The organism is Micromonospora polyrhachis, assembly GCF_014203835.1.
In the GTDB taxonomy this organism is placed as follows: domain Bacteria; phylum Actinomycetota; class Actinomycetes; order Mycobacteriales; family Micromonosporaceae; genus Micromonospora_H; species Micromonospora_H polyrhachis.
Window position 1 is genome coordinate 5718811 of the sequence record NZ_JACHJW010000001.1, and the last position, 115343, is coordinate 5834153.

At 69.1% G+C, this 115343-nt stretch carries 90 protein-coding genes and 2 pseudogenes (2 of these 92 only partly in view); 54 read left to right on the top strand and 38 right to left on the bottom strand.

The features are described 5' to 3' along the window. On the bottom strand, positions 1–1250 hold the 5' portion of the coding sequence (typA, locus tag FHR38_RS25375; protein WP_184537011.1) for a translational GTPase TypA. The gene continues 619 nt to the left of window position 1, outside the view; 1250 of the gene's 1869 nt are visible here — the first part of the coding sequence; its start codon is at positions 1248–1250; its stop codon lies off the left edge, out of view. Positions 1251–1384: 134 nt separating this feature from the next. Here typA and FHR38_RS25380 point away from each other — a divergent pair, with 134 nt between their 5' ends. The 4 genes from FHR38_RS25380 to FHR38_RS25395 all read left to right on the top strand — a co-directional run bounded on the left by FHR38_RS25380 (position 1385) and on the right by FHR38_RS25395 (position 5895). Then, on the top strand, positions 1385–2845 hold the full coding sequence (locus tag FHR38_RS25380; protein WP_184537012.1) for a VTT domain-containing protein: 1461 nt from the start codon (positions 1385–1387) through the stop codon (positions 2843–2845). Further along, on the top strand, positions 2842–4509 hold the full coding sequence (locus FHR38_RS25385; protein WP_184537013.1) for a CocE/NonD family hydrolase: 1668 nt from the start codon (positions 2842–2844) through the stop codon (positions 4507–4509). Before FHR38_RS25380 ends, FHR38_RS25385 begins: the two co-directional genes overlap by 4 nt. A 170-nt stretch (positions 4510–4679) precedes the next feature. Further along, positions 4680–5552, top strand: a complete 873-nt coding sequence (locus FHR38_RS25390) for a peptidoglycan recognition protein family protein (RefSeq protein WP_184537014.1) — start codon at positions 4680–4682, stop codon at positions 5550–5552. 82 nt (positions 5553–5634) lie between these two features. Next, on the top strand, positions 5635–5895 hold the full coding sequence (locus FHR38_RS25395) for a holin (RefSeq protein WP_184537015.1): 261 nt from the start codon (positions 5635–5637) through the stop codon (positions 5893–5895). 130 nt (positions 5896–6025) lie between these two features. Here FHR38_RS25395 and FHR38_RS25400 read toward each other — a convergent pair whose 3' ends face one another. Beyond that, positions 6026–6301, bottom strand: a complete 276-nt coding sequence (locus tag FHR38_RS25400) for a hypothetical protein (protein WP_184537016.1) — start codon at positions 6299–6301, stop codon at positions 6026–6028. A gap of 319 nt (positions 6302–6620) precedes the next feature. Here FHR38_RS25400 and FHR38_RS25405 point away from each other — a divergent pair, with 319 nt between their 5' ends. The 10 genes and pseudogenes from FHR38_RS25405 (at position 6621) to FHR38_RS25450 (ending at position 24371) form a co-directional block, all read left to right on the top strand. Beyond that, the gene (locus FHR38_RS25405) at positions 6621–7895 is read left to right on the top strand and encodes an ABC transporter substrate-binding protein (protein ID WP_184537017.1); all 1275 of its coding nucleotides are present in this window, start codon (positions 6621–6623) and stop codon (positions 7893–7895) included. Continuing rightward, positions 7892–8875 (top strand): carbohydrate ABC transporter permease, encoded by a 984-nt coding sequence (locus FHR38_RS25410; protein ID WP_184537018.1) that lies wholly within the window; start codon positions 7892–7894, stop codon positions 8873–8875. The genes FHR38_RS25405 and FHR38_RS25410 overlap by 4 nt, the downstream gene beginning before the upstream one ends. Further along, on the top strand, positions 8875–9714 hold the full coding sequence (locus tag FHR38_RS25415) for a carbohydrate ABC transporter permease (RefSeq protein WP_184537019.1): 840 nt from the start codon (positions 8875–8877) through the stop codon (positions 9712–9714). Before FHR38_RS25410 ends, FHR38_RS25415 begins: the two co-directional genes overlap by 1 nt. A 9-nt stretch (positions 9715–9723) precedes the next feature. Beyond that, a complete protein-coding gene (locus FHR38_RS25420) occupies positions 9724–10932 on the top strand; it encodes an ABC transporter ATP-binding protein (protein ID WP_184537020.1) in 1209 nt (402 codons plus the stop codon). Between the two features lie 76 nt (positions 10933–11008). Next, positions 11009–14416 carry a DNRLRE domain-containing protein gene (locus tag FHR38_RS25425; RefSeq protein ID WP_184537021.1) on the top strand — a complete coding sequence of 1136 codons (3408 nt, stop codon included), beginning with the start codon at positions 11009–11011 and terminating at the stop codon, positions 14414–14416. A gap of 144 nt (positions 14417–14560) precedes the next feature. After that, positions 14561–21244, top strand: coding sequence for a polymorphic toxin-type HINT domain-containing protein (locus FHR38_RS25430; RefSeq protein ID WP_184537022.1), 6684 nt, complete (start codon positions 14561–14563; stop codon positions 21242–21244). Beyond that, the gene (locus FHR38_RS25435; protein ID WP_184537023.1) at positions 21244–21630 is read left to right on the top strand and encodes a hypothetical protein; all 387 of its coding nucleotides are present in this window, start codon (positions 21244–21246) and stop codon (positions 21628–21630) included. The genes FHR38_RS25430 and FHR38_RS25435 overlap by 1 nt, the downstream gene beginning before the upstream one ends. Before the next feature lie 90 nt (positions 21631–21720). After that, positions 21721–22163: pseudogene (locus tag FHR38_RS33335) on the top strand (nucleotidyl transferase AbiEii/AbiGii toxin family protein); the annotation flags it as partial. Between the two features lie 337 nt (positions 22164–22500). Beyond that, positions 22501–23076 carry an ArsR/SmtB family transcription factor gene (locus FHR38_RS25445; protein WP_184537024.1) on the top strand — a complete coding sequence of 192 codons (576 nt, stop codon included), beginning with the start codon at positions 22501–22503 and terminating at the stop codon, positions 23074–23076. Next, positions 23073–24371, top strand: a complete 1299-nt coding sequence (locus FHR38_RS25450) for an MFS transporter (RefSeq protein WP_312882404.1) — start codon at positions 23073–23075, stop codon at positions 24369–24371. The genes FHR38_RS25445 and FHR38_RS25450 overlap by 4 nt, the downstream gene beginning before the upstream one ends. A gap of 7 nt (positions 24372–24378) precedes the next feature. Here FHR38_RS25450 and FHR38_RS25455 read toward each other — a convergent pair whose 3' ends face one another. Next, positions 24379–24582, bottom strand: a complete 204-nt coding sequence (locus FHR38_RS25455) for a cold-shock protein (protein ID WP_184537025.1) — start codon at positions 24580–24582, stop codon at positions 24379–24381. Between the two features lie 183 nt (positions 24583–24765). Between FHR38_RS25455 and FHR38_RS25460 the strand changes: the two genes are divergently transcribed. Further along, on the top strand, positions 24766–25470 hold the full coding sequence (locus FHR38_RS25460) for a class I SAM-dependent methyltransferase (protein WP_184537026.1): 705 nt from the start codon (positions 24766–24768) through the stop codon (positions 25468–25470). A gap of 90 nt (positions 25471–25560) precedes the next feature. On the opposite strand, the gene FHR38_RS25465 is transcribed toward FHR38_RS25460, so the two are convergent. Together FHR38_RS25465 and FHR38_RS33340 are read right to left on the bottom strand one after the other, a co-directional pair. Further along, complete coding sequence (locus FHR38_RS25465; RefSeq protein WP_184537027.1) at positions 25561–26271, bottom strand: FKBP-type peptidyl-prolyl cis-trans isomerase; 711 nt, start codon at positions 26269–26271, stop codon at positions 25561–25563. Between the two features lie 136 nt (positions 26272–26407). Beyond that, positions 26408–26518 (bottom strand): tetratricopeptide repeat protein, encoded by a 111-nt coding sequence (locus FHR38_RS33340; protein WP_312882405.1) that lies wholly within the window; start codon positions 26516–26518, stop codon positions 26408–26410. A 120-nt stretch (positions 26519–26638) separates the two neighbouring features. On the opposite strand from FHR38_RS33340, the gene FHR38_RS25475 reads away from it, so the two are divergent. Beyond that, the gene (locus tag FHR38_RS25475; protein ID WP_184537028.1) at positions 26639–26899 is read left to right on the top strand and encodes an SCO4848 family membrane protein; all 261 of its coding nucleotides are present in this window, start codon (positions 26639–26641) and stop codon (positions 26897–26899) included. A gap of 81 nt (positions 26900–26980) precedes the next feature. Here FHR38_RS25475 and FHR38_RS25480 read toward each other — a convergent pair whose 3' ends face one another. Both FHR38_RS25480 and FHR38_RS33345 read right to left on the bottom strand, forming a co-directional pair. Beyond that, positions 26981–28279 (bottom strand): hypothetical protein, encoded by a 1299-nt coding sequence (locus tag FHR38_RS25480; protein WP_184537029.1) that lies wholly within the window; start codon positions 28277–28279, stop codon positions 26981–26983. Positions 28280–28398: 119 nt separating this feature from the next. Beyond that, entirely contained in the window at positions 28399–29394 is a 996-nt protein-coding gene (locus tag FHR38_RS33345; protein WP_221449181.1) for a LuxR C-terminal-related transcriptional regulator, read from the bottom strand. Between the two features lie 178 nt (positions 29395–29572). Here FHR38_RS33345 and FHR38_RS25490 point away from each other — a divergent pair, with 178 nt between their 5' ends. Continuing rightward, entirely contained in the window at positions 29573–32557 is a 2985-nt protein-coding gene (locus FHR38_RS25490) for a S8 family serine peptidase (RefSeq protein WP_184537030.1), read from the top strand. A gap of 75 nt (positions 32558–32632) precedes the next feature. Here FHR38_RS25490 and FHR38_RS25495 read toward each other — a convergent pair whose 3' ends face one another. From FHR38_RS25495 to FHR38_RS25505, 3 genes are all read right to left on the bottom strand, one after another. Beyond that, positions 32633–33109, bottom strand: coding sequence for a nucleoside deaminase (locus tag FHR38_RS25495; RefSeq protein ID WP_221449182.1), 477 nt, complete (start codon positions 33107–33109; stop codon positions 32633–32635). A gap of 93 nt (positions 33110–33202) precedes the next feature. Further along, complete coding sequence (locus FHR38_RS25500) at positions 33203–33856, bottom strand: MBL fold metallo-hydrolase (protein ID WP_184537032.1); 654 nt, start codon at positions 33854–33856, stop codon at positions 33203–33205. 9 nt (positions 33857–33865) lie between these two features. Beyond that, a complete protein-coding gene (locus FHR38_RS25505; protein ID WP_184537033.1) occupies positions 33866–34582 on the bottom strand; it encodes a maleylpyruvate isomerase family mycothiol-dependent enzyme in 717 nt (238 codons plus the stop codon). Between the two features lie 178 nt (positions 34583–34760). Here FHR38_RS25505 and rsgA point away from each other — a divergent pair, with 178 nt between their 5' ends. From rsgA to FHR38_RS25540, 7 genes are all read left to right on the top strand, one after another. Continuing rightward, the gene (gene rsgA, locus FHR38_RS25510) at positions 34761–35825 is read left to right on the top strand and encodes a ribosome small subunit-dependent GTPase A (RefSeq protein ID WP_184537034.1); all 1065 of its coding nucleotides are present in this window, start codon (positions 34761–34763) and stop codon (positions 35823–35825) included. A 257-nt stretch (positions 35826–36082) separates the two neighbouring features. After that, positions 36083–39046 carry an excinuclease ABC subunit UvrA gene (gene uvrA, locus FHR38_RS25515; protein WP_184537035.1) on the top strand — a complete coding sequence of 988 codons (2964 nt, stop codon included), beginning with the start codon at positions 36083–36085 and terminating at the stop codon, positions 39044–39046. 187 nt (positions 39047–39233) lie between these two features. After that, the gene (locus FHR38_RS25520) at positions 39234–39734 is read left to right on the top strand and encodes a Rieske (2Fe-2S) protein (protein ID WP_184537036.1); all 501 of its coding nucleotides are present in this window, start codon (positions 39234–39236) and stop codon (positions 39732–39734) included. A 143-nt stretch (positions 39735–39877) separates the two neighbouring features. After that, positions 39878–42016, top strand: coding sequence for an excinuclease ABC subunit UvrC (uvrC, locus tag FHR38_RS25525; protein WP_184537037.1), 2139 nt, complete (start codon positions 39878–39880; stop codon positions 42014–42016). A 168-nt stretch (positions 42017–42184) separates the two neighbouring features. After that, positions 42185–42526, top strand: coding sequence for a TcmI family type II polyketide cyclase (locus FHR38_RS25530; protein WP_184537038.1), 342 nt, complete (start codon positions 42185–42187; stop codon positions 42524–42526). A 53-nt stretch (positions 42527–42579) separates the two neighbouring features. Continuing rightward, positions 42580–43881: an FAD-dependent oxidoreductase gene (locus FHR38_RS25535; RefSeq protein ID WP_184540201.1), complete on the top strand. Its 1302-nt coding sequence runs from the start codon at positions 42580–42582 to the stop codon at positions 43879–43881. Between the two features lie 412 nt (positions 43882–44293). Continuing rightward, complete coding sequence (locus FHR38_RS25540) at positions 44294–44920, top strand: hypothetical protein (RefSeq protein ID WP_446685678.1); 627 nt, start codon at positions 44294–44296, stop codon at positions 44918–44920. Between the two features lie 110 nt (positions 44921–45030). Here FHR38_RS25540 and ybiA read toward each other — a convergent pair whose 3' ends face one another. Continuing rightward, on the bottom strand, positions 45031–45654 hold the full coding sequence (gene ybiA / locus FHR38_RS25545; protein WP_184537039.1) for a riboflavin biosynthesis intermediates N-glycosidase: 624 nt from the start codon (positions 45652–45654) through the stop codon (positions 45031–45033). Positions 45655–45716: 62 nt separating this feature from the next. Further along, positions 45717–46412: a 4a-hydroxytetrahydrobiopterin dehydratase family protein gene (locus tag FHR38_RS25550; RefSeq protein ID WP_184537040.1), complete on the bottom strand. Its 696-nt coding sequence runs from the start codon at positions 46410–46412 to the stop codon at positions 45717–45719. 470 nt (positions 46413–46882) lie between these two features. On the opposite strand from FHR38_RS25550, the gene FHR38_RS25555 reads away from it, so the two are divergent. Then, positions 46883–47473 (top strand): hypothetical protein, encoded by a 591-nt coding sequence (locus FHR38_RS25555; protein WP_184537041.1) that lies wholly within the window; start codon positions 46883–46885, stop codon positions 47471–47473. A gap of 174 nt (positions 47474–47647) precedes the next feature. Here the strand turns inward: FHR38_RS25555 and FHR38_RS25560 are convergent, their stop codons facing one another. The 9 genes and pseudogenes from FHR38_RS25560 to FHR38_RS25600 all read right to left on the bottom strand — a co-directional run bounded on the left by FHR38_RS25560 (position 47648) and on the right by FHR38_RS25600 (position 70378). Beyond that, positions 47648–48700, bottom strand: a complete 1053-nt coding sequence (locus FHR38_RS25560) for a methyltransferase (protein ID WP_184537042.1) — start codon at positions 48698–48700, stop codon at positions 47648–47650. Between the two features lie 52 nt (positions 48701–48752). Then, complete coding sequence (locus FHR38_RS25565) at positions 48753–50135, bottom strand: MFS transporter (protein WP_184537043.1); 1383 nt, start codon at positions 50133–50135, stop codon at positions 48753–48755. A gap of 83 nt (positions 50136–50218) precedes the next feature. Further along, positions 50219–54730 (bottom strand): annotated as a pseudogene (locus FHR38_RS25570) (non-ribosomal peptide synthetase); the annotation flags it as partial. A 41-nt stretch (positions 54731–54771) separates the two neighbouring features. After that, positions 54772–58098: a non-ribosomal peptide synthetase gene (locus FHR38_RS25575; RefSeq protein ID WP_184537044.1), complete on the bottom strand. Its 3327-nt coding sequence runs from the start codon at positions 58096–58098 to the stop codon at positions 54772–54774. Further along, positions 58095–58817 (bottom strand): DUF6875 domain-containing protein, encoded by a 723-nt coding sequence (locus FHR38_RS25580; RefSeq protein WP_184537045.1) that lies wholly within the window; start codon positions 58815–58817, stop codon positions 58095–58097. The genes FHR38_RS25575 and FHR38_RS25580 overlap by 4 nt, the downstream gene beginning before the upstream one ends. Before the next feature lie 6 nt (positions 58818–58823). Then, entirely contained in the window at positions 58824–60200 is a 1377-nt protein-coding gene (locus FHR38_RS25585) for an FAD-dependent oxidoreductase (RefSeq protein WP_184540207.1), read from the bottom strand. Next, on the bottom strand, positions 60200–63571 hold the full coding sequence (locus FHR38_RS25590) for a non-ribosomal peptide synthetase (protein ID WP_184537046.1): 3372 nt from the start codon (positions 63569–63571) through the stop codon (positions 60200–60202). The genes FHR38_RS25585 and FHR38_RS25590 overlap by 1 nt, the downstream gene beginning before the upstream one ends. Then, entirely contained in the window at positions 63568–69636 is a 6069-nt protein-coding gene (locus tag FHR38_RS25595) for a non-ribosomal peptide synthetase (protein ID WP_221449184.1), read from the bottom strand. The genes FHR38_RS25590 and FHR38_RS25595 overlap by 4 nt, the downstream gene beginning before the upstream one ends. Positions 69637–70168: 532 nt before the next feature. Then, complete coding sequence (locus FHR38_RS25600; protein ID WP_312882406.1) at positions 70169–70378, bottom strand: MbtH family protein; 210 nt, start codon at positions 70376–70378, stop codon at positions 70169–70171. Positions 70379–70532: 154 nt separating this feature from the next. Here FHR38_RS25600 and rapZ point away from each other — a divergent pair, with 154 nt between their 5' ends. The 7 genes from rapZ (at position 70533) to secG (ending at position 77255) form a co-directional block, all read left to right on the top strand. Next, positions 70533–71444, top strand: a complete 912-nt coding sequence (gene rapZ, locus FHR38_RS25605) for an RNase adapter RapZ (protein ID WP_184537049.1) — start codon at positions 70533–70535, stop codon at positions 71442–71444. After that, positions 71441–72418 carry a gluconeogenesis factor YvcK family protein gene (locus FHR38_RS25610; protein WP_184537050.1) on the top strand — a complete coding sequence of 326 codons (978 nt, stop codon included), beginning with the start codon at positions 71441–71443 and terminating at the stop codon, positions 72416–72418. Before rapZ ends, FHR38_RS25610 begins: the two co-directional genes overlap by 4 nt. Positions 72419–72473: 55 nt before the next feature. After that, positions 72474–73454: a DNA-binding protein WhiA gene (whiA, locus tag FHR38_RS25615; RefSeq protein WP_184537051.1), complete on the top strand. Its 981-nt coding sequence runs from the start codon at positions 72474–72476 to the stop codon at positions 73452–73454. Positions 73455–73755: 301 nt separating this feature from the next. Then, positions 73756–74760: a type I glyceraldehyde-3-phosphate dehydrogenase gene (gene gap / locus FHR38_RS25620; RefSeq protein WP_184537052.1), complete on the top strand. Its 1005-nt coding sequence runs from the start codon at positions 73756–73758 to the stop codon at positions 74758–74760. A 37-nt stretch (positions 74761–74797) separates the two neighbouring features. Further along, positions 74798–75997, top strand: coding sequence for a phosphoglycerate kinase (locus FHR38_RS25625; RefSeq protein WP_184537053.1), 1200 nt, complete (start codon positions 74798–74800; stop codon positions 75995–75997). A gap of 134 nt (positions 75998–76131) precedes the next feature. Next, a complete protein-coding gene (gene tpiA / locus FHR38_RS25630) occupies positions 76132–76896 on the top strand; it encodes a triose-phosphate isomerase (protein ID WP_184540209.1) in 765 nt (254 codons plus the stop codon). Positions 76897–76994: 98 nt separating this feature from the next. Beyond that, positions 76995–77255 carry a preprotein translocase subunit SecG gene (gene secG / locus FHR38_RS25635; protein WP_184537054.1) on the top strand — a complete coding sequence of 87 codons (261 nt, stop codon included), beginning with the start codon at positions 76995–76997 and terminating at the stop codon, positions 77253–77255. A 252-nt stretch (positions 77256–77507) separates the two neighbouring features. Here the strand turns inward: secG and pgl are convergent, their stop codons facing one another. From pgl to tkt, 6 genes are all read right to left on the bottom strand, one after another. After that, the gene (gene pgl, locus FHR38_RS25640; protein WP_184537055.1) at positions 77508–78278 is read right to left on the bottom strand and encodes a 6-phosphogluconolactonase; all 771 of its coding nucleotides are present in this window, start codon (positions 78276–78278) and stop codon (positions 77508–77510) included. After that, positions 78275–79321: a glucose-6-phosphate dehydrogenase assembly protein OpcA gene (locus tag FHR38_RS25645; RefSeq protein WP_184537056.1), complete on the bottom strand. Its 1047-nt coding sequence runs from the start codon at positions 79319–79321 to the stop codon at positions 78275–78277. Before FHR38_RS25645 ends, pgl begins: the two co-directional genes overlap by 4 nt. Positions 79322–79568: 247 nt before the next feature. Further along, on the bottom strand, positions 79569–81104 hold the full coding sequence (gene zwf, locus FHR38_RS25650) for a glucose-6-phosphate dehydrogenase (protein WP_184537057.1): 1536 nt from the start codon (positions 81102–81104) through the stop codon (positions 79569–79571). Positions 81105–81113: 9 nt separating this feature from the next. Continuing rightward, on the bottom strand, positions 81114–82775 hold the full coding sequence (locus FHR38_RS25655) for a phosphoglucose isomerase-related protein (protein ID WP_184537058.1): 1662 nt from the start codon (positions 82773–82775) through the stop codon (positions 81114–81116). Further along, positions 82772–83950: a transaldolase gene (gene tal, locus FHR38_RS25660; protein WP_184537059.1), complete on the bottom strand. Its 1179-nt coding sequence runs from the start codon at positions 83948–83950 to the stop codon at positions 82772–82774. The genes FHR38_RS25655 and tal overlap by 4 nt, the downstream gene beginning before the upstream one ends. 16 nt (positions 83951–83966) lie before the next feature. After that, positions 83967–86105: a transketolase gene (tkt, locus tag FHR38_RS25665; protein WP_184537060.1), complete on the bottom strand. Its 2139-nt coding sequence runs from the start codon at positions 86103–86105 to the stop codon at positions 83967–83969. Between the two features lie 268 nt (positions 86106–86373). On the opposite strand from tkt, the gene FHR38_RS25670 reads away from it, so the two are divergent. The 3 genes from FHR38_RS25670 to FHR38_RS25680 all read left to right on the top strand — a co-directional run bounded on the left by FHR38_RS25670 (position 86374) and on the right by FHR38_RS25680 (position 88837). Continuing rightward, positions 86374–87336: a heme o synthase gene (locus tag FHR38_RS25670; RefSeq protein ID WP_184537061.1), complete on the top strand. Its 963-nt coding sequence runs from the start codon at positions 86374–86376 to the stop codon at positions 87334–87336. Positions 87337–87589: 253 nt separating this feature from the next. Then, complete coding sequence (locus FHR38_RS25675; RefSeq protein WP_184537062.1) at positions 87590–87925, top strand: hypothetical protein; 336 nt, start codon at positions 87590–87592, stop codon at positions 87923–87925. Further along, positions 87926–88837, top strand: coding sequence for an ATP-grasp domain-containing protein (locus FHR38_RS25680; protein WP_184537063.1), 912 nt, complete (start codon positions 87926–87928; stop codon positions 88835–88837). Positions 88838–89094: 257 nt separating this feature from the next. Here the strand turns inward: FHR38_RS25680 and FHR38_RS25685 are convergent, their stop codons facing one another. Beyond that, on the bottom strand, positions 89095–90072 hold the full coding sequence (locus tag FHR38_RS25685; RefSeq protein ID WP_376771435.1) for a COX15/CtaA family protein: 978 nt from the start codon (positions 90070–90072) through the stop codon (positions 89095–89097). Positions 90073–90235: 163 nt separating this feature from the next. Here FHR38_RS25685 and FHR38_RS25690 point away from each other — a divergent pair, with 163 nt between their 5' ends. The 10 genes from FHR38_RS25690 to FHR38_RS25735 all read left to right on the top strand — a co-directional run bounded on the left by FHR38_RS25690 (position 90236) and on the right by FHR38_RS25735 (position 98698). Beyond that, on the top strand, positions 90236–90961 hold the full coding sequence (locus FHR38_RS25690) for a helix-turn-helix transcriptional regulator (protein WP_312882600.1): 726 nt from the start codon (positions 90236–90238) through the stop codon (positions 90959–90961). Further along, the gene (gene sufB / locus FHR38_RS25695; RefSeq protein WP_184537065.1) at positions 90958–92388 is read left to right on the top strand and encodes a Fe-S cluster assembly protein SufB; all 1431 of its coding nucleotides are present in this window, start codon (positions 90958–90960) and stop codon (positions 92386–92388) included. Before FHR38_RS25690 ends, sufB begins: the two co-directional genes overlap by 4 nt. 49 nt (positions 92389–92437) lie before the next feature. After that, a complete protein-coding gene (gene sufD / locus FHR38_RS25700) occupies positions 92438–93583 on the top strand; it encodes a Fe-S cluster assembly protein SufD (RefSeq protein WP_184537066.1) in 1146 nt (381 codons plus the stop codon). Then, entirely contained in the window at positions 93583–93909 is a 327-nt protein-coding gene (locus FHR38_RS25705) for a non-heme iron oxygenase ferredoxin subunit (RefSeq protein ID WP_184537067.1), read from the top strand. Before sufD ends, FHR38_RS25705 begins: the two co-directional genes overlap by 1 nt. Continuing rightward, entirely contained in the window at positions 93906–94679 is a 774-nt protein-coding gene (sufC, locus tag FHR38_RS25710) for a Fe-S cluster assembly ATPase SufC (RefSeq protein WP_184537068.1), read from the top strand. The genes FHR38_RS25705 and sufC overlap by 4 nt, the downstream gene beginning before the upstream one ends. Positions 94680–94725: 46 nt before the next feature. Next, positions 94726–96030 carry a cysteine desulfurase gene (locus FHR38_RS25715; RefSeq protein ID WP_184537069.1) on the top strand — a complete coding sequence of 435 codons (1305 nt, stop codon included), beginning with the start codon at positions 94726–94728 and terminating at the stop codon, positions 96028–96030. Next, positions 96030–96506, top strand: a complete 477-nt coding sequence (gene sufU, locus FHR38_RS25720) for a Fe-S cluster assembly sulfur transfer protein SufU (RefSeq protein WP_184537070.1) — start codon at positions 96030–96032, stop codon at positions 96504–96506. Before FHR38_RS25715 ends, sufU begins: the two co-directional genes overlap by 1 nt. 20 nt (positions 96507–96526) lie before the next feature. After that, entirely contained in the window at positions 96527–96916 is a 390-nt protein-coding gene (locus FHR38_RS25725; protein ID WP_376771498.1) for a metal-sulfur cluster assembly factor, read from the top strand. 81 nt (positions 96917–96997) lie between these two features. Next, entirely contained in the window at positions 96998–97951 is a 954-nt protein-coding gene (locus FHR38_RS25730; RefSeq protein WP_184537072.1) for a PDDEXK family nuclease, read from the top strand. 93 nt (positions 97952–98044) lie between these two features. After that, positions 98045–98698 (top strand): acVLRF1 family peptidyl-tRNA hydrolase, encoded by a 654-nt coding sequence (locus tag FHR38_RS25735; RefSeq protein WP_221449186.1) that lies wholly within the window; start codon positions 98045–98047, stop codon positions 98696–98698. A gap of 5 nt (positions 98699–98703) precedes the next feature. On the opposite strand, the gene FHR38_RS25740 is transcribed toward FHR38_RS25735, so the two are convergent. After that, positions 98704–99120 (bottom strand): PPOX class F420-dependent oxidoreductase, encoded by a 417-nt coding sequence (locus FHR38_RS25740; RefSeq protein ID WP_184537073.1) that lies wholly within the window; start codon positions 99118–99120, stop codon positions 98704–98706. A 90-nt stretch (positions 99121–99210) separates the two neighbouring features. Continuing rightward, a complete protein-coding gene (gene ypfJ, locus FHR38_RS25745; RefSeq protein WP_184537074.1) occupies positions 99211–100131 on the bottom strand; it encodes a KPN_02809 family neutral zinc metallopeptidase in 921 nt (306 codons plus the stop codon). 240 nt (positions 100132–100371) lie between these two features. On the opposite strand from ypfJ, the gene FHR38_RS25750 reads away from it, so the two are divergent. The 6 genes from FHR38_RS25750 to FHR38_RS25775 all read left to right on the top strand — a co-directional run bounded on the left by FHR38_RS25750 (position 100372) and on the right by FHR38_RS25775 (position 107194). Further along, positions 100372–101976: an ABC-F family ATP-binding cassette domain-containing protein gene (locus FHR38_RS25750; protein ID WP_184537075.1), complete on the top strand. Its 1605-nt coding sequence runs from the start codon at positions 100372–100374 to the stop codon at positions 101974–101976. Positions 101977–102029: 53 nt separating this feature from the next. Next, positions 102030–102590, top strand: a complete 561-nt coding sequence (locus tag FHR38_RS25755; protein WP_184537076.1) for a TetR/AcrR family transcriptional regulator — start codon at positions 102030–102032, stop codon at positions 102588–102590. A 117-nt stretch (positions 102591–102707) separates the two neighbouring features. Beyond that, positions 102708–103685, top strand: coding sequence for a zinc-binding dehydrogenase (locus FHR38_RS25760; RefSeq protein ID WP_221449187.1), 978 nt, complete (start codon positions 102708–102710; stop codon positions 103683–103685). Between the two features lie 253 nt (positions 103686–103938). Continuing rightward, positions 103939–104166: a helix-turn-helix domain-containing protein gene (locus FHR38_RS25765; protein WP_007462679.1), complete on the top strand. Its 228-nt coding sequence runs from the start codon at positions 103939–103941 to the stop codon at positions 104164–104166. A 46-nt stretch (positions 104167–104212) separates the two neighbouring features. Further along, positions 104213–104977, top strand: a complete 765-nt coding sequence (locus FHR38_RS25770) for an enoyl-CoA hydratase/isomerase family protein (protein WP_184537077.1) — start codon at positions 104213–104215, stop codon at positions 104975–104977. Positions 104978–105238: 261 nt separating this feature from the next. Next, complete coding sequence (locus tag FHR38_RS25775; RefSeq protein ID WP_184540217.1) at positions 105239–107194, top strand: ABC transporter ATP-binding protein; 1956 nt, start codon at positions 105239–105241, stop codon at positions 107192–107194. A 71-nt stretch (positions 107195–107265) separates the two neighbouring features. Here the strand turns inward: FHR38_RS25775 and FHR38_RS25780 are convergent, their stop codons facing one another. From FHR38_RS25780 to FHR38_RS25805, 6 genes are read right to left on the bottom strand one after another with little or no spacing between them, the layout of a single operon-like run. Then, positions 107266–108027 carry an SDR family oxidoreductase gene (locus tag FHR38_RS25780; RefSeq protein ID WP_184537078.1) on the bottom strand — a complete coding sequence of 254 codons (762 nt, stop codon included), beginning with the start codon at positions 108025–108027 and terminating at the stop codon, positions 107266–107268. Between the two features lie 32 nt (positions 108028–108059). After that, positions 108060–108530 (bottom strand): SCO6045 C-terminal-like domain-containing protein, encoded by a 471-nt coding sequence (locus tag FHR38_RS25785; protein WP_184537079.1) that lies wholly within the window; start codon positions 108528–108530, stop codon positions 108060–108062. Beyond that, positions 108527–109348 (bottom strand): MbnB/TglH/ChrH family RiPP precursor modification enzyme, encoded by an 822-nt coding sequence (locus tag FHR38_RS25790; protein ID WP_184537080.1) that lies wholly within the window; start codon positions 109346–109348, stop codon positions 108527–108529. Before FHR38_RS25790 ends, FHR38_RS25785 begins: the two co-directional genes overlap by 4 nt. Then, complete coding sequence (locus tag FHR38_RS25795) at positions 109345–110274, bottom strand: TIGR04222 domain-containing membrane protein (RefSeq protein WP_184537081.1); 930 nt, start codon at positions 110272–110274, stop codon at positions 109345–109347. The genes FHR38_RS25790 and FHR38_RS25795 overlap by 4 nt, the downstream gene beginning before the upstream one ends. A 51-nt stretch (positions 110275–110325) precedes the next feature. Continuing rightward, positions 110326–111228, bottom strand: coding sequence for a TIGR04222 domain-containing membrane protein (locus FHR38_RS25800; protein WP_184537082.1), 903 nt, complete (start codon positions 111226–111228; stop codon positions 110326–110328). A gap of 46 nt (positions 111229–111274) precedes the next feature. Beyond that, the gene (locus tag FHR38_RS25805) at positions 111275–111868 is read right to left on the bottom strand and encodes a TetR/AcrR family transcriptional regulator (protein ID WP_184537083.1); all 594 of its coding nucleotides are present in this window, start codon (positions 111866–111868) and stop codon (positions 111275–111277) included. A gap of 138 nt (positions 111869–112006) precedes the next feature. Between FHR38_RS25805 and FHR38_RS25810 the strand changes: the two genes are divergently transcribed. From FHR38_RS25810 to FHR38_RS25820, 3 genes are all read left to right on the top strand, one after another. Then, positions 112007–112873: a carbon-nitrogen hydrolase family protein gene (locus FHR38_RS25810; RefSeq protein WP_184537084.1), complete on the top strand. Its 867-nt coding sequence runs from the start codon at positions 112007–112009 to the stop codon at positions 112871–112873. A 77-nt stretch (positions 112874–112950) separates the two neighbouring features. Beyond that, positions 112951–113595, top strand: a complete 645-nt coding sequence (locus tag FHR38_RS25815) for an HAD family hydrolase (protein WP_184537085.1) — start codon at positions 112951–112953, stop codon at positions 113593–113595. Between the two features lie 148 nt (positions 113596–113743). After that, positions 113744–114688: a serine protein kinase RIO gene (locus tag FHR38_RS25820; RefSeq protein ID WP_184537086.1), complete on the top strand. Its 945-nt coding sequence runs from the start codon at positions 113744–113746 to the stop codon at positions 114686–114688. A gap of 45 nt (positions 114689–114733) precedes the next feature. Here FHR38_RS25820 and FHR38_RS25825 read toward each other — a convergent pair whose 3' ends face one another. Continuing rightward, positions 114734–114979 carry a DUF2630 family protein gene (locus tag FHR38_RS25825; protein WP_184537087.1) on the bottom strand — a complete coding sequence of 82 codons (246 nt, stop codon included), beginning with the start codon at positions 114977–114979 and terminating at the stop codon, positions 114734–114736. Between the two features lie 150 nt (positions 114980–115129). Next, positions 115130–115343 carry the 3' portion of a cytochrome P450 gene (locus FHR38_RS25830; protein WP_184537088.1) on the bottom strand. 1106 nt of this gene lie beyond the right edge of the window, so 214 of the gene's 1320 nt are visible here — the last part of the coding sequence; the start codon falls outside the window, past its right edge — the gene reads right to left on this strand; the stop codon is at positions 115130–115132.

Genomic DNA, 115343 nt, shown 5'->3' on the forward strand with positions numbered 1-115343 from the left:
CGTTCTACCGGCTCGCAGGTCTTTCCGTCGATTTCCCGGGTCACCACCTGGGGCTTGCCGACGGTCAGCTCGTAGGACTCGCGGCGCATCTGCTCGACCAGGATGGCCAGGGCCAGTTCACCGCGACCCTGCACCTCCCAGGCGTCGGGGCGCTCGGTGGGCAGGACCCGCAGGGAGACGTTTCCGATCAGCTCCTTGTCGAGGCGGTCCTTGACCATGCGGGCGGTGACCTTGGCGCCCTTGACCCGGCCGACCAGCGGCGAGGTGTTGGTGCCGATGGTCATCGAGATGGCCGGCTCGTCGACGGTGATCAGCGGCAGCGGGACGGGGTTCTCCGCGTCGGCCAGGGTCTCGCCGATCATGATGTCGGGGATACCGGCGACGGCGATGATGTCGCCCGGGCCGGCGCTCTCGGCGGGCTTGCGCTCCAGCCCCTCGGTCATCAGCAGCTCGGAGATGCGGACTCGTTGGGTGGTGCCGTCGGTACGGCACCAGGCCACCGTCTCGCCCTTGCGGATGGTGCCCTGCCGGACCCGGCACAGGGCGAGCCGGCCGAGGAACGGGGAGGCGTCGAGGTTGGTGACGTGTGCCTGTAGCGGGTGGGTCTCGTCGTAGGCCGGCGGCGGGATGGTCCCCAGCAGGGTGCGGAACAGCGGTTCGAGCGAGGTGCTGTCCTCGGGGATGGTGCCGTCGGCGGGCTGGGTCAGCGAGGCGATGCCGTCCCGGGCGCAGGCGTAGATGATCGGGAAGTCGATCTGCTCCTCGTCGGCGTCGAGGTCGAGGAAGAGTTCGTAGGTGTCGTCGACGACTTCCTTGATCCGGGCGTCCGGCCGGTCCACCTTGTTGATGACGAGGATGATGGGCAGCCGGGCCCGCAGCGCCTTGCGCAGCACGAACCGGGTCTGCGGCAGCGGGCCCTCGCTGGAGTCGACCAGCAGCACCACGCCGTCGACCATGGTCAGGCCGCGTTCCACCTCGCCGCCGAAGTCGGCGTGACCGGGGGTGTCGATGATGTTGATGGTGACCGGGTCGGAGCCGTCCGCCGGCACGTAGCGCACGCCGGTGTTCTTGGCCAGGATGGTGATGCCCTTTTCCCGTTCCAGGTCCATGGAGTCCATCACCCGGTCGGCCATCTCGGCGCGGGCGCTGAACGCGCCGGCCTGTCGCAGCATGGCGTCGACCAGGGTTGTCTTGCCGTGGTCGACGTGGGCGATAATGGCGACGTTACGAAGGTCGGCGCGGGTCTGCATGTCCCTATCCTCCCGGGTGCCCCGTCGTCGCTGCCAATCGGGGGGTCACTCTGCGTGTCCCGGGACTTCGTGCCAATCGGTGTCTGGACGTCGCTGGCGGGTGGCATGCTGGCCAACGTGGCCGGGAGATCGACGTGCATGACCTGTTGACGCTGTTGCGGGAGCTACCGGCCCCGGTCGTCTATCTGCTCGCCGCGATCGTCGTCATGGCCGAGACCGCCGTGATCGTCGGGTTGTTGCTGCCGGGGGAGGCCACCCTGCTGCTGGTCGGCTTCCTCGCCTACACCGGCACGCTGCGGCTGGCCCCGGTACTGATCGTGACGGTCGTCGCGGCAGCGGCCGGGGACGCGTTGGCGTTCCGTAGCGGCCGTCGTCATGGCCCCCGGCTGCGCGCCAGCGGCTGGGGGGTCCGCATCGGCGAGGCCCGCTGGCGACGGGCGGACGCGATGCTGGAACGGCTGGGTGGACGTGGGGTGTTCGGTGCCCGGTGGGTGGCCTTCGCCCGGACCCTGGTGCCCCGGCTGGCTGGCGGGGCTGGCATGCCGTACCGGCGGTTCGTGCTGTGGAACCTGGCCGGCGTGGTGACCTGGGTCGGGGGCTCGGTGCTGGCCGGCTATCTGGCCGGGGGCTCCTACGAGACGGTGTCCCGGGTCCTGGGGGACGCGACCGGGGCGGTGCTGGGGCTGATCGCCACGATCGTGGTGATCGCGCTGGTCGGTCGGTGGTTGGGGCGTAACCCCGATCCGGTACGGGCGCTGCTGGCCCGGGCCGGTGGGTTGCCCCCGCTGCGCTGGGTCACCCGCCGTTACGGGGTGCTGTTCTTCCTGCTCTCCATGCGGATCGGTCCCGGCTGGGCGTTGCTGATCAACCTGGTTGCCGGCCTGGCCCTGTTGTTCGCGATCGGGCTGACCCTGGCCTGGCTGCTCGGTGTGGTGGTGCGGCACAGCGGACTGTCGGTGGTCGACGGCGCGGTAGCCGGTTGGTTCGCCGGTCGGCGGACCGAGGGCGTGGTCGATGTCACGGTAGACGTGATCAGCGTGCTGCGCGGCCCGTTCCTGATCGTCGTGGTGGCCCTGGTCGCGGTGGTGCTCGGCTGGCGTACCCGGGCCTGGCGCGGTGACCTGGTCAGCGTGGTGGGTACGGTCGGGGCGTTCGTGCCGTTGGTGTTGCTCGCCGTCGTGGCCGACCTGGCCCAGCCGGATCTGCCTCCCCCATCCGACCTGGCCGCCACGCCGGATGGGACGACGCCGAGCGAGCCGCCATCCGCCGGAGTGTCGTCCCCGGTGACGCTCTTCCCCACCCAGAACGCCGTGGTCACCGCCAGTCTCTGCACGTTGGCCTGGCTGCTGACCCGGCGGGCCCACTGGCCGGTCGCCGTGGCGGTGTGGACCGTCGCCACGGTCGGGGTGGTGACCATCAGCGGGGCCCGGCTCTACCTCGGCTGGAGTTCGGCCAGTGAGACGGTCACCTCGGTGCTGCTCGGGGTGCTTTGGACAGCCGTGTTCATGGTCGCCTGGGCGACCCGGGACCGGGCCGTCGGCGGGGACGACGGCCCCGCCCGTCCCGACGTCGACCTCCGTCAGGTCCAACGGTGATCACTCGGCTGGTGGTGGGGGTCGCCGGGCGGCTGCTGCGGTTACCCCGGGCCCGTACCCAGCGGGTGACGGTGACCCGGAACATCCGGGTCCGGGTCCGGGACGGTGTGCCGCTGCTCACCGACCACTACGCCCCCGACCTGCCGACCCATGACGCCCCCGACCTGCCGGCCGCGCCGACCGTCCTGATCCGCACCCCGTACGGGCGGGGCGGGCCGATCCGGCTGCTCGCCCGGCTCTTCGCCGCGCACGGTTTCCACGTGGTGGTGCAGTCCTGCCGGGGCACGTTCGGCTCCGGCGGCACCTTCGAGCCACTGGCGCACGAGCGCGCCGACGGGCTGGACACCGTCGACTGGTTACGGCGGCAACCCTGGTACGCCGGCCGGTTCGGCATGTTCGGGGCGAGTTACCAGGGGTTCACCCAGTGGGCGGTGGCCGCGCACGTCGGCGACGACCTGCGGGCCATGGTGGCGGTGGTGACCACCGCGGCGACCCGGGACTCCACCTACGCGGGTGGCGCGTTCTCCCTGGACACCGTGCTCACCTGGGCCGAGCTGATCGAGGCGCAGACCGTGTCGTGGCTGGCCCGGCAGCTCGAACTCAAACGGGGCCAGCCCCGTTTGCTGGCCGGCCTGGCCCACCTGCCGTTGGCCGAGGCCGACCGGATCGCCACCGGCGGCACCATCCGGTTCTTCCAGGAGTGGCTGCGCCACCACACGCCCGGGGCCAACTACTGGCAGTCCCGGGTCTTCGATGCGCACCTCGACCGGGTACGCGCCCCGGTGGCGATGGTGACCGGTTGGCACGACATCTTCCTTCCCGCCCAACTGGCCGACTACGCGGCGCTGCGGGCGGCGGGCGGGCGGCCGTACCTGACCATCGGGCCGTGGACCCACGGCGGGCCACGGCTGCTCGGCGCGTCGGTGCGGGAGGGGTTGCTCTGGCTGCGGGCACACCTGGCCGGCGAGCACAGTGGGCTACGCGCCGCGCCGGTACGCATCCACGTCGGTGGTGCCGGCGGTGGCTGGCGCGACCTGCCGGCGTGGCCACCCCCGGCGGCGCGTACCGCCTGGCATCTGCACCCCGGCGGCGGGCTCGCCACCCGCGCGCCACGTCCGTCCAGAGCGGACGGATTCTGGTACGACCCGAGCGACCCGACGCCGTCGCTCGGTGGCCCGCTGCTGGTGGCGCAGCGGGCCGGGCGGGTCGACAACCGGCCGGTGGAGCGCCGCCCGGACGTGCTCACCTACACCAGCGCCCCGCTGGCCGAGCCGTTGGAGGTGATCGGCCCGGTGACCGCCGAGGTGCACCTGCGCAGCGCACTGTCGTATCTGGACGTGTTCCTGCGCCTGTGCGAGGTGGATCGGCGGGGTCGGTCGTGGAACGTCTGCGACGGTCTGGTCCGGGTGAGCCCGGACCGGTTTCCGGCCGAGGGTGACGTGGTGCGGGTGCCGGTGTCGATGTGGCCGGTGGCGTACCGGTTCGCCCGCGGGCACCGACTCCGGCTTCAGGTCTGCGGCGGGGCGCATCCCCGGTACGCCCGCAACCCCGGCACCGGGGAGCCACTCGGTACGGCGGTAGCGCTGCGGGCCGGCTACCGGGAGGTCCTGCACGACCCGGCGCACCCGTCCGCAGTGTTCCTACCAGTCCACTACCACTCGTAGTCAATCGAGGTTGGCACATCTCTGACCTGGACTTTTGCTTCTGGGCATAGTTACGGTTCGTGTATCGCCTGGCGCTGTGTACGAGATTGTCGGTCGGTTCGCCGGCCGCCTGACACGCCCCGACGCGCGGTGCCGCCGTGCGTACCGGCCCCGATTCTGGAGGGCTGACCATGCGACTGCTCTGGCTCCCCGAGGTACTACGGAACGCTGGCCTGACCGTGCACGAGGTCGATGGCTGGCGGAACAGAGGATCGACGGAGTTCGACCCGATCGGCATCATCTGCCACGAGACCCGTGGCTCTCGGAACTCCACCGACTCCGGTGAGATCAACGTCCTGCTGCACGGGTCGAAGACCGCGCCACCACCGATCGCCCAACTGTATCTGTCCCGCACCGGCGACTGGCATGTCGTCGCATCGGGCCGGTGCAACCACGTACGGGTCGGCTGGGCCGGTCCGTTCAAGGGCTCCGGTAACACCCGGCTGCTCGGCATCGAGGCCCAACACGCGCTCGGCGAGCCATGGACCGCGACGCAGTACCAGTCCTACGTACGGGGCGTGGCCGCCATCCGCCGGCACACCGGTTGGGGTGTCGGCGGCCACAAGGAACACCAGCCCGGCGGTTACGGGCACGCCAGCAGCAAGACCGATCCGAGTTTCGACATGGACCAGTTTCGGCGGGACGTCGCCGAAACCCAGTCCACGAAGGAGAGCGTCATGTCCGCACTGACTGACGAGGAGCAGCAGCGGCTGCTCAAGCTCTGTACCGACATCAACTACATCCTGTGGAGCGGGGCTCAGAAGCCCGACGGCAGCGGCCGTACCGACTTCCGGCAGTACTTCTACAACATCGAGGCGCTGTTGACTCAGGTCAAGGCCAACCAGCAGGCGATGGCCGGCAAGGACTGGGTCGACGAGCAGCAGATCGTCAACGGGGTACTCGCCGGTCTCGGTGGCAAGGACCTGGACACCGTCGCAGCCGCCCTACGGGCCGTCTTCGGCAAGCGATCGGCGGAGTTGGCCGCCAAACTCGCCGCCGGCTGACCGCCGTCGACCTGGAAGTCGTCCCCCGGGGCTCGGCGCGGCGCATCGACCGTCCGCCCCATGTCGAGAAGGAGGATCGGATATGCCGAGCGCATCTGTGGGAGCGGTGGCCGAGAACGCACCGGTGGAGGCCAAGGTCAAGGTGGCCACCGTGGCTGGCGCGGGGTCGGCGGGGGTGATCGCCCCGTTCATCGTCTGGGTGGTGGACCAGCTCTTCTACGCCGGCGACGGGCCGCCCGAGGTGCCGCTGCCGGTCGTCGGGCTGATCGGCCTGATCGTCACCGGTGTCGGTACCTTCCTCGGCGGCTGGTCCGCCCGGCACACCCCCCGCCCACCCGACTGATCGTCGACTGGCCGGTTCGTACCGGGCCGGCCAGTCGTGGGCCATCGGCCCGGTAGCCGCCGGCCCCACCGTTCTGGTTCGGTGGCTGCTGCCACGGGTCTGGTTCAGTGGCGGATGCCACCGCCCTGGTTCAGTGGATGGTGCCGTCGACGATGGCCTCCGCGACCTGACAGAACTGCGCCATGTCGGGCTGCCAGCCGGCGGCGATGTCCGGGTGCAGCCCGGCGCGGGTCTCGTCGAGCAGGTGACGGCAGACCTCCGCCACCGGCTCGCCCGCGTACCGGGCTTGGACCCGATCGGTCGCCGCTCGTAGCGCCGAGGTCAGCTGCTCCTCCAACGGGCCGCGTAGCTTCTCCTGCGTCGAGGTGAGTTCGCTCGGATCGAGCGAGACGTGTGGCTCTGACATGTTTTCTCCTCCGTGAGGGCCCCGCGATACCCCGTCCCGGCGGTCCGGCAAACCCGCCACCGGTCACCGGCGTCGCGGACCGCTGAACGGGTCGGACACTGCGCCCGCCGAACCCCGGGTTTCCAGGCTATATGTTCCGTTCGTCCATATAATTGATCTCCTGCTCTCGATGATGTTTCGCCGTTGCCGGCCCAGGGCAGGGAGGTGGCACGAAACGCCCGCCCACGCGGCCCCAGCAGCAGTCCCGGTCCGGGGCGAGCGTGTCGCCGTGCGCCGGGCACGGACCCTCCCGGCAGTTGGACACAGAAAGTAGGGGACGATGAGCAGTCCCGGGAGTAGCCGGCCACGGCGTGCCCGTACGGTCGCGGCGGCGGCCACCCTCGCGTTACTGGCGCCGACCGCGTGCGGGTCGGGCGAGGAGAGCGGATCGCCGACGATCAACCTGTACTACCCGCCGGAGCAGAGCATGCAGGAGGTCGTCGACGCCTGCAACGCCCAGGCACAGGGTCGGTACCGGATCGCCTACCGGGTGCTGCCCCGCCAGGCCGACGACCAGCGAGTGCAGATGGTCCGGCGGCTCGCCGCCGAGGACACCGGCATGGACGTACTCGGCGTGGACGTGACCTGGACCCAGGAGTTCGCCAGCGCCGACTGGATCCGGGAGTGGACCGGCGAGGACGCGCAGGAGGCACAGCGGGGCACCCTGGCCGGTCCGCTGGAGACCGCCCGCTACCAGGGCAAGTTGTACGCCGCGCCGAAGCACACCAACGTGCAGCTGCTCTGGTACCGCACCGACCTGGTACCGCAGCCGCCGAAGACCTGGGACGAGATGATCGCGCAGGCCCAGCAGCTGAAGGGCCAGGGCAAGCCGTACCGGGTGATCACCATGGGAGCCCAGTACGAGGGCCTCGTGGTGCTCTGGAACACCATGGTCGCCAGTGCCGGCGGGCAGATCCTCAACACCGAGGGCACCAAGGTCGTACTCGACGACGGCGCGGTCAAGGCGCTGGAGCAGCTCAAGCAACTGGCCACCTCGGGCGTGACCAGCCCGTCGTTCGCCAACGCCACCGAGGACCCGGCCCGGCTGGAGTTCCAGTCCGGCAATGGGGCGTTCCAGCTCAACTGGCCGTTCGTCTACCCCGCCCTACAGGAGGCCGACCCGGAGTTGGCCGCCAAGGTCAAGTGGGCCCGCTACCCGGGGGTGGACGAGAACACCCCGAGCCGGGCCACCATCGGCGGCTCCAACCTGGCGGTCAGCGCCTTCTCCCGGCACCCGGCCGAGTCGTTCGAGGCGGCGAAGTGCCTGCGCAACGCCGAGAACCAGAAGATCAGCGCGGTCAAGGGCGGGACGCCACCGACGCTGGAGTCGGTCTACGCCGATCCGGAGATGGACGAGGCGTACCCGATGAAGGAGACCATCCTGGCGGAGTTGAAGGATGCCGCCACCCGGCCGCTGACCCCGGCGTACCAGAACATCTCCACGGTGATCTCGGCGGAGCTCTCGCCGCCGTCGGCGATCGAGCCCGACCGGACCGCGAAGGACCTGCGTAGGTCCATCGCCGACGCGCTGGAGTCGAAGGGGGTACTGCCATGAGCGGGCAGAGCGGAACGCCCCTGGGCGCGGAACTGGCCATCGAGGAGACCGAGCGGGCGGAGCGGGCCGAAGGCCGACGGCGTCGCCGCCGCGCGCCGTTGAGCGAGGGCCGGCGGGCCGAACGGCGGCTCGGCTGGCTGCTCTGCGCCCCGGCCGCCATCGTGATGGTCGCGGTGACGGCGTACCCGATCCTCTACTCGGTCTGGCTGTCGTTGCAGCGCTTCGACCTGAAGTTCCCCGACCAGCGGGAGTTCGTCGGGCTGGAGAACTACGTCACCGTGCTGACCAACGAGTACTGGTGGACCGCGTTCGGGGTGACCCTGCTGATCACCGTGGTCACCGTCGCCGTGGAACTGGCGCTCGGCATGGGACTGGCCATCGTCATGCACCGGACCCTGGTCGGGCGCGGCCTGGTCCGGACCGCGGCGCTGATCCCGTACGGGATCGTCACGGTCGTCGCCGCCTTCTCCTGGCGGTACGCCTGGACGCCCGGCACCGGATACCTGGCGAACGTCTTCGGCGACGGCGCACCGTTGACCGACCGGGCCGCCTCCCTGGCGATCATCATGCTGGCCGAGATCTGGAAGACCACACCGTTCATGGCGCTGCTGCTGATGGCCGGGCTGGCGCTGGTCCCCGACGACCTGATGAAGGCGGCCTCGACCGACGGGGCGACCGCCTGGCAGCGGTTCACCAAGGTGATGCTGCCGGTGATGAAGCCGGCGATCCTGGTGGCGCTGCTGTTCCGGACCCTGGACGCGTTCCGGGTCTTCGACAACATCTACGTGTTGACCGCCGGCAGCAACCAGACCTCGTCGGTGTCGATGCTCGCCTACAACAACCTGATTCGCGGGCTGAACCTGGGCATCGGGTCCACCATGTCGGTGTTGATCTTTCTTGCCGTGGCGATCATCGCATTCATCTTCGTGAAGCTGTTCGGTACGGCTGCCCCGGGCAGCTCGGATGAGGAGAAGCGCTGATGGCATCCCTGGACACCACGACCGGTGCGAAGTGGCGCTGGGGGCTGCTGGACGTCGTCGTCATCGTCTTCGCCCTGATCCCGGTGCTGTGGATCGCGTCGCTGTCGTTCAAGACCCCGGCCACGTTGACCGACGGCCGGTTCATCCCACGCGAGTGGACGCTGGAGAACTACCGGGCCATCTTCACCACCGACCAGTTCGTCCGGGCCCTGGTCAACTCGATCGGGATCGCGATCATCGCCACCGTCATCGCCGTCGTGCTCGGGATGATGGCGGCGTACGCGATCGCCCGACTGAACTTCCCCGGCAAGGGGCTGCTGGTCGGGGTCTCCCTGCTGATCGCGATGTTCCCGCAGGTGTCGCTGGTGTCACCGCTGTTCGAGATCGAACGACAGCTCGGCCTCTTCGACACCTGGCCGGGGCTGATCCTGCCGTACATCACCTTCGCGTTGCCGCTGGCGATCTACACCCTGTCGGCCTTCTTCAAGCAGATCCCGTGGGACCTGGAGAAGGCGGCCAAGATGGACGGCGCGACGCAGGGGCAGGCGTTCCGGCGGGTGATCGCCCCGCTGGCCGCGCCGGGGGTGTTCACCACGGCGATCCTGGTCTTCATCTTCTGCTGGAACGACTTCCTCTTCGCGATCTCGCTGACCTCGACCGAGCGGTCCCGTACGGTTCCGGTGGCGCTGTCGTTCTTCACCGGCGAGTCGCAGTTCGAGGATCCCACCGGGGCGATCTCCGCCGCCGCCGTGGTGATCACCGTTCCGATCATCCTCTTCGTGCTCTTCTTCCAGCGCCGCATCGTGTCGGGGCTGACCTCCGGCGCTGTCAAGGGATAGGTGATTTTCGTGGCTGACATCGTGCTCGACAAGGTGGGCAAGCGGTTCCCGGACGGCACCGTGGCGGTGCGTGACATCGACCTGGAGATCGCCGACGGGGAGTTCGTCATCCTGGTCGGCCCGTCGGGATGCGGCAAGTCCACCACCCTGAACATGATTGCCGGGCTGGAGGACATCAGCTCCGGTGAGCTGCGGGTCGATGGGGAGCGGGTCAACGACAGGGCACCCCGGGACCGGGACATCGCCATGGTCTTCCAGTCCTACGCCCTGTACCCGAACATGACCGTACGGGAGAACATGGCGTTCCCGCTGCGGCTGGCGAAGCTGGACAAGGCTGCCATCGACGAGAAGGTCGAGGAGGCGGCCAAGGTGTTGGAGCTGACTCCGCTGCTGGACCGCAAGCCGGCCAACCTCTCCGGCGGCCAGCGGCAGCGGGTGGCGATGGGGCGGGCGATCGTCCGTCGGCCGAAGGCGTTTCTGATGGACGAGCCACTGTCCAACTTGGACGCCAAACTGCGGGTGCAAATGCGTACCGTGGTGTCCCGGTTGCAGAAGCAGCTCGGCACCACCACCGTCTACGTCACCCACGACCAGACCGAGGCGATGACCCTCGGCGACCGGGTGGTGATCATGCGGGCCGGTGCGGTGCAGCAGGTCGGCCCACCCCAGGAGCTGTACGACCACCCGATCAACCTCTTCGTGGCCGGGTTCATCGGCTCGCCGTCGATGAACTTCCTGCACGCGGCGGTGGAGGACGGTCGGCTGCGGACCGCGCTGGGTGACCTGCCGCTGGGGCAGCGGCTGCGCCGCGAGTTGGCCGCCGCCGACGCGCCCCGGGAGTTGATCCTCGGTATCCGTCCGGAGCACTTCGAGGATGCCGACCTGGTCGACGAGCAGACCCGGCCCAAGGGGATCGAGTTCGAGGCACCGGTCGACATCGTCGAGTCGATGGGGTCGGACAAGTACGTCTACTTCAGTGTGGAAGGCGAGCGGGCCCGCGCCGCCGAGCTGGAGGAGTTGGCCGCCGACGCCGGGGCCGCCGACTTCGCCGGGGCGGGGAGCGCACTGGTCACCCGCCTGTCGGCCGAATCCACCGTACGGGAGGGGGAGACCCGTCGGGTCTGGGTGAACCTGGAGAAGTTGCACCTGTTCGACCCGGCCAATGGTCGCAACCTGACCCTGCACGAGGGTCGCTCGGCTGGTGCCCTGGCCGACTGAACGTTCCGGTTGGCCTCATCCGAGAAGATGACCTTGAGTAAAGTCCACTGTTGATGTATCCAGCATTGCCCGGTTTGTGGTTGCAGTTTGTGATCGGCCCTTTACAGCGGCCCTTCGAGATCGTCTATGGTTCCCGCGCTGTCTATTTAGATCATCGGGAGTCATGGTGGGGCTGGGTTGGCCATCTGGGCATGCGGCTGTGGGCAGGCGTAGGCGGCTGCGCCGGCGCTTCGGGATAACCGTGGCTGCTGTGCTGGTAGGAACCGTTGCGCCGGTTGGGGTGGCGTCACAGGCGTTGGCAGAGACGAGTGCGACGCCACCCATGGTTGACCAACTGTCGGCCTCGGATGAGGCGTCGGCGATGGCCCTGGCGTATCGGACCCGTAAGCCGGTCGAGGTGTCAGGGATGACCTCGGAGGCCGGGCGTACGTGGGCGTTGCCGGATGGCACGTTCAAGTCGGAGTTGCATGTCGGGCCGGAGCGCACCCGTAACGAGGCTGGCTCGTGGGTGGATGTGGACCTGACGTTGGAGCGGAAGCCGGACGGCAGCGTTGCGCCGAAGGCGCATCCTCGTGGGCTTTCGTTGTCTGGTGCGCGTGGCGCGGGCGCGGACGGTCTTGTCTCGTTGGGCCTTGGGGATGCGCAGGTGCGGCTCGGCTGGCGTGGCGAGCTGCCGGAGCCGGTCCTGGACGGGGAGAAGGCTACCTACGTCGAGGTCAAGCCCGGTGTTGACCTGGTGGTCGAGGCCGGACGGACCGGGTTTGAGTACTTCCTTGTGGTGAAGACGCCGGAGGCGGCGGCGGGGCTGGCCACGGTGTCGATGCCGTGGAATACCGGATCGCTGGAACCGGTGGTGGTTGCCGGGCGCAGTGCCGCTGGGTTGCGCTCGACGGCCGGCTCAACGCCAGTGGTGGTGTCCGAGGCGATTATGTGGGATGCCCGGGTGTCACCGACGACGGGTGAGCCCGTGCACACATCCGATGTTCAGGTGGCGACCGAGGCGAACCAGAGCGGTGGCACTGACCTGGTGTTGACGCCGGATCCGGCGTTCTATACGGATCCGCAGGTGACGTACCCGGTCACGATCGACCCGAAGGTGAATCTGAATCCCGCGTTCGACGGGTATGTGCAGGACACGATCTTGAACACGGACAAGTCCGGTGAGAAGGACCTGCGGCTGGGGTTTAGTGACGACGCGTCTGAGGGCTGTGGTTCGGGGTGTAAGGCCCGGTCGTTCCTGAGTTTCCACGGTATGGAGGCGTATCGGGGCGCGACGGTGGTGTCGGCGGAATTGTTCCTGTGGAACTTCCACTCGTGGTCGTGCACCGCTACGGAGTGGCAGGCGTGGACGACGTCGTTTGTGAACCACACCGCGCGATGGGGGAGCCAGCCGACGTGGCGGGCATTGGATGGTAAGTCGACGGGAACGAAGGGGTACGGCACCGGTTCATGTGGTGACGGTTGGGTGTCGGTGTCGGTGAAGAAGACCTTCCAGGGGGCCTTCTCCTCGACTGACTCCACGGCGAACGTCGGGCTGCGGGCGACCAGCGAGTCGAACCACGATGGGTGGAAAAAGTTCAACTCGTTTGAGGCGGCGTCGAACCGGCCGTATGTGACGTTGGTGTACAACCGACCGCCGAACGTGCCGACGGGGTTGAAGGTCGATTCATGCTATTCGGCGTGCGCCTCGCCGGCGGTGGTCCGCTCGGGTACTCCAGAGTTGACGGCGACTGTGTCGGACCCGGATGCCGGGGTGTTGCGGACCGAGTACGAGGTGTTTGACAACGCCAAGGCCACGCAGGTGGCGAAGTCGGGAACGGCGGTCACGGGCGTGACCTCGGGTACGGGCCGGCCGTGGCGGGTGGTGCCGTCAGCGGGTGCTGCGCTGCCGGACGGCACCTATCATTGGCGGGCTCGGGCGTGTGATTCGTACGTGTGTGGGGTCTACTCGGCATGGTTCACCTTCACGGTGAATACGCAGGACGTGTCGTTGCCGGTGGTGACCGCGACACCGTACGCAGAGAAGTCGACGGGGACGTGGAACGGCGGTCCTGGACAGCCGGGTGCGTTCACCTTCGCGCCGGCTAGCGGTACCACCGGGATGGCCGAGTACCTCTACAGCCTCAACGGTGGCAACTATGTGATGGTGCCGGCCGGGCAGGCGCAGGCCGAGCAGTTGACCGAGAACCAGCAGCAGGTCTCCACTGATCTGACCGGCTTCACCGCTATGGCGTATCTGACGATGGTGCGCAGCACCGAACACGGGCACGACAGTCCGTCGTCGCTGAAGCTGACACCGACGCCGACGGGTTGCTGCGCGGGCGCGAACGGCGACACCTTCGCCTCCATCGGCGACGACTACGGTGCGATGCGGTTGGGGATGCAGGCCGGCAAGCGGTATGCGATCAGCGCCTGGATCTATGTGCCGGCCGCGACCGGTCTCAGCCCGCTCGACTCCCGGGGGCTGAGCATCGTGCCCAGCTATAAGGACAACGGCGTCTACACCGACGCGATGTCGTTGAAGCCGACAGCGGTCGATACGTGGCAGAAGCTGTCGACGGTGATGACGATTCCGACGACTGCGACCGATGCGTTCGTTCGGCTGTACAACGGGTTCCCGACTGGCTCCAACAAGTCGGTGTTCTGGGACGACATGTCCGTACGCGAGGTCATCGGCGACACCGGCGTCGAGACGATCATGCCAGCACGGGACGGCCTCAACCGACTTGAGGTATGGGCCCGCAACACCGCGGGCACTACCAGCGACCCCCGCGTGTACGACTTCCTGGTCACCCCCAGCGCGGGCTCCTGGAACTGGACCCTGGACGAACCCGCCGGCGCGACCGTCGCCAACTCCGTACCGGACACGTTCCCGGCGGACGTCAGTGGAACCGGGGTGTCGTGGCAGCCAGCCGGCAAGGTCGGCACCGGCGCGGTCACCCTCGACGGCAACGGGCAGTTGGCCACGCGCTCGCCGGTGTTGGACACGACCGCACCGGCCGGGTTCACCGTTGCTGCCTGGGTCCGGGCGACCGACACCAGCACCGCCCACACGGCCATCTCCCAGGACGGCGTGAACACCTCGATGTTCCGCCTCGGCCTGCGCAAGGACCGCGACCTCGACGGCGACGAGGTACTCGACGCGGAATGGTGCTTCACCGTAATTGCGGCCGACACCGCCGACGCGGCAGAGACCAGCGCCTGCACCACCGAGTACGTCATCGAAGGCGACTGGGTGAGCCTGGTCGGCATCTACGACAAATCCGCTAGCAAGATCAGGTTGTACGTGAACGGGACTGACAACCTCGGTGGTGTGGTTGCCGAGGCTGACTTCAGCAGCGGCTGGTCAGCAACTGGCGTGTTCGCGATGGGCAGGGCATGGAGCGGCGCAACCGCTGGACGGTGGGTTGGCGACCTCGACCACGTCTACGCCGCACAGCGAGTCTGGGGCAGCTCCGACATCGATCGTTTTGCCAACCGGTAGCAGTACATGAGTTTGAGTCGTTGGATCGTCGCGCGGTGGAGGGAATGCAAAGTGGGTGCGGTGGGAAGCCGTCCGCTTCGGGGGACAGCTATGTCGACCATGGGACGTGCCAGTCGTCGGCTAGCCGGTGCGGTGGCGACCGTCATGGCCATCACTCTGGCGAGCGAGATACCTGCGGCCGCCGCTCCTATTGATAAGTGGAAGGCACCGACCCCGAAGGATGTGACCGGGGTGGCGGTCGCACCGGTCAAACCCAAGGTGCGCCCGTCTTGGACAGCAGCAGGCAACGAGGTTAAAGGAACTCACAAGGTCGCCTGGCCAGTACCCGGCAAGGCATACGCCGATCTATCGCAATCATCCGCTACAGCGGCTGGCGAGGCAGGGGCGGTAGCCGGTAATCAAGCCGGCAGTTTGCCGGTCTGGGTAGCGTCCGCACCGTTATCCGCTGGCCAGGACGTGCAGCGCGGCATGGTTGGGGCATCGGGCGTTGTCGACCGGGTGGCAGTGGAGGTTGCTGATCGCGCCACCGCTGACCGTGCTGGTGTCTCCGGTCTGGTACTGAAGGTGAGCCGAGCTGATGGGGTGGTTCGAGCCGGCCATGTCTCAGTGAGCGTGGACTACTCGGCGTTTGCAGGTGCGTACGGCGGGGACTGGGCGTCGCGGTTGCGACTGGTGATGTTGCCCGATGGAAAACCCCTAGCATCGCGGAATGACACGCGCTCCAGCACGGTGACAGCCGAGGTGCCCTTGGCGGCTGACGGTGGTGCCACCATCCTTGCGGCGACCGCTGGTCCCTCCGGCGACAACGGTGACTACACGGCGACCAGTCTCTCCCCATCGAGCACCTGGCAGGTGTCCCAGCAGACGGGCGACTTTGCCTGGTCGTACCCATTGCGTATGGTGCCGGCGGTTGGCGGTCCAGAGCCCTCTTTGGGGCTGGCATATTCGTCAGGATCTGTCGATGGCCGCACGGGTGGCACGAACACTCAGGGCTCGTGGATCGGTGACGGTTGGGACATGTGGCCCGGGTACGTCGAGCGCAAGTTCAAGGCGTGTGCCGACGACAAGGACACAGAGCGAGGCCAGCAACCGAACAACAAGACCGTGTACGGCGGGGACCTGTGCTGGTTCAAGCCGGAGGGCAACGCCACCATCTCGCTGAACGGTCGGGCAACCGAGCTGGTCAAGTCTGCCGGTAACACGTGGAAGGGGGTATCCGACGACGGCGCGAAGATCGAATTGCTGAAGGACGCCTCGTTCGGCAATGGCGACAACGACGGGGAGTACTGGAAGGTCACCGCCATCGACGGTACCCAGTACTTTTTCGGCCGGAACAGCGGACCGGGCGGCGCGTCCGGTACGGCCGTCACGAAGTCGGTCTGGACCGCTCCGATCTACGGCAACCACCCGGATGAGCCCGGTTACAAGGCCGGCGACTTCTCTGGATCCCGTACCACCCAGGGGTGGCGGTGGAACCTCGACTACGTCATCGACCCGCATGGCAACACCATGACCTACTTCTACGAGCGGGAGTCTGGGGCGTACGGCCGGGAAGGCGATGTCGACAAGCGCACCACCTACGACCGGGGCGGCTGGCTGTCCCGCATCGAATACGGAAACCGTGCGGACGCTGCCGCGACCACCCAGGCAGCGGCCCGAGTCATCTTTGATGTCGCTGATCGCTGTGACACCAACTGCTGGACCGGCGCAGACCCGGTAAAGGCATCCTGGCTGGACACCCCGTGGGACCAGTACTGCAAGACGGCTCCGTGCACGGACCAGTTGGCACCGACCTTCTGGACCGCCAAACGACTGTCGCGGATCCGCTCCCAGGTGTATTCCGGCACGGGAGATGTGTACAACGAGGTGGAGTGGTGGACCCTTCGTCACACCTATCTACAGTCGGGTGACAACGAAGGTAAGCCGATGTGGCTGGCCGGAATTACCCGCACCGGCAAGGTGACCACCGCTGGCGGGCCGGAGGTAACCGACCCTGAGGTAGTGTTCGACCCGGGCACCGAGGCGTTGGCGAACCGGGTCGACGCGATGGCCGACGGTCGCTCCAACCTTTTCCGCTACCGGATCAACACCATCACCACCGAATCCGGTGCCCAACTCGCGGTGTCCTACTCCGCCCCCGAATGCGTCCGGTCCAGCCTGCCCACCGTGCATGACAACAACAAACGTTGCTATCCCCAGTACTACGCACCGGAGGGTGAAGAGCCAAAGCTGGACTGGTTCCACAAGTACGTGGTGACCCGTGTTGACGTATACGACAACACCGGCGGGTTTACGCACGAACAAACCAACTACGACTACCTCGACACACCGGCCTGGCACTACGACGACTCCGAACTCGTGGAGGAGAAGAAGCGCACGTGGGGCCAGTTCCGCGGCTACGGCAAGGTCCGCGTCCGCAAGGGACTCGAATCCGGTATACAAACTGCTACCGAGTATCTCTATCTGCGCGGCATGCACGGTGACAAGCAGCCTACTGGCACTCGTAATGTCGTGGTCACCGATTCGCAGGGCGAAGCCTTCGAGGATCACGAGGCCTACAACGGGATACTTCGCGAGGAGACGACCCTTCTCGGCTCCGGTGGAAGTTGGATCTACGGAACGATCAACACCCCGGTCCGGCAGGGGCCGACTGCTTCATCTGGCCCGTTGAGAGCATGGATGACCAACGTCGGCACGGTCCGTAACCGCACCAAGCTTTCCGGCGACGCCGTGCGTTGGACCAAGACCGTCACCACCTACAACAGTGACAACCTTCCAGTTCAGGTCGACGATCTCGGTGACGAGAACTCGGCGACGACCGACGACGACATCTGCGTCCGCACCGTATACGCCCGCAACTCGGCAAACTGGATGCTCAACCGGGTCAAGGAAAGCAAGACAGTCGGCGTCAACTGCGCGGCCGAGCCAGCTTTGCCAGGGGACGTACTGACATGGACCCGCACCACCTATGACGCGGAGACAAACGACTGGGACACGTATCTGCCGGTCAAGGGCAACGTCGCCAAGGTCGAGGAAGTCGATTCGTGGAGCGGCGCAACGCCGAACTGGATCACCACCTCCCGCTCGATGTACGACGATAACGGGCGGGCAACCGAGGCCTACGACGTGCTGGGGCGCAAAACCGCTACCACCTTTACACCCCTAGTCGCCGGACCCGTCGTCTCCGTACGTGTCGCCAACAACCTCGGGCACACCGCCACCGCGACCATGGAACCCGCATGGAGCCTGCCAGTCGCAACCGTGGATGATGCCAACGCTGCTCGGACCGACCTGGCCTACGACGGATTGGGACGGGTTCTCAAGGTATGGCTCCCCGGTCGTTCCAAGGCCAGCCACCCTAACGGCCCAAACAGCGAGTTCGCCTACCTGGTGCGGAACACCGCACCAACCGCCGTCACCATCAAATCTCTGCTACCGAGCGGCACCCAGGCATACCACACGTCGGTGACGCTGTACGACGGTCTATTGCGGCAGCGACAGACCCAGAGCCAGGCACCCGGAGGCGGGCGTGTGCTCACCGACACCGTCTACGACTCGCGTGGCCTGGTCGAATGGGCTTCCAACCCCTATTACGACAGCACCAACACACCTCCGAACACCACCCTTGTTGCCGGCCCAGGTACAGCAGCGATTCCCTCCCTTGTCTCCAATACCTACGACGAAGCCGGCCGGCTAACCAACGCAATCCTCAAGTCAGGCGTTAGCGAAAAGTGGCGTACGGTTACCTCGTACGGGGGAGACCGCACCAGCGTCACACCTCCCAGAGGCGGAACTGCCACCACCAGCATCACCGACGCTCGTGGCCGGACAGTGGAGCTACGCCACTACAAAAACCCCGCCGATGTAGGTAACGACACCCCTTCTCCCTTCGACAAAACCGAGTACGGCTACACCCGCCGGGGTGAACTCGCCAGTGTCACTGACGCTGCTGGCAATACCTGGCGGTACGTCTACGACCAGCGTGGTCGAAAGGTCAGAGACGAGGATCCCGACAAAGGAATCTCCACCTCGACCTACGATGCTGCGGGGCAGTTGCTCACCAGCACTGACGCGCGCGGCATCACCCTGGCATACACCTATGATGCGCTTGGCCGGAAGACCAGCCTCCGAGACGGATCCGCCACCGGGGCGAAGCGAGCTGAATGGGTCTATGACACCCTTCCCGGTGGGGTCGGAAAGATAACGAAGTCCATTCGATACGAACCCGCCGGCTCCGCCAACGCCTACATCAACGAGATCGCGGCGTACGACGCGGCAGGCCGTCCCACCGGTAGCAGGGTGACGATCCCCAGCAGCGAAGGTGGGCTGTGTGCAGCCGGCACCACCACCCCATGCGTCTATGACTACGCCACGACCTACCGGGCGAACGGGCAGGTTGCTACCACGACCCTGCCCAGCGCCGCCGGTATGGCGAGTGAACAGCTTTCCTTCGCCTACAACGACGTCGGCGCATCCGACTACTTCTATTCGACCGGTAACTTCGAGCAGGGTTACGTCTACTCGACGGCATACAACAAGCTCGGCCAACTAACCCAGCGTGTCCTCGGGGACTATGGCAAGCGGACGACCTTCAACTACACCTACGAGGAATCAACCAACCGACTGACCAACGCCTACGCCATTCCCGAGCAGAAACCCGAGATCTTCGACTTCACCTACAGCTACGACGAAGCGGGCAACCTAACCAGCATCGCGGACAGGCCCGAAGGCGGAGCCGCGGACACACAGTGCTACCGCTACGACTACCTAAGCCGGCTTACCAACGCCTGGACTCCGACGAGCGGTGACTGCGCCCCCGACCCGACAGTCTCCGAGTTGGGCGGGCCTGCCCCCTACTGGCACTCCTACACCCACGACGCCACCGGCAACCGTCTCACCGAAACCCGGCACGCCAGCAGCAACACCACCCGCACCTACACCTACCCTGCTCAGGGCGGTGCTGCCGGGTCCAAGCCGCATGCCGTTACATCGGTAGCAACCACTGGTGCCACCACCAAGACGGAGACCTACACCTACGACCAAGCAGGTAACACGCTCACCCGCCCCGGCGACAACGGTGACCAGACCCTAACTTGGAGCAAAGAAGGCCAGCTGGCGACCGTCACCGACACCACCGGGGCCAGCAGCTACGTGTACGACGCCGACGGCAACCGGCTTATCCGCCGGGATCCGGCAGGTTCGACCCTTTACCTGCCTGGGGGTATGGAGGTCCGGAAGCCGGAAAACGGCGCCGCCACCTCTACTCGCTACTACAGCCATGGTGGCACGGTTATCGCGATGCGCACCTCAGCCGGCACACTCGACTGGCTCGGCAGCGATCACCACAACACTGCCGAAGTCACGATCAGCAACACTAACCTGACTGTTTCCCGTCGTCGTACCCTGCCGTTTGGCGAAGGTCGAGGTACTCCTGTTGGCACCTGGCCAACCGTCATGGACAAAGGCTTCGTCGGCGGCACCAAGGACAACACCGGCCTAACTCACCTTGGAGCTCGCGAATACGATCCGACCCTCGGCCGCTTTATCTCTGTAGATCCAATCATGGATATCGGCGACCCGCAGACCTGGAATGCATACGCCTATTCCAACAACACGCCCGCAACTCTCACCGACCCCAAGGGGACAAGCCCCGAGGATGCCCAGTGGAGCGGGCTGCCGCCGGACAAGCACTCGCAGGAGAACACGGAGGCGAGGTACGGTAAGCCAGGTGGAAATAGGGAAGACCCCCACAATCCGAAGACTTGGACCGGGGAAGGTCCCGGAGGTAGGAAAGCTCCGTCGCGCGGCAATATGACAGAAGAAGTCTACGCCCAAATCGTGTATCGCACCCATCTATCCAACTTGGATTCGGTGCGGCGCCATGAGCTTCGATGGGCCGTCTTTTGTTACAACTACCCTGACTACTGCAAAGCGATGAACGATGCGCAGCAGGAGGTTGTCAACAACTTCTTGCTGGACGTAACGGGTATCTCTGACTACGTCGATTGTGCTAACGGCAGCATGTCGGGATGTGCCTGGGTCGCGATCGGCTTTGTCCCCTTCGGTATCGGTAAGGCTGGAAGGGCGGGTGATGTCACTGCAACAACGGCGTATCGCTTATACAAGGGGGCCTGTAGTTTCGGTGGGGACACCCTTGTTCTTATGGCTGACGGTGCCGCTAAATCAATTAGCGAGATTAAGATCGGTGACCTCGTCCTTGCAGTGGATCCGGAGACTGGGAAGCAGGGTCCTCGTCCAGTAACCCAACTGTGGATCCATGAGGACGAAATCGTCAACCTTGCAGTTGGTGGCGACCTTCTCGCCACCACCGAGAACCACCCGTACTGGAATGCTACCGACCAGCAGTGGCAACGAGCCGACGAACTCGACCAGGGTGACGTTCTGCTAACTGCCAGTGGTGGGCATGTCTTGGTGGGAGGGCTTGTTGACGGCTCAACCCGTATTGAGACGGCCTATAATCTTACGGTTCACGACATCCATACGTACTACGTGTTGGCGGGGAACACGCCGGTTTTGGTCCATAATTCCGGCGCAAATCCTTTCCCGGACAGGGATAAGCCGAAGGGGGCTCACGGGCAGCCGAAGCCGGATGTTGATGCACCTCATACTCAGCTGTACCGTGACAATCGGGGAAAGCCAAGCGAGTATAATGCGGCTCAAGAGTTCGACGAGAACGGCAGACTTGTGCGGCAAATCCATTGGTCCGACCACAGTGATCCGTCAGTTCACACAAATCCGCACCAGCATCCCTACGACCCCATTACTGGCAAACGGGGAGTAGCTATTCCTTTGGACGGTTTCTGTTGATGATCGAGTTTCGCATGCCAGCCTTTCGGATGGATGGTGAAATGCTTTCACTGTCCGAAGTCCTGCGTGAAACGCGGTCACAGAGATGGTCGTGGCGTCTTCTCAACTTTGAGGGAACCTCCAGATTGGAATCGAATCTCAATGTGCTTGAGTTGGAGGAGAGTATTCGTTCATCGATGGAGGGAATAAACTACTCCTGGGAAACTTTGCTCCTCTTTGCGGACGATGTGGATCAGCCCATCGATGTTAGTCTGGTGGCGTTCGATAGGGTTGATAGGTGTGTGCTGGTGATCGAGGTGAGGGACGGAACCTACTGGCGCATACTTTCTGATCAGTCGGATGTGAATTCTGTCGAAATAGCAACTAGAATTTCCCGTTTGGCCTAGTTTGTGTGTCGGGCTATTGTCTTGCCGGTTCGACGGGGGCAGGGCAATAGCCCGGATTTTTTTAGGCGGCGTTGCTTATCGTCAGTGAAGATTACTTCCGCCAGACTTTTCGAGCGACTCTGCGAGGATGTCGACCTATTCACGACTTGGGCTGCCGTGACGAGTTCAACGCTGCGGTCACCGCTGCCGTGGACTCGTATCGTGACGACGGCCTAACCGTCGACATCGAGCGGTAGTACGACACATTCGCCCAACGAGCGCGCTCTACAGGCGAGCGTTCGCACGTGACTTCATCGATATCGACTGCCGCGCTCCGATCCGGCCGCTACACCCGGGGGGCTCTCCTCGACCTCGCGCAACGCGCTGATCGCGGGTTCGACCGGCGCGTCTTCGCCGATGCTCTCGGGCAAGCCAACGTGCTCGATCCCGACGACTTTGCCCAGTACGGCGTGACTGGCCGGGCGCTGGACAACCTCGGTGACCGGTTCGCGGCGTCACGAACTGCTCGACGGGGAAGATCTCGCGATGGTTGACGACTCCGTCCTCTGACGTTTGGGACAACTGATCCGGTCGCCTCGTAGGCGTGTCGGTGAGGCGGTGACAACGGCAGAGCGGCCGCGACTCGGGCCGCACCGCAGTGGATCTGGCGGCGATGCTCACCGACGGTGGTGAGGCGATCGCCGAATGGCGGGGCTGCGTGACCAGTCCGTGTCCCGGTCGGGCTGGTCGCCCGACCCTAGGCGCGGCCGCATCGACATGGAGGCGGCGTTCGGCAGCACCCTAGTGATGGGAGGCCCGCTCTCATATGAGCAAGAATAATCGTGCAACTACTCTTGCTAAACAAGGGTTGCGCATGGCATCGTGGCGATCATGAGTGATGCTGAGGTTCGCCAAGTCACCGACTCCAAGGTGCTGGCTGCCGTGTCGCACCCGCTGCGGCGACGGCTGATGGACGTACTCAAGGTGGACGGACCGTCGACGGTGAGCATGCTCGCCGAACGCACCGGCCAGGCGGTGGCCAACGTCAGCCACCACATGAAGGTGCTCGGCGGGTGCGACCTGGTCACCGAGGCCCCGGAACTGGCCCGGGACCGCCGCGAGCGGTGGTGGCGGCTGGTCTCGCCCGGCCTACGGTGGGCCGCCGCTGACTTCGGCGACGACCCGGCCACCCAGGCGGTGGCCAGTGCCGCCGCGTCGCTCAACCTCGACCGGCACATGAGCTTGGCCCGGGCCTGGCTCGCCGCCAGCGAGGCGGAGCAACAGGCCTGGGGCGAGAGTGCCTTCGCCTCGGACAGGTGGCTGCGGTTGACCCCGGCCGAGTTGGCGCAGGTCGAGCAGGAGATCACCGGGGTGCTGAACCGGTGGGCCAGCCGCGAGCTGCCCGACGACGGGCAGCGGCGGGAGCCGGTCTTCCTGTTTGCTCACGGCGTACCGGCGCAGCCGTGACCGTCGTCGAGGCCGCGCCCGCGACGGGCGCCCAGCACCCCCGCCGCCGGGGCGGGTTGTTCTGGCATCGAGACTTCCGGCTGCTCTGGATCGGGCAGGCCACCAGCAAGTTCGGCAGCAGCGTGACGAGCGTGGCACTGCCACTGGTGGCGATCGCCACGCTCGGTGCGACCACGTTCCAGGTGGCGCTGCTGGCTGCCGCCACCTGGGTGCCGTGGCTGATCATCGGTCTGCCGGCCGGTGCCTGGGTCGACCGCCTGCCGCGCCGGCCGGTGATGGTGATCTGCGACATCGTGTCGGCGTTGCTGTTCCTCAGCATTCCGGTGGCCGCCTGGCTGGGGGCGCTGACCATCGGGCAGTTGTTGGTGGTGGCGCTCGGAGCCGGTACGGCCAGCGTCTTCTTTCAGACCGCCTACCAGGTCTACCTGCCGGCGCTGCTGACCAGCCAGGAGGTGCCGGAGGGCAACGCCAAGTTGCAGGGCACCGAGGCGGTGACCCAGGTCGCCGGGCCGGGGGCCGCCGGGCTGATCGCGCAGGCCTTCGGCGCGGTTCTGGCGTTGCTGGCCGACGCGATCGGTTTCCTGGTCTCGGCGGTCTGCCTGCTGGCGATCCGCGCCCGCGAGCCGCGTAGCGACGAGAAGCGTCGGTCGACCTCGTTGCGCCGGGAGATCGGCGAGGGGCTCCAGTTCCTGCTCCGGGACCCATACCTGCGGGTGCTCGCGGTCTTCGGCTCGGTGAGCAACCTCGGCCTGATCGGCTACCAGGCGATTCTGGTCGTGTTCCTGGCTGACGAGGTCGGGCTGAGTCCCGGTCTGGTCGGGGGACTGATCGGCGGGATGAGCCTCGGTGGAGTGCTCGGCGCGGTGCTGGCCACCCCGATCGCCCGCCGGTACGGTACGGCCCGTGGGCTGATTCTCAGTGAACTGGTGGCGGCACCGTTCGGGTTGCTCATCCCGCTCGCCGCCCCGGGGCCGCGGTTGGTGCTGGCGGTGCTCGGGGGAGTGATCCTGGTCGCCGGGGTGGTGGCCGGCAACGTGATCAAGGGCAGCTTCCGGCAGACGTACACCCCGCACTACATGCTGGGGCGGGTCACGGTCAGCATGCAACTGCTCAACTTCGGCACGATCCCGATCGGCGCGTTGCTCGCCGGAGCACTCGGCACTGCCCTGGGTGTCCGTCCGACAATGTGGATCATGACGGGTGGGCTGGCGTTGACCGGCCTGATCCTGCTGGTCGGACCGATCCGGCGGGACCGGGACCTACCGTCCCGGCCCGCCTCCATCGATCAGGCGTGAGCGGAACTCACATCGCCCGTACGTTGTCCGCCTGCGGACCCTTCTGTCCCTGGGTCACCTCGAACTCCACCTTCTGGCCCTCGTTGAGTTCCCGGTAGCCCGAGCCGCCGATGGCCGAGTAGTGCACGAAGACGTCAGGTCCTCCGCCGTCCTGCTCGATGAAGCCGAAGCCCTTTTCCGAGTTGAACCACTTCACGGTGCCGGTTGCCATGCAAATCTCCTCTACGGGTGGGCACAGAAGTCCTGATCTCCCCGGCCTCGCGACCGGTGATTGCCCACACGACAACGACAGTAGCCGGCCGGACGCGATACTGCCGGCAAGTTGGGCCGCATGCCGGTATGGGATATATCCCGGCTGCCGCCTTCTGTCGACCTTTTCCGGCATGCTGGACCGATGACGAGCTGTACCGCGTCGGCTTTGGCCGACCTTGAGCGCAAGGTACGGCCAGCACACCTCGGCGGCGACGACCGCCCCGGTCTCGACCGGCTCCGGCTCGGCGTGGCGTCCTCCGTACCCGAGATCCGGCTGCACCTGGCCGAGGACGCCATGGTGTGGTGGGCACGGATGGAGGCGGAGGCCGGCGAGGGCCTGACGCCGCCGTTCTGGGCCACCGCCTGGGCCGGCGGCCAGGCCATCGCCCGCTACCTGCTGGACCATCCCGAGACGGTCACCGGTCGGCGGGTGCTGGACCTGGCCACCGGCTCCGGGCTGGCCGCCATCGCCGCCGCCCAGGCCGGAGCGGCGACGGTGACCGCCAACGACGTCGACCCGTACGCGCTCGCCGCGGTCATCCTGAACGCGCGAGCCAACGACGTCTCCGTCGCCACCAGCCACGGTGACCTGCTCGACGGCGACGGCGGCGATGCCGAGGTGGTGCTCGCGGGGGACGTCTTCTACAGCGAGCCCATGGCGGAACGGATGCTGCCGTTCATCGAGCGGGTCACCGGACGGGGGGCCCGGATGTTGATTGGTGACCCGGGCCGGACGCACCTGCCCCGGGAGCGACTACGCGTGCTGGCGAGTTACCGGGCCTCGACGGCCGGTGCCTTCGGCGACTTCGATATCGAGCGGATGGACGTGTTGGAACCCATACGGTGACCGGCGGCTGCCGGTGCCGCTACGGCGGCAGTCCAGTACGTCCACTACTGCTCGGTCCGCACGTCCACTGCCACACAGCCAGGACGTCCGCTACTGCACAGCCAGGACGTCCACCACGAAGCGTAGCGGGCCGGGCACTCGCCCGGTGTCGCCGTAGGCCAGCTCGGACGGGATGTCCAACTGCACCCGGCTGCCGACCTTGACCCCGACCAGCCCCTGGTCCCAGCCCTTGATCACGCCGCCGGCACCCAACTGGAAGGTGAATGGCTCGGACCGGTTCCAGGAGGCGTCGAACTCCTTGCCATCCTTGTACGTCACGCCGACGTAGTTGACCGTGATGCTCTGGCCGCTGGCCGCCGTCGGACCCGTACCCTCGATCAGCGGGGTGACGGTCAGCTTGGTCAGCTCGCCCTCGCCGGCCTTGGGGGTCGGTCGGGTGCCCAGGGCCGGGTCCGCGCCCTCGGGCAGCGGCGGGAACGCGGAGGCATTGGCCCCGGCCGTGCCCGCCGAGGAGGCGAGGTTGTCGTCGCTCTCCGAACTGACCGCGCGTCCGATCAGGACGACGGCGGCGACGAGCACCCCGACGACCGCGACACCAGCGAGGAAGTTCGTGAGCAACTGCCGGCGGCGTTTCGCTGCTGCCGCCCGCGCCTTGGCGGCCTTTGCCGCCGCACGCTTCTCGGACTTGGTCAGCGGCGGCGCGCCGGTAGGTGGCGTTGCGCCCGTGGACGACTTCCCGCGGGGCGATGGCTTCGCACCGGTCGGTGCGGTGCGACTACGGCTCTGGACCCGATCGCTCATCTGATGTCGACTCCTCGCGCGCAGGGCAACGGCGATGCCGGGAGGGCATGCCCCGGGTGGATCACCCGGGCACACCGTACTCGGTCCCCGGCATGTCGCGAACCCCTCAGTTGCGAGGGATTGCCGTCGGCAAGGGTCATGCCTCTTCGAGCAGCTGGGCGTAGTAGGCCACGGAACGCTGGTACCGGGGCAGATGTGGTGCCAACGCGCCGAGCGCGAGGGAGACCGCAGCCCGCTCCCGACCCACGGTCGACCAGCGCCAGCGCCAGCGACAAGAAGGCGGCCAGACCCTATCCGTCGGGCCGGTGGAGGCCGGTGGCGGTCCGCCTGGACCGCGTCGCCGGGCCGGCTGGCATACTCGCAGCTCATGGTGCTGTCGCGTGGCTGGGCTTGGTTTCTCACCGCAGTGGGCGTGTGGACCTGGGCCATCTGGCCGAGGTTCGCCGTCGCGATCTGGAAGGACCCCCGTTCCTGGTCGGCCGGCGAGGTGGCACAGGGCAGTCCGACCAGTTTCCTCTGGATCCACGCGTTGCTGATCGCCGCGTCGCTGGCGATCGGCACCACCGTGGGTGTCCTCGGCGTACGTGGCTGGTGGGCGCAGCGTACGAGGACGACGACCCAGGGGTAGACGGGCCGCCGTGACGCACGCAGCCGGGCGGGCCACAGAACGCACCGCAGCCGGGCGGGTTCGGGGATCCCGGTAACCCGGTCAGACTGCGGTGGTCACCGTCAGCAGCGGGTCGGTGGTGACGACCAGGCGGTTCGCCGCCGCCTGCTGGAGTACGGCGTTCGCGCCGGCGTAGTTGCCGTACGTGTTGAAGCCCCACTTCACCTGTCCGACGGCGACGCCGCTGCCCACGTACACCAGGGGTGTCGCCGCCGTGGCCGCCGTGCCCTTGCGGGAGAAGAGGTTACCCCCGAAGGTGATCTGCGAACCGCCGGTGACGTGTGCCCAGCCCCGGTTGGCGGCGGTGCCGCCGGGGGCGGAGGCCGGCGCGTTCATCGCGCCCTTGAAGCTGACGTTCTGCACCACGATGCCGTCCCCGCCGCTGATCCGCAGCGCGGACCCGTGCACCGGGTCGGCGTTCTGCGCATCGAAGCAGGTGCCGCTCACCAGCAGGTTGCCGCCGCCCTCGACGGAGAGGTGACTGGCGGTCTGCCGAGCGGTGATCATGACGTGGCCGATGCTCGACTTCTCCATCCGGCTGCGGATGAACGGTTTGCCCGCAGTGGCCCAGGCGGCGAGGAACGAGTCCATGAAGGAGAACGCGTCCGTACCGAAGATCGAGTTCTCGGAGCCGGCCAGGAAGAACGGGGTGTCCGTACAGCCCTGCACGTGGGTGGGGCCGCTGATGCTCGTACCGTCGCCCCAGCCCCACCAGACGGTGGCGAAGTTCTTGAACCCGCAGCCGTGGAAGTTCGACATCCACAGCACCTTGCCGGTGTGCGTGGAGTTGCTCGGGTCGTTCTTGGTGATGCAGTGCGTCGAACCGCCACCCTGCATCTGGATCCAGGCGACCGTGACGTCGCGGGGCGAGTTGTCCGAGGGGTAGCCCTGACTCGGTTGCTCACCGGGGAACACGAACATCGAGCTGCCAGCCCCACCGGTCCAGTTCAGCACGGTGGCCCGGGAATACTCCCGGGCCGGGGCGGACTTGCCGCCGAGCAGGGCCATCCCGGAGAAGAGCTTGATCGGGGTGGAGAACGGGTACTGCTTGGCATCGAAGAGCACCGCCGGGGTCGGCGCGTTACCGGCCTGGGAAAGGTGCCAGGCGTTCATCGCTGCGATCTTCTCGTCGACCGTCGCGCCGGTGAAGAACGTGTCGAAGTAGACGAGCCCGGCGTCGGCCGTACCGTCCGCGAACGGGGTCTCCGCCACCGCACCCCGGGCCACGCCGGCCAGCCCACCGGCACCAGCCAGGCCGCCGACCCCGACCGTCGAGCCCGCGACGAACGCTCGCCGACTGACCGAACCCCGGTCCCACACCGTGACCACCCCCGCCCGCATCGATATCGTTCCACCCCCTGTACATGGTGCACCATCGATGTGATCTGCGTGGTCCATCCGGCCGTAGTCGATACCAGCGCCGTCCGACCCTGGTGGCAGTCGGCCGCGTCCGAGTACGGTCAGAGCCAGCCCCGGGTAGCCGCCTCGACCCCGGCCTGGAACCGGGTAGTGGCCCCCAGCCGGTCGATGACCGACGCGATCCGACGGGTGGCGGTGCGGGCACTGACCCCGAGCTGACGGGCGATGGCCTCGTCCTTGAGGCCGGCCTTGAGCATTCGGAGCAGGAGCAGGTCCTCGTCGCTCGGCTCGTCGTCCGCCGGCTGCTGCGCGCCGAGCAGTGGCGTAGCCCGTTCCCAGTACGCCTTGAACAACTCGACGAGTGCGTCGAGCAGGCCGGAGGGGTGGATCAGCGCGAGATTGTCGTAGACCCCGCCGGTGAGCGAGACGAGGGCCATCCGCATGTCCATGATCCGCAGCTTGAACGGCAGCTCGGGCAGCATCCGGGCCTGCTCGCCGGCCTTGGCCAGCTCCACCAGCACCTCGAACCGGCCCGGCCGTCCCAGGGACTCCGGGCAGTACACGCTCCGGATGTCCACCCCCTTGGCGATCAGATCCTCGGTCTCGGCGATCTCGGCCTCGTTGGTGTCTGGAATGCCGGCCACCTGCTTCATGTACGGCGGCCGGTCGAGCACCCACAGGTGGGTGCGTACCGACTGGGTGAGTTCGTCCACCCGACGGTTGACCGTCTCCTGCCCCGACAGCACCTCGATCCAACGTACGGGATCGCGGAGTCGGGCGGTCTGGAACAGCCGGGCGAGATCCGCCGTTGCGGCCCGTACGCCGTCCAGCGCGGCTTCCGTCTCCAGCCGTCGCCGGGAGACGAGTGCCGTGAGCGCCGTCTCCGGACCGATGGGCTCGTATCTGCCGGGAGCGATCCGTCGGAGTAGGCCGAGCCTGGTCAGTCGGGCGACGACGTTGCGGACCCGGGAAGGGTTGACGCCCAGGGTGCCGGCGATCGCCGACAGTGGTTCGTCGGGCCGCCCGAGGAGGAGACGGTAGACCTCTTCGTCGAATTCGCTGATGCCCACCGCACCCAGCACCGGCTCGTTCCGCACGTCTCACCCGACCCATGATCGTGTCGCTCGGGCCGGTGGCGAGGTTCGCCACGTGACCGAAGACGTCATGAAGATATCTCGACAACGCCCGCTGCCTGGCCGTTGACTGCTACCCGTCCCACCTGGCGATCTTGCCGAGTGGACAAGCTCCCTTCGCCCCTACCCCCAAAGAGGAGCAATGGCCCGCAAGATTCGAAAGACCCACGCGTACGGCGCGGCGCTGGTCGCCGCAGCCCTGGCGGTCACGGTCAGCCCGGTCGCGGCATTCGCCCAGCCGACAGCCCCGAATGTGCCGAGCGTCCTGCCCTCGGGTGCCGGCGGCATCGGTAGGTACATCGTCACCCTGGCCGACAAGCCACTCGCCACCTACGAGGGTGGCGTTGCCGGAATCGCTGGCACCAAGCCCGGTAAGGGCAAGAAGGTGGACGTGGGCACCGCCAACGCCCAGCGCTACCGCACCCACCTCAAGGACAAGCACACCAGGGCGGCGCGCACCGTCGGCGCCCAGCCACTCAGGAGCTACTCCGTCACCTCCAACAGCTTCCTCGCGGAACTGACCCGTGCCCAGGTCGTGAAACTGATGGCCACGGGTGGCGTGGTCTCCGTCGCCCCGGACAAGCTCTACAAGCCCACCAACGACCGCAACTCGGTCGACTTCCTCGGGCTCTCCGGTAGGAAGGGCGTGTGGTCCACGCTTGGCGGCACCGCCAACGCCGGCAAGGGCGTTGTCGTCGGCGTCATCGACACCGGAATCTGGCCGGAGAGTACGTCGTTCACCGCGCCGGCGCTCGGCGCGACCCCACCCACGGCGACCGATCCGTACCGGCCCTATCTCCAGGGCACGACCACCGTCATGCGCAAGGCCGACGGTGGCACGTTCACCGGCACCTGCCAGACCGGCGAGGAATTCGCCGCGACCGTCTGTAACGAGAAGGTCATCAGCGCCCGGTACTTCGGGGATTCCTGGCTGAAGATCGTTCCGCCGGCCAAGCGGAAGGACTACGTCTCTCCCCGCGACGCGCAGGGGCACGGCACGCACACCGCCGGAACGGCGGCTGGGAACACCGCCGTCCCGGTCACCGAGCGGGGGGTCGACTTCGGGCAGATCTCCGGCGTCGCCCCGGGGGCGAAGATCGCGGTCTACAAGGCGCTCTGGCAGGCGACCGACGACGATCTGACCGGTGGGCACGCGTCGGACATCGTCGCCGCCATCGACCAGGCCGTCGCCGACGGCGTAGACGTGATCAACTACTCGGTGGGTGGGTCGTCGGAGTCGTACCCCAACGACCCGACCGAGATGGCCTTCCTGAACGCGGCAGCGGCGGGTGTCTTCGTCTCCGCCTCCGCCGGTAACAGCGGACCAGACGCGTCGACGCTGGACAACACCGCGCCGTGGAACACGACGGTGGCCGCGAGCACAGTCGCTCCGTACCCGGCCAGCGTGGAGTTGGGCAACGGTGCCCGCTTCACCGGCACCAGCACCACCGTCGCGGCGGCGTTCGGACCGAAGCCACTGATCGCGGCCGGGGCAGCGAAGGCCGCCACCGCCGCTGACGCCGAAGCCGACAACTGCATGGCCGGCACCCTCGACCCGGCCAAGGTGGCCGGCAAGGTGGTCCTCTGCCTCCGTGGCGTCGTCGCACGGACGGAGAAGTCCGCCGAGGTCGCGCGGGCCGGCGGTGTCGGAATGGTGCTGGCCAACCCGACCGACCAGGACCTCAGCGGCGACCTGCACAGCGTGCCCACCGTGCACATCAACGCGCCCGACACCCAGGCCGCGCAGGAGTACGCGGCGACCGCCGGTGCGCAGGTCACCCTGCTGCCGACCGGGCCGAGCATGCCATACCCCCAGGTGGCGGCCTTCTCCTCGCGTGGTCCGGCGGAGCGGGTCGGGGACCTGCTGAAGCCGGACATCGCGGCTCCCGGCGTCGCGATCCTCGCGGCGGTGGCTCCGCCCGGTAACGAGGGGAAGAACTTCGACTTCTACTCCGGCACCTCGATGGCCGCTCCGCACATCGCTGGTCTTGCGGCGCTCTACCTCGCCAAGCACCCGGACTGGTCACCGGCAGAGGTCAAGTCGGCGATGATGACCACCACCTTCGCGACCAAGACCGCGACCGGGAAGCGGAGCACCGACGTCTTCGCCCAGGGTGCGGGGCAGGTCGACCCGGCCCGGATGCTCACCCCCGGCCTCGTCTACGACGCGTCCGAGCGGGACTGGCTGGGCTTCCTGGAGGGTCTGGGCTACCGGACGGGTTCAGGGGTCGCACCGATCCAGAGCGGCGACCTCAACTACCCGTCGATCGCTGTCGGTGATCTCTTCGGCACCCGGACCGTCACCCGTAAGGTCACCGCCGTTACCCCCGGCGTTTACCACGCCAAGGTGGACCTGCCCGGTTTGAAGGTCAAGGTGAGCCCGTCCACCCTGAAGTTCAGGAAGGCGGGGGAGACCAAGGATTTCACCGTCACCATGCAGCTCAGGACGGCTCCCGTCGGTGTGCCGACGGTCGGCTCGCTGACCTGGACGGGCCGTGGCACCGCCGTACGCAGCCCGATCGTGGTGACCCCGCAGACCGCGATCGCGCCGACCCAGGTGCGCGGCAGCGGCCCGGCAGGCTCGGTGTCCTTCGAGGTGACCCCGGCGGTCAAGAAGTTCCCGATCAAGGCGTACGGGATGGTCTCGGGGCCGCTGGTCCCGGCCACCGCGAACAGCTATGACCCCAATGGCACGCAGTTCCAGGTCACGGTGCCCACTGGCACCAAGGCCGCGGAGTTCAGCGTACGTGCGGACAACCCACAGGCACCGCTCTTCCTGGCCGTCTTCCGGCAGGAGAACGGAACCCTGGCAATCGAGTACGTGTCGAGCTTCGGGTCGGCCGACGAGCGGCACGCGATTGCGAACCCGAAGCCCGGCACGTACTTCGTGGTGGTCGTCGCCCTCGAGACGCTACCGGGAACCACGGAGACGCCGTTCACCCTGCAGGTGAACCAGGTCACCGGCAAGGGCGGCGTCGGCAGCCTGACCGCGTCCCCCAAGAACCCCAAGGTCACCCCCGGGACTCCGTTGACGGTCACGGCCAACTGGTCGGGTGTGCCCGCCGGGCGGCACACGGGCTACGTCGAGTACCCGAACGGTGCCGGCACGGTCGTCAGCGTCAACTGACCTGAGCCCGTACGGGCAGCGGGGCCGGACAGCGTCGTCTGGCCCCGCTGTTCCTTGTCCCACACTCGACCGCCGTCAGCGGGTTCCGTGGAACCGGCGATGCAGGTCGTGTACCTGCTCGGCGAGTGCGGGCACCGGCCCCTCCACCAGGACGCCAGGTGCGACCTCCTGGATCGGCAGGGGACGGACGGGGGGTGGGGGCACCCCCAACTCGGTCAGCCAGGTGACCAACTGCGCCGAGGAGCTGACGTACACGATTCGGCCGAGACCGACCCAGCCGTGTGCCGCCGCGCACATCGGACAGTGCTCACCGGAGGTGTAGACCGTTGCCTGTGCTCGTGCAGCCGGGGACATGTTGGCCGCCGCCCAGCGGGCCAGTTCGAACTCCGGGTGCCGGGTCCGGTCACCACCCGCGACCCGGTTGTGGTCCTCGGCCAGTACGGTCCCGTCGGCCGCGACAAGCACCGACCCGAAAGGTTCGTCGCCCTGGTCCAGGGCTTCGCCGGCCAACTCGATGCACCGGCGGAGGTGACAGAGCTCTGACTCATCCACCATGAGACCCTATCTGCCGCTTTTCGACTTGATTCGGCCCGGCGGGGTGCCGCCTGCCGGCGGAGGCACCCGGCCCGAGTCGAGAACTGGCCGTCACCAGCCTCGGGCCCGCCACTCGGGCAGCGCCGGCCGTTCGTTGCCGAGGGTGCCGTCCTTGCCGTGGCCCGGGTAGAACCAGGTCTCGTCCGGCAGCCGGCCGAAGATCTTGTGCTCGACGCCGTCGATCAGCGGCGCGAACCGCTCCGGGTCCCGGTCGGTGTTGCCGACCCCACCCGGAAAGAGAACGTCCCCCGTGAAGAGGTGCGGGATGCCCTCCGGGTCGCGGTAGAGCAGCACGACCGAACCGGGGGTGTGCCCGACGATGTGGGTGACCTCCAGTTCGCAGTCACCGAACCGGACCACGTCGCCGTCGGCGAGTGTCTCGGAGGGGATCGGCAGGCCGTCGGCGTCGTCGGTGTGCACCAGTGAACGGGCACCGGTGGCCGTCACAACGTCGGTCAGTGCCAGCCAGTGGTCCGGGTGCTGGTGGGTGGTGACCACCGTGGACAGTCCGGCATCCCCGATCAGCTCCAGCAGCCGGGGTGCCTCGTTGGCCGCGTCGATGAGCAACTGGTCACCGGTCGACCGGCAGCGCAGCAGGTAGGCGTTGTTGTCCATCGGGCCGACCGACACCTTGGTGATGGTCAGGCCAGCCAGTTCACGTATGACGGGGCCATCGCCCGGCGGGATCTCTCCGGTGTATGACATGCCCTACCCTTACAGCCATCTTGGTGGAACCGGCAACGGACCGGCGGGCGTGACGGTGAGACCATCACCACTCGATCGGCCGATCAACCAGCCCGCCAGTTCGTTGACCGGCCCGGTGATGGTCGGCGCGCCGTCCGGCTCACCGATGGTCAGCTGGTGGGCCGCGCCGTCGAGGGTGAGCACCAACGGCGGTACGTCGGAGCGGCCGGCGAGGTCGGTGACCACCTCGTGCAGCAGACGGTGACCGCAGGCCTCGGGCCAGTCCGTCGGGGCGTACCCGGCGGCCAGGTCGACGTGGTGCACCTCCACCTCGCGGAGTCGACTCCAGACCAGGGTGGCGGCCACCCTCGGCCCACCCCGGGCGATGACCGTCGCGGCCCAGGCCTCCACCGGCATGGCGGCGGCCACGGCCGCGAACCGGGCGGTGGACTCCCGCAGGTCGTCCAGATGGATCGCCAGGGTACGCCCCGCGCCCGCCTCGATGTCGGCCTCGCGGTCGGCGGGGCTGGCGTACGCGGGAATGTCCTCGCCGGTGCGCGCGGCGGTCAACAGATTGATCATCGCGTCGGCCTGCCGGGCGAGGTGGGCCAGTACGTGCCCACGGGTCCAGCCGGGCAGCAGCGACGGGCCGGCGAGCCCGGCCTCGTCGAGTGACGCCGCGCTCTGGAGCAACCGCTCGGTGGCGAGGTCCACCTCGCCCATAAGAAGGAGTGGGTCTGCCGTCACGCCCTGACCCTAGCGGCCAGGCCGGTCCCGGTCAGGCCGGAAATGGCTTTCCGTGGATCCCGGCCACCCCCTACCGTCGAGGCTGACGCGTCACCCGGTCCTGGAACGGAGGTGGAGAGCATGCCGGTCGCCGTGCGCGTGTTCCCCATCTCCGTCGTCGACATCCACAGGGGTTGACATGCTGTTCGATCTCGCGTCCCTCGGCTGGGACGCTTCCCTCGCCGCAACCTGCCGCCGCCGCATCGCGGCCGGCCATCGACCTGGCCGGGTGGTCCGGGTCGACCGGGGGATCTGCACCGTGCTGTGCGCCGATGGCACCGTTCGGGCCAGCCTCGGCGGTGCGATGCTGGCCGCCGCCTCCGTCGACCGGGTCAACCTGCCCTGTGCCGGGGACTGGGTGCTGGTCCGTGCCTGGTCGGACGACCGCTGCACGGTGGAGGCGGTGCTGCCCCGGCGGACCGCCCTGGTCCGGCGTACCGCCGACAAGGACTCGGTCGGGCAGGTGCTGGCGGCCAACCCGGACGTCGTGGCCGTGGTCGAGCCGATGCACCCGGCTCCGGACGTGGCCCGGGTGGAGCGGCTGCTCGCCCTCGCCTGGGAGTCCGGTGCGCAGCCGCTGGTGGTGCTGACCAAGAGCGATCTGGTGGCGGATCCGGCGACGGTCGCCGCCCAGGTGGCGGAGGTGGCTCCGGGGGTCGAGGTGTTCCCGGTCAGCGCCGAGCGGGGGGACGGCGTGGAGACGCTCCGACCGTGGGTGGTCGCCGGTCGTACCCTGGCGCTGTTCGGGCCCTCCGGTGCCGGTAAGTCGACGCTGGTCAACGCGTTGGCCGGGGCCACGGTGATGACCACCCAGGGCATCCGGCGGGCGGACGGCAAGGGGCGGCACACCACCACCTATCGGGCGCTCGTCCCGATCCCGGGTGGCGGGGCGGTGCTGGACACCCCGGGTGTCCGGGCGGTGGGCCTGCTCGACATGGCCGACGGGCTGGAGCACACCTTCGCCGACGTCACCGAGTTGATCGCGGCCTGCCGGTTCACCGACTGTGCCCACGAGGGGGAGCCAGGGTGCGCCGTACGGGCCGCGCTGGAATCCGGTGATCTGGCCTATCGCCGGTGGGAGAGCTGGCAGAAGCTCCAGCGTGAGGTGGAGTTCGAGACCCGGCGACGGGATGCCCGGTTGGCTGCCGTGCGCCGGGCGGACTGGCGCCGGCTTCGCCGGGAGCGCCGTACCGCCCGCCCGTAAGCAGGTCGGGAAGGGTCTCTTCTCCATGGCCTTCTGCCTTGGAAGGGGCCCTTCCTCACACCTGCCAACCGGGCGCGTCGTACCTGCCAACCGGGCGCGTCGCACCTGCCAACCGGGCGCGTCGCACCTTCCTCATCGGGCGCGATTCGTCGAGCCGGAATACTGTCGTACCCCCGGGCTAGAGTTGCCGATGCGTGCCTAGCGCACTGACAAAACCGGACAAAAGCTCTTTTAATCCTCCCTGGAGTACGCGGACAGTGACCGATCGATTGATCATCCGTGGCGCACGCGAGCACAACCTGCGTGACGTCAGCCTCGACCTGCCGCGGGACGCCATGATCGTCTTCACCGGCCTCTCCGGCTCGGGCAAGTCCAGCCTCGCCTTCGACACGATCTTCGCCGAGGGGCAGCGACGGTACGTCGAATCGCTCTCCTCCTACGCCCGGCAATTCCTCGGCCAGATGGACAAGCCGGACGTCGACTTCATCGAAGGCCTGAGCCCAGCCGTCTCGATCGACCAGAAGTCCACCTCGCGCAACCCGCGCTCGACCGTCGGCACCATCACCGAGGTCTACGACTACCTGCGTCTCCTCTTCGCCCGGGTCGGCGAGCCGCACTGCCCGGTCTGTGGCGAGCGCATCTCCCGGCAGAGCCCGCAGCAGATCGTCGACCGGGTGCTGGCCATGGCGGAGGGCACCCGGTTCATGGTGCTCGCCCCGGTCGTGCGGGGACGCAAGGGCGAATACGTCGACCTCTTCGCCGAATTGCAGGCCAAGGGCTACGCCCGGGCCCGGGTCGACGGGGTGGTCCATCCGCTGACCGAGCCGCCGAAGCTCAAGAAGCAGGAGAAACACACCATCGAGGTGGTGGTCGACCGGCTCGCCGTGAAGGCCAGCGCCAAGCAGCGACTCACCGACTCGATCGAGTCCGCGCTCGGCCTCTCCGGCGGGATCGTCCTGCTCGACTTCGTCGACCTGGCCGAGGACGACCCCGACCGGGAACGTCGCTACTCCGAGCACCTGGCCTGCCCCAACGACCACCCGCTGGCGATCGAGGACCTCGAACCCCGGGTCTTCTCCTTCAATGCTCCCTACGGTGCCTGCCCGGAGTGCACGGGCCTGGGGATGAAGAAGGAGGTCGACCCGGAGCTGATCGTGCCGGACCCGGAGCGCACCCTGCGGGAAGGGGCGATCCAGCCGTGGGCCGGCGGGCAGACCCTCGAATACTTCCTGCACCTGCTGGAGGCGTTGGGCGAGGCGGAGCACTTCGACCTGGACACCCCGTGGCGCAAGCTGCCGGCCCGCGCGCAGAAGACGATCCTGCACGGCTCCGGCGACCAGGTGCACGTCCGTTACCGCAACAAGTACGGCCGCGAGCGCTCCTACTACACCGGCTTCGAGGGCGTGGTGCAGTGGATCGAACGCCGGCACAACGACACCGAGTCGGACTGGTCCCGTGAGAAGTACGAGGGCTACATGCGGGACGTACCGTGTGCCGCCTGTGGCGGGGCCCGACTCAAGCCGGAGGTGCTGGCGGTCACCCTCGCCGGGCGGAGCATTGCCGAGGTCTGCGCCCTCTCCGTGGGGGAGTGCGCGGAGCTGCTTGGCGGCATGACCCTGACCGACCGGCAGAAGTTGATCGCAGAGCGGGTGCTCAAGGAGATCAACGCGCGGTTGCAGTTCCTGGTCGACGTCGGGTTGGACTACCTGTCGTTGGACCGGCCGGCTGGCACCCTCTCCGGTGGCGAGGCGCAGCGCATCCGGTTGGCCACCCAGATCGGGTCTGGGCTGGTCGGCGTGCTCTACGTCCTGGACGAGCCGTCGATCGGCCTGCACCAGCGGGACAACCAGCGGTTGATCGAGACACTGGTCCGGCTCCGGAACCTGGGTAACACCCTGATCGTCGTCGAGCACGACGAGGACACCATCCGGGTCGCCGACTGGATCGTCGACATCGGACCGGGGGCTGGGGAACACGGCGGTCGGATCGTGCACAGCGGCCCGGTGGCCGAGCTGCTGAGCAGCGACGAATCGGTGACTGGGGCGTACCTCTCCGGTCGTAGGTCGATCCCGACGCCGAAGCAGCGCCGGCCGCAGACCCCGGGCCGGGAGCTGGTGGTGCACGGTGCCCGGGAGCACAACCTGCGTAACCTGACCGTGCCGTTCCCGCTGGGACAGTTCATCGCGGTCACCGGGGTCAGTGGCTCGGGCAAGTCGACCCTGGTCAACGACATTCTCTACACCGTACTGGCCAATCAGCTCAACCGGGCCCGGCTGGTGCCCGGCCGGCACACCCGGATCACCGGCCTCGACCAGGTGGACAAGGTCGTCGGCGTCGACCAGTCGCCGATTGGCCGGACTCCGCGCTCCAACCCGGCCACCTACACCGGGGTCTGGGACCACGTCCGCAAGCTCTTCGCCGAGACCGCCGAGGCCAAGGTCCGGGGGTACGGCCCCGGCCGGTTCTCGTTCAACGTCAAGGGCGGGCGCTGCGAGGCGTGCAGCGGTGACGGCACGATCAAGATCGAGATGAACTTCCTGCCCGACGTCTACGTGCCGTGTGAGGTCTGCAAGGGAGCCCGCTACAACCGGGAGACCCTGGAGGTCCACTACAAGGGCAAGACGGTCTCCGACATCCTGGAGATGCCGATCGAGGAGGCGGCCGACTTCTTCTCCGCGATCCCGGCCATCCACCGGCACCTAAAGACCCTGGTCGACGTCGGGCTCGGCTACGTGCGGCTGGGCCAGCCGGCGCCCACCCTCTCCGGCGGTGAGGCACAACGTGTCAAGCTCGCGTCCGAGCTGCAGAAACGCTCAAGCGGGCGGACGGTGTACGTGCTTGACGAGCCGACCACCGGCCTGCACTTCGAGGACATCCGTAAGCTGCTCGGGGTGCTGGAGAGCCTGGTCGACAAGGGCAACACGATCATCGTCATCGAGCACAACCTGGACGTGATCAAGACCGCCGACTGGCTGATCGACATGGGACCGGAGGGCGGTCACCGGGGCGGTACGGTGCTGGCCACCGGCACACCGGAGGAGTTGGCCGAGGTGCCGGAGAGCCATACCGGTCGGTTCCTGCGGCCGGTACTCGGCCTCGACGGTGAGCCGCAGGGGGCGACCGAGGCGACCGCCCGGGCGGCGAAGGCCAATGGCACCGCCACCGGAGGAAAGTCCCGAGCGACCCGGAAATCCGCCGCCGGTCGCGCTGACAACGGGTAGCTCCGAGGCATACGCCTGGGCGCTCTCCCGTCGACGGACCGGTCGACGGGCGATGAGCCAGTTGCCGGGATGAACCGGTCGAGAGGGATGAACCGATCGACGGTCGGTTGCGTGTCTACTGGCATGGCCGTCCATCCGCCCTGGTCGCGGGCGGTCGGAAGCGTGGCAACCGAGAGGAAGGCAAGGCATGAGTGAGGATCAGGCGGTGCCCGGGTCGGGTGCCCGTACGCGTCGTGTGCTGTTGGCGAGCGCCGGTGCGGTCGGGGTCGCGGCGGTTCTGGCCGCATGCGGCAGCGACGACTCCGACGGGGACGCGGGGCGCGAGGGTACGACCGGTAACGGGACCGGGGCGCCGCCCACCGGCAGCGACCCGGGCAGCTCCGGCACCGCCCCGGGCAACTCCGGTGCGCTGGCCCGGACGAGCGACATCCCGGTCGGCGGCGGAAAGATCTTCGCTGAGCAGGGGGTGGTGATCACCCAGCCCACCGCCGGTGAGTTCAAGGGCTTCAGTGCGCTCTGCACCCACAAGGAGTGCCCGCTCTCCAGCGTCGATGGCGGCACGATCAACTGCACCTGCCACGGCAGCAAGTTCTCCGTGGTCGACGGCTCCGTCAAGGTGAAGCCGGCCACCGAGCCGCTGCCGGAAAAGAAGATCAAGGTCGAGGGCGACCAGATCCACCTGCTCTGACGGAGATTACCGGCACCACCGGCACCACCATCGACGGCTGGCGCGGCAACAGGTCGCGCCAGCCGTCGCGCTAGCACGGCCTGTGCCGCGCCCAGCCGTCGCACTAACGGATCTTGACAGAGGTACGGATTAGGCTTGCCGCTGTGGCTGATCCCTCGACCTACCGTCCGGCGCCCGGCACCATCCCCGAGGCGCCCGGGGTCTATCGCTTCCGTGACCCCACCGGTCGGGTGATCTACGTCGGTAAGGCCAAGAGCCTGCGCAGCCGGCTCAACTCCTACTTTGGCGACATCTGGAACCTGCACCAGCGCACCCAGCAAATGGTCACCACCGCGGCCTCCGTCGACTGGGTCACCGTCGGCACCGAGGTCGAGGCGCTCCAGCTCGAATACAACTGGATCAAGCAGTACGACCCTCGGTTCAACGTGCGGTACCGCGACGACAAGTCGTACCCCTATCTGGCGGTGACGCTCGACGAGGAGTTCCCCCGGCTGCAGGTGATGCGGGGTGCCAAGCGCAAGGGGGTGCGCTACTTCGGGCCGTACTCGCACGCCTGGGCGATCCGGGAGACGCTGGACCTGTTGCTGCGGGTCTTCCCCGCGCGGACCTGTTCGGCCGGGGTCTTCAAACGGGCCGGTCAGGTCGGGCGTCCCTGCCTGCTGGGCGACATCGGCAAGTGCTCCGCGCCCTGCGTGGGGCGGGTGTCACCAGCCGAGCACCGGGATATCGTCGACGGCTTCTGCGACTTCATGGCCGGGCGTACCGACAGCATGGTCCGACGCTTGGAACGCGAGATGATCGAGGCCAGCGAGCAGTTGGAGTTCGAGCGGGCCGCCCGGCTGCGCGACGACATCGCCGCACTGCGTCGGGCGATGGAGAAGCAGACCGTGGTGCTCGGTGACGGCACCGACGCCGACGTCGTCGCCTTCGCCGACGACCCGTTGGAGGCCGCCGTCCAGGTTTTCCACGTCCGCGACGGCCGGGTACGAGGCCAGCGCGGCTGGGTGGTGGAGAAGGTGGAGGACCTCAGCCCCGGTGACCTGGTGCGGCACTTCTGCACCCAGGTCTACGGCGGTGAGCACGGTGAGGCCGACGTACCCCGGGAACTGCTGGTGCCGGAACTGCCCAGCGATGCCGACACACTGACGGCCTGGCTGTCGGAACATCGGGGCAGCCGGGTCACCCTGCGGGTGCCGCAGCGGGGCGACAAGAAGACGCTGCTGGAGACGGTCGCCCGTAACGCCGGCGAGGCGTTGACCCGGCACAAGCTGCGCCGGGCCGGTGATCTGACCACCCGGGGGAAGGCGCTCGACGAGATCGCCGAGGCACTGGGGATGGACACCTCACCGCTGCGCATCGAGTGCTACGACGTCTCGCAGATCCAGGGCACCGATGTGGTGGCCAGCATGGTGGTGTTCGAGGACGGGTTGCCCCGTAAGAGCGAATACCGCCGGTTCGCGGTCCGCGGCGCTACCGACGACCTGTCGGCGATGTCCGAGGTGCTGCGTCGCCGGTTCGCTCGCTACCTCGACGCGGCGGCGAGTACCCAGGGCGAACCCGATGCCTCGGTGGTGGCGGGCAACTACTTCACCACCGAGGCCGGCGACCTCGGTGTCGACGGACCGAGCGAGGTGGACGCGTCCGCGCTCGGTGACGGTGTGGCCGACGACGCGGTACTCGGCGACGAAACGGCTGACGACGACGCGGCACTCGGTGACGGTGTGGCCGACGACGCGGTACTCGGCGACGAAACGGCTGACGACGACGTGGTGGCCGAACCGGAACGGCCGGGGATCGACCCCACCACCGGGCGGCCACGCAAGTTCGCGTACCCACCGCAACTGGTGGTGGTCGACGGTGGCCAACCGCAGGTTGCCGCCGCTGCGGCCGTACTGGCCGAGTTGGGCATCACCGACATCGCCCTGTGCGGGCTGGCCAAACGGCTGGAGGAGGTGTGGGTGCCCGGCGACGAGTTCCCGGTGATCCTGCCCCGCACCTCCGAAGGGCTCTACCTGCTACAACGCATCCGGGACGAGGCACACCGGTTCGCCATCACCTTCCACCGACAGCGACGGTCCAAGCGGATGACCGCCTCCGGGCTCGACAACGTCCCCGGATTGGGCGAAGTACGCCGCAAGGCACTGCTGCGGCACTTCGGGTCGGTCAAGCGGCTCGCGGCGGCAACCGTCGACGAGGTCGTCGAGGTGCCCGGCATCGGTCGACGTACCGCCGAGACGATCGTCGCTGCCCTGCAGAAGGGCGACCCGCCAGTCGCATCCTGACGGTCGAGCAGCCGGTCCCGTTGTGCCGGCTGCGGTACGGCGACGCCCGTCACCACGCGGCAGGCCGACGGTGACGGTTGGTTGACGTCATACCCCGCATGGTGCTCACAGCAGGTGCACAGGTCGGTGCCCTGCGAGAGGGAAGAAGCACCAGGGCTGGGGGATTTGATGAGTCGTCTGCTGATCGCTGGCAAGATCGTTCCCGGCGCGGAAGAGCGGATAGCGGAGATCTTCACCGAGTCGGACAGGTCGGAGCTGCCCGACATCACCGGCACCCGACATCGGTCGCTGTATCGCCTGGGCGACCTCTTCGTGCACCTGCTCGAAATGGACGGGGCCGGTCCGGGACTGGAGGCGGGCACCCGGCACCCGCTGTTCATCCAGATGCAGAAGGAGCTGTCGACCTGCACGTCGCCGTACCTGGCCACCTGGCGCTCGCCCCGGGACGCCATGATGACGTGCTTCTACCGTTGGGATGCGCCGATACTCGCGTCGGGGAACCCAGAGTGACCACATCCACCGAACCGGTCGATGTCATCGTCATCGGTGCCGGCACCGGTGGTATGTGCCTGGCACACGGTCTCAAACGGGCCGGCATCGGGGTCGCGGTCTACGAGCGGTACCGGACCCGGCGGGACGGACTGCACGGTTACCGCCTCGGCATCGGTCCTACCGGGACCCGGGCGCTGAAGGAGTGCCTGCCGCCGGAGCTCTTCTCGACCTTCCTGGCCACCTGTGCCCGGTCACCAAAATACTTCAACGTCCTGACCGAGAAACTGGGGCAGACGGCGTCCTTCGAGTTGTTGCCGGACACCGACCCGATGAACAGTGACCACGCGGTCTCCCGGATGACCCTCCGGCAGGTTCTGCTCACCGGACTCGACGACGTGGTGCATTTCGACAAGACCTGCACCCACTACGAACAGCACGACAACGACACGGTCACCGCCCATTTCGCCGACGGCACCTCGGCCACCGGGAGGCTGCTGGTGGCGGCGGACGGGACACACTCGGTGATTCGCCGGCAGTACCTGCCGCATGCCCGGATCAACGATGCCGGGAGCATCAACATCGCCATCAAGATCCCATTGACTCCCCAGACCGAGGCTCTGCTGACCGAACAGGTGCGGGACGGCATCTCGCTCATCTTCGGTGCTGGTGGGCTGATGGGCGTCCTGCACGTCATGCGCTTCGACTGGGCCAGGCTCGGCACCGTACCCCAGGTTGGGATCGGGGGCACCGATCCGGCGCTGGTCGCGGAGAGCCCCGGTCTCCTCTACGACAACACGCGTGACTACATCAACCTCATCATCTGGAGTGCCCACCGTCGTTTTCCAGCGGACATCATGTCCCGGCGTGGCATGGACCTCGTCCAGGTCGCTCAGGACCTGACCAGAAACTGGCACCCCAATCTGCGGGAACTGCTGGCCCAGTGTGATCCGGGCAGCTGCATACCGGTCAAGGTCGCCACCTCCGAGCCGGTCGAGCCGTGGAAGTCGACGAACGTCACCCTGATCGGCGACGCCATCCACACCATGACCCCCGGCCGAGGGGTGGGTGCCAACACCGCCCTCCGCGACGCTGCGCTGCTTTGTCGGCAACTCACTGCCGTGAGCTGCGGAGACAAAACGCTTCACCAGGCCATCGCCGACTACGAGGCGGAGATGATCCCGTACGGCTTTGCCCGGGTGAGCGACTCGCTGGCCAACAACGGCACCAGTGGGGACGATCCGCTCTATCGGCCGATCATCGGACGGTTCGTGCTGCTGGCCGCGCGCAGCTACTTCGGCCTCACCAGTCGGGTTCCACCACTGCGACGAAAATTCCTCAACGAGATATATGCCCGGCGAGGTGCCGAGATCTGACACCGATGCCCCGGCGGGGGTCCAGGGCGAGTTTGAGTGCGTTTGCGGCGTAACGTGAGCTTTGGGTTTGTATTGTCCGGACCGCTGGCGGCAGGGTCGCCGGCCGGTCGGAAACCCGTCGCGGAGACGGTCTGTCTCTGACCTGTGTGCCAGATGTGAACCCATGTTGCGCAAGGTGGTGTGACCGGGGGCCGCGTCAGCGGAATGCGGGGCGGCCCCCAGCGGTTACACCCACGTACGACCGAGTAGCTGGCGCGATCACGCACCAACCTGGTGGCCCCGGAATGGTTGGCCCCCGCAGGTCGTTACACATTGCGTACGCCCGAGCACCAACAGTCCGGGCGTTTCTCTTTTCCCCCGAAGCGCTCCAACACCCCTGGAGCGTTCACCCCCGGAATGGAAGGTAACCATCGTGAACACCAAGTTCAGCCGATGGCTCCCGGCCATCACAGAGACTTCCGTTGTTCGTAGGACCGCCCTGGGTATCGCCGGACTGGCTGTTGCCGGTGGCACGATCGCCGGTACCGCTGTGGCCGCACAGACCGTTTCGACCGAGTCCAAGCCCGTCGTCGGTGTGGTGCAGGCTGACAAGCCGGCCATGGACAAGCTGATCCCGCACGGTGTGCAGGGTGAGCAGTCGCGGATCCCGTTGAACGGTGAACAGACCAGTAACGTCAAGGAGATCGTCAAGGCCACGAAGAAGGCTGGTATGGACGAGCGGGCCGCTGTGGTGGCTGTCGCGACGAGCCTGCAGGAGTCGAAGTTGGAGAACCTGGGTCATCTGGGTGACCGGAATGATCACGACTCGCAGGGTCTGTTCCAGCAGCGTCCGTCTTCGGGTTGGGGTTCGGTGGAGCAGATCACGGATCCGGAGTACTCGACGACGGCGTTCCTGAAGGGTCTGAAGCAGGTTGACGGTTGGCAGGAGATGCCGTTGACGCAGGCGGCGCAGAAGGTTCAGGTGTCGGCGTACCCGTTCCACTATGCGCAGTGGGAGACCCAGGCTGCTGACCTGGTCGCCGAGCACTGGAACAGCTGATACGGATAGGCATGACGGCGGTGGCCGGCCCCCGAAACCCATGGGGGCCGGCCACCGCCGCCTTGGTGTTAGGAAGGGCCCCAGCCGTGGCAGCCGGGCGGTGACAGGTCTTACTCGGTGCGCTCGGAAGAGTGCTCGCGCAGGATCGCGCGGGACCGCATCAGGGCGAAACCGAGCAGGTTGAGCCCGCGCCAGCGGGCGGGGTCAGCGGCTCGCTCGTCGTCGGCGGCGAGGCCGATGCCCCAGACCCGGTCCAGGGGACTGGCCTCGACCAGGACCCGTTCGCCGGTGGTCATCAGATATCGGTGCAGGTCGGCATGCTGACTGAACTTGGCGACGTTGCCCTCGACCACGATGTCGTACCGCACTTCCTCCCAGCGTCGCTGGTCGAAGTGGTGTACCTGTCGACCGAGTGCCTTGGCCCGCTGCGGATGAGAAGCGGCAAGAATTCGTTCGGCGGCCTCGTCGTCGCCGAACAGCTTCGCCTTGCGCCACATCATGTAGTGCTCGGCGGTGGGATAGATCCTGCCCTCGACGGTGAATGCCGCTGGCCACCATTGGCTCAGGCACCCCGACCCGACGCGGCCGTCGCGTTCGGGGCGGTGGCCCCAGAAGTAGAGGAACTTGATCCGTTCGCCCCGGGCAACACGGCGGGCATGACTCGCGGCGAGGGTGTCGGGGTTCGTGGGGAGGGTGTCGGGCGGAGAGGCAAGGGGATTGGGCGGAGCGGTCACGGTCGGCAGTATGAGTCGGCGGGTGATCGGTGCTCTACTTGTTATCCGGCGAACCCGTCGTACTATGCGTCGTCGCGGCCCTGCCAGGTGGTCACGCAAGCCTCGTTGCCCTCGAGGTCAGCGAGCACCCAGAATGCGGGAGCCTCGGACGCAGAAACGAGCCGACCACCGGCCGCCAGGGCGGCTTCGATCCGCCTAGGTGCTTCGTCGTGCGGGACGCAGATATCGAAGTGGATGCGGTTCCGCTGTGGGCGCGGCTGGTCCATCTGTTGGAACCAGATCGCGGGCCCCTGCCCGACAGGATCGACGATTGCATTTGTGGGACCGGCGGCTTCCGGCTCGTCCGTATAGCCCAGTACGGCTTTCCAGAACGGCCGGACCGCTGCGATGTCGAGTGCGTCGATGGCGAGCTCCACGAACTGCACTGACCGCAGTGCCGCCGTGCCGATTTCCGGCTGCGTCTGTAGTCCGATGTCGTTGATGGCGGCGGAGAGTCGATGGGCGAGGTCGATATCGCAATCCGTCAGCCTTGCCTGGTCAAGCGACTGCAAGGTAAGGACGACCCGGTCGGCCCGGAGGTCGATGCGTAGATGTCCGTCCGCGTCGGCGCCGCACGCCGCCACCGCCTGCGTCGCCACGTCCGTCGCTTGAGGCAGTGAACCGACAGGTACGGACGTACGCAGCGAGCCCAGCAGATAGCGCCAGCCCTGGTCACTAACCGCGTCCGAAGCCGCCTGCCGACTCAACGTCTGTTCCATGGCGGCATCCTCACATATGCCCCGGCGAAGGTGCCACCCCGTCGAAAAGCTGTCCAAGATGCACAGTGCGCCTGATGTCCGATTCTGGGTGTCTCGCGCGATGTCCGGTTTTGGTTGGCGAGGGTGACGCATTACCGCCTGGGGCATATCGCGCCATGATCACCAGGCTGGCGACGGGCTGACGCGGAATGTTGGCGGCCGGCGGGTGGTTGTATCTCGCGTACGGCTGAGTAGCGCGACCCCCGGGTGGGTGATCACCCCGGCTGGGTTGCGGGACCGTGGAATGTTGGCGGTCGGCCGGTCGTTACATCTTGTCTACGCCCCCGCCCCGGGACCTTGGGGTTGGGTGTGGCGTTCTGGTTCTTTCCCCCCTTTTCTTCAGGTGAGCGTGGCGCGTGTCTGCGCGTGTGTTCCCTGGCGTCTTCTGTCCCCCGGGAGGCGTTTCCTTTCCCCCGTATTGGAGCTTTGTCATGAACACGATTCTGCGTAAGAGTGTGCTTGCTGCTGCTGGTCTTGCTTTCACCGGTGGTGTGTTCGCGGGTCCGGCGCTGGCCGACCAGACTGTCACCGCGTCGCCGAAGTCGACTGGTGTCGCCGTGCAGGCTGACAAGCCGGCGAAGGACAAGCTGATCCCGCACGGTGTGCAGGGTGAGCAGTCGCGGATTCCGTTGAACGGTGAGCAGACCGGGAACGTCAAGGAGATCGTCAAGGCTACGAAGAAGGCTGGTATGGACGAGCGGGCTGCTGTGGTGGCTGTCGCGACGAGTCTGCAGGAGTCGAAGTTGGAGAACCTGGGTCATCTGGGTGACCGGAATGATCACGACTCGCAGGGGTTGTTCCAGCAGCGTCCGTCTTCGGGTTGGGGTTCGGTGGAGCAGATCACCGATCCGGAGTACTCGACGACGGCGTTCCTGAAGGGTCTGAAGCAGGTTGACGGTTGGCAGGAGATGCCGTTGACGCAGGCGGCGCAGAAGGTTCAGGTGTCGGCGTACCCGTTCCACTATGCGCAGTGGGAGACCCAGGCTGCTGACCTGGTCGCCGAGCACTGGAACAACAGCTGACGTACGGCTTACATATCGCGTGAACGGCCGGTGGCCGGCCCCCGAAACCCTGGGGACCGGCCACCGGCCGTTTGCTGTCCGTACGATCCGGCGGGCCACCAGAATCCTCGGAAACCGGCTCCGCCGACGGCGGTTGAACCAGTACCGGCCGATCCGCCCACAGTACGAGGTAGATCAGAGCTTGGTGGCGATCACCAAGTGGTCCGCGTCGGAGCGGGTCAGTAGATGCTGTTCGACATCGGTGAACCCGGCGGCGGCCAGCAGTTTGGCCAGGTCCTCGAAACGGTAGGCCCGACCGCCCTGGGTGTGGAACAAGTTGAGGCTGAATGCCCGGACGAACGAGTCGGCCACGCCCGGCGGGCGCTGCGGCACCTCCGCCAACGGTTCCAGCAGGACGACCCGGCCGCCTGGCCGTAGTGCGCCCGCCACCCGATCGAGTAGACCGGCCAGTTGCGGTTCGTCGTACCCGTGCACGATGTTGAAGAGCAGCACCAGGTCGTACCCGGGGTCGAGGTCTGCGGTGAGCAGGTCGCCGGGACGTAGCTCGACCCGGTCGTCGAGCTGGGCTTCGGCGACTGCGGCGGCCCCCTGGGTCAGCGCTCCCGGCAGGTCGACGACGGTGCCGCGCAAACCCGGGTACGCCTGGCAGAAGGCGACGGTGTAGCCAGCGTGCCCGCCACCCAGGTCCAACACCCGGCCGTCGGCGGGCGGAGCGGGCACCAGCGACACGATCTCCTCGGAGAGCCAGCCGGAGAGGCGACGGAGCATGGTCTGGAAGTCGGCGAGGGTGTCCGGCCGTTGCTCCAACCAGGCGTAGAAGTCGCCGGTCGGGCCACCCTGCCGGACCGAGGTCTCCAGGTCGCCCCAGAGCTCGGTGACGACCGTGCCCCAGAACGACAACACCGGTACGAAGCTGTCCGGCGCGGACCGCAGCAACCAGCGGGTGGTGTTGGCGCTGTTGGCGTAGTCGGTGCCGGATCGGGTCAGGTAGTTGAATCCGACCAGCGCGTCGGCCAGCAGCCGCAGGCCCAACTGGTCGGTGCCGGTCCGCTCGGCCAGGGTCGACACCGGCAACGGTCCGTCGGCCAGCGCCTCGAAGACGCCGAGCCGTAGCCCGGCGACGACGGTACGGAACGACAGCGCGTTCAGCATGTCGAGGTGCGCCGCTGGGGCCTGGTCGGTGTCGATGAACGGGCGTGCTTCGTCGGGCGACAACGGCACCGGCATGACCACTTCTCCTCTGTGGGATGACTACTGGCAGGACAGCGAGGGCCTTGGTTCAGCCGCGTACCGGCTCGGCTGACTCGGTGGACTCGTCTGCTCCGGCTGCTCCGGCTGACTCGCCCTTTGTGGGTGCTGGCGTCGACGCGGGTAGTGCGTCCGGCAACCGGTCCACCTCGCGCAGCGGACGACGCGACCAGCCGAGGGCGACGATCAGCACCATCAGCGCGCCGGTCACGGCGAAGACCAGTGCGGTGCCGCGGCCCTCCCCGGTGCCGATGACCCGGCCCACGCTGTCCGCCAGCGCACCGTCGGTACGCATCAACGGCTCGAAGACCCCGTCGGCCAACGGTCCGGCCAGCAGATAGGCCAACGGGATGCTGGAGTCGCCGATCACCCGGGCAGCGGCCAGCACCCGACCCAGTACGGACGGCTCGGTCTTGGTCTGCACCAGCGTCATCGCAGAGCTGTTGACGACCGGGAGGGTGAACAGGAACAGTGATGCCACCACCCCGATCAGCCACGGCGACGGGGCCAGCGAGTGCAGGACGAGCGCCACGCCGCCCAGCGCCAGCCCACCGAAGATGGCGTGGACCTTCCGGGCCGGACCGCCCCAGGCACCCATCACCAGGCTGCCGACGAAGAGTCCGGCGCCACCGGCGAACATCAACACACCGAGGGTGTCTGCCGAGGCGAAGGACAGGATCAACGGCTGCACCAGCACCCCGGCGATGCCGAACAGGAAGTTGTACGCCCCGAAGAGCACCATCAGGTGGAACAGTCCACGGTGCTGCCGCAGGTAGTGCCAACCGGCAGCGGCCTCCCGTAGTACCGGTTGCCGATCCCGGGCACCGGCCGGTCGGGTGACCTCGGCGGGGAGCCGGACCAGCAGCAGCGTCAACGACGCGACGCTGAACGTGACCAGGTCGACCACCATCACCCCGCCGATGCCGATGGTGACCACCAGCGTCCCGGCGAGCAGCGGCGCGGCGATCTGCACCGCCCTGGAGACCTGCATCAGGCCGTTGAACCGGGCGAGGTGCTGTTTGCCGACCAGGGCGGGGGTCATCGCCTGGTAACTCACCTGGTGCACCGTCGAGCAGGCCGCGCTCAGCGCGGTGGCCAGGTAGATGTGCCAGACCGCCAGGTTGTCGGCGGCCACCAGCAGGGCCAGGGTGGCGGTGCCGATGGCGGCGCCGAGGTCGCTGAGCAGCATCAGCCGACGCCGGTCCCAGCGGTCGGCCAGCACCCCGGCGAACGGGGCGATCAGCACCACCGGCAGCGTGTTCGCCAGGAAGATCAGCGAGAACTGGGTGACCGAGCCGGTCTTCTGGTAGACCCAGACGCCGAGCACGAAGCCGGTCAGGCTGGAGCCGATCAGGGAGACCAGCTGACCGAGCCAGACGGTGATCAGCAGTTTGGCGCGTACCCGCTCGGTCATTGGTCCTCCCGGGATGCGTCGTTGGTGCTGGCCGTGCTCGGGGCCGGCGGATCGAGGAAGGTCCCGGCCGGCGAATGGGGAAGAGGCGGGGCGAGGAAACCGGTGCGGACGTACCAGTCCAGGTAGGCGTGGATCAGCGCGGCGTCCGCCGGTGGGCAGACGATGCCCGCCGGTGCCAGCGCCATCTCGGTCGCGGAGCAGTCGAAGTACGGCTGGGTACGCTCCGGCACCCCGGTCCCGAAGAGCGGGGTGAACGGGGCCAGTGCCACGTCCGGCCGGTCCAGCAGGGCGGCCCGCCACCGGTCGTACGGCAGCAGCGCCACCGGGTAGCCGTAGCCGGCCAGCGCCCCGGCCAGCTCGGGGAAGGAGATCGTGTGGTTGTTGTAGTAGTGGAAGTCCTGCCCCCAGCGGTCGGGCTGCCGGGACAGGTGGCCGATGCCGGCGGCAACGTAATCGACCGGGGCCAGGTCAGCGGGGTCGTCCCGGATCTCCGGGACCGCGCCAAGCTGCACGAAGGTCTTGAGTAGCCGGCTGAAGTAGTCGTCGGCGTTGCCGACCCCGGTGTTGGCGTGCCCGGTGATCCGGGCTGGCCGGTGGACGCTGACCGGCAGTCCACGGTCGCGGGCCGCCCGCACCAGCGCGTCCGAGGCCCACTTCGTCGCGTTGTAGCCGTCGCCGAGACCGGCGCAGTCGTCCGGCTGCTCGCTTTCGCGCACCACGCCGCCGCGCCGCTCCGGGGTGAGGAACACCCCGAGGGTGGAGACCAGATTCAGGGCTTTGGGCCGGCCCGCACCGGCCAGCCGCAGCACCTCCACCGTTCCGGAGACGTTGGCCGGCCGCAGCCGCTCGTACGGGTAGAGGAAGTTGACCAGCCCACCGTTGTGCAGCACGACGTCCACCCCGTCGGCCAGGGCGTCGAAGTCGTGGCGGCTCAGCCCTAACGTCGGCTCGCCGAGGTCGCCCGGTACGCCCACCAGCCGGTCGGCGTACTCGTCGCGCCACAGGCCGTACCGCCGCAGGTTGTCCCGCACCCGGTCGAGGGCTGCGTTTGACGTACCGGCCCGGACCAGGCAGTGCAGCGTGGCGCTGCTGTGCCCCAACCAGTCGGCGAGCAGGTGCGCACCGAGGAAACCGGTGGCCCCGGTGATCAATACTGCCTCGGCGGCTCGGGCCGGTGACTGGGCCGACAGGTTGGCGCAGACGTCGTCGGGCAGTTGGGCGTCGGCGCGTACCACCGACAGCGGGGTCCGGTCGGTCCGGACCGGTTTCGTGGCTGCCGCGTCGACCAGGGCGGCCATGCCGGCCAGGTCGGCGGTCTCGAAGAGGGCCCGCAGCGGCAGGTCGACGCCGAGCGTGGCGGTGATCCGGGCGGCCAGCGGCCCGGCGAGCAGCGAGTGGCCACCGAGGTCGAAGAAGTTGTCCCGACGGCCGACCGGCGGCCGCTCAGGATGACCGGCCCCGGCAGCATTGCCGCGCAGCAGGTCCGCCCAGATGCCGGCGAGCTTCCGTTCGGTCTCCGTGGCCGGTGGCTGGTACTCCGCCGCGCCGTCCTGCGGCGGCGGCAGGGCCGCCTGGTCGAGTTTGCCGTGCGAGTTGAGCGGCAACTCCGGCAGGATGGCGAAGCCGGTCGGCACCAGGTATTCGGGTAGTCGCTGACGCAGCCCGGCCTTCAGCGTCGCCGGGCTGGGCGGCTGCTCGCCAGCGGGCACCACGTACGCGACCAGCCGGGGTCCCTGCCCGTCGTCGCGTACGACCACCGCCGCCCGGGCCACTCCCGGCTGGGCGGCGCAGGCCGCCTCCACCTCGCCCACCTCGATCCGGTGTCCCCGGATCTTCACCTGCCGGTCGGTGCGGCCGAGGAAGTCCAGCGTCCCGTCCGGCCGGTGGCGAGCCAGATCCCCGGTGCGGTAGAGCCGGCCGCCCGCTGTCCCGAACGGGTCGGGCACGAACCGGTCTGCGGTCAGGCCGGGGGAGTTCAGGTAGCCCCGAGCGGGGGCGGTGCCGCCGATGTAGACCTCACCGGTGACCCCCACCGGCACCGGCCGCAGCGCCGCGTCGAGCAGGTGCACCCGGACGTTGGGCACCGGCCGGCCGATGGGCAGGTGGCTCAGACCGGGCAGCTCAGTGGCGTCGGTGGTGGCATGGGTGGTGGCGCAGACCGTCGCCTCGGTGGGTCCGTAGTGGTTGTGCACGCGTACCCGGCCGCCGGTGGCGCGGGCCCAATCACGTACCGCCGCTGTGGGCGCGGCCTCGCCGCCGATCATCATCACCCGCAGCGGGGTCTCCGGCTGCGGCGGCGCGTCGGCCAGGTCGGCGACCCACCGGATCCACAGTGCGGCGGGCGCGTCCACCAGGGTGATCCGCTGTTCGGCGCAGAACTCCAGCAGACCCGGCCCGGTCAGTTCGGCCGGATGCCGGTGCACCACCAGGACAGCCCCGCTGACCAGCGCCGGGAAGATGTCACCGACCGAGGCGTCGAAGCTGAGTGGAGGCAGCATCAGCAGCCGATCGCCGGCCCGGATGTCGTGCAGTTCGGCGAAGGCCAGGGCGAGGTTGGCCGCCGTCCGGTGGCTGACCATCACGCCCTTCGGCGTGCCGGTCGACCCCGAGGTGTAGATGACGTACGCCAACTGGTCCGGGTGCCCGGCCGGGGTCGGCGTGGACGCCGACTCTGCCGCCGGCATCCCACTCGGGTCGACCACGATCAGGGTGCCGGGGCAGCCGGTGAACCGGTCGACGTCCGCCGGGCCGACCAGGGTCACCGGGGCAGCCGCCTCGGTGAGCAGGCCGAACAGCCGGGCGGTCGGGTGGCTCGGGTCCAGCGGCAGGTACGCCCCGCCGGCCTTGAGTACCGCGAGGATTCCGGTGATCGCCGCCGTGCCGGCCGGCAGGGCGAGTCCGACCGGCACGTCCGGCCCCACCCCGGCGGCACGCAGCCGGTGGGCCAGCTGGTCGGACCGGCGATCCAGTTCGCCGTACGACATCACGTCGTCCCCGTCGATCACGGCGGGCACGTCGGGTGCGGCGGCGGCCCGAGCCCGGACCAGCTCGTGCAGCGTTCCGGCCGGATAGTCCCGGTCGGTGGCGTTCCAGCGGGCCAGTTCGTCTCGCCCGGCGACACCGATCAGGTCCACTTCGGAGAGCCGGCGGTCGGGCTCAGTGGCGAGGGCGCGCAACATCAGCCGGAACCGGTCGACGAACCGTTCGATGGTGGTGGCGTCGAACAGGTCGGTGTTGTAGTCGACCATGACGGTCAGGCGGGGCGAGGTCTCGTAGACGACCAGGGTCAGGTCCAACCGGGAGGTGTCCCGGGTGAGGGTCACCGGCCGCACCGAAAGGCCCGTCAGTTCCCGTTTCGCGCCCGCCGGGTTGACCACACACATGACCTGGAAGAGCGGGTTGCGGCTCGGGTCACGGGGTAGGTCGGCCTGCTGCACCACCTGGTCCAGCGGAAGGTCGACGTTCTCCAGCGAGTCGAGGCAGGCCGCCTTCACCTGGTCCAGCGCCTCGGCGAGGGTGGGATCACCGGAGAGGTCGGTACGTAGCGCCAGGCTGTTCACCATCAGTCCGACCACCGACTGGAGTTCCGGGCCGGAGCGGGTGGAGACCGGCGAGCCGACGCAGATGTCGTCCTGACCGGTCCAGCGGGCGAGCACCAGCTGCACCGCAGCCAGGGTGATCATGAAACGGGTGCACCGGGTACGCCGGGCGAGGTCGTCGAGGGCGGTGGTCAACTCGACGTCGATCGAGAAGTGGGCGGTGGCACCGGCGAACGTCTGGACCGGCGGGCGCGGCCGGTCGGTGGGCAGGTCGAGGAGACCGGAGACCCCGGCGAGCCGCTCGGACCAGAACCGGCGCTGCCGCTCGGCGGCGCCGGCGTCGAACTTCTCCCGGTGCCAGAGCACGTAGTCGGGGTACTGCACGGTCGGCGGGGCAGGAGCCGGACCACCGACGACGATCCGCTGGTGTTCGGCGAGGATCTCGTCCAGGACGATCCCCATCGACCGTTCGTCACTGATGATGTGGTGCAGACTCAGCGCGAGCAGGTGCTCGTCGGCGGCGAGGCGGACCAGCAGCACCCGTAGCAGCGGCCCGTCGGCCAGGTCGAAGCCGGTCTCGGCCATTGTCCGAAGCAGCGCGGCAACTCGCTCCTCCCGATCCGCAGCCCGCTGCTCCCGGTCCGGGTCCAGCTCCTCCCGGTCCGGGTTTGGGACTACGTCGACGAGGTCCACGAAGGTGACACTGACCCGGCCAGCCGGATCATTTTCGGGGAGCACCACCTGCTCGGGGTGCCCGTCCCGGGCACTGAACGTCGTACGCAACGCCTCGTGCCGAGCCACCACCGTGTCCACCGCCGACTGGAGCGCGGCCCGGTCGACGGTGCCGTGCAGACGTACCGGGATCGCCACCACGTACGCCGGGTTGCCCGGGTCGAGCCGGTCGAGGAACCACATCCCCTCCTGCAGCGGGGACAGCGGAATCCGGCTACCCACCGCGCGCCGGGGGATGGGATTGGCCGGACTCGCGGCGGCCACCCCTCGGCGGGCGAGCAGTTGGCGGATCAACCGCTCCCGCTCGGCGGCGTCCACCTCGATCGAGCCCGTCACAGTCGCGTTCCTTCCATTGTCGCCCCCACCTACTCGCCCAGCAGCGCGCGGAGCTGCTCGGTCGACATACCGGCCAGCTCCTGCCGCAGCTCGGCGACGCTTGCCAGATGGCCGGGGGTGGGTTCCCGGGCGGTCAGCGTCTCGGCCATGGCGGCGATGGTCGGTGCCTCGAACAGCACCCGGATCGGCAGGTTCATCTCGAACGCGGCACCGATCCGGCTCAACGCCTGCGCGGCCAACAGCGAATGCCCGCCCAACCGGAAGAAGTCGTCGTGTACGCCGACCTCCGGCAGGTGGAGGACCTCCTGCCAGACCTCCGCCAGCACGTGCTCCACCGCGGTGCGCGGGGCGATCCGTTCGGCGGCGACCCCGTCCCGCCAGTCCGGTTCCGGCAGCGCCCCCCGATCGGTCTTGCCGTTGGCATTGACCGGCAGCGCCGGCAAACTGACCAGCGTCGCGGGCACCATGTAGCCGGGCAGTCGGGTGGCCAGCCACGGGCGGAGCACCGCCCACAGGTCGTCCTTACCGGCGGCCTCGGGCGCGGGCACCACGTACGCCACCAGCCGGGCGTCCCCGGAGCCGGCCGTCCAGGTGCCGACCACCGCGTCGGCGACCAGCGCGTGGGCGCGCAGTTGTTCCTCGATCTCGCCCAGCTCGATGCGGAAGCCGCGCACCTTGACCTGGTGGTCGGTACGGCCGAGGAACTCCAGCCGTCCGTCGGCGCGCTGCCGGGCCAGATCGCCGGTGGCGTAGAGCCGAGCACCGGGCCGACCGGTGAACGGGTCCGGCACGAACCGGGAGGCGGTCAGCCCCGGCCGGCCGTGATAACCGCGTACGACGCCGGTACCGCCGATGTGCACCTCGCCGACCACGCCGACCGGCACCGGCTGGCCGGCCCGGTCCAGCACGTACAGTTCGGTGTTGGCGATCGGCGTACCCAGGTCGATCGGGGCCGGCGCGGGCGGCACCGCAGCCGCCGCCGACCACACCGTCGTCTCGGTCGGGCCGTAGCAGTTCCACAGCGTCGCGCCGTCGGCGATCAGCGCGTCGGCCAGGTCCCGGGGTAGCGCCTCACCGCCGCAGAGACGGGTCCGCAGACCGACCGGCACCCCGCCGGCGGCCAGCAGCAGCCGCCAGGTGGCCGGGGTGGCCTGCATCGCGGTGATCCCGTCGTCGTGCAGCCGCTGGCGCAGCAACGTACCGTCCCCGACCTCGTCACCGGCCACGATGATCAGCGGTGTGCCACTGACCAGCGGCACCAACAGCTCCAGTACGGAGATGTCGAAGGAGAGCGTGGTGACCGCCGCGAACCGGTCCTCGGGGGTCAGCCCGAGATCGTCGTGGAACGAGGCGACCAGGTTGACCACGGACCGGTGCGGTACGGCCACGCCCTTCGGACGGCCGGTCGACCCGGAGGTGTAGATCAGATAGGCCAGCGAGTCGGGGTGGACGGGCGTCGGCACGGCGTCGGCCGGGGCGGTGACCAGCGCCTCCGCGTCGTCGTCCAGGCAGACCACGACCGGTACGGCGGTCAGCAGGTCACCGAGTCGTTCCCGGACCGCCCGCTGGGTCACCAGCACCCGGGTGCCGGAGTCGGCCAGCATGTAGCGCAGCCGTTCCTCGGGCAGGGCCGGGTCCAGCGGCAGGTAGCCGGCCCCGGCCCACCAGGTGCCGAGCACGCCGACCAGCAGGCCGACGCCCCGGTCCAGGCACAGGGCGACCGGGGTGTCCGGCCGAACGCCCCGGGCCCGCAGCAGGTGCCCCAGCTGGGCGGCCTGACCGGTCAGGGTGGCCAGGTCGACTGCCCCGTCCGGCCCGGTGACGGCCGCCGAAGCTGACTCCGTCGGGAGCAGTTCCAGCACCGAGGAGACCGGAGGCAGGCTGCGGGCCGTGGCGTTCCAGTCCACCACCGACCGCCAGCGTTCCACCCCGGCCAGCAGGGGGATCTCCGCCACCGGCCGGTCCGGGTCGGCGGTGCCCGCGTCCAGCAGGGCGGTCAGGTGCCGGCCCAGCCGGGCGATGCTCTTCGCGTCGAAGAGAGCGGTGTCGTACTCCACCGCCAGGCACACCCCGCCGGTCGGGGTCACCTCGCCCACCAGGGACAGGTCGAACTTGGCGGTACCGCTGTCCACCCGCAGCGAGGTGAGCGTGGTGCCGGCCAGTTCCAAGTCCCCGCCGGGGGCGTTCTGGAGGATCAGCTGGGTCTGGAACACCGGGGCGTGGCCCAGGCTGCGCTCCGGTTGTAGCTCCTCGACCAGCTTCTCGAACGGCACGTCGCCGTTGGCCAGCCCACCGAGCGCCGCCTCGCGTACCCGGCCGACCAGGTCCCGGAAGGTGGGCAGGCCGGTCAGCGACACCCGCAGCGCCAGGGTGTTGACGAAGAAGCCGATCAGCGGCTCCAGGTCGGCGTGGTTGCGGCCGGCGACCGGGGTGCCCACCACCACGTCGTCCTGGCCGCTGTAGCGCGACAGCAGGGCGGTGAAGCCGGCCAGCAGGGTCATGAACAGGGTGACCCCGGTGTCCTGGTTGAACTGCTGGACCCGGCGAGCCAGCGAGGCGGGCAGGTCGAAGTAGTGCACCGCGCCCTGGTAGGACGCGACGGCTGGCCGGGGCCGGTCGGTCGGCAGGGTGAGCAGGGCTGGTGCACCCCGTAGCTGGTCGAGCCAGTGGTCCAGTTGCGCCCGGAGCGCGTCGCCGGCTAGCCGTTCCCGCTGCCAGAGCGCATAGTCGGCGTACTGCGCCGGCAGGGCGGGCAGCTCCGGGTCGCGCCCTTCGAGCAGGGCGGCGTACGCGGTGTTCAGCTCCCGGAACAGCACGCCCAGCGACCAGGCGTCGGAGATGATGTGGTGCAGGCAGAGCGACAGGTAGTGGTCGTCGTCGGCGACCCGGACCACCCGGGCCCGGAACAGCGGGCCGGTGGCGAGGTCGAACGGTTCTCGGGCCACCTGCCACATCAACCGGGTCGCTTCGTCCGCCCGGCCCTCGGCCGGAGTCGCGGTCAGGTAGGTGACCGGTAGCGTGACGTCGACGGTGGGCCGGACGACCTGGACCGGTTCACCTCCGGAGTCCGCGAAGGTGGTACGCAACGCACCGTGCCGGGACACGATCAGGGAGAGGGCGGCCCGGAGGGCGTCGAGGTCCAGCGGTCCCCGGAGCCGGAAGGCGACCGGAATGTTGTAGACCGGGTCCCCGGGCTGGAACCGGTCCAGGAACCACAGCCGCTGCTGTCCGAAGGAGACCGGGTAGGTCCGGGGCGTGTTGGCTCGTTCGGTGAGCATCCGGGCCAGCAGCGCCCGCTTGTCGGTCGCCGGGCGGGCCGGATCGACATTGGGTCCGGGCGGGGCGAGTTCGGTCATGACGCTCCCTGGGGGGCGATCCGGGATGCCGGGGCCGGGGTGGGCAGGGCGAGGCCGAACTGTCGTGCGGCGGCGTCGACCTGGCTGCGCAGGATGGTCGGGATGTTGGCGCCGAACAGCCGCAGATAGGTGGCGACGGAGTCGGCGTCGTCGGCCAGGAACGGGAAGTCCGACGAGACCATGTGCCGCACCGCCAGCAGCGGCACCGGACTGTGCAACGGCCGGAAGTCGGCGTTCCACAACCCGCCCTTGTCGGGCGGCCCGTCGTGGAACTCGCCGAGCATCAGCCCCTCGGCCACGTACTGCGGCTTCAGCCGGGCCTGGGTGGCGTCCACGATGTCGTTGGCGGTCCCGGCCGGCAGGTCCGGCAGGGTGAGCAGGATGGTCTTGAACTGAGCCGCCGGGCCGGCGACCGGCGGCAGCTCGCGGAACCAGTCACGGTAGACCAGCAGCAGCGCGTCCAGAGTGTCCGGTTCGACCGTGGCACCACGATGTACGGCGAGCAGGAAGGTGTGCCGGTCCAGGGACCCCTGTGCGTACGGGCAGACCGGCCCCTTACGGCCCAGCTCGACGTGGGGGCGGCACAGGTATTCCCGGGCCCAGCGGAACACCGAGCGCAGCGGGTCGGCCATGTCGGCCAGCCACGGGGCGACCGGTTCGGTGGCCAGGTCGTCCTCTTCCACGAGCTGGTAGGCCGGGTTCTTCGGATGGGTCAGCATCTGCGCTCACCGTCCCCGACCGGCACGGGCCAGCGTGCGGGTAGTGAGATAGGCCAGGGTCGTACCGGCGGCCACCGCACCCGCCGCCGACCAGCGCAACAGTCGGTCCTGGCGTCGGGATCGGGCCAACGCCTCGGCGTACGGCGTGGTGGTGTGCGCGACCATCGTGTAGAGCGGGGTCCACCGGTCCGCCAGCAGCCGGTTCAGCACCCGATCTGCGGCGGCCCGCAGCGCGTAGCCCGGTCGGTGCACCCGGGCCCGCAGGTCCTCGAAGTTCTGGGTGGAGAGGTCGGCCAGCACGTCGGTGTGCGTCTTGCGGGCCGTCTGGTACGCGGCCAGCGCCGCGCCCCGGTCCGGGTGCGCCGCCAGGCACTGGTCGAGCACCAGGCAGTCCTCGAAGGAGGAGTTCATACCCTGCCCGTAGAACGGATAGACGGCGTGGGCGGCGTCGCCGACGAGCACCACCCGGTCGGCGTGGTGCCAGGGCGCGGTACGGACGGTGACCAGGTGCCCGGTCGGGTGGTCGAGGATCTCCTCGACCAGGTGGGGCATCAGCGCCTCGGCGTCGGGGAAGTGCTGCTGGAAGAAGGCACGGATCGCCGCCGGCGAGGTGAGGGTGGCGAGACTCGGCTCACCCTCGAAGGCCATGAACAGCGAGCAGGTCAGCGAGCCGTCCAGGTTGGGGTGGGCGACCATCATGGCGTGCTCGCCGGGCCAGACGTGCAGCGCCTCCAGCCGTACCCGGGGCTGGCCGTCGTCGCCGACCGGGATGGTCAGCTCCTTGTAACCCCAGTCCAGGAACTCCTGGGCGTGGTTGGCCCGCAAGCCGTGCTGCAACTGCTGGCGGACCGTGGAGAACGCCCCGTCGGCACCGACCACCAGGTCGGCGGTGACCTCGGTCGAGGTCCCGTCCGCCTCGGAGACGACGGTGACCGAGGGGCGGTCCCGGTCGAGGCGCTGCATCCGCCAGCCGAAGTGGAACCGGACCCCGGGCTGCGCGTCGGCGGCGTCCACCACCACGGCGATCAGTTCGTCGCGCAGCACCGAATGCAGGATCTGGTGTTCGCGTACGCCGTACGGCTGGAAGCTGACCGTACCGTCGGGGCTGTGCACCACCCGGCCGCGCATCGGGACGCTGCGTTTGAGCACCTCGTCGAGGAGGCCCACCTCGCGTAGCGCGCTCATGCCCCGGGCGGAGAGGCCGAGGTTGATGCTGCGGCCGGCAAGCCCGGCGGGGGCCAGTCGGGGGTCGTCGCGTCGCTCGTAGACGTCCACCGCGTAGCCGCGCCGGGCCAGGTATACGGCGGCGAGTGAACCTGCCAGTCCGGCGCCGACGATTACGGCCCGGTCCCGGCGGTCGTTGGTCGGGCGGTGCCCGTCCATCATGCGCCCTCCTCGGCGATCAGGGTGTTGAGCAGCTCGTCGATCTCCCCGTCGGAGAGGTCGTCGAGCGAGGCGAGTAGGTCCTCCGGGCTCGGCCGACCGGCCGCGATCCGGTCGGGTGAGGCGATCCGGTCGGGTGAGGCGATCCGGTCGGGTGAGGCGATCCGGTCGGGTGACGCGGTCGAATCTCTGACCGGCTCGGCGGTCCGGGTCGGCCCGGCCGCCGGGGCGTCGACCAGCTCCCCGAGTTCGGCGATGGTCGGCGCGGCGAAGAGCAGGCGTAGTGGCAGGTCGACGCCGAAGGCGGTACGGATCCGGGCGATCAACCGGGTGGCGGTGAGCGAGTGTCCACCGAGGGCGAAGAAGTTGTCGTGCACCCCGACCTCGGTACGACCGAGCACCTCGCACCAGAGCGCCGCCAGTCGCTCCTCCACCGGGGTACGGGCGGCGGTGTGCTCGGTGTCGCCGTCGGACCAGCTCGGCTCCGGCAACGCTCGACGGTCGACCTTGCCGGAGCCGGTACGGGGCAGTTCGTCCAGTACCACCAGGGTCGCCGGCAGCATGTACTCGGGCAGCCGGCGGGCCAGCGCCGCCCGTACCGGTGGCCACAGTTGGGCCGGCTGCGCGCCCGGCTCGGCCGGTACGACGTAGCCGACGAGGCGGATGTCGTCGGCGCTCGCCTGCCAGGTGGTCACCACCGCGTCGTGGAGCTGCGGCTGCTCCCGTAGCGCCGTCTCGATCTCGCCCGGCTCGATCCGGTAACCGCGTAGCTTGATCTGGTGGTCGGCGCGGCCCAGGTATTCCAGCCGGCCGCTCGGCAACCAGCGGGCCAGGTCCCCGGTGGCGTACATCCGGGCCCCGGGCCGACCGGCGTACGGGTCGGGACGGAACCGGGCGGCGGTCAGCCCGGCCCGGCCGTGGTAGCCCCGGCCGACGCCCAGGCCACCGAGGTACACCTCACCGACCGCGTCCACCCCGACCGGGTTGCCGGCCGGGTCAAGCAGATAGATCCCGGTGTTGTCGACCGGGCCACCGAGGTCGACCGGACCGGTCACGCCGACCTGCCCGATCGACGAGTAGATCGTCGTCTCCGACGGTCCGTAGCCGTTGACGACGGTGGCACCGTCGGTGCGCAGCGCGTCGGCCAGGTCCCGGAGCAGGGCCTCGCCGCCGCTGATCCGGGTCCGCACCCCGGCCGGTACGCCCCCGGCCGCCACCAGCATCCGCCAGGTCGCCGGGGTGGCCTGGGCGGCGGTGATCTGTCGGGAGGTCAACTCGGCCCGGAGCGCGGCGGCGTCCACCGCGGTCCGGGCGTCGATCAGCTCCACCCGGGCACCGGCCAGCAGCGGCAGGATCAGTTCGACCACGGAGATGTCGAAGGCGGGGGTGGTGATCGCGGCCATCCGGTCGGCGGAGGTCAGGCAGAGCTGCCGGTCGACGGCGGTGAGCAGGTTGACGACCGAGCCGTGGGTCACCACCACCGCCTTCGGGGTGCCGGTGGAGCCCGAGGTGTAGAGCAGGTAGGCCAGGCTCGCCGGGTGCCCGCTGCGCTCCGGCGCGGTCTCCGGCCGACTGGCCAGGTCCGCCACGTCGGTCGGGTCGTCGAGTCGGACGACGCGGGTGCCGGCGGGCCAGGCGCCGGTCGTACCTTCGGCGCTGGCGAGGTCGGTGACCAGCACCGGGGGCGTGACCTCGGCGGCCATGGCGGCCAGCCGTTCGGTCGGCAGTTCCGGGTCGAGGGGCAGGTAGCCACCGCCGGCCTTCCAGACGGCCAGGATGGCGGTGACCAGGTCGGTGCCGCGCGACAGGCACAGTCCGACCGGTACGTCCGGGCCTACCCCGTGCGCGCGGAGCAGTTGGGCGAGGCGGTTGCTGGCGGCGGTGAGTTGTCGGTAGGTCATCTGTGCGCCATCCGGGGCGACCACCGCGACCGCGTCCGGGTCGGCCGGTGGATGCCGGTCCAGCAGCTCCGGTACGCAGCTGTCCAGGACGGCCACGGGAGTGGCCAGCCACCGCCGGATGATCTCCTGCCGCTGCGCCGGGCTCAGCAGTGCGAGTTCGGCGACCGGGGTGTCCGGGGCGGCGACGGCGGCACCGAGCAGGGCGAGGTACTGGTCGGCGAACCGTCGCATCCGCTCGGCGTCGAACAGGTCGGTACGGTAGGTCAACCGCCCGCGTAGGCCATCCGGCCGCTGCTCGACGGTGAGGGTCAGGTCGAACTTCACCGTGCCGTTCTCGTGCAGTTCCGGGCTGATCCGCAGGCCCGCCACGGTGGTCGGGGCGGGCGGTTCGTCCAGGGCGAACATGACCTGCACGACCGGTGAGTAGGCGAGGCTGCGGGTCGGTGCGAGCAGGTCCACGACCCGCTCGAACGGCACGTCCTGCCGGGACTGGGCAGCCACCGCCGAGGCTCGGGCGACGCGCAGTACCTCGCCGTACGTGGTGCCGGGCTCGAACCGGGCCCGCAGCGCAAGCGTGTTGGCGAAGAACCCGACCACCTGCTGGGTCTCCGGCCGGGTACGCCCCGACACCGGCACCCCGACCAGCAGGTCGTCCTGTCCGCTGAGCCGGTGCAGCAGCGCCTGGAAGCCGCTGAGTAGCACCGCGAACGTGGTCGTGTCGGCCCGGTGGGCCAGCTCGCGTACCCCGGTGGCCAGCTCGGCGGGCAGGTCGAAGGTGGCCAGGCCACCGGCTGGGGTCTGCTCGGCCGGTCGGGGCCGGTCGGCGGGCAGGTCGAGCAGGGTGGGTGCGGCGGCCAACTCGGACCGCCAGAATTCCAGGTTCTCGGCGAAGGCGTCGCTGGTCGCCTGTTCGCTCTGCCAGACGGCAAAATCGGCGTACTGGATCGGTGGTGGTGGCAGGGACGGGTCGATGCGAGAGACGGCGGCCTGGTAGGCGTGACCCAGTTCGGCGAAGACGGTGTTGAACGACCAGCCGTCGGCGACGATGTGGTGCACCACGACGACCAGCAGGTGCTCGTCGGCGGCCAGCCGGATCAACTGGAGCCGCAGCAGCGGCCCGGCGGCCAGGTCGAAGGGAGCCTGGCTGGTCGTGTCGACCAGTTCGGCCCGCCGTCGCTCCAGGTCGGCCGGTGGCAGGTCGGCGAGGTCGGTGACGGTGAGCCGGATCGCCCAGGGTTGCTGGATCCGTTGCGCCGGCTCGCCGTCGACGGCGGTGAAGGTGGTACGCAGCGCCTCGTGCCGGTCGACCAGCCAGCTCCACGCGGCTTCCAGGGCGTCATGACGCAGCGGGCCGGTCAGCCGGACCGACCAGGCGATGTTGTATTCCGGGGAGCCGGGGGTCAGCTGGTCGAGTAGCCACAGTCGACGTTGCGTCGAGGAGGCGGGCAGGACCCAGGTGTCTCCGGTCATGACGTCTCCTCGCTGGTTCGCTTCGAGGCGGGGTGGCTGTCGCGGGTGTCCACGCTGCCGTGGGTGCCCAGGCCGGGGCGGGTGTCGGAGCGGGGGCGGGAGTCCGCGCTGTCGCGGGTGTCCACGGCGACCAGGCGGAACTCGGCGGTTCGCCGGCCACCGGCCGGGTCGGTCAGCCAGAGCTGGTCGGGAGAGGGCAGCATCTCGGTCAGTCGCAGGGTGGCCGTCGGCCCCTCGCCGTCCACCGTGCGCCGGATCGACCGGGCGAACCAGTCGACGGCGGCGAGGCTGGCGAAGTCGAGGAAGAACGGCTTCTTCTCCACCGGTGTCTTGACGAAGACGTACCGGGGCAGGCCAGCGGCCAGTTGCCAGCGGCGCACCTGCTGGAACCGTTCCGCCTCGTCGGCGGTACGGGCGAAGTCCAGTTCGGCCGCCCGGAACCGCCAGCTCTCCCGGGCGATGGTGACCCGGTCCACGGTGATCCGTGGCTGGTGGTCACCGGGGGGCAGGATGTCGAAGCGTTGCAGCAGTTGCAACATGATCGTCTCGCCGATCATCTCGGTGAACGGCACCGAGTGACGGCCGTCGCGGGTACGAACCACGAGCGTCCCGTCCCGGGGTTCGAGCACGCAGTCGGCGACCGCCGCCGCGGTCTTCGGGTCGAGCCCGCCGCTGTCGTGGCCGAACATCAGCCGCAGGTCGCGCTCGGTGATCAGCTTGTCGGTGATCCGGGACGGCGCTCCGCCCTCCTCGCCCGTGGCGGCCAGCGCCACCCGGGGACCGGGTAGGTCCGCCCGCATCGCCGCCACCAGCTGCTCCGGGTCGGGATGCTGGGCCACGAACAGCGCCGAGCGCAGGGTGTTCACCCCGGGGTGCACCTCGCCGACCACCCACTGGAAGTCGCCTCGGGCCACGGCTTCGGCCCCGTCGGCGACCAGCATGACGTCGGGACTGTGCTGGTAGGCGCCCATCCAGCCGGGTCGGGGCGCGGCGAACGCGGTGGCCGCCCGGTCGGCGATCGCCGCCGAGTCGACCTGCACCCGACGTTGGCCGGCGAGCTCCGGCAGGATGCTCGCCCAACGGTCCCGCAGCCCGCGTACCACCGGGGCGATCAGCTTCTCCGGCAGGTCGAAGAGGAGGTCGTTGGCCCAGAGCCAGAAGTCGGTGAACGGCACCGAGGTCTGGCCGGTCCGGGCGACCAGCTCCTTGTAGCGTTCGACGCAGGCCCGGCGGAACAGGGCGGCCCCGGCGAAGGTGAACCAGCGGGCACTCTCCAGCAGCAGGCTCAACGCCGGCCAGAGGGTGGCGGTCAACTCCGGGGAGAGCCCGACCTCGGTGCCGGAACGGCAGTCCTCGTAGACCAGGGTGCGTCCGGCGTACACCCGTCCGGCCCGCCTGGTCGGGGCCGCTCCGGTCAACTCGGTGAAGGTCTGTTCCAGGCCGACCAGGGCGGCACCGAGCCGGTCGGCGTCCCCAGCCGCCGCCGCGACGGTGTCCCGGGCCTGCTCCAGTCGGTCGAGGGCGGCCAGGGCCGGGCCGCTTACGGCGGGATCGGTCACGGTGGCGAGCCGGTCCCGCAGCGCTCGTTCGGGGAAGAGGTCCTCTTTGGGGATCTCCAGCGACCAGCTCACCCGGCGGGTGTCGCGTAGCTCGGCCAGCAGTTGGTAGACCGCCTCCGGAGTGGAGACCTCCACCGTCGGGTCGGCCACCAGCTCGGCGGCGATCTCACCGGCTGACCGGATCCCGTCACAGGCGGCCAGCAGCCGGGCCACGGCGTGCGGCAGGGGCGTGGGTGGGGTCAGCGGAAGCAGTAGCTGGTCGTCGAGGACGGCGAGGAAGGGCAGCCGGCGGGGGATCAGCCAGGGCCGCAGCCGGGGATCGCGGTCGGCCAGCGCCTCCGCCAGGCCGGCCACCGCCCAGTTCTCGAAATAGACGGTACGGGTGGCCAACGAAGCGACCCCGTGTCGCATCCGTAGCGGGGTGTCCTGATGGGGGGCGACGGTAGCCCAGCCCACCGGTCCGAAGAAGCCGATCGTGTCGTTCTTGGCGCAGTAGCGCTGCAGATAGCTGGCGACCAGCGCCTCGTGCTGGCGATGTTTCGAGCCGCGGGCGGCACCGTCGGCCGGGTCGTGGGCAAGTAGGGCGTCGATCCCGGTCCGCAGCGCGTGGCGGTTCTGCCAGGTCACCGCCTCCCGGAAGAGGGGGTCACCGGCGGCGGCCCGTAAGCCCTGCGAGCGGCGGACACTCGCCTGTTCGTGGGACCGGTCGAAGGTGAGCCGGTCGGTGTGCAGCCGGTCGCGGGCGGCGGCGAGGTCGGCGACCGCCATCGACAGCGCCTCGCGCAGCGCCGGGTCGGCGGCCTCGGGCAGTGCCTCCGGCAGGCTGCCCTGGCGTACCTGCCGGTCGGCGCGGTTCCACCGGGATCGCTGTTCCGGTGAACCGGCCCGGCGGGCCTGGTAGAGCAGGTCGGTCAGCCGTCGGCGGGCGGCATCCACCTGGTCCACGCTGGCCAGTACGGCATCCGTGGCGGCCAGATGGTCGAGGTCACCCAACCGGGTCAGCGGCTCCACCGGGAAGCCCGCCCCGCGTAGCCCCACCCAGCGCCACATCGCCCACGGGCCGGGAATCGGCCGGACCAGGTGGCCCGGGGCCGGGGAAACAACGGTTCCGGCATTACCGGCTGTGTCGTTGGCGTCGGCGGTGCCGTGTCCGATTCTGCCGCTGCCGCTGCCGCTGCCGCTGCCGCTGCCGCTGGTGTTGGTGTTGGTGTTGGCGTGGACCTGACCGTTGGCCGAGTCGGTGGCCGGGCCGGTGCGCAGGTAGGCACTCCGGTCCCGGGCGGTGATCCTCGGGGCGGTGCCGGCTCCGGTGCCGGCGTGTGCGGTGCGTCGCCGGTCGATCTCGGCCGCCAAGCCGGCCAGCTCGTGCTGGTCGTACACCACCCGGATGGGCAACTCGACGCCGAACCGTTCGCTCACCAGGAAGGTCAGCCGGGTGGCGAGCAGCGAGTTGCCACCCAGGGCGAAGAAGTCGTCGCCGGCATCGCGTACCGCCACCCCGAGCAGTTCGCTCCACAGTGCCGCCAGTCGGGTCTGGGTGGCGTCGGTGAGCGGTACGACCGGCGGGGCCGGTGCGGTGGTGGGCGCGGGTAGCGCCGCCCGGTCGACCTTGCCGTTGCGGTTGAGGGGCAATTCCGGCAGGACGAGGTACGCGGCCGGCCGCAGGTAGGGCGGCAGGTGGGCGGCGGCGTACGCGTCGAGGTCGGCCGGTGCCACCGGCTCCGGCCCGGCCCCGCTACCCGGCGCGAGATAGGCGAGCAGCCGGCGGCGCTCCCCGTCGCCGTCGACCACCACGGCCACGTCACCGACCCGGGGGTGGGTACGCAGCACCGCCTCGACCTCGGCGGGCTCCACCCGGAAGCCCCGGATCTTGACCTGTCGGTCGATCCGGCCAAGGAACTCCAGCGTGCCGTCGGGACGCCACCGCACCCGGTCTCCGGTGCGGTACATCCGCGCTCCCGGGCTGTGGGCGAACGGGTCGGGCAGGAAGCGTTCCGCGGTCGCGGCGGGGCGACCGAGGTAGCCCCGGGCCAGCCCGTCGCCCCCGGTGAAGAGTTCCCCGGGGACGCCCACCGGCACCGGTCGGAGTTGGGAATCGAGGACGTAGACGGTGCTGCGGGGAACCGGCCGACCGATCGGGACCGAATCGGGTACGGCGTCCGGGTCGGTCATCCGGTGGCAGCAGGTGAAGGTGGTGTTCTCGGTCGGGCCGTACCCGTTGACGACCGGCCGACCCCGGCGGACCCGCAGCGCGGTGCGGACCGCGTCGGCGTCGAGTACGTCGCCACCGGCGAGCAGTTGACCGACCCCGGCCAGACTCCCCGGGTCCTGCTCGATGATCTGGTGGAACAGCCCGGCGGTCAGCCAGAGCACGCTGACCTGTTCGGCGCGGAGCAGCCGGGTGATCTCGGCGGGGCCGAGCGGTCCGGCCGGTGCGACGACCAGTCGAGCGCCGTTGAGCAGGCTGCCCCAGATTTCCAGGGTGGCGGCGTCGAAGGCGACCGGCGCGAGTTGCAGGACCGTCTCGTCGGGGCCGAGACGTAGGTAGTCCGGCTCGTGGACCAGCCGCAGTACCGCCCGGTGCGGTACGGCCACTCCCTTGGGCACCCCGGTTGATCCGGAGGTGTGGCTGATGTAGGCGAGCCCGGCCGGGGGCACCGCCACCGCCGGAGCCACCGGGGGCAGGGCGGCCAACTCGGTGACGACCTGGTCGAGTCGGATGGTCGGGTGGCCGGGCGGCAGCGGGACGGCGGCTTCGTCGGTGGTGACCACCGGTGGATCGCCGCTGCTGGCCAGTAGGTCCCGGATCCGGGTCGGTGGGTCGGCCGGATCGAGGGGCAGGTAGGCCGCGCCGGCCTTGAGTACGGCGAGCAGGGCGGTCACCATCCGTACCGACCGGGGTAGGGCGACCGCCACCGGGTGGTCCGTGCGGATTTCGTGCCGGATCAGCAGGTGTGCCAGGCGGTTGGCCTGGGCGTCGAGTTCGGCGTACGTCAGCGTCCCGTCCGGTCCGGTGACCGCCACGGCGTCCGGGCTTCTCCGGACCTGGGCGGCGAACCGCTCGGGGATGTTGCTGTCGGCCGGGTAGGGCGTCGGGGCGGCCCGCGTTGAGTCGGCCGGGTAGGGCGTCGGGGCGGCTCCGGCCCACTCGCTGGTGAGCTGCTCGATCTCCTCGGCGTCGAGCAGCGGCAGCGCCGAGACCGGGGCGTCGAGTCCGGCGGCGATCCCGGTCAGGCAGGTGGTCAGGTGGTGCAGTAGACGATCGGCGGCGTTATCGGAGAACCGTCGCCGGTCGTGGTAGATCAGCACCTGTAGGTCGGGCTCGCCGAACACGCAGACGGTCAGCGGTGCGCCGGGGTGCCGATGGACCCGTGTGGTGCGTTCGGCCCAGCCGTCGACCGAGGCGGAGAGCGCGGTCTGTAGGTTGCGGTGCTCGTACATCAGCAGGCTCTCGAAGAGCGGGCTGGCCGAAGGGAGGCCGAGCCACTGCCCGATGGCGGGTAGCGGGGTGAGCTGGTGACCGCGGATCGTGTCGATCTGGGCCCGTACGTCGACCAGCCAGTTTCGTACGGTCTGTCGGGAGTCGACGGTGATCCGCATCGGCACCGTGTTGATCATCAGGCCGACGATCGTGTCGGCCTGCTCGATCGTCCCCTGGCGACAGGTCCGGGTCGCGCCGAACACCACGTCGTCCCCGCCGCCGTAGCGGTGCAGTAGCAGCGCCCAGGCGGCGGTGACCAGGGTGCCGAGCGGTACGCCGACCGCCGTTGCGGCAGCCGCCAGTTCGGCGCGGGCGGTCCGGCTGAGGGTGGTGGTGATTTCCCGGACCGAGTCCGGCGTACGGGGTGGCAGTTCGGCGGCCGGCTGTAGCGGCAGTGGCGTAGGCAGGGGGAGGTGGGCCAGTTGGGTGCGCCAGAATTCCCGGTCGTCGGCCAGGTCTCGCCGGCTCGCCCAGACGGCGAACTCCTGGAAGGAGCGTCGGGCCGGGGGCGTGAAGGCGGTGCCCTGGCACAGCGCCCGGTATTCGTCGAGGACCTCGTGGAGTAGCAGATGGATGGAGCGACCGTCCAACACGGCGTGGTGCAGGCTGAACACCACGGTGTGTCGGTCAGCGGCATGGTCGACGACGCTTACCCGGACCAGCGGGGCGGTCGACGGGTCGAACTCACGGGACCGGTCTGCGGTGAGGAGGTCCGTCAGGCGCGTGGCCCGGTGCTCGGGGGCGTCGGCTGACCAGTCGTATCGTTCGATGGGGAGGGTCACCCGGGGGTGGACCTGCTGGATCGTCTCGCCGTGCTGCCAGGTGAACGCGGTACGCAGCACCGCGTGTCGATCGGCGGCGTGCTGCCACGCGGTGGCGAAGCTGGCCGGGTCCAGGGGCTCCGGCCAGTCGATGACCACCTGGATGATGTCGACGCCGGAACCGGGCTCGTACTGGTTGTGGAAGAGGAGGCCCTGCTGCACCGCGAGCGCCTCGTAGGACTCGATCGCGGGTTGGGCAGTCACGGTGGTCGGTTGGTCTCCGTCAATCGCGGAAACACCACTGGTCGTCGACCACACGGTCATTTTCCTCCTTGGCGACGCACAGCAGGAAACCGTCGCGCACGCGTTCCTGGGCCGGGCGAACGGCGGCGAGGTATGTGGCGAACGGTTTTGAAAAGCAGGAGTTGAGGCAAGGGGTCCGGGGGTGTCCAAGAAAATACGAGAGCTATTCGGGGCGTGTCAACAGTCGCCCGAAACCCTGCCGGAGAGTCATCCTGATCCTGCGATACGGTCCGATTTGGCGGTCTTAGCTATGATAAAAGACTACGAAGTAAGCGTTGCCGGCTCGTGTCCCGCGTTGGTGGCATACATTCAGGATGTTCGGTGCTTTGGGAAATGTCGAAAGCAGGGGGATTGCGTTCGATGATGGCGTGGTTCTGATGAGGATTCTATCGAACTATCTGGATGTCGTGGGTTCGTTTATCGGAACTGCCGCCCGACATGCCAAAACGGGCGCCCCAACTTCGGGACGCCCGTTATTTGCTATTTGGTGTGGTCAGGGCTGGGTGGCTAGCCAATCGCGAAGGCTGCGTGGTCGCAGGTCGGTCCACACCTCGTCGATGTGGGCCAGACACGTTGCCCGATCACCCTCGGTGCCGTCCGGTCGCCAACCCGGTGGCAGGCTGGAGCCGACAGGCCAGATAGAGTACTGCTCTTCATCGTTGACAACTACGCGATAGTGACGCTGATCCTCGGCGTCTTCCACGGGGGCACACTCCACATGCGGCTCAGCTGCCTGGGACGGTGGCTGCCGACTATACATCGATCCGGTACGCGTGGAGTTGGTTGATGATCGGCCGAACGGTCTCGGACACGAGTTTTTCGGACACGAGTTTTTTGGGGGCCAGGTGACGAGCGAGATGGTCGGAACACCCGAGACTGGGAAGTCGGCGGTCGTGCCGTCGAACCGGTCGGACATGACACTCGTGGTGGTCACCGGAGTCTCCGGCGGTGGTCGCAGCACCGTGGCGCGAGCGCTGGAGAACGTCAACTTCTACGTGGTGGACAACCTGCCGCAGGCGTTGCTACTCGATATGGCCGAACTGGCCTTTCGGGCCGGCGGTGCGGCCCGTAACACCGCGATGGTGCTCGACGTACGCAGCCGGGCCTTCTCGACTGATCTGGCCGGGGCGATCCGCGATCTCAAGGGCCGCGGCTTCCAGCCCCGGGTGGTCTTCGTCGACGCCGATGACGAAGTGCTGATTCGGCGGTTCGAGAGCGTACGACGGTCGCACCCGCTGCAGGGTGACGGGCGGCTCGCCGACGGCATCGCGGTCGAACGTGGCCTGCTGGCGGAGGCGCGGGAACAGGCCGATGTGATCATCGACACCAGTCATCTCAACGTCAACCAGCTCCGGAGTCGGGTGGAGGAGCTTTTCGGCGGCGAGGACGCTCGCCGGTTGCGGGTGACCGTCCTCTCCTTCGGCTTCAAGTACGGCCTACCGCCGGATGCAGACTTTGTCCTTGATGCCAGATTCCTTCCGAATCCGTACTGGGTGCCAGAACTGCGCGAGCACACCGGGCGCGAAGAGGAGGTGAGTCGGTACGTTCTCGGCCAGAATGGCGCGGTGCCGTTCGTGGAGTCGTACGTCCGCCTGATCAATGCAACCGTGCCCGGGTTCGAACGGGAGGGAAAGCGCTACCTGACCGTGGCGGTGGGCTGCACCGGGGGGAAACACCGCAGTGTGGCGATCGCGGAGGAACTGGCGTCCCAACTGCGGCATGCCCGACTCGCGGCCAACGCCCAGCACCGCGACCTGGGGCGCGAATGACGGCGCGAAGGGTGGTCGCGTTCGGGGGTGGCCACGGGCTCTCGGCGTCCCTACGGGCGCTGCGGCACTGCACGCCGGAACTCGACCTGGACATCACCGCCGTGGTGACGGTGGGCGACGACGGTGGCTCCAGCGGTCGGCTACGGGCCGAGCGAGGGGCACTGCCCCCGGGTGATCTGCGGCAGGCGCTGGTGGCGTTGGCCGGCGACCACCCGGCCACCCGGCGCAGCGCCGACCTGTTGCAGTACCGCTTCGCCGCACCAGCCGCCGGCGCGGCGGCCGACGACTCGTTGGCCGGCCACGCGGTCGGCAACCTCGTGTTGTGTGGGCTGATGGAGCTACTGGGCGACCCGGTGGCTGCCCTCGACCATGCCGCCGCCATGCTCGGTGCGGTCGGGCGGGTCCTGCCCATGTCCTGCCAGCCGGTGGGGATCGAGGCCGAGGTGCGCGGCGCCGTACCCGAGCGACCCGACGAGGTGCGGACCGTACGCGGTCAGCACCAGGTGGCCGTGACGACCGGCCGGGTTGAATCGTTGCGATTGGTGCCGGCCGACCCTGCGGCGTGTCGGGAGGCGGTCGCGGCGGTTGGCGCGGCCGACTGGTTGATCTTCGGTCCGGGCAGTTGGTACACCAGCGTCCTGCCGCATCTGCTGGTGCCCGAACTGGCCCGGGCGATCGTGGCCAGCCCCGCCCGCCGGCTGGTCACCCTGAACCTTGCGGCAGAGAAGGAGACCCTTGGGCTGTCAGTCGCCGATCATCTCGCGGCACTGCGGTGGTACCTGCCCGAACTGCGGGTGGATCTGGTGCTGGCCGACGGGAAGGCGGTGGGGGAACCAGAACCCGTAGAGCGTGCGGCAGAATCGCTGGGTGCCCGTCTCGTGCTCGCCCCAGTGGCCGTCTTGGACGGCACGCCCCGACATGATCCAGCCGCGCTGGGGGCCGCGCTGGTGCCTGTCCTGGGCGCCGATCGTTAAGCACGTACGAACAACCGGCAGCATGCCGGAAACCGGCCCGTGAGGTGACGACAGAATGGCGATGACGGCTGCGGTCAAGGACGAGCTGAGCCGCGTGGACGTGCCCAAACCCTGCTGCCGTCGGGCGGAGATGGCCGCCCTGCTGCGGTTCGCGGGCGGACTGCACATCGTTTCCGGTCGGGTCGTGGTGGAGGCGGAACTCGATACCGGAGCGGTCGCCCGACGCCTGCGTCGGGAGGTCGCCGACGTGTACGGCTACCCGAGCGAAATCCACGTGCTCGCCCCCGGTGGACTGCGTAAGGGCAGCCACTACATCGTGCGGGTGGTCAAGGACGGCGAGGCCCTGGCCCGCCAGACCGGCCTGCTCGACGTGCGGGGACGGCCGGTGCGGGGTCTGCCACCCCACGTCGTGGCCGCCAACGTCTGCTGTGCGGTGGCGGCCTGGCGGGGTGCGTTCATGGCCCACGGCTCGCTGACCGAGCCCGGCCGGTCCTGCGCGCTGGAGATCACCTGCCCGGGGCCGGAATCGGCGCTGGCACTGGTCGGGGCGGCCCGCCGGATCGGCATCACGGCCAAGTTCCGCGAAGTGCGGGGCGTGGATCGGGTGGTCGTCAAGGACGGTGACGCGATTTCCGCGTTGCTCACCCGGATCGGCGCGCACTCCAGCGTGCTGGCCTGGGAGGAACGCCGGGTACGCCGCGAGGTGCGGGCCACCGCCAATCGACTGGCCAACTTCGACGATGCCAACCTGCGGCGCTCGGCGCGTGCGGCGGTGGCCGCCGCCGCCCGGGTCACCCGGGCTCTGGAGATCCTCGCCGACGACGCGCCCAACCACCTGACCTCCGCCGGAGAACTGCGACTCAAGCACCGGCAGGCCTCGCTCGAAGAACTGGGCGCGCTCGCCGACCCGCCGCTGACCAAGGACGCGATCGCCGGCCGGATCCGCCGGCTGCTGGCCCTGGCCGACAAGCGCGCCCGGGACCTGGGAATCCCGGACACCGAAGCCGCCGTCACCCCGGACATGCTCGTGGTCTGACCGGGTGGTCGAGCCGGGTCGAGCCGGGATCCCCGACCGCGCAGATCCGGCCCGGCGAAACCGTCGGGCCGGATTATGCCCCGACGCAGCGCGGCGCGGCTCGCTCCGATAGGGTCGCAGCGTACGGCGACGAGGCCGAACGGGCCGCTTCGCCGCACTCACCGCCTCGGGCGGTCAGGTCTCCAGACCGCGGCGGGGTGGCCGAGATGATTGGCAACGACCGGCTCCAACGGTCGGCGCACCAACTTCCGCCGGCCATCGGGCAGACGCCGGCGGACCAGAATGCGAGGAGATGGGACCTGTGACCATCCGGGTTGGCATCAACGGCTTCGGCCGGATCGGCCGTAACTTCTTCCGGGCAGTACTGGCGTCCGGCGCTGACGTCGAGGTTGTCGGCGTCAACGACCTGACCGACAACGCGACCCTCGCCCACCTCGTCAAGTACGACAGCATCCTCGGGCGGCTGCCGGAGGAGGTCAAGGCGACCGCCGACGAGATCACCGTGGGTGGCAAGACCATCAAGGCGTACGCCGAGAAGGACCCGGCCAAGCTGCCCTGGGGCGACCTGGGCGTGGATGTGGTCATCGAGTCGACCGGCTTCTTCACCGACGCGACCAAGGCGAAGGCGCACGTCGACGCCGGCGCGAAGAAGGTCATCATCTCGGCGCCCGCCAAGAACGAGGACGTCACGGTCGTGATGGGCGTCAACCACGACCAGTACGACCCGGCGAAGCACACCATCATCTCGAACGCCTCCTGCACCACCAACTGCCTCGCGCCGATGGCCAAGGTCCTGCAGGACACCTTCGGCGTCGAGCAGGGTCTGATGACCACGATCCACGCGTACACCCAGGACCAGAACCTGCAGGACGCGCCGCACAAGGACCTGCGTCGGGCCCGGGCCGCCGCGCTGAACATCGTGCCCACCTCGACCGGTGCGGCCAAGGCGATTGGGCTGGTGCTGCCGGAGCTGAAGGGCAAGCTCGACGGCTACGCCCTGCGGGTGCCGATCCCGACCGGCTCGGCCACCGACCTGACCGTGACCCTCGGCCGCGAGACCACGGCGGACGAGGTCAACGCCGCGATGAAGGCCGCTGCCGAGGGGCCGCTGAAGGGCATCCTCACCTACAACGAGGACCCGATTGTCTCCGCCGACATCGTGACCGACCCGGCCTCCTGCATCTTCGACGCGCCGCTGACCAAGGTGATCGGCAACCAGGCCAAGGTGGTCGGTTGGTACGACAACGAGTGGGGCTACTCCAACCGCCTGGTGGACCTCGTCAAGCTGGTCGGCAGCTCCCTGTGAGCGTGCGGACCGTGTTCGTGAGCGGAGGGTCGGCACGGTGAGTATTCGTACCCTCGACGATCTCCTTGCCGAGGGTGTCTCAGGTCGGCGCGTGTTGGTGCGCGCCGACCTGAACGTGCCCATTGACAAGGAGTCCGGCGCCATCGCCGACGACGGTCGGATCCGCGCGGTGCTGCCGACCTTGACCGCGCTCCGGGAGGCCGGCGCGGTGGTCGTCGTCTGCTCGCACCTGGGCCGCCCGAAGGGTGCGCCGGACCCGAAGTACACCCTCGCGCCGGTTGCCACCCGGCTCGGCGAGCTGATCGACGCGCCGGTCGCGTTCGCGTCGGACACCGTCGGGGAGTCGGCTCGGAGCACGGTCGACGCGCTGACCGTCGGGCAGGTGGCCCTGCTGGAGAACCTCCGGTTCAACCCGGGGGAGACCAGCAAGGACGCCGCCGAGCGGGAGGCTTTCGCCGACCAACTGGCCGGCCTCGCCGAGGCGTACGTGGATGACGCCTTCGGCGCGGTGCACCGCAAGCACGCCAGTGTCTACGACGTACCGGCCCGGCTGCCGAACTTTGCCGGCCGGCTGGTGCTGCGGGAGGTCGAGGTGCTGTCCCGGCTGACCGGGGAGCCGGACCGGCCGTACGTCGTGGTGCTCGGCGGCTCGAAGGTCTCCGACAAGCTCGCGGTGATCGAGGCGCTGCTGCCGAAGGTCGACCGGCTGTTGATCGGCGGCGGGATGTGTTTCACCTTCCTCAAGGCCCAGGGCCACGAGGTGGGCACCTCGCTGCTCGAAGAGGAGATGCTCGACACCTGCCGGGATCTGCTTGCTCGGGCCGACGGTCGGATCGTGTTGCCGGTCGACGTGGTGGCCGCCACCGCGTTCGCCCCGGACGCCACGCACGACGTGGTGGCCGCTGACGCGATCCCGCCGAACCGACTCGGTCTGGACATCGGGCCGCGCAGCGTGGCGGAGTTCGCCGAGGTGATCTCCGGGGCGCGGACGGTCTTCTGGAACGGCCCGATGGGTGTGTTCGAGATGCCCGCCTTCGCAGCCGGCACCAAGGGCGTCGCCGAGGCGATCACTGCGGTCGACGGCTTCACGGTGGTCGGCGGCGGTGACTCGGCAGCGGCGGTACGCGCGCTGGGCCTGGACGAGTCCTCGTTCGGGCACATCTCGACCGGCGGGGGTGCCTCGCTGGAATACCTGGAGGGCAAGACCCTCCCCGGTGTCGCCGCTCTGGAGAAGTGACGTGAGCGGGAGGCGCGAGCGTTTCGGGGCGGCTCGCGTGGGACGCGACCGCGCCGGAATGCGAGAAGAGCTTGCGAGCCCCGCAGTCGCGAACGAAAGGGGACTCAGTGCCTAAGGCTGTACGCCGTCCGCTGATGGCCGGCAACTGGAAGATGAACCTCAACCATCTGGAAGCCATCGCCCTGGTCCAGAAGTTGGCGTTCAGCCTCAACGAGAAGCAGCTCACCGACGTGGAGACGGTGGTCCTGCCGCCCTTCACCGACCTGCGTAGCGTGCAGACGTTGGTCGACGGTGACAAGCTGCTGATCGGCTACGGGGCCCAGGATCTGTCGCCGCACGCGTCGGGGGCCTACACCGGGGAGATCTCCGGCCCGATGCTGGCCAAGCTCGGCTGCCAGTATGTGGCGATTGGCCACTCCGAGCGGCGGGCCTACCACCACGAGGACGACGAGCTGGTCAACGCCAAGGTGGTAGCGGCGTTGGCCAACGATCTCAGCCCGATCCTCTGTGTGGGGGAGGGGCTGGACGTCCGCGAGCAGGGTCGCCAGGTCGCGCACTGTAGCGACCAGCTCGATGCGGCGCTGAAGGGGCTTACCCCGGAGCAGGTGGAGAAGGTCGTGGTGGCCTACGAGCCGGTGTGGGCGATCGGTACCGGTAAGACGGCCACCCCGGAGGACGCCCAGGAGGTCTGCGGCGCGCTCCGCCAGCGACTGGCCGATACGTTCGGCCAGGAGACGGCGGACAAGGTGCGGATCCTGTACGGCGGTTCGGTGAAGGCGGCGAACATCGCCGGCATTATGGCCAAGCCGGACGTCGACGGGGCGCTGATCGGTGGGGCAAGCCTGGACGCCGAGGAGTTCGTGCAAATCTGTCGGTTCCCGGAGCACATCAACCGCTGACTGCTCGCTATCCTTGACGAGCCCCGCCCGCCGGTCGGTGCCGATGCGTCCCGGTCGACAGCCGGGCGAGGATCGTGACGAGAGGACTGCCCCCTACTATGCCGATCTGGTTCGCGTACACGTTGATCGTGTTGCTGATCATCACGAGCGTGCTGCTCACCATGCTGATCCTGCTGCATCGCGGTAAGGGCGGCGGGCTGTCGAGCATGTTCGGTGGCGGTGTCAGCTCCAGCCTTGCCGGCTCGTCGGTAGCGGAGAAGAACCTGGACCGCTATACGGTTTTGGTGGGGATTGTCTGGTTTGCCTGCATCGTCGGCCTGGGCCTCTGGCTCAAGCTGGCGACGAATGGCGCAGCCTGACGCCGTTCTGGTACAGCAGCTCTACGACTGAGCGCGGCCCGTTCCCACGGGCCGCGCTCAGTCGTTTCTTCGTATCGTTGTCGCTTCCTCTGGCCGCACACCGGTAGTGCCAGCCCGGCGGGTATCGCTCTTCCGCCGCGACGAGTCCTCCCACCTGATCAACCACTGCGTTCTGACCCGTTGATCAAGAGATTCACGTCGCCGGGCCTGCCCTGAGCTGACGCAAATCTCTTGATCAAAACGAAAAGGGGGTCAGCGCAGACTACGGAAGGTGGGCTTCACGTCGGCCGCCGCCGCTCGGTCCAGCAGCCAGAGGGTACGGCTCACCCCGCACGCCCCGGCCGCCGGCAGCTGCACCGGGCCCGCCCCGGCCAGCGCCATGCCGACCGCCCGGGCCTTGTCGGTGCCCGTCGCCAGCAGCCACACCTCGTCCGCCGTGTTGATGGTGGGCAGGGTCAGGGTGGTGCGAACCGGTGGCGGCTTCGGGCTGCCCCGTACGGCACTCACCGGGCGGGTCTCGTAGGTGACCGGGTGCCCCGGGAAGACCGACGCGACATGCCCGTCCTCGCCAACACCGAGCAGCAGCACGTCGAAGTGGGGCAGCGTCGCCGTACCGGGCCGGGCAGCGGTGGCCAGGGCAGCGGTGTAGGTGGCCGCAGCGGCCTCTGGATCGTCACCCTCCGAGCCGTCCGAGGCCGGCATCGGATGCACCCGGGACGGATCCAGGGGCAACGCGTCGAGCAGCGCCTCCCGGGCCTGGGTCTCGTTGCGGTCCGGGTCGCCAGCCGGCAGGAAGCGCTCGTCCCCCCACCACACGTCCACCCGGGACCAGTCGACCGCGTCCCGCGCCGGCAGGTCGCGCACCGCCCGGTAGACGGCGGCGGCGACCCGCCCGCCGGTCAACACCAGCCCGGCCTGGCCCCGCTCGGCCTGGGCGTCGATCAGCCGGACGATCAGGCGGGCGGCGACCGCCTGGGCGAGCACGTCCCGGTCCGCGTGCACCACCACACTGGTCTCGCTCATACCACCCCACCCTGCGGCAGATCGGGACGCCCGGTCTCGCTCGTCGTGGCGTGCGAGGTGATTCCCGCCTCCGCCCGTTGCGCGGTCGCCGGATCCTTCCAGACGTGCACCCGCCGGTCCGGTCGTGCCTGCAGGCCGGGTGTGCCGGCCATCGCCCCCAGAGCCTCCGCGTAGATCTGGTCTGGGTCCAGTCGCCGCAACTCCTCGGCCAGTTCCTCGCCGAGGGGACGTCGGACCAGCGGCAGCTGTCGTTCCGCCTGGCCGGTGCGTTGGAACGTCGCCACGCTGTCCTCCCGGGTCAGCAGCAGGTGGTCGCCGCTGGCGGTGCACAGCTCCACCGACCGCATCCGCTGGAAATGGTCCGACTGCTCCCATTTCGGGATAATCCCCAGTCGGGCGGAGAGCCAACCGCACATCAGCGCCGCGGTCGGGTCCGAGGTCGGTGCGACGACGGTGGCCTCGGTGATCTCCGCGTTGACGGTGTCGAACGCACCGGCCACCAGGGTCCGCCAGAGGGTGATGCGGGTCCAGGCGAGGTCGGTGTCGCCCGGAGCGTAGTCCGCTGCCCGCAACCGCAACGCCTCGATCGGGTTGGCCGCCTGCGCGGAGTCGGTGATCCGGCGGTCGGCGACCACCCCGAGGAAGTCGGTGGCGATCTCCTCCGGCGGCTCCCCGTGCCACCAGGTCACCACCGGTACGTCCGGCACCAGCAGCGGCATCACCACCGACTCGGCGTGCAGGGCGAGCCGTCCGTACATCCGCATCACCACGGCCTCGCACGGGCCGAGCCGGCCACCGACCACGATCTCGGCGTCCAGCCGGTCCCGGTCCCGGTCCACATCAGAGCGTACGACCACCAGCAGTCGGCACGGGTGGGCGGCTGCCGCTATGGTCGCGGCGGCCTCGGCCTCCCGGACCTGCCGCTCGTCGGCCACCACGATGAGGGTGAGCGCCATCCCGCTGGCCACCCCACCAGCGCTGCGCCGCTCGGCGGCCAACGCCTTGACCACCTCGTTGCCGGTGGTGTCCCACAGCCCGATCAACGGAACCTCCAGGTTGGTTCGGTCACGCCGCCCCTCGCCATGCTCGGCGGCGTCGTGACCTGGTAACTGAGCCTGCCGGTTCGCTCGCTCCGCTCGCTCACGCCGCCCCTCGCCATGCTCGGCGGCGTCGTGACCTGGTAACTGAGCCTGCCGGTTCGCTCGCTCCGCTCGCTCACGCCGCCCCTCGCCATGCTCGGCGGCGTCGTGACCTGGTAACTGAGCCTGCCGGTTCGCTCGCTCCGCTCGCTCACGCGCGCCGCCAGGAGCGGCCGTCGCGGGCGAGCATCTCGTCGGCCGAGCGGGGACCCCACTCGCCGGCCCGGTACGGGTCGGGAGTGGTGTCCTGCCACGCGGCCTCCAGCGGGTCGATGACCTGCCAGCTCTGCTCGACCTCGGCGGCGTCGGGAAAGAGCGTCCGGTCCCCGATGAGTACGTCGAGCACGAGCCGCTCATACGCCTCGGGGCTCGACTCGGTGAACGCCTCGCCGTACTGGAAGTCCATCGCGATGTCCCGGACCTCCATGGCGGTGCCGGGCACCTTGGAACCGAACTTCAGCACCACGCCCTCGTCGGGCTGGACCCGGATGACGAGCTGGTTGTTGCCGAGCATCTCCACGTCGGCATGGTTGAACGGCAGGTGCGGGGCGCGTTTGAACATGACGGCGACCTCGGTGACCCGCCGGGGGAGGCGCTTACCGGCCCGGATGTAGAACGGCACCCCGGCCCAGCGCCGGTTCTGGATGCCCAGCCGCACCGCGACGTACGTCTCGGTGGTGGAGTCGGCTGGCACCCCCTTCTCCTCCAGGTAGCCGACCGCCCGTTGGCCGGCCACCCAACCGGGCAGGTACTGCCCGCGTACGGTGCCGCTGGCCACGTCCCGGGGGATGGTGATGGCCCGCAGCACCTTCAGCTTCTCGGCCCGGATCTCGGCGGCGTCGAAGCTGGTCGGCTCCTCCATCGCCACCAGGGCCAGCAGTTGCAGCAGGTGGTTCTGTAGCACGTCGCGGGCCGCGCCGGCCGAGTCGTAGAAGCCGGCCCGGGAGCCGATGCCCACGTCCTCGGCCATGGTGATCTGCACCGAGTCGACGTACTTGGTGTTCCACAGTGGCTCGAACAGGTTGTTGGCGAACCGCAGGGCAAGGATGTTCTGTACGGTCTCCTTGCCCAGATAGTGGTCGATCCGGAACACGTCGTCGCGGGTGAACACGTCGTCGACCAGCTCGTTGAGCACCTTGGCCGATGGCAGGTCGAAGCCGAACGGCTTCTCCACCACGACCCGCCGCCACCCGCCCGACTTGGCGTTGTCCGCCATGCCGGTACGGGCGAGCTGCTTGAGCACCACCGGGAAGGCGGCCGGTGGGATGGAGAAGTAGAAGGCGGCGTTACCCGCGATGCCGTGGCTGCCCCGCAGTTCGTCGAGCATGACGGCCAACTGGTCGAAGGCCTCGTCGTCGTCGAACGAGCCGCCGACGAACTTGATGTTGCCGACGAGCCGGGCCCAGACCTCCTCCCGCCAGGGGGTACGGGCGTGCTTGCGAGCCGCCTCGTAGGCCAACGACTCGAAGTCGCCGTCCCCCCAGTCACGCCGGGCGAAGCCGAGCACCACGAATCCGGGTGGGAGTAGACCCCGGTTGGCCAGGTCGTACACGGCCGGCAACAGTTTCTTGCGAGCCAGGTCGCCGGTCACCCCGAAGATCACCAAAGCGCATGGTTCGGGGATGCGCGGCAGCCGCCGGTCCTGCGGGTCGCGCAGCGGGTTCACGCCGCCTCCTTGTTCGTTCATCGCGGCGGATCAGGACCGCAGGCTGCGGATCGTGTCGAGCAGTTGGGCCAGCCCGGCCGTCCGGTCGGTCAGGTGCAGCCGTACCACCGGCCGTTGCCGCTCGGCCAACGCCTGCCGGTCACCGGCGGCCTGCGCCGCCTGCAACTCCCCGAACGTGTACGGCTTGCCCGGTACCGGCAGGTCGTCACTGACCGCGCCGGTAACCTGCAGGAAGGAACCGACCTGCGGGCCACCCTTGTGGTACTGGCCGGTGGAGTGCAGGAATCGTGGCCCCCAGCCGAAGGTGACCGGGCGGCCGGCGACCTCGGCCAGTGCCGGCCGGGTCCGAGCCGCGTCGGCGTCGGCGAACCGGTCCAGGTAGGCCATGACCGCCAGGTAGCCCTCCGTGCCCAGCCCGGCCACCAGCCAGCGCAGCACACCGGCCAGGTCACCGGGGGTACCCGCCGGGGCGTACACCTCGATCGAGCCTTCGGTGAAGGCCGGTGCCTCGGCCGGCAGGCCCGAGCCCAGCAGCCGGTTGGTGTTCTCCTTCGACTCCGTCACGTTGGGCTGGTCGAACGGGTCGATGCCGAGCAGCACGCCGGCGATGGCGGTGGCGTACTCCCAGGCGAGGAAGTGCGCGCCCAGCGGGCCGTTGACGGCCAGGTGCGGGCTCACCCCGTTGCCGGGTACCGCACCGGCCGACAGCGCGCCGCCGTAGGTCACGGTCAGCACATCGTCGCCGGTGGCACCCGGGCTGTGCGGGCCCTCGACCACGACCGGCAGGATGCCGATTCCGGTCTTGCCGGTCGACTCGGCGATCAGCTGCTCGATCCAGTCGCCGAGTCCTTCGATGCCGGTGCCGTCGGAGACCAGGGCGATCTTGTCCCGCCCGGTCGTGGCGGCGGTGCCGAGCGCCGCACCGAGGGCCAGACCCGGGTTGCCCTCGTTACCGGCCAGCGACTGGGCCAGGGCCTCGGCCTGGTCCAGCAACTCGGCCACGTCCACGCCGGCCAGGGCCGCCGGGACCAGGCCGAACGCGGTCAGCGCGGAGTATCGGCCACCGACGTCCGAGTCGGCGAGCACCACGTACGCGCCCATCTCGTTGGCGGTGGTCGCCAGCGGCGAGCCGGGATCGGTGACGATGACGAACCGCCGGCCCGCCTCCGCCTCGGTCAGGCCGGAGTCGAGGAACGCCTGCCAGTAGGCCCGCCGGTGGCTGTCGGTCTCCACCGTCGAGCCGGACTTGCTGGCCACCACCACGACGGTGCGGTGCAGCCGCTTGGCGAGGGCAGCCCGGACCTGTCCCGGGTCGGTGGTGTCCAGCACGGTCAGTGGCCGGCCGGTGGTGCGGGCGATGACCTCGGGGGCCAGCGATGATCCGCCCATTCCGGCGAGCACCACGTGGTCGAGGTCGGCCAGTTCGGCCTGTAGTTCGGCGAGTTGGGGGAGCAGTTCTCGGCTGCGGCGGAAGGTGTCCACCCAGCCGAGCCGGATCTTCGCCTCGTCCTGGGCCTCCGGCCCCCACAGGGTCGGGTCCTTCTCGGCGAGCCGACGCGCGGCATCGTCGGCGGCGAGGGCGGTCCGGGTGGAGGCGGGCGCGGAGCGGTCGATTGCCTCCGCGCCGTATACGGCCAGCCCGGCCGCTGCCTCGACCGGGCCGTCGAACAGGTCGCTGGTCGCCTGGCTCACGCGTTGCCTCCTGCCTGCTGTGCGGCCTGGGCGTGCCCCTGGGCGGCCCGGTTGGGCTGGCCTTCGCCCTGTGTCGCCGCTTCGAGCGAATCGCGTACGCCGTCGAGTAGTTCCTGCCAGCTGACCGCGAACTTCTCCACGCCCTCACGCTCCAGGGTCTCGATCACGTCGTCGAAGTCGATGCCCTGGGCGGTCAGGTCGGCAAAGACCTGGCGGGCCTCGGTGTAGCTGCCGGTGACCGCGTCACCCCGGGTCTCACCGTGGTCGGCATAGGCGTGGATGACCGGCTCCGGCATGGTGTTGACGGTGCCGGGGGCGACCAGTTCCTCGACGTAGATCACGTCGCGGTAGTCCGGGTTCTTGGTGGAGGTGGAGGCCCAGAGCGGGCGTTGCGGGTGGGCTCCCGCGTCCGCGAGCGCCTGCCAGCGGCCCGAGGAGAACACCTCGGCGTAGCGCTCGTAGGCGAGGCGCGCGTTGGCCAGGGCGGCCTTGCCCCGCAGCGCCTTGGCCTCGGCCGAGCCGGTCTTCTCCAGCCGCTTGTCGACCTCGGTGTCGACCCGGGAGACGAAGAACGACGCCACCGAGCCGATCTTCGACAGGTCGTGCCCGTTGGCCTTGGCATGCTCCAGTCCGGCCAGGAACGCCTCCATCACCTGCGAGTAGCGCTCCAGCCCGAAGATCAGCGTCACGTTGACGCTGATCCCCTCGGCCAGGGTCGCGGTGATGGCCGGCAGACCGGCCTCGGTCGCCGGGATCTTGATGTAGAGGTTGGGCCGGTCCACCAGCCACCACAGTGCCTTGGCCTCGGCCACCGTCTTCTCGGTCTCGTAGGCCAGCCGCGGGTCGACCTCGATGGAGACCCGGCCGTCCACCCCGCCCGAGGCGTCGTACGCCGGGCGCATCACGTCGCACGCCCACCGCACGTCGTACGTGGTCAGCATGCGGACCGCCTCCTCGACGGTCACCCCCCGCTGGGCGAGGTCACGCAGCTGCCAGTTGTACTCGTCGGCGTCGCTGAGCGCCTTGGCGAAGATGGTCGGGTTGGTGGTCACCCCGACCAGGTGCTGCTCCCGGCGCAGCTGGTCCAGCCCGCCGGAGCTGAGCCGTACCCGGGATAGATCATCGAGCCAGACCGCCACGCCGGCGGCGGTCAGTTCACTCAACCTGTCCGTCATTGTCGACCTCGCTCTCTCAGTTGCCGGTGGTGCTGCCGGTGATCTGACCGATCCGGGTGAGCGACGCGTGCGCGGCGGCCACGATCCGGTCCGGGGTGAAGCCGAACTGCTCGTACAGGACGCTGTACGGTGCGCTCGCCCCGTAGTGCTCCAGGCTCACGGTCTCGCCGCAGTCGCCGACCAGGTCCCGCCAGGACATCGCGATGCCGGCCTCGACGCTGACCCGGGCCCGCACGCCGCGTGGCAGCACCGACTCCCGGTACGCCTCGTCCTGCGCTCGGAACCACTCCTGGCAGGGCATCGACACGACCCGGGTGGGCGTGCCCTCGGCCTCCAGCCGTTCCCGGGCGGTGAGGCAGAGCTGCACCTCGGAGCCGGTGCCGATGAGGATCACCTGGGGCTGGGCGTCGGAGGCCTCGGCCAGCACGTATCCGCCCTTGGCCGCCCCGTCGGCGGCGGCGAGCGTGCTGCGGTCCAGCACCGGCACCGGCTGGCGGGTCAGCGCCAGGGCGGTCGGCCGGTCGGTGTGCAGCAGCGTCTCCCGCCAGGCGATGGCGGTCTCGTTGGCGTCGGCCGGACGGACCACGTCCAGGCCGGGGATGGCCCGCAACGCGGTCAGGTGCTCCACCGGCTGGTGGGTGGGGCCGTCCTCGCCGAGGCCGATCGAGTCATGTGTCCAGACGTAGGTGACCGGCAGCTTCATCAGCGCGGCGAGCCGTACCGAGGGGCGCATGTAGTCGCTGAACACCAGGAAGGTGCCGCCGTACGGGCGGGTGCCGCCGTGCAGGGCGATGCCGTTGAGGATGGCGCCCATGGCGTGCTCACGGATGCCGAAGTGCAGGGTGCGGCCGTACTCGTGGCCGGGGAACGCCTTGGTGGCGTACTCGGCGGGGATGAACGACGGCTCGCCCTCCATGGTGGTGTTGTTGCTTTCGGCCAGGTCGGCCGAGCCGCCCCACAGCTCGGGCAGCACCGGGGCGAGGGCGTTGAGCACCTTGCCGGAGGCGGCCCGGGTGGCGACCGGTTTGGCGTCCGCGGCCCACTCCGGCAGCGCGTCGGTCCAGCCGGCCGGCAGGGCCCGGGAGGCCAGCCGGTCGTGCAGCGCCTTGCGCTCCGGATTGGCCTGCGCCCACGCCTGGTACGCCTCGTCCCACTCGGCGCGCGCCTGCCGGCCGCGTTCCAGCACCTCACGGGCGTGGGCGAGCACCTTGTCGTCCACGGCGAAGTGCTGTCCCGGGTCGAAGCCGAGCAGTTCCTTGGTGGCGGCCACCTCGTCGGCGCCGAGCGCCGAACCGTGGATCTTGCCGGTGTTCTGCTTCGTCGGGGCGGGCCAGCCGATGATGGTGCGCAGCGCGATGAACGAGGGCCGCCCGGTCTCCGCCTTGGCCGCCATCAGCGCGGCGTACAGCGCCTGGAGGTCCTCCTTGTAGTGCCCGTCGTCCGGATCGTCGGCCCGCCAGTCGACGGTCTGCACGTGCCAGCCGTACGCCTCGTAGCGGGCGGCCACGTCCTCGCTCTTGGCGATCCGGGTGTCGTCCTCGATGGAGATCTCGTTGTCGTCGTAGATCAGCGTGAGGTTGCCGAGCTTCTGGTGGCCGGCGAGGGAACTGGCCTCGTGGCTGATGCCCTCCTCGATGTCCCCGTCCGAGGCGATGCAGTAGACGTGGTGGTCGAAGACCGAGTTGCCGGGTTCGGCGTCCGGGTCGAGCAGGCCCCGCTCCCGTCGGGCCGCCATCGCCATGCCGACCGCGTTGCCGACGCCCTGCCCCAGCGGGCCGGTGGTGGTCTCGACGCCCTTGGTGTGCCCGTGCTCGGGGTGGCCCGGGGTGAGCGAACCCCACTGCCGCAGCGACCGCAGGTCGTCCAGGCTCAGTCCGTAGCCGGCGAGGTAGAGCTGGACGTAGAGGGTGAGGCTGGTGTGTCCGGCGGAGAGCACGAAGCGGTCCCGGCCCGCCCAGTCGGGGGCGGTCGGGTCGTGCCGCATGACCTTGTTGAACAGCAGGTAGGCGGCGGGCGCCAGGCTCATCGCCGTGCCCGGATGGCCGTTGCCGGACTTCTCCACGGCGTCGATGGCCAGGACGCGGGCGGTGTCGACGGCGCGGCGGTCGAGATCGGACCAGTTCAACGGGTCTTGCGTGGGTCGGTTGGCAGCCACGATTGTCTGTGCTCCTTGGCAGTGGGCGGAACCCTCACTGTTGACCCTAGCGATCGTCCCTAAACGTACGCCTGCGGATCGTGTATGCCCGTTCCGCGAGACATGTGCCGACCGGCCGGATTCCGCCCGGACGTGTGATCGCGGGCACCGTTGCTGGGTCGCCCGGGCAGCGCAAATATCGCCGCGTAGGCTGTCGGTCGGCGTGCAGATCGTGCCCGGTCGCCGCTGATCCGAAACTCCCGCGCCGACGCTGGAAGGTTGGCAGTTCGTGAGCATGATCACCGAGCCACCGGTCACCACCGGCCCCAGCAGATCGACGGCCGAGCAGTCCACGGCCGGTGTTCGGGGGCAGCAACGCAGTGGTGCCGGCGAGGTGGTTCGGGCGTACGTCTCGCTCACCAAGCCCCGCATCGTCGAGTTGCTGCTGGTCACGACGATCCCGACGATGATGCTGGCGGCCGACGGGCTGCCGTCGCTGTGGCTGATGGCCGTCGTGCTGGTCGGTGGCGCGCTGGCCGCCGGTGGGGCCAGCGCGCTCAACTGCTACATCGACCGGGACATCGACCAGTTGATGCGGCGCACCAAGCGTCGTCCGCTGCCGACCCACGTCGTGGCACCGCGCAGCGCGCTGATCTTCGGGTTGGTGCTCGCCGGGGTCTCGGTCGCCTTGATGGCGGCCTTCACCAACTGGCTGGCCACCATCCTGACCATCGCCTCGATCGCCTACTACGACCTCGTCTACACGCTGTGGCTCAAGCGCACCACCGCGCAGAACACCTTCTGGGGTGGCATCTGTGGGGCGGCACCGGTACTGATCGGCTGGGCTGCGGTCACCGGGTCGTTGAGTCCGGCGGCATGGGCGCTGTTCGCGTTGGTCTTCTTCTGGCAGTTGCCGCACTTCTACGCTCTGGCGATCAAATACAAGGTCGACTACGCGCGGGCCGGCATTCCGATGTTGCCGGTGGTGGCCTCGGTCCGGCGGGTCAACCTGGAGATCGTGGCCTACACCTGGTTGACTGTGTTCGCCTCGCTGGTCGCCTGGCCGCTGGGGTTGAGCCCGATCTACGGGGTCACCGCGGTGGTGGCGGGGGCGGTCTTCCTGGTGGAGGCCCACCGATTGGCCAGACGGTCTGCCCGGGGAGAGGCGATCAAGCCGATGCGGTTGTTCCACTGGGCCAACACCTACCTGACCATCCTGTTCGCCGTCATCGCGCTTGATGCGCTGATCTGAACCGCTAGTCGCCGATAAGTGGCGGAATGTTCCGTTTGTCTTGTTTGTCGCCGAAGTAGCGAAATCTCACTATCTGTCGGTCCGGCTGGTCACGCGCCCATTCTGGCCGTTTTGCCGGGCTGCAAAATCGGTAGATATCCGGATAAAGTGGTCGAAACTGCCGTCCGTAATTTATTCGTGATGAGGTAATGGGCATCACAAATAATCGGTAGCCATCAGGCACGTGAGCTGAGTTCTGCTTACGCTTCGCGCTATGGCAGATGGTTCCGATACAACGCTGACGGCCGATCAGACCGTCACGACCCAGACCGCCACCGGTCTGGTTTCCGGTATCCGCGAGTTTGCCGCCGGCCACGGCGGCGCGAAGGCGGTCATCGAGTACGTCGGTAAGCGGGGCGCCCGGATCGTCCTGGTCGGCGCGGACGGCGTATGGGCCGACCAGTTCGCCGAGGGCACCGATGTCGCCCGTCTCGCCTGCGCCCGCGCGGGCGTCACCGTCGAGAACGAGTGGGAGCGGGAGTTGATGGACGAGATGCGTCCCAACCGGGACCTCTGGCGGTCCATGGCCCGCCGTACGTTGGCCCGCTGAATGCCGACACCCCACCCCGGCGGTGCGCCCGGGGAGCCCCGGGTCGCGCTCGTCACCTGCACCGAGCTTCCCGAACTGGAGGATGACGACCGGCTGGTGTTCGGACCGCTCGCCGCCCTGGGAATCCGGGCCGAGGCGGTCGTCTGGGACGCCCCCGGTGTCGACTGGACCGCCTACCGGTCGGCCGTGCTCCGTTCTCCCTGGGACTACGCGACACGGCGCGACGAGTTCGTCGCCTGGGCCGCCACCGTGCCGGTCCTGGCCAACCCGGCCGACATCGTCGAGTGGAACACCGACAAGCGCTACCTGGAGGCGCTGACGGCCTCGGGGGTGCCGACGGTGCCGACGACCTGGGTCCGGCCGGGGGAGGGCTGGACAGCTCCGCTCGACGGCGAGTACGTGATCAAGCCGGCTGTCGGCGCAGGCAGCGTGGACACCGGCCGGTACGACTGCGCCGACGAGGAGCACCGGCGGCTGGCCGCCGCACACGTGGCCCGCCTGTCCACCGCCGGCCGGGTCACCATGGTGCAGCCCTACCTGGCGGACGTGGACACGGCGGGGGAGACCGCGCTGATGTTCTTCGCCACGCCGGACGGTCTCGGGTTCAGCCACGCGATCCGCAAGGGGCCGATGCTGACCGGGCCGGACTATGGCGTCGAGGGTCTCTACCGAACCGAGAAGATCACCGCCCGTATCCCGAGCGATGTGGAACGGACGGTCGCCGAGCGGGTGCTGGCGGCGGTACCGGGTGGCCCGGAGCGGTTGCTCTACGCCCGGGTCGACCTGATTCCCGGCCCGGATGGTTCCCCGGTGCTGGTCGAGTTGGAGCTGACCGAGCCGTCGCTCTTCCTCGGCTACGCCGATGGGGCCGCCGAGCGGTTGGCGCAGGCCATCGCCCTGCGTCTCGGCTGAGCCCGGCTCCGCCCACGGCTGGGGGGAGCCCGGCACCGCCCGCGGCTGGGGGGAGCCCGGCACCGTCCACGGCTGGGGGGAGCCCGGCACCGTCCACGGCTGGGGGGAGCCCGGCACCGCCCGCGGCTGGGGCTAGCCCCCCACCTCGACCCCGTCAGGAAGTGGAGCCCGCACCAGACCGGTGCGGGCTCCACTTTCTTGCTGACGAGGTGGGCCCGGAGCAGGCGGGCCAGGCCCGTTCCCGCGTCCTGGGCCAATCAGTGCGCGGCCACGGGTTCCGGCTGCCGGGCGTCGTCAGTCGACGGGGCGGCCGGGCCGGTGGTCGCCGTCGGCTGGTGGATGCGGGTGGCCCGGAGGACGGCGAGAGTGGCGAGCCAGACCAGGCAGGAGCCCAGCATGTGCGCGCCGACCAGAATGCCGGGCAGGTGGGTGAAGTACTGCACGAAGCCGATCAGACCCTGGCCGAGTTCCACCGCGATCAGCACCAGCGCGGCTCGGGCGGCGACCGTCGCGCCGACCGCGCGGAACGCGAACCACAGCGCCACCGAGAGCCCGAGCAGCAGGAAGACCAGGTCGACGTGCGCCTGCGAGATCGACTCAGGGTCGAAGCCGAGGCGCTTGGCGTCCTGGTCGCCGGCGTGCGGCCCGCTCCCGGTCACCCAGGTGCCGACCACCAGCACCGCGGCGCTGACCACGGTGGTGATCCAGCTCAGTGTGCGCAGCGGGGCCGGCGTCTCGGCCGGTGCGGTCTCGCCCGGCTCGAACGCCGCCCGCCAGAACACGTACGCCGCCGCGATGACCGCCATGGAGGCGAGGAAGTGCAGCCCGACCACCCAGGGGTTGAGATCGGTGAGCACCGTGAAGCCACCGATGACGGCCTGGGCCGGGACACCGAGGAACACGAGGATGGAGAGTTGGACCAGTGACTTGCGTCGGGGACGCTGGGCCAGCGCCGAGAGGATCCCGAGCAGGGCGATCAGGCCCACCGCGAAGGTCAACAGCCGGTTGCCGAACTCGATCATCCCGTAGATGCCCATTTCGGGCGTCGTGACGTAGGAGTCCTCGGTGCAGCGGGGCCAGGTGGGGCAGCCGAGGCCGGACCCGGTGAGCCGTACGGCGCCGCCGGTGACGACGATGCCGATGTTGGCGATGATCGAGGCCAGGGCGAGCCGGCGTAGCACGCGCGGACTGCCGAAATACCCGGCGATTCCGTTCACGGCGCTGATCCTACGCACTGTAGTTCTTGTCGGTTCGGGCAGTGTCCTGTCACCCGGTGGTGTGGATCACCGCCGGTGGGATTTGCAGGCACTCCCCGAAATACGTAACGTTGGCGTAGTGAAAAACGCGGCGGAGCTCTCTGAGCGTGAGTCGGTGGCCGGTACGGCCGCCGATACCGCCGTGCCCGCTGCCGGCGTCGACCTGCGCCCCCGCGACTTCGCGGATCTGCGTACCCGGGACCGGGTGACCCAACTGCTGCTGGAGCATGGTGCCGCCACCGCTGCCCAGCTCGGCGCGGAGCTGGGACTCAGCCCGGCGGCGATCCGCCGACACCTCGATGCGATGCAGGCCGACGGGGACGTGATCTCCCGCGAGCAGTCCGTACGCGGACGTCGCGGCCGGGGTCGGCCGGCCAAGGTCTTCCTGCTCACCGATGCGGCCCGGATCCGCTGCGGCACGCACACCTACGACGGTCTGGCCAGTTCCGCGCTGCGCTGGATCGCCCAACAGGGCGGTCCGCAGGCGGTGCTCGCCTTCGCGGCGGAGCAGGTGGCCGCGCTGGAGGCGCGCTGTGAGGCGGTGCTGGCCGGTGCCGCCGACGACCCGATCTCCCGGGCCGAGGCGCTTGCCGCCGCGCTGACCGCCGAGGGATACGCTGCCAACGCGTCCACGATCGCCTCTGGCGGTCAACTGTGCCAACACCACTGCCCGGTGGCGCAGGTAGCCGCCGAGTTTCCCCAGCTGTGCGAGGCCGAGACCGAGGTCATCTCCCGACTGATCGGCACCCACGTACAGCGCCTCGCCACCATCGCGCACGGCGACGGGGTGTGCACCACGCACATTCCGGCCCAGTCCGGGCGTGCTCAGACCGGTAACACCGTCACCACTGTGAGGACAGATAGATGACCGAGCAGATCGTTCAGCCGATCAGCCAGGAGGAGCACCTCGCCGCCCTCGGCCGTTACGAATACGGCTGGGCCGACTCCGACGTGGCCGGCGCGGCCGCTCAGCGTGGCCTCAACGAGGCGGTGGTCCGGGACATCTCGGGCAAGAAGAACGAGCCCGCCTGGATGCTCGACCTGCGGCTGAAGGGTCTGCGGCTGTTCGGCCGCAAGCCGATGCCGGCCTGGGGGGCCGACCTCACCGGCATCGACTTCGACAACATCAAGTACTTCGTCCGGTCCACGGAGAAGCAGGCCGCCAGCTGGGAGGACCTGCCCGAGGACATCAAGAAGACGTACGACAAGCTGGGCATCCCCGAGGCGGAGAAGCAGCGGCTGGTCGCCGGCGTCGCGGCGCAGTACGAGTCCGAGGTCGTCTACCACAAGATCCGTGAGGACCTTGAGGAGCAGGGCGTCGTCTTCCTGGACACCGACACCGCGCTCAAGGAGCACGAGGAGCTCTTCAAGGAGTACTTCGGCACGGTGATCCCGGTCGGCGACAACAAGTTCGCCGCGCTGAACACGTCCGTGTGGTCGGGTGGCTCGTTCATCTACGTGCCGAAGGGCGTGCACGTGGAGATCCCGTTGCAGGCCTACTTCCGGATCAACACGGAGAACATGGGCCAGTTCGAGCGGACGCTGATCATCGTCGACGAGGGTGCGTACGTGCACTACGTCGAGGGCTGCACCGCCCCGATCTACTCCTCCGACTCGCTGCACAGCGCGGTCGTCGAGATCATCGTGAAGAAGAACGCGCGGTGCCGCTACACGACCATCCAGAACTGGTCGAACAACGTCTACAACCTGGTCACCAAGCGCGCCGTCTGCCACGAGGGCGCGACCATGGAGTGGGTCGACGGCAACATCGGCTCCAAGGTGACCATGAAGTACCCCGCCGTCTACATGACCGGTGAGTACGCCAAGGGCGAGGTGCTCTCGGTGGCCATGGCCGGCGAGGGGCAGCACCAGGACGCCGGTGCCAAGATGGTGCACGCCGCGCCGCACACCTCCTCGACCATCGTGTCGAAGTCGATCGCCCGGGGCGGCGGCCGTACCTCGTACCGGGGTCTGGTGCAGGTGCTGGAGGGCTCGCACCACAGCAAGAGCACGGTCAAGTGCGACGCGCTGCTGGTCGACACGATCTCCCGCTCGGACACCTACCCGTACGTCGACATCCGCGAGGACGACGTGGCGATGGGGCACGAGGCGACCGTCTCCAAGGTCAGCGAGGACCAGCTCTTCTACCTGATGAGCCGGGGCCTGAGTGAGGACGAGGCGATGGCGATGATCGTGCGCGGCTTCATCGAGCCGATCGCCAAGGAACTGCCGATGGAGTACGCCCTGGAACTCAACCGTCTGATCGAGCTGCAGATGGAGGGCGCGGTCGGCTGACGCCGCCCGTACCCGCTCGGAGAGTCCGCGAGACGAACGCAAGGATGAGATGACTACGCAGGCTTTCGCGCCGCCCACGACCAAGTCAGAGGTGCTGCGCTCGTACGATGTCGCCGACTTCCCCGCCCTCACCGGGCTGGAGGAGGACTGGCGTTTCACCCCGCTGAAGCGGCTGCGTGGGCTGGCCGACGGTAAGTTCACCGCGACCGCCGGCAAGCTGCGCTACGAGTTCGACGCGCTGCCCGAGGGCGTCACCTTCGGCGGCGCGCACGAGGGCGACCCGCGGATCGGCAGCGTGCTGACCCCGTTCGACCGGATCAGCGCGCTGGCCCACGGTGAGACCAGCGAGGCGGTCGTCATCGCGGTCGCGCCGGAGACCCGGCCGGCCGAGCCGGTGGCGATCCGCCTGGTCGGGCAGGGAGCCGACGGCGCGTCGTTCGGGCACACCTTCGTCGAGGTGGGCCGGTTCGCCGAGGTGACCCTGGTGCTGGAGCAGACCGGTTCGGTCACCCTCGCCGACAACGTCGAGGTCGAGGTGGCCGAGGGTGCGAAGCTGACCCTGGTCACGGTCACGGACTGGGCCTCGGACGCGGTCCAGGCCCAGCACCTGCGGATCCGGCTCGGGCGCGACGCCAAGGTCACACATGTCCAGGTCACCCTCGGCGGCGACCTGGTCCGCCAGTTCACCAGCGTCGACTACGCCGGCCGGGGTGGCGAGGCCGAGCTGTACGGGCTCTACTTCGCCGACGCCGGGCAGCACCAGGAGCACCGGCAGTTGGTGGACCACACCGTGCCGGACTGCCGCAGTTACGTCGGCTACCGGGGAGCCCTCCAGGGCGACAGCGCGCACACCGTCTGGGTGGGTGACGTGCTGATCCGGGCCGCCGCGACCGGCACCGACACCTACGAGATCAACCGCAACCTGCTGCTGAGCGACGGGGCGCGGGCGGATTCCGTACCCAACCTGGAGATCGAGACGGGTGAGGTGGCCGGGGCCGGGCACGCCAGCGCGACCGGTCGGTTCGACGACGAGCAGCTGTTCTACCTGATGGCCCGGGGCATCCCGGAGACCGAGGCACGCAAGCTGGTGGTCCGGGGCTTCTTTGCCGAGCTGATCAACAAGATCCCGGTCGAGGCGCTGCGCGACCGGCTCGGCGAGACCATCGAGGCCCGGCTCTCCAAGGCCGGTGCCTGATGATCCGGATCTGCTCGGTCGAGGACGTGCCCAAGGGCACCGTGATCAGCGCCGACGTCGAGGGCACCAAGATCGCCATCGTGCACGCCGAGGACGGCGACGTCTACGCCATCTACGACGAGTGCTCGCACGCCGCGGTTGCCCTCTCCGAGGGCGAGGTGGACGGCTGCACCCTGGAGTGCTGGCTGCACGGCTCCCGCTTCGACCTGCGTACCGGTGAGCCGACCGGGCTGCCCGCCACCGAACCCGTACCCGTCTATCCCGTCGAGATCCGCGACGGCGACATCTACCTCAGCCTTACGCCAAGTAATGGAGTTACCCCGTGAGCGTTCTGGAGATCCGTGACCTGCAGGTGTCGGTCAAGCTGCCCGACGGCGAGCTGAAGCCGATCCTCGCCGGGGTCGACCTGACCGTACGGGCGGGGGAGACCCACGCCATCATGGGCCCCAACGGCTCGGGCAAGTCGACCCTGGCCTACTCGATCGCCGGCCACCCGAAGTACGAGATCACCGGTGGTTCGGTGACCCTGGACGGCGAGGACGTGCTGGCCATGTCCGTGGACGAGCGGGCCCGTGCCGGTCTCTTCCTGGCCATGCAGTACCCGGTCGAGGTGCCCGGCGTGTCCGTGGCCAACTTCCTGCGTACCGCCAAGACCGCCATCGACGGCGAGGCGCCGAAGCTGCGCACCTGGGCCGGCGAGCTGCGCGGTGCGATGGAGCGGCTGCAGATGGACCCGGCGTTCGGCCAGCGCAACGTCAACGAGGGCTTCTCCGGTGGGGAGAAGAAGCGGCACGAGATCGTGCAGCTCGAACTGCTGAAGCCGAAGATCGCCATCCTCGACGAGACCGACTCCGGCCTGGACGTCGACGCCCTGCGGGTGGTCAGCGAGGGGGTCAACCGGGTACGCGATACCGGGCAGACCGGCCTGCTGCTGATCACCCACTACACCCGCATCCTGCGCTACATCAAGCCCGACTTCGTACACGTCTTCGTGGCCGGCCGGATCGTCGAGCAGGGTGGCCCGGAGCTGGCCGACAAGCTGGAGGCCGAGGGCTACGAGCGGTACGTCAGCGGAGCCGGTGCGGCCAGGGCCTGACCAGGCCGAGGCCCGAGGAACCTGAGGAAAGGGTGTGCTGCCGGAGATGACCACCATCACGATCCCGCGCGGGATGCCGCAGTACGACGACGTACCCCGCCTGGACGTGGAGAAGCTGCGCGCAGACTTCCCGATCCTGGGCCGGGAGATCAACGGACATCCGATGGTCTACCTGGACAGTGCCAACACCTCGCAGAAGCCCCGGCAGGTGCTCGACGCGATCCGGGAGCACTACGAGCGGCACAACGGCAACGTGTCCCGCTCGGTGCACACCGTGGGCACCGAGGCGACCGAGGCGTACGAGGGGGCGCGGGCGAAGGTGGCCGCCTTCATCAACGCGCCGGGGGCCGACGAGGTGGTGTTCACCAAGAACTCCACCGAGGCGATCAACCTGGTGGCGTACGCCTTCTCCAACGCCTCCCTCGACCCGGCCGCCGACCCGCGGTTCCGGCTCGGTCCCGGCGACGAGGTGGTCATCTCCGAGATGGAGCACCACTCCAACATCGTGCCCTGGCAGTTGCTCTGCCAGCGCACCGGCGCGACCCTGCGCTGGTTCGGCATCACCGAGGGCGGCCGGCTGGACGAGTCGAACCTCGACGAGCTGGTCAACGAGCGGACGAAGCTGGTCTCGCTGGTGCACATGTCCAACATCATCGGTACGGTCAACGCCACCGCCCGGATCACCGAGCGGGTTCGCCAGGTGGGGGCGTTGCTGCTGCTCGACTGCTCGCAGTCGGTGCCGCACCAGCCGATCGACGTGGTGGACCTGGATGCCGACTTCATCGCCTTCACCGGGCACAAGATGTGCGGCCCGACCGGCATCGGGGTGCTCTGGGGCCGGTCGGAGCTGCTGGCGGCGATGCCGCCGGTGCTCGGCGGCGGTTCCATGATCGAGACGGTGGCGTTGTCGGGTTCGACGTTCGCGCCGCCGCCGGCCCGGTTCGAGGCGGGCACCCCGCCGATCGCCGAGGCGGTCGGACTCGGTGCGGCGATCGACTACCTCTCCGCCATCGGCATGCGGGCCATCCAGTGGCACGAGAAGGAGATCACCGCGTACGCGCTGGACGCGCTCGCCACCGTACCGGGGCTGCGGATCTTCGGTCCGGTGGTGCCGGTCGGCCGGGGCGGCACGATCTCGTTCGCCCTGGACAGCGTGCACCCGCATGACGTGGGGCAGATCCTCGACTCGGTGGGAGTGCAGGTGCGGGTCGGCCACCACTGTGCCCGACCGGTCTGCGTCCGGTACGGCGTACCGGCCACGACTCGCGCCTCGTTCTACCTGTACACCACCACGGGTGAGATCGACGCGCTGGTGCGCGGCCTGGAACAGGCGCGGAAGGTGTTCGGCTGATGCAGATCGACCAGCTCTACCAGGAGATCATCCTGGACCACTACAAGCACCCGCACGGACGTGGGCTGCGCGAGCCGGCCGGGGGCGACTGCCCGGTCGGCGAGGCACACCACGTCAACCCGACCTGCGGTGACGAGGTGACCGTGCGGGTCGTGGCGGATGCCGACACGCTGGCTGACATCTCGTACGACGGTGCGGGCTGTTCGATCAGCCAGGCGTCGGCCAGCGTGCTGTACGAGCTGCTGAACGGCCGTAGCCCGGACGAGGCGTTCACGGTGCACGAGGCGTTCGTCGAGTTGCTCTCCGGCCGGGGCCAGGTCGAGCCGGACGAGGACGTGCTCGGTGACGGGGTGGCGTTCGCGGGCGTGGCGCGCTATCCGGCCAGGGTCAAGTGTGCGTTGCTGCCGTGGATGGCGTTCAAGGACGCTGCGGCACGCGCTGGGGTGGGCGCGAGCCCGGAGGTGAAGACATCATGAGTTCCGAGGAGAGCACCGCCATGACGGAGCCGACTTTCGCGGAGGCGAACGTCCCAGCCGAACCACGTACCGGAGCGGTCGCCACCAAGGCCGCCGTCGCCGACGTCGAAGAGGCGATGAAGGACGTCGTCGACCCGGAGTTGGGCATCAACGTGGTCGACCTGGGCCTGGTCTACGGGGTGCACGTCGACGACGACAACGTGGCCACCATCGACATGACGCTCACGTCGGCGGCCTGCCCGCTGACCGACGTCATCGAGGACCAGGCGCGGCAGGCGCTGACCACCGGCCCCGGGGGCGGGCTGTGTGAGGACATCCGGATCAACTGGGTGTGGCTGCCGCCATGGGGTCCGGACAAGATCACTGACGAGGGTCGCGAGCAGCTCCGGGCGCTCGGCTTCAACGTCTGAGCCCGCGATTGTCGTGAATGTTGACGAGTTGTCGTCGCTACCTCGACAACAACTCGTCAACATCCCGGGTGGGATGTCCCCATGCGGATACCACCCGATGACGCCAGCGATCTGGACTGGTTGCTCTTCGACCAGAGCGGTGTACTGACCTGGGCCCAGGCGGCCCAGGCCCTGACGCCGGCCCGGGTGCGCCATCTGGTGGCGTCCGGTCGGTGGCGACGCTGGTGCCGGGGTGTGCTGGTCACACATGCCACCGAACTGACCCGCCAACAGCAGTTGTGGGTGGCGGTCCTGTCGGTGGGCCGGGATGCCGTGCTCGCCGGCTTGGGTGCCGCCGTCGCGTCGGGGCTGCGCGGGTTTCGGCCCGAGCCGATCGATCTGCTGGTCCGGGAAGGGCGCAGCAGCGCCGTCGCGCGGCGGCGGCTCCAGCCCGGCATGCCCGGGGTGCGGGTACATCGGGCCCGCACCCTGCCGAGTGAACACGTTCAGCCGGCCCGGCCGATGCGTACCGTGACGGCCCGCTCATTGGTCGACGCGGCGAGTTGGGCCCGCAGTGACGACGAGGCCCGCCGGGTGGTCGCGGCCGGATGCCAGCAACGGCTGGTGACGCCGGCGGAGATCGCGGCGGTGGTGGATCGGTTGCCCCGGGCACGGCGGCGGGCATTGGTGCTTGAGACGGCCCGCGATGCGCAGGGCGGAGCGGAAGCCCTGTCCGAGATCGACTTTCTTCGACTCTGCCGACGGTACGGATTGCCCCGGCCCGATTTGCAGGAGCGACGGCGGGACGCGAGTGGCCGGGTGCGTTACCTGGACGCGTATTGGCGGTTGTGGCGGCTGCACGTCGAGGTCGATGGCGCGCATCACCTGGATGTGCGTCATTGGGAGGCGGATATGCGTCGGCAGAACGATGTCTGGATCAGCGGAGATCGCGTGCTGCGATTCTCCGCTTGGCAGGTACGACACGCCCCGGCGGAGGTGGCGCAGCAGCTCCGCCGGGCACTCGCCGCAGCCGGTTGGGCCCCCGATGGGATGTAGACCTTGTCGACCTGTTGCTGTTCAGTGCGCAAGAAATCGACAAGATCGGCAGCGGGTCGGGCTGGTGCCGACCGGGTGCCGTACCGTCGGGGCATGCGTAGCCGACCCGCCGCCGGGGGCGGCCGGTGGGTCGAGGTGGCCCCGGCCCGCCTCGCCCGCTGGATCGACGGTTTCACCGCCCGGCACGGCACCCCGGAGACCACCACCGAGGCGTACGGCGTGCTGCTCGCCGCACCCGACGGCGCGCTCGCCGAACTGCACACCCCGCCGGGGGCGGCTGCTACGGCGAATCTCGCCGACTTCGTCGCGGAGGCGGGGCGGCCACGGCGGCTCGGGCTGCTGCTGGCCCGCAAGGGCGCCGTGGCGGTCGGCGTCGCCGACGGCACCGAGTTGGTGAGTTCCAAGGTGGACCGCGCCTACGTGCAGGGGCGTACCGCTGCTGGCGGCTGGTCCCAGCAGCGGTTCGCCCGCCGCCGGGACAACCAGGCCAAGGCAGCGATGGCCGACGCGGGGGAGTTGGCCCTCCGGCTGCTTCTACCCGAGGTGGACAGCCTCACCGCCCTGGTGCCCGGCGGTGACCGGCGGGCCATCGACACGATTCTGGCCGACCGACGTCTCGCCCCGATCGCGGCGCTGCGCGCCAAACGCCTGCTCGATGTGCCCGAGCCTCGGCACGCCGTCTTGGTGGAGGCAGTCGCCGCTGCCTGGGCGGTGCACATCCTGGTACGTGAACCGGTCGCGGACTGAGCCGGTCAGGCCTGCTCGTTGTCCTTGAGCGCACCCCAGCCGTGCCAGCGGTCGATCTCGATTAGCGCGCTGAACCGCTCCCGGTCGCGGCGCGGGTACGGGCTGCCGGTGTAGTGGCGCGCGAGGCGATCGATGTCGGCCAGCTCGGTGTCGGCACGGAACTCGACGACCCGGCCGATGAGGCTCACATGGGTGTACCACCCTGCCTCGTCCAGGACCGTCAGCGTGGTCCGTGGATCGGCGCGTAGGTAACCGAGCCGCCTGCGTCCGGCGTCCAGGTTTACCAGAATTCGGCCGTCCTCCCAGAGGTACCACGTCGCCGTGGAGACCGGCTGGCCGTCCGGGCGCAGCGTGGTGATGACGGCGGGGTTCGCCTTTCGCAGCAGGGCGACGGCTTCGTCGGGCAGCGGCGGCTTCGACATCTCGACTTCTCCTCAACCGGTGCGGATCCTCTCACCGTAGTGCCGCCACACGGCAGCAACAGGTGGGCGCGGGGAGCAAGGTGAATCGGATCAGAGGGTGCCGCTGAAGGTGTCACAGGACTTCGGGTCGCCGGTGGTGTGGCCTCGACCGAACCATTCCTGGCGCTGGGCGGACGTCCCGTGGGTGAACTGTGACTCGTCGATTCGGCCGCCGGAGCGCTGCTGGATGGCGTCGTCGCCGATGGCCGCCGCCGTGTCCAGCCCCTGCTGGATGTCCTGTTGGCTGATGCTCTTGAAGATCTTCTGGCCGGTCTCGTCCGCCGTACCGGTGGCGTTGCGGGCCCATGCGCCGGCGTAGCAGTCGGCCTGTAGTTCGAGTAGGACCGAGAGCTGGTTGGCGTTAGCCGGGGTGCGCTGCTGCTGGCGGCGGACCTGCTCGTTGGTACCGAGCAGGTTCTGCACGTGGTGGCCGTACTCGTGGGCGAGCACGTACGGCTGGGCGAACTCACCGCCGGCACCGAGTTGCTGGGCGAGGGTCTGATAGAAGTTCAGGTCGATGTAGACCTTGCTGTCGGCGGGGCAGTAGAACGGGCCGACGCCGTAGTCGGCCACCCCGCAGCCGCTGCGTACCGACTGGTTGAACAGCACCGTGGTGGTTGGCTCGTACGGGCGGCTGAAGTGCTGCGGCAGGGCGGTCTGCCACCATGCCTGGATCGAGTTGACGTAGAGGGTGTTGCGGCAGTCGAGCTGCTGCAACGCGTCGCTGGCGTCGCACTTCTGCTCCAGCTCGGTGTTGTCACCCGACTCGGAGCCGCCGGTCACTGCGTTGAGCCCGAAGCCGCCGCCGACCAGGGCGAGTAGGACCGCGACGACGACGCCGATCAGTCCGCCCTTGCCGCCGCCACCCGGGATCGGGATCGGGATGCCCGCCCCACCCAGGCCACCACCACCGGAGCCGCGCTGGTCGTCGATCTGGTCGGTATCGATCCGCGCGTTCTCGTTGAGTTCCATCGCCACCCCGATCGTTGGTCGATCCGTCGTTGACCGTCTGGCCGGACCGGGTCCGGACGTCCTGTTCCGTACCCGATGATCTTGATTGGGAATCCCGTGGGGCGATCCGAGGTCGGCGGGTACACTTGCCGCGTGCTGCTTTGCGAAGGCTGAACCGCCCCGTGCCGACGGCAGAGTTTTCCCGTCGGCACTTCCGTGTGCCCTGAGTCAGCCTTCGAACCCGGAAGCGAGTCCCCTGAGATGATCACTGCCACCGGCCTGGAACTGCGCGCCGGAGCCCGGATCCTGCTGTCCGACACCACCCTGCGAGTCCAGCCGGGCGACCGGATCGGCCTGGTCGGGCGCAACGGCGCGGGCAAGACCACCACCCTGAAGGTGCTGGCCGGTGAAGGGCAGCCCTACGCCGGTCAGATCGACCGCCGGGGCGCGGTGGGCTATCTGCCGCAGGATCCACGCACCGGCGACCTCGATGTCACCGGTCGCGATCGGGTGCTCTCCGCGCGCGGCCTCGACGTGCTGATGGCCGAGATGAAGAAGATCGAAGAACAGCTCGCGGAGCGCACCGACGACAAGCTGGTCCGCCGATACGGGGCGCTCGAAGATCAGTTCGCCGCCCTCGGCGGGTACGCCGCAGAGGCCGAGGCCGCCCGGATCTGCGCCAACCTCGGATTGCCGGACCGGGCGCTCGCCCAGACCATCGGCACCCTCTCCGGCGGTCAGCGCCGCCGTATCGAGCTGGCCCGCATCCTGTTCCGCGACGCTGGCGAGAACGGCGGCGGCATCCTGTTGCTCGACGAGCCGACCAACCACCTGGACGCCGACTCGATCACCTGGCTGCGCAGCTTCCTCGCCAACCACAAGGGCGGCCTGATTGTGATCAGCCACGACGGCTCGTTGCTGGAGTCGGTAGTCAACAAGGTCTGGTTCCTCGACGCCACCCGTTCCGAGGTAGACCTCTACAACCTCGGCTGGAAGGCGTACCTGGAACAGCGGGAGACCGACGAGCGGCGGCGTCGCCGGGAACGGGCCAACGCCGAGAAGAAGGCCGGCGCACTGATGGCCCAGGCGGACAAGATGCGGGCCAAGGCGACCAAGACCGTCGCCGCGCAGAACATGGCCCGCCGGGCAGAGAAGCTGATCAGCGGGCTGGAGGAGGTGCGGGTTTCCGACCGGGTGGCGAAGGTGCGTTTCCCCAACCCCGCGCCCTGCGGTAAGACGCCGCTGACCGCCACCGGCCTCTCCAAGTCGTACGGCTCGTTGGAGATCTTCACCGACGTCAACGTGGCGGTCGACCGGGGCTCCCGTGTCGCGATCCTCGGCCTCAACGGTGCCGGCAAGACCACCCTGCTGCGTATGCTCGGCGGCCTGCTGGAGTCGGACACCGGTGAGGTCAAGCCGGGGCACGGGCTGCGGTTGGGCTACTACGCCCAGGAGCACGAGACACTCGACGTGGACCGTAGCGTGCTCGATCACATGCGGAGCGCGGCCTTCGAGCAGTCCGACACCGACCTACGCAAGATCCTCGGTGCGTTCCTCTTCTCCGGTGACGACGTGGACAAGCCGGCCGGGGTGCTCTCCGGCGGGGAGAAGACCCGGCTGGCCCTGGCTACCCTGGTCTGCTCGGGTGCCAATGTGCTGCTGCTCGACGAGCCCACCAACAACCTCGACCCGGTCAGCCGGGAGCAGGTGCTCGACGCGATCGCCCGTTACCCCGGGGCCATCGTCCTGGTCACCCACGACCCGGGCGCGGTAATGGCGCTCAAGCCGGACCGGGCGATCCTGCTGCCCGACGGCGACGAGGACGCGTGGAGTGACGACCTGTTGGAGCTCGTCGAGTTGGCCTGATCCGGGCCGTTCCCACTTCCGCCCCCGGTCTGGGCGCTGAGTACGCTGCCGACATGTCGGCGAACCCGCGAAGTGGCCTGCGACGTGACGCTACGGTCAATCGACAGCGTTTGCTGGAGGCCGCCCGTCATCTGTTCGCCGAGCGCGGGCCTGACGTGGCGCTCGAGGAGGTCGCTGCTGCCGCAGGAGTGAGCCGCACAACGCTGTATCGCAACTTCGAGACGCGGGAACAGCTGGTGGCCACGGTGTACGAGAGCGCGGTCGAGCTGGTGGAGGCGCGGGCGAGGGAGCTCGCCGATCGGTCGACCGGTGTTGTCGAGCTCTTCGACTTCGTGCTCGACCTGCAGCGGGCGAATCGCAGCCTGGTGCGTGTGCTCGCCGGAGCGGACATCTCCTGGTTCGGAAGCCTGGCGGAACGGACGGTGACAGCGTTCGAGGTGGTGCTCGTGCGGGGGCGCGTCGGCGGGGTGGTGCACGCGGGCGTCGGGATGGCCGAGATCTTCCTGGCGTTGCAGATGGCAGAGGGTGCGATGGCTCAGAACGAGCGCGTAAGCCGCGAGCGCTGGGACGAACGCATTCGCGAGATGCTCCATCGGGCGCTCTTCGTGGCCTGAGGCGATCCACCGCACGATCTTGTTGCACCCGTACGGCTAAGCGTACACTTGTGTACGGATATTCGCGTCGCTGTGCGCATGCCGGATCGCAGATCGGGCACGTCTCGGTGCTGTCGCGTGTGGGCTGTCATCGGGACCATCATCGGAAGGAGACCGCGCATGAGAGCTTGGCAGTTCGAGGGGACGGGCAAACCGATCGCCCTTAACGAGGTGCCGGATCCGCAGCCGGGTCCCGGCGAGGTGATCATCGACGTGAAGGCTGCCGGGCTCTGTCACAGCGATCTCATGTACATGGAGATCGGCGAGGCCACGATGCCGTTCCTGCCCATGACGCAGGGGCATGAGAACGCGGGTGTGATCAGCGCGCTCGGTGCGGGGGTCGAGGGCTGGAAGGTCGGCGACGTTGTGGGTGTCTGTTCCTCCGGTGTCCGGCCGCCGCTGGGCATGTTCACGCACGGTGGCTTCGCCGGCAAGCTGGTCGCCAACGCGCCGGACCTCGCCCGCGTCCCCGCGGGACTGGACCTTTCCCTGGCCGCCCTGGCGACCGATGCGGGCATGACGTCCTACCACGCGATCATCAAGGCCGGCGGGGCGACGGCCGGAATGAAGGTCGGCGTCATCGGCTACGGCGGCCTGGGTCAGATCGGTACCCGCGCCGCTGTCCTCACGGGTGCCGAAGTGCACGTCGCCGAGATGAAGGAGGAGGTCTGGGGGCTCGCCACGGCCGCGGGCGCCGCATCGGTCGTCCGTGACGCGGCCGAGTGGTCCGGTCAGGACTTCGATCTCGTCGTCGACTACGCCGGGTTCGACACGACGCAGAAGGCGATCGACGCCGTGAAGCGTGGCGGCGAGGTGGTACAGGTCGGTCTGGGCCGACCGACGTTCACGATCGCGACCGCCTCGATCCTCGGCAAGCGCATCGTCGGGTCGCTCGGGGGCACGGTGCAGGACATCGAGGAGGTCTTCGACCTGTTGCTCAGGAGGGAGATCGAGCCCGCCTACACCGAGATCGCTTTTGAGGAGATCGGGGCAAGCCTCGAACGGCTCCGCAACAACGAGGTCACGGGCCGGCTCGTCGCCCGGTTCGGCGATTGAGCTTCACAGCCACGACTTTGCCGGGGCACTGGTTCCCCGCTGCTGATGTCGGTCAGCGGTCTCCCGAAAATCCTTCGGTACGGATTCCCGGGAGACCGCTTTTCTTCACCATCGGCGTAATCACGCTATCGGGAAACTGACACTGCTGTGCGTGTCGGTTGGCGAAGAGTTGATATCTAGCGCATGATCGTTCGAGGCGGTCTAATAGGTGGGACCGTATCGAACCGCACAGTCTGGGACGTGAGGAATCAACATGGCAGCCACCGGCACAGCCACCAGCACTGAGAAGGGTCGCCGGATCGTCGGAGCCGAGCGCCAGACGCTCGCCAAGGACCTGGTCAAGCGGTACACCTCCGGCGAGAGCATCCGCGCCCTGGCGGCCTCGACGGGCCGTTCCTACGGGTTCATCCACCGGGTGCTCACCGAGTCCGGCGTACAGCTGCGCCAGCGCGGCGGCGCTCGCCGTCGCAAGAAGGCGTGACCCGCTCAACGAACTGGTCCGCCCCCGCTCGTCGAAGGCTCGATCAGTGACCGAAGACGTCGGAGTGCGGCTGGAATGCGAAGGGCCGGTAGCGACCGTCACGTTGTGCCGGCCCGACGTGCTCAATGCGCAGACTCCCGCAATGTGGCGGGCACTGCGGCGGTTTTCCCGCGATCTTCCCGGTAGCATCCGGGTCGTCGTCGTGCGCGGAGAGGGCCGGGCCTTCTCTGCCGGCCTCGACCTCTCGGTCGCCCAGGGTACGGGTGCCGACTCGTTCGCCGAGTTGGTCACCCTGTCACCCGAGCAGTGCGCGGATCGTATCGCCGAGTTCCAGACCGCGTTCACCTGGCTGCACCGACCGGACATCATCTCGGTGGCGGCGGTGCAGGGGCATGCGATCGGGGCAGGTTTCCAGTTGGCGCTCGCCTGTGACCTGCGGGTGCTGGCCGACGACGCGAAGTTCTCGATGGCCGAGGTGACCCTGGGCCTGGTGCCTGACCTGGCCGGGACGGGGCGACTGGTCGACCTGGTCGGCTACGCCCGGGCGCTGGAGATCTGTGTGACCGGCCGTCGTCTGGACGCCACCGAGGCGCACCGGCTGGGGCTGGCGACGGTGGTCGTACCCGGTGCCGAGCTGTCCGGGGCGGTGCGTGACCTGAGCTCGGCGATCCTGGCCGGCAACCGGGACGCGGTGGTCGAGATCAAGGCGCTCCTCGCCGGTGCCGCCAACCGCTCGCCGGCCGAGCAGCAACGGGCAGAGCGAGAGGCGCAGGCCCGACGGCTGCGTGATCTGGCCGGTATCGGAGAATGACCGTCATGTTTCGCTTGGTGTGAGGCGACCGTCCCTTCGATTGCGTGCCGCAGTGGGTGGCTGATCCGTCGTCCGGGCGCGATGTCCGATTCGAGCCTGCGCGGACAATCGGATTCGTAAGGACCGACTGGGAAGAAACCGGTTACCAGTGAGGTTGTCGTAGTCGTCGAGGAGACTGACTCGACGAGGTGTGGGCGGGCCGTTGTAGCCGAGCCGGCACCGGTGACAGCGATGACACGGAGGTGACGGGTGTCCCATCCGATGGGCGGCGGTGGCAGCATGGGCGGCTGGCACATGCTGCGTTCGATGCGTAGCCACGACGAGGTAACGACGCACCGGTTGACCCGGGGCACAAGTCGGCGCATCGTCGCATTTGCCGGGCCCTACCGGCGGGACATCGCCGTCTTCCTGGTCACGGTGATCCTCGCCGCCGGCATCGGTGTCGCCACCCCGGTCCTCGCCGGTGACGTCATCAACACCATCAGCCGGGGCGGCCCGCAGGCCGGCAGCATCATCGTGCGGCTGGCGCTGTTCATTGCCGGGCTCGCCGTCATCGACGCCCTGCTCTCCCTCGCCCAGCGGTGGTACTCGGCCCGGATCGGGGAGGGGATCATCCTCGACCTGCGTACCCGGGTCTACGACCACGTGCAGCGCATGCCGTTGCAGTTCTTCTCCCGTACCCAGACCGGGGCGCTGGTCAGCCGACTCAACAACGACGTGATGGGGGCGCAGCGCGCCTTCACCTCCACGCTCTCCGGTGTGGTCAGCAACATCATCCAACTGGTGCTCACCGCGGCCGTCATGTTCACCCTGTCGTGGCAGATCACCGCGCTGTCGCTGGTACTGCTGCCGATCTTCATCATTCCGGCCCGCCGGGTCGGCCGCCGGCTCGCCGAGATCACCAAGGAGTCGTACGACCTCGACGCCAAGATGAACGCCACCATGACCGAGCGCTTCGGCGTGGCCGGTGCGCTACTGGTCAAGCTCTTCGGACGGCCCGACGTCGAGGCGCGGCGGTTCGCCCAACGGGCCGAACGGGTTCGGGACATCGGCATCCAGTCGGCGATGTACTCGCGTACCTTCTTCGTGGCGATGCTGCTGGTGGCCTCGCTGGCCCAGGCGCTCACCTACGGCCTGGGCGGCTGGCTCGCGGTCAACGGCAACGTCAGCGCCGGCACCGTGGTCACACTCGCCCTCCTGCTCACCCGGCTCTACGGCCCGCTGACCGCCCTGTCCAACGTCCGGGTGGACGTGATGAGCGCGCTGGTCAGCTTCGACCGGGTCTTCGAGGTGCTCGACCTGAACCCGACCATCGCCGAGAAGCCCGACGCGGTGGCCATCCCCCGCAGCGCCGGGCGGCTGGAGTTCCGTGACGTCCGGTTCCGCTATCCCACCGCCGACGAGGTGTCACTCGCCTCCTTGGAGGACGTGGCGACGTTGGATCGTACGATCACCGAGCCGGTGTTGCGTGGCGTCTCGTTCACCGTCGAGCCGGGGCAGATGGTGGCCCTGGTCGGACCCTCCGGGGCCGGCAAGTCGACCACCTCGATGCTGGTCTCCCGGGTCTACGACGTGACCGAGGGCGAGGTACGCGTCGGCGGGGTGGATGTCCGCGACGCGACCCTGGAGTCGCTTCGCGACGAGATCGGTGTGGTGACCCAGGATTCGCACCTGTTCCACGAGACCATCGCCGAGAACCTCCGGTACGCCAAGCCCGACGCCACCGACGAGGAACTGTGGATTGCGCTGCGCGGTGCGCAGGTCGAGGAACTGGTTCGGGACCTGCCCGACGGACTCGACACCATGGTCGGCGAGCGCGGCTACCGGTTCTCCGGTGGCGAGAAGCAGCGCATCGCGATCGCCCGACTGCTGCTCAAGGCCCCGTCGATCGTCATCCTCGACGAGGCGACCGCGCATCTCGACTCCGAGTCCGAGGCGGCCGTGCAGCGGGCGCTGGCGGTGGCCCTGAACGGCCGTACCGCCCTGGTCATCGCACACCGGCTCTCCACCGTCCGGGAAGCCGACCAGATCCTGGTACTCGACCGGGGGCGGATCGTGGAACGCGGCCGGCACGAGGAACTGGTCGCCCAGAACGGCCTCTACGCCGAGCTCTACCGGACGCAGTTCGCGGTCGCCGACTCGCCCGCCCCACACGTCGACAGCGTCGGGCCGGATCCGATGATCACCGTACCGCTACGCGACTACGACCGGCCCTGACCGGGCCGGAAGACGGCATCGCCAACACGTCGGCGGCTCACCCGGCCTCCCTCATTCAGTTGCGCGGCGGCTCACAGGCTGCGTAGTGCGCCGCCGTCGACCGGGATGGTCACCCCGGTCAGGTAGCCAGCGGCGGGAGAGAGAGCGAAGGCGGCGACCCGGCCGAACTCGGCGGGCTCGCCCAACCGGCGCAACGGAATGGCCAGCTCCACCTCGGCCTGTGCCCGCGCCGGATCGCCGGTCGCAGCGAAGAGTTCCCGATTCCGGTCGGTCATGATCCGCCCCGGCAGCAGCCCGAAGACCCGTACGCCCCGAGGACCGTACTCGTCGGCCATGTCCTTGGCCACGCCGGCCAGGCCGGGACGCAGACCGTTGGAGATACCGAGACCGGCGATCGGGCTACGTACCGATGTGGACAGCACGAGACCAATGGCACCCCCGTCGGGGAGTTCCGCCGCGACCGTACGGGCGGTGCGGACCGTGCCGAGGAAGACCGTCTCGAAGGAGTCACGCCACTGCGCGTCGGTCGCTGTGGCGGCGGTGCCCGGCGGGGGACCGCCCACCGAGACGAGTGCCCCGTCCAGCCGGCCGAAGTGCTCACGTGCCGCCTCGACCAGTCGTCCGGGTGCGGCCGGGTCGGCCAGGTCGGCGGCCACCCCGACCGCCTGCCGTGGGTTGCCGAGCCGCTCGACCGCCGCCGCCACCCGATCGCCGTCGCGGGCGGAGAGCACCACCCGTGCTCCGTCGGCCACCAGGCACTCGGCGGTGGCGTAACCGAGGCCCCGGGAGGCTCCGGTCAGCACGTACACCCGGTCTGCGAGTCCGAGATCCATGCGTCGATCCTGCCGTATCGGCGGGGCGGTCGCTAACCGCGCTGCCACCTGCGCAGGATCCGGATCCGGCCGGCGAACTGCACCACCACGCCGTCGGCGACCCGTCGTACGGCGGGTAGTCGGCGTGGGCGCGGTGCGGTGCGGCCGTCGTAGCGCCAGGCCGCCTCGCGGATGGCGAACTCCTCGGTGGCCGGTACGGGTAGGGGGCCCTCGGCCGTCAGGCTGCGGGCCAGGTCCCAGCCATCCCGGAGCGATCCCTGGGTCGGACGGGTGGCGGCCCACCGGGTGAAGGTGGGCAGCCACCGGTCGGCGAGCCCCGCCGCCAACAGCGGCCAGTGCCGGGCGACGTCACCGGCGCGCTTACGCAGCAACGCCTCCCGGGCTACGCCGATGAGCCGGGGGTCGAAGCCGGACGGCACCGCCGCGCCGGAGACCAGCGTCGCGACCAGTTCCGCCTGTCGGCTGGCGAGGTCGGCGCGGGAAGTGTCGACCGACCCGGTCACGTGATCACCGGGTAGCCGGAGGCGGCACTGATGGCGTCGAGCTCGCGGCGCAACAGCTCCGCCGGCGGGTAGCGCCCGTCGCGTTCCAGCAACAGCGCCGGGGGACGGTGTCGGGCGCACAACTCGCCGATGAGGTCGAGCACCGGTGCCGGGACCGGGTCGGTATGCGTGTCGTGGTAGATGCCGTCGTGTTCGCTGCCACCCGCGACGTGCGTGTAGGCGATCCGTTCCAACGGCAGCCGGTCGAGCAGGGCGACCGGATCGGTGCCTCGGTTGTGGGCGTTGGCGTAGATGTTGGCGATGTCCAGCAGCAGCCAGGCGTCGGTCCGGTCGAGGATCTCGGTGATGAAGGCCGCCTCGTCCAGTTCGTCGTCGGGCCAGTCGAAGATGGCTGCGATCGGTTCGAGCGCGATCGGCACCGGCAACTCGGCCTGGGTCCGGCGTACGTTGGCGACCATCGCGTCCACCGCATCCCGGGTCCGGGGCAGTGGTAGCAGGTGACCGGCCTCGACCCCGCCGGCTCGGACGAACGCGATGTGCTCGCTGACCAGCGGTGCGGAGAGCGACTCGGCGACCCGGGCGAGGTGGGTGACCCGGGCTGCTTCGACCGGTTCCGCGCCGCCGAGGGAGAGCCGCACCCCGTGCGGTACGACGGTGACACCGCGTTCGCGTAGTGCGGTCAACATCTCCGGTGGCGACGGGTTGGCGGTGATCGACTCGGCGACCACCTCCACGAATCGCAGTCCGGGTAGGTCGGCGACAATGCCGGCGATGTCGGGCCGCCAGCCGATGCCCACACCGAGTTGGGGCAAGCTCATCCGCCGCACCCACCACAGCCGCCGCACCCGCCGCCTCCGCCGCAACCGCCCCCGTCGCCGCCGTTGCCACCATCCCCACCGCCGCTGCCGCCGTTCCCGCTACTGGCAATGGAGTGGCGTTCCACCTCGGCCGCGGCGGCGAAGCCCGGGTCGAGCCCCCACAGTGCGGCACCGCCGAAGAGCGCGACGCCCATCGCCGCGCCAGCCGCGCCGTAGGTCGCGTAGGCGGGCGAACTCCTGGGGGAGAGGTACGCGTGGTGGATCCGTAGTTGGCGGAGGGCGGAGCTGGCGGCCCGGGTACGCAGGGGCAGGACCAGGAGCAGCACCAGGGTGACGACGCTGAGGACGGCGAGCAGGAGGACGAGTAGGAGCACCGGTTTGCCGTCGGCGAGCCCGGCGACGAGTCGGACCACCCCCAGCCCCATGAGGCCGACGAGCAGCAGCGGGATCATTCGCGCCGATTGTCGCTGTTGGGTGGTCGCCACGAGGCCGGCGGCCTCGAGCCCTTGCCGGAGTTGGTCGAGCGCGGCGACCACCTGCGGGTTGGTCCGCAGATCCCGAGGGCGGATTCGCTGGCCGGCGGCGTGGTAGACCGCCTGATCCAGTGGGGTCACGTCGTGCGGTAGGGGCCCGGTGACGACGAGGTGACCGCCCTGTGTTCCGAGGGCCCCGGCGGCGCGCAGCCCGCCCAGCGCGGTGTCGACGGTGAGCTGGGGGCGATAGGCCCGCGAGGCACTGTTGAGGTAGGCGACCTGTTGTGGGTGTAGCCGGGCCACTTCCTGGAAGCCGGTGGGACCGGCGAAGAGGAACCGACGGTGCACCAGGGTGGCCACGGTCAGCCCGGCGGCGGCGAGGAGGAAGAAGAGCGCGAACACCGGACCGGAGATGCCCCAGGTGTCGGCAGTTACTGCCAGGACAGCCGTCATTGCGTCATTGTGAAGCACCCTCGCCCCCGTCCCTTTGGTCTTCCGACCGGCTCATCCGCCACACCCGCCGCCACCACACCCGCTGCCACCACCCCCGTCGCTGCCGCCACCCCCACCGCATCCACTGCTCCCGCTGCTGCCACCGCTGGCGATGGCATTGCGCTGCACCTCGGCCTCGGCGGCGAATCGCGGGTCGAGCCCCCACAGTGCGGCACCGCCGAAGAGTCCGACCGCCATCGCCGCGCTGGTCGTCCCGTAGGACGAGTAGGAGGGAGAGTTGCCGGGGCTGAGGTGGACGTGGCGGATGCGCAGTTGCCGCAGTGCCGACTTGGCTGCCCTGGTCTGCCGGGGTACGACCACCAGCAGCACCACGGTGACCACCGTGACGATGGCGAGCAGGGCGATGAGGAAGCCCACCGGCTTGTCGGCGCTGAGCCCGGCGATGAGCCGGACCGCGCCCAGCCCGACGAGGCCGACCAGCAGCAGTGGGACCAGTCGGGCCGTACGGCGTTGCGCGAGGGTCGGCACGAGGCCGGCGACCTCCAGTTGCCGGCGCAGTTGGTCGATTGCCTGCACCACCCACTGGTGGGTTCGCAGGGCGCTGGGCCGGATTCCCTGGCTGACGGCGTTGTAGATCGCCTGGTCCAGCTGCGTCGCGCCGACCGGCAGCGATCCGCTGCTGACGATGCGTTCGTTGCGGCCGCTGAGCGCCCCGGCGGCGCGTAGCCCGCCCAGCGCGGCGTCGACGGCGAGTCGGGCCCCGCCGTTGAGGTAGGCGACCTGCTGCGGGTGCAGTCGGTCCGCGTCCCGGAAACCACGGGGGCCGGCGAAGAGGAGGAACCGGTGCGCCAGGGTGGCGAAGACCAACAGGTCGGCGGCGATGAAGTAGACCAGAAGGAAGACCGGCCCGGAGATGCCCCAGGTGTCACCCGCCGCGGCGAGGCTGATCGTCATGGCGCCCATTGTGGGACACCCTCGCCAATCCGGCCATCCTCGTAGATCAGTGGCTGGCCGGCCCGCCCTCGGGGCGGCGTACCGCCTCCTCCACCAGGTCGAGGACCTGGTTCAGGTCACCGGCAGGGCGGCCCATGGCCAGGTGTAGAACCAGGCCGTCGTAGGCCAACTCCAGGAACTGGGCGAGCACCTCGATGGGTACGTCGTCGCGGAGTACCCCCGCGTCCCGTTGCCGGCCGAGCCGGTCCCGGGTGGCTTCCGCGATGGCGGCCGACCGTTGGGCCCAGCGTTCGGCGAAGGCCGGGTCGGTGCGTAGTCGACGGGACACCTCCAACTGGCTGCCGAGCCAGCCGGCGGTGTCCGGGGCATCCGCCCGGACCAGCAGGTCCCGCATCACCTGGACCAGACCGTTGCGGGCCACGGTCTCCACCATCGTCACCGCGTCGTCCTCGGCCACCGCCAGGAAGAGCGAGTCCTTGTCCCGGAAGTGGTGGAAGATGGCTCCCCGGGAGAGCCCGGTGGCCTCTTCCAGTCGGCGTACGGTGGCACCCTCGTAGCCGTGCCGGGCGAAACAGGCCCGGGCTGCGGCGAGGATCTCCTGGCGGCGTGCGTCGAGTTGGTCCTGGCTTACCCTGGGCATCATCTGATCGTTCCAGCTGACCACCGGCGATGCAAACCGTACGTACGGCTTGGTCTCGTCAGTTCGGTAGCGACGAGTGAGGAACAGGCGAGAAGTCGGGTGTCCCGACGCGCTGGCGGTCCCGGTTAGGATCCTGCCGTGCCTCCCCTCGCCACCCCAGCCCCGCTGGGCCCGCTGACCGTCGCCGCCGGACAGGCCGAATCGGTCCCCGGCGATCTGACCACCAATGTCGCCACAGCCGCCCGGCTCGTCCGTCGGGCCACCGATCTCGGCGCCACCGTGGTCGTACTCCCGGAGTTGTTCCTCCCCGCCTACCACCCACCGGCGCTGCGCGTCGACCCCGCCGGCACCGACCTGGCCGCCTCCGCCGATCGGCGGGTTGCCGACGCTCGGCTCGATCCGCTGCAGGCCGCCACCCGGGACGGTTCGGCGGTGCTGGTCGTCGGGGCGGCGGTACGCCACCCGGACGGGCGTCGTACCTGTTCGTCCCTTGTGGTCGATCGCAGCGGCGACGTGACCGTGGGGTACGACAAGCAGCACCTCTGCGGGCCGGACGAGATCGAACTGTTCACCCCGGGGCCGTGCGGTGCGACCCTGGTGGTCGAGGGCTGGCGGCTGGGGTTGGGCATCTGTTACGACGCCTGCTTTCCGGAGCACGGACGGGCGGCTGCCGACGACGGCGCACACGGATATCTGTGTCCGAGTGGCTACCTGACCGGCTCGGCCCACCGCCGAGACCTCTACTATCCCGCTCGGGCGCTGGACAACGGCATGTACGTCGTCTTCGCCAACATCGTCGGTGGGACCCCGCCGTGGCAGTTCAACGGTGGCGCGGCGATCTACGACCCGGAGGGCCGACCATTGGATCGAGCGGCGGACGAGGGTGAGGCGGTGGCCGTGGCCACCCTCGACCCGGCCGAGCTGACCCGGGTGCGGACCGCCCACACCATGCTCGTCGATCGGCTGGCTGACCAGGGGACCGGTCGTGGCCTGCTGGTCGGCTAAGTAAAAATCTGATTGACCGCGCAGTTTGTTTAGCTGGCGGACTGTTGCCGAGTCCCCGGGTCACGTAGGGTCGCGGCGTGCCACTGCTGCTCCTCGATCTGGACAACACCCTGCTCGACCGGGCCGGGGCCTTCCGGTCCTGGGCGCAGAGCTTCCTGGCGGAGATCGGGGCACCGGACAGCGACATCGACTGGCTTCTGTCGGTGGACGCGGACGGGCTGACCGACCGGTGGGATGTCGCTGACGCGATCCGGGACCGCTACGGCCTGCATACTCCCGCCATCGACCTGGTCGATGCGCAGGATGAAGGGGTGGGTGCCTATCTCCGACTCGATCCGCTGAACGCCTGTGCCCTGCGCATCGCCAGCGATGCGGGCTGGGTACCGGTGGTGGTCTGCAACGGTACGGTCCGCCAGGAGGATACGAAGATTCGCCGGACCGGCCTGGACCGCTACGTCGCGGACTGGGTCATCTCCGAGGAGGCCGGGGTGAGTAAACCCAACCCCCGGATCTTCGCGCTCGCCGCCCAACGGGCCCGGATGCACCTACGCGGTGCCTGGATCGTTGGCGACGGCCCGGAGGCCGACATCGGTGGTGCGGCGGCGATGGGCCTGCCCAGCGTGTGGCTGCATCGCGGCCGCCGGTGGATGGAACCCCGGTTCGCCCCCACCCGGGTCGTGGACGGGCTGATTCCGGCGCTCGCCACCGTACTCGCCAGCTAATTCGGTTGCTCCACCAATCCGGTGGGCGCAAGATGGCGCCGGCTGCCGAATCCGGCGTGCCCCTGAACGAACGAGAGGAGAGGGCAATGGTTGCTTCCAGGTCCCACTTCGTCATGTCTTCTCTCACCTCGTTCAAGGGGACACCGCTGTGCGTGAGCACGACCAGACTTCATCGGCCTCCCAGCGCCGAGCCCGTGGCAACCGTCGTTTCGACGATGACGAGCCGCGTTTCCTGAAACGGTCCCGGCACGAGCCGGCACCGAGCTTCGACACCAACGCCGACACCGACGAGCCGTCGAGCGGCGACCGCTGGTCCAGTTGGGACCAGGCGGTGACCGGGCCGACCCCGTACCCGGATTGGCTGGTCACCGAATTGGCCGCCGTCGACACCGAACTCGGCGTACTCAAGACCGGCAAGGAAGCCGAGGTGCACCTGATGCGCCGGGGCGTACCCGACACGGACCGGTCCTGTCTGCTGGCGGTCAAGCGCTACCGGGCGGCCGAGCATCGACTCTTCCACCGGGACGCCGGCTATCTGGAGGGCCGTCGGGTCCGCCGGTCCCGGGAGAACCGGGCGATGGAGGGCCGCACCGCCTTCGGACGCCAGATGATCGCCGGCCAGTGGGCGGCTGCCGAGTTCGCCGCCCTGTCCCAGCTCTGGCAGATCGGTGCCGAGTACGGCACCATCGCGGTGCCCTATCCGGTCCAGCTGCTCGGCACCGAGCTGATGTTGGAGTTCGTCGGCGATGCCGCCACGGGCAACGCCGCCCCCAGGTTGGCCCAACTGCGACCCGAACCCACCGAACTGCGCGACCTGTGGCACCAGCTGGTCGACGCGCTGGTCGTACTGGCCAGGGCTGGGCTGGCGCACGGTGACCTGTCGCCGTACAACCTGCTGGTGCGCGATGGTCGGCTGGTGCTCATCGACCTGCCGCAGGTGGTGGACGTGGTGGCCAATCCGCAGGGCGCGGAGTTCCTGGCCCGGGACGTACAGGTGGTGTCCAAGTGGTTCGCGGCCCGGGGGCTGCCGGTCGAGCTGATCGACCCGGGCGAGCTGACCCGGCAACTCCTCGCGGAGGTGGGACTGCGGTGAGCCGCCGACCCTCGCCGGTCGGTCACCGGAGGTATCGTCAGTCGACTACTGGAGGTAGCGCTCGACCTCGGTCTTGCTGGGCGTGTGGGCGGTCTCCGGATCGGCACCGGCCTGTCGGGCCGCCCGTCGCCGACGCAGCAGGTCCCAGCACTGGTCGAGGGACTGCTCCAACTCCCGGAGCCGGTCCCGGTCCTCGTCGGTGCTGCCCTGCGCTGACTGGGCGCTCCCACGCAGCCGGCGTTCCTCGTCGACGAGTTCGGTGATCCGGCTCAGAATCGTGCTGTCGTCCATGACCCGAGCCTGTCACAGGCCCCCGGCCGCCGCCCGGATTCTCCGCGCGCGGCCGGGGCGACCGGCATACGTCCGGCGGCCGGCTCAACTCGGCATACGTCCGGCGGCCGGCTCAACTACCGCTGTCTGGCGTACCCGCGTACGCCTCGGCTACCGCTGGCTGACGTTGGCCAGCACCAGGCGGCTGTTCGGCAGGGTGGGCATTTGCCGCAGACTGACCCGAAGGTCCTGGTCCGGTACGTCGTAGCTCATCCCACTGGCCAGCAGGGTGACGGCGCTCTGGATCAGCTCGATAGTTATCCACTCACCCGGGCAGCGGTGGTTCACGTGATGGTCGCCCCCACCCTGCGGGATCAACGTCCAC

Coding starts and splice junctions, on each gene's coding strand:
- FHR38_RS25390 (WP_184537014.1), top strand. CDS start 4,680: ATGCGACTGCTCTGGCTCCCCGAGGTACTACGGAACGCTGGCCTGACC.
- FHR38_RS25395 (WP_184537015.1), top strand. CDS start 5,635: ATGCCGAGCGCATCTGTGGGAGCGGTGGCCGAGAACGCACCGGTGGAG.
- FHR38_RS25400 (WP_184537016.1), bottom strand. CDS start 6,301: ATGTCAGAGCCACACGTCTCGCTCGATCCGAGCGAACTCACCTCGACG.
- FHR38_RS25405 (WP_184537017.1), top strand. CDS start 6,621: ATGAGCAGTCCCGGGAGTAGCCGGCCACGGCGTGCCCGTACGGTCGCG.
- FHR38_RS25410 (WP_184537018.1), top strand. CDS start 7,892: ATGAGCGGGCAGAGCGGAACGCCCCTGGGCGCGGAACTGGCCATCGAG.
- FHR38_RS25415 (WP_184537019.1), top strand. CDS start 8,875: ATGGCATCCCTGGACACCACGACCGGTGCGAAGTGGCGCTGGGGGCTG.
- FHR38_RS25430 (WP_184537022.1), top strand. CDS start 14,561: ATGGCCATCACTCTGGCGAGCGAGATACCTGCGGCCGCCGCTCCTATT.
- FHR38_RS25435 (WP_184537023.1), top strand. CDS start 21,244: ATGATCGAGTTTCGCATGCCAGCCTTTCGGATGGATGGTGAAATGCTT.
- FHR38_RS25445 (WP_184537024.1), top strand. CDS start 22,501: ATGAGTGATGCTGAGGTTCGCCAAGTCACCGACTCCAAGGTGCTGGCT.
- FHR38_RS25455 (WP_184537025.1), bottom strand. CDS start 24,582: ATGGCAACCGGCACCGTGAAGTGGTTCAACTCGGAAAAGGGCTTCGGC.
- FHR38_RS25460 (WP_184537026.1), top strand. CDS start 24,766: ATGACGAGCTGTACCGCGTCGGCTTTGGCCGACCTTGAGCGCAAGGTA.
- FHR38_RS25465 (WP_184537027.1), bottom strand. CDS start 26,271: ATGAGCGATCGGGTCCAGAGCCGTAGTCGCACCGCACCGACCGGTGCG.
- FHR38_RS25475 (WP_184537028.1), top strand. CDS start 26,639: ATGGTGCTGTCGCGTGGCTGGGCTTGGTTTCTCACCGCAGTGGGCGTG.
- FHR38_RS25480 (WP_184537029.1), bottom strand. CDS start 28,279: ATGCGGGCGGGGGTGGTCACGGTGTGGGACCGGGGTTCGGTCAGTCGG.
- FHR38_RS25490 (WP_184537030.1), top strand. CDS start 29,573: ATGGCCCGCAAGATTCGAAAGACCCACGCGTACGGCGCGGCGCTGGTC.
- FHR38_RS25500 (WP_184537032.1), bottom strand. CDS start 33,856: ATGTCATACACCGGAGAGATCCCGCCGGGCGATGGCCCCGTCATACGT.
- rsgA (WP_184537034.1), top strand. CDS start 34,761: ATGCTGTTCGATCTCGCGTCCCTCGGCTGGGACGCTTCCCTCGCCGCA.
- FHR38_RS25520 (WP_184537036.1), top strand. CDS start 39,234: ATGAGTGAGGATCAGGCGGTGCCCGGGTCGGGTGCCCGTACGCGTCGT.
- FHR38_RS25530 (WP_184537038.1), top strand. CDS start 42,185: ATGAGTCGTCTGCTGATCGCTGGCAAGATCGTTCCCGGCGCGGAAGAG.
- FHR38_RS25535 (WP_184540201.1), top strand. CDS start 42,580: ATGTGCCTGGCACACGGTCTCAAACGGGCCGGCATCGGGGTCGCGGTC.
- FHR38_RS25550 (WP_184537040.1), bottom strand. CDS start 46,412: ATGGAACAGACGTTGAGTCGGCAGGCGGCTTCGGACGCGGTTAGTGAC.
- FHR38_RS25555 (WP_184537041.1), top strand. CDS start 46,883: ATGAACACGATTCTGCGTAAGAGTGTGCTTGCTGCTGCTGGTCTTGCT.
- FHR38_RS25560 (WP_184537042.1), bottom strand. CDS start 48,700: ATGCCGGTGCCGTTGTCGCCCGACGAAGCACGCCCGTTCATCGACACC.
- FHR38_RS25565 (WP_184537043.1), bottom strand. CDS start 50,135: ATGACCGAGCGGGTACGCGCCAAACTGCTGATCACCGTCTGGCTCGGT.
- FHR38_RS25575 (WP_184537044.1), bottom strand. CDS start 58,098: ATGACCGAACTCGCCCCGCCCGGACCCAATGTCGATCCGGCCCGCCCG.
- FHR38_RS25580 (WP_184537045.1), bottom strand. CDS start 58,817: ATGCTGACCCATCCGAAGAACCCGGCCTACCAGCTCGTGGAAGAGGAC.
- FHR38_RS25585 (WP_184540207.1), bottom strand. CDS start 60,200: ATGGACGGGCACCGCCCGACCAACGACCGCCGGGACCGGGCCGTAATC.
- FHR38_RS25590 (WP_184537046.1), bottom strand. CDS start 63,571: ATGACCGGAGACACCTGGGTCCTGCCCGCCTCCTCGACGCAACGTCGA.
- rapZ (WP_184537049.1), top strand. CDS start 70,533: ATGGTCGGAACACCCGAGACTGGGAAGTCGGCGGTCGTGCCGTCGAAC.
- FHR38_RS25610 (WP_184537050.1), top strand. CDS start 71,441: ATGACGGCGCGAAGGGTGGTCGCGTTCGGGGGTGGCCACGGGCTCTCG.
- whiA (WP_184537051.1), top strand. CDS start 72,474: ATGGCGATGACGGCTGCGGTCAAGGACGAGCTGAGCCGCGTGGACGTG.
- tpiA (WP_184540209.1), top strand. CDS start 76,132: ATGGCCGGCAACTGGAAGATGAACCTCAACCATCTGGAAGCCATCGCC.
- secG (WP_184537054.1), top strand. CDS start 76,995: ATGCCGATCTGGTTCGCGTACACGTTGATCGTGTTGCTGATCATCACG.
- pgl (WP_184537055.1), bottom strand. CDS start 78,278: ATGAGCGAGACCAGTGTGGTGGTGCACGCGGACCGGGACGTGCTCGCC.
- zwf (WP_184537057.1), bottom strand. CDS start 81,104: ATGAACGAACAAGGAGGCGGCGTGAACCCGCTGCGCGACCCGCAGGAC.
- tal (WP_184537059.1), bottom strand. CDS start 83,950: ATGACGGACAGGTTGAGTGAACTGACCGCCGCCGGCGTGGCGGTCTGG.
- FHR38_RS25675 (WP_184537062.1), top strand. CDS start 87,590: ATGGCAGATGGTTCCGATACAACGCTGACGGCCGATCAGACCGTCACG.
- FHR38_RS25680 (WP_184537063.1), top strand. CDS start 87,926: ATGCCGACACCCCACCCCGGCGGTGCGCCCGGGGAGCCCCGGGTCGCG.
- sufB (WP_184537065.1), top strand. CDS start 90,958: ATGACCGAGCAGATCGTTCAGCCGATCAGCCAGGAGGAGCACCTCGCC.
- sufD (WP_184537066.1), top strand. CDS start 92,438: ATGACTACGCAGGCTTTCGCGCCGCCCACGACCAAGTCAGAGGTGCTG.
- FHR38_RS25705 (WP_184537067.1), top strand. CDS start 93,583: ATGATCCGGATCTGCTCGGTCGAGGACGTGCCCAAGGGCACCGTGATC.
- FHR38_RS25715 (WP_184537069.1), top strand. CDS start 94,726: ATGACCACCATCACGATCCCGCGCGGGATGCCGCAGTACGACGACGTA.
- sufU (WP_184537070.1), top strand. CDS start 96,030: ATGCAGATCGACCAGCTCTACCAGGAGATCATCCTGGACCACTACAAG.
- FHR38_RS25725 (WP_376771498.1), top strand. CDS start 96,527: ATGACGGAGCCGACTTTCGCGGAGGCGAACGTCCCAGCCGAACCACGT.
- FHR38_RS25730 (WP_184537072.1), top strand. CDS start 96,998: ATGCGGATACCACCCGATGACGCCAGCGATCTGGACTGGTTGCTCTTC.
- FHR38_RS25735 (WP_221449186.1), top strand. CDS start 98,045: ATGCGTAGCCGACCCGCCGCCGGGGGCGGCCGGTGGGTCGAGGTGGCC.
- FHR38_RS25740 (WP_184537073.1), bottom strand. CDS start 99,120: ATGTCGAAGCCGCCGCTGCCCGACGAAGCCGTCGCCCTGCTGCGAAAG.
- ypfJ (WP_184537074.1), bottom strand. CDS start 100,131: ATGGAACTCAACGAGAACGCGCGGATCGATACCGACCAGATCGACGAC.
- FHR38_RS25750 (WP_184537075.1), top strand. CDS start 100,372: ATGATCACTGCCACCGGCCTGGAACTGCGCGCCGGAGCCCGGATCCTG.
- FHR38_RS25755 (WP_184537076.1), top strand. CDS start 102,030: ATGTCGGCGAACCCGCGAAGTGGCCTGCGACGTGACGCTACGGTCAAT.
- FHR38_RS25765 (WP_007462679.1), top strand. CDS start 103,939: ATGGCAGCCACCGGCACAGCCACCAGCACTGAGAAGGGTCGCCGGATC.
- FHR38_RS25775 (WP_184540217.1), top strand. CDS start 105,239: ATGGGCGGCGGTGGCAGCATGGGCGGCTGGCACATGCTGCGTTCGATG.
- FHR38_RS25780 (WP_184537078.1), bottom strand. CDS start 108,027: ATGGATCTCGGACTCGCAGACCGGGTGTACGTGCTGACCGGAGCCTCC.
- FHR38_RS25790 (WP_184537080.1), bottom strand. CDS start 109,348: ATGAGCTTGCCCCAACTCGGTGTGGGCATCGGCTGGCGGCCCGACATC.
- FHR38_RS25795 (WP_184537081.1), bottom strand. CDS start 110,274: ATGACGGCTGTCCTGGCAGTAACTGCCGACACCTGGGGCATCTCCGGT.
- FHR38_RS25800 (WP_184537082.1), bottom strand. CDS start 111,228: ATGACGATCAGCCTCGCCGCGGCGGGTGACACCTGGGGCATCTCCGGG.
- FHR38_RS25805 (WP_184537083.1), bottom strand. CDS start 111,868: ATGCCCAGGGTAAGCCAGGACCAACTCGACGCACGCCGCCAGGAGATC.
- FHR38_RS25825 (WP_184537087.1), bottom strand. CDS start 114,979: ATGGACGACAGCACGATTCTGAGCCGGATCACCGAACTCGTCGACGAG.